Annotated in this window: 100 protein-coding genes and 2 pseudogenes; 66 read left to right on the plus strand and 36 right to left on the minus strand. The window is 54.0% G+C overall.

Going from position 1 to position 115,343, the window contains the following annotated elements; translation table 11 throughout:
* The 3 genes and pseudogenes from BM485_09120 to BM485_09130 all read left to right on the plus strand — a co-directional run bounded on the left by BM485_09120 (position 1) and on the right by BM485_09130 (position 1,680).
* Positions 1–491, plus strand: a pseudogene (locus BM485_09120) (hypothetical protein).
* Positions 404–598 carry a hypothetical protein gene (locus BM485_09125; GenBank protein ID OKY75131.1) on the plus strand — a complete coding sequence of 65 codons (195 nt, stop codon included), beginning with the start codon at positions 404–406 and terminating at the stop codon, positions 596–598. The pseudogene BM485_09120 and the gene BM485_09125 overlap by 88 nt, the downstream one beginning before the upstream one ends.
* A complete protein-coding gene (locus tag BM485_09130; protein ID OKY75132.1) occupies positions 598–1,680 on the plus strand; it encodes an IS91 family transposase in 1,083 nt (360 codons plus the stop codon). Before BM485_09125 ends, BM485_09130 begins: the two co-directional genes overlap by 1 nt.
* A gap of 142 nt (positions 1,681–1,822) precedes the next feature.
* Here BM485_09130 and BM485_09135 read toward each other — a convergent pair whose 3' ends face one another.
* Together BM485_09135 and BM485_09140 are read right to left on the minus strand one after the other, a co-directional pair.
* On the minus strand, positions 1,823–2,350 hold the full coding sequence (locus BM485_09135; protein OKY75133.1) for a hypothetical protein: 528 nt from the start codon (positions 2,348–2,350) through the stop codon (positions 1,823–1,825).
* Positions 2,351–2,359: 9 nt separating this feature from the next.
* A complete protein-coding gene (locus tag BM485_09140) occupies positions 2,360–3,706 on the minus strand; it encodes a TrpB-like pyridoxal-phosphate dependent enzyme (protein ID OKY75134.1) in 1,347 nt (448 codons plus the stop codon).
* A 268-nt stretch (positions 3,707–3,974) separates the two neighbouring features.
* Between BM485_09140 and BM485_09145 the strand changes: the two genes are divergently transcribed.
* Genes BM485_09145 through BM485_09165 form a run of 5 tightly spaced genes read left to right on the plus strand, consistent with a single transcriptional unit; the run spans position 3,975 to position 8,287 of the window.
* Positions 3,975–4,568 (plus strand): phosphoheptose isomerase, encoded by a 594-nt coding sequence (locus BM485_09145; GenBank protein ID OKY75135.1) that lies wholly within the window; start codon positions 3,975–3,977, stop codon positions 4,566–4,568.
* Positions 4,568–5,515, plus strand: a complete 948-nt coding sequence (locus BM485_09150) for a hypothetical protein (protein OKY75136.1) — start codon at positions 4,568–4,570, stop codon at positions 5,513–5,515. The genes BM485_09145 and BM485_09150 overlap by 1 nt, the downstream gene beginning before the upstream one ends.
* Positions 5,516–5,537: 22 nt before the next feature.
* Complete coding sequence (locus tag BM485_09155) at positions 5,538–5,750, plus strand: FmdB family transcriptional regulator (protein OKY75137.1); 213 nt, start codon at positions 5,538–5,540, stop codon at positions 5,748–5,750.
* Between the two features lie 52 nt (positions 5,751–5,802).
* Positions 5,803–6,738, plus strand: a complete 936-nt coding sequence (locus BM485_09160) for a hydroxymethylbilane synthase (GenBank protein OKY75138.1) — start codon at positions 5,803–5,805, stop codon at positions 6,736–6,738.
* Positions 6,719–8,287: a uroporphyrinogen-III C-methyltransferase gene (locus tag BM485_09165; GenBank protein OKY75139.1), complete on the plus strand. Its 1,569-nt coding sequence runs from the start codon at positions 6,719–6,721 to the stop codon at positions 8,285–8,287. The genes BM485_09160 and BM485_09165 overlap by 20 nt, the downstream gene beginning before the upstream one ends.
* 129 nt (positions 8,288–8,416) lie before the next feature.
* Here the strand turns inward: BM485_09165 and BM485_09170 are convergent, their stop codons facing one another.
* Positions 8,417–9,637 (minus strand): IS256 family transposase, encoded by a 1,221-nt coding sequence (locus tag BM485_09170; protein ID OKY75140.1) that lies wholly within the window; start codon positions 9,635–9,637, stop codon positions 8,417–8,419.
* A gap of 113 nt (positions 9,638–9,750) precedes the next feature.
* A complete protein-coding gene (locus BM485_09175) occupies positions 9,751–10,530 on the minus strand; it encodes a hypothetical protein (protein OKY75141.1) in 780 nt (259 codons plus the stop codon).
* A 273-nt stretch (positions 10,531–10,803) separates the two neighbouring features.
* Between BM485_09175 and BM485_09180 the strand changes: the two genes are divergently transcribed.
* The gene (locus BM485_09180) at positions 10,804–11,889 is read left to right on the plus strand and encodes a hypothetical protein (GenBank protein OKY75142.1); all 1,086 of its coding nucleotides are present in this window, start codon (positions 10,804–10,806) and stop codon (positions 11,887–11,889) included.
* A gap of 114 nt (positions 11,890–12,003) precedes the next feature.
* Complete coding sequence (locus BM485_09185; protein ID OKY75303.1) at positions 12,004–12,768, plus strand: hypothetical protein; 765 nt, start codon at positions 12,004–12,006, stop codon at positions 12,766–12,768.
* A gap of 18 nt (positions 12,769–12,786) precedes the next feature.
* Here BM485_09185 and BM485_09190 read toward each other — a convergent pair whose 3' ends face one another.
* Both BM485_09190 and BM485_09195 read right to left on the minus strand, forming a co-directional pair.
* A complete protein-coding gene (locus BM485_09190) occupies positions 12,787–13,623 on the minus strand; it encodes a nicotinate-nucleotide diphosphorylase (carboxylating) (protein ID OKY75143.1) in 837 nt (278 codons plus the stop codon).
* 31 nt (positions 13,624–13,654) lie between these two features.
* Positions 13,655–14,092 carry a hypothetical protein gene (locus BM485_09195; GenBank protein OKY75144.1) on the minus strand — a complete coding sequence of 146 codons (438 nt, stop codon included), beginning with the start codon at positions 14,090–14,092 and terminating at the stop codon, positions 13,655–13,657.
* A 347-nt stretch (positions 14,093–14,439) separates the two neighbouring features.
* Here BM485_09195 and BM485_09200 point away from each other — a divergent pair, with 347 nt between their 5' ends.
* From BM485_09200 to BM485_09210, 3 genes are all read left to right on the plus strand, one after another.
* Positions 14,440–14,745, plus strand: a complete 306-nt coding sequence (locus BM485_09200) for a hypothetical protein (GenBank protein ID OKY75145.1) — start codon at positions 14,440–14,442, stop codon at positions 14,743–14,745.
* Between the two features lie 7 nt (positions 14,746–14,752).
* Positions 14,753–16,453, plus strand: a complete 1,701-nt coding sequence (locus BM485_09205; protein OKY75146.1) for an ABC transporter — start codon at positions 14,753–14,755, stop codon at positions 16,451–16,453.
* A gap of 121 nt (positions 16,454–16,574) precedes the next feature.
* On the plus strand, positions 16,575–18,068 hold the full coding sequence (locus BM485_09210) for a peptidase M17 (protein OKY75147.1): 1,494 nt from the start codon (positions 16,575–16,577) through the stop codon (positions 18,066–18,068).
* 3 nt (positions 18,069–18,071) lie between these two features.
* Here the strand turns inward: BM485_09210 and BM485_09215 are convergent, their stop codons facing one another.
* The gene (locus BM485_09215; GenBank protein OKY75148.1) at positions 18,072–19,190 is read right to left on the minus strand and encodes a hypothetical protein; all 1,119 of its coding nucleotides are present in this window, start codon (positions 19,188–19,190) and stop codon (positions 18,072–18,074) included.
* Between the two features lie 443 nt (positions 19,191–19,633).
* Here BM485_09215 and BM485_09220 point away from each other — a divergent pair, with 443 nt between their 5' ends.
* Entirely contained in the window at positions 19,634–20,032 is a 399-nt protein-coding gene (locus tag BM485_09220; GenBank protein ID OKY75149.1) for a hypothetical protein, read from the plus strand.
* Positions 20,033–20,060: 28 nt separating this feature from the next.
* Here BM485_09220 and BM485_09225 read toward each other — a convergent pair whose 3' ends face one another.
* Together BM485_09225 and BM485_09230 are read right to left on the minus strand one after the other, a co-directional pair.
* Entirely contained in the window at positions 20,061–20,561 is a 501-nt protein-coding gene (locus BM485_09225) for a molybdenum cofactor biosynthesis protein (GenBank protein OKY75150.1), read from the minus strand.
* 9 nt (positions 20,562–20,570) lie between these two features.
* Positions 20,571–22,634 carry a translation elongation factor G gene (locus BM485_09230; GenBank protein ID OKY75151.1) on the minus strand — a complete coding sequence of 688 codons (2,064 nt, stop codon included), beginning with the start codon at positions 22,632–22,634 and terminating at the stop codon, positions 20,571–20,573.
* Between the two features lie 431 nt (positions 22,635–23,065).
* On the opposite strand from BM485_09230, the gene BM485_09235 reads away from it, so the two are divergent.
* The 11 genes and pseudogenes from BM485_09235 (at position 23,066) to BM485_09285 (ending at position 34,427) form a co-directional block, all read left to right on the plus strand.
* A complete protein-coding gene (locus BM485_09235; protein OKY75152.1) occupies positions 23,066–24,625 on the plus strand; it encodes a hypothetical protein in 1,560 nt (519 codons plus the stop codon).
* Between the two features lie 28 nt (positions 24,626–24,653).
* A complete protein-coding gene (locus BM485_09240; protein OKY75153.1) occupies positions 24,654–25,112 on the plus strand; it encodes a hypothetical protein in 459 nt (152 codons plus the stop codon).
* A 2-nt stretch (positions 25,113–25,114) separates the two neighbouring features.
* Positions 25,115–25,216, plus strand: a pseudogene (locus BM485_09245) (transcriptional regulator).
* A 264-nt stretch (positions 25,217–25,480) separates the two neighbouring features.
* Complete coding sequence (locus tag BM485_09250; protein OKY75154.1) at positions 25,481–26,794, plus strand: hypothetical protein; 1,314 nt, start codon at positions 25,481–25,483, stop codon at positions 26,792–26,794.
* A gap of 107 nt (positions 26,795–26,901) precedes the next feature.
* Positions 26,902–28,590, plus strand: a complete 1,689-nt coding sequence (locus BM485_09255; protein ID OKY75155.1) for an ABC transporter — start codon at positions 26,902–26,904, stop codon at positions 28,588–28,590.
* A 23-nt stretch (positions 28,591–28,613) separates the two neighbouring features.
* Positions 28,614–29,795 carry a glucan 1,3-beta-glucosidase gene (locus BM485_09260; protein ID OKY75156.1) on the plus strand — a complete coding sequence of 394 codons (1,182 nt, stop codon included), beginning with the start codon at positions 28,614–28,616 and terminating at the stop codon, positions 29,793–29,795.
* 17 nt (positions 29,796–29,812) lie between these two features.
* Positions 29,813–30,592, plus strand: coding sequence for a hypothetical protein (locus BM485_09265; GenBank protein ID OKY75157.1), 780 nt, complete (start codon positions 29,813–29,815; stop codon positions 30,590–30,592).
* Positions 30,593–30,723: 131 nt separating this feature from the next.
* Positions 30,724–32,214 (plus strand): ATP-binding protein, encoded by a 1,491-nt coding sequence (locus BM485_09270; GenBank protein OKY75158.1) that lies wholly within the window; start codon positions 30,724–30,726, stop codon positions 32,212–32,214.
* A 64-nt stretch (positions 32,215–32,278) separates the two neighbouring features.
* Positions 32,279–32,554: an AsnC family transcriptional regulator gene (locus tag BM485_09275; protein ID OKY75159.1), complete on the plus strand. Its 276-nt coding sequence runs from the start codon at positions 32,279–32,281 to the stop codon at positions 32,552–32,554.
* 173 nt (positions 32,555–32,727) lie between these two features.
* The gene (locus tag BM485_09280; protein OKY75160.1) at positions 32,728–33,420 is read left to right on the plus strand and encodes an ABC transporter permease; all 693 of its coding nucleotides are present in this window, start codon (positions 32,728–32,730) and stop codon (positions 33,418–33,420) included.
* Complete coding sequence (locus BM485_09285; protein OKY75161.1) at positions 33,420–34,427, plus strand: hypothetical protein; 1,008 nt, start codon at positions 33,420–33,422, stop codon at positions 34,425–34,427. The genes BM485_09280 and BM485_09285 overlap by 1 nt, the downstream gene beginning before the upstream one ends.
* Positions 34,428–34,430: 3 nt before the next feature.
* Here the strand turns inward: BM485_09285 and BM485_09290 are convergent, their stop codons facing one another.
* From BM485_09290 to BM485_09300, 3 genes are read right to left on the minus strand one after another with little or no spacing between them, the layout of a single operon-like run.
* Positions 34,431–36,515 (minus strand): glycogen debranching enzyme GlgX, encoded by a 2,085-nt coding sequence (locus BM485_09290; protein ID OKY75162.1) that lies wholly within the window; start codon positions 36,513–36,515, stop codon positions 34,431–34,433.
* Entirely contained in the window at positions 36,512–38,260 is a 1,749-nt protein-coding gene (locus tag BM485_09295) for an aldehyde ferredoxin oxidoreductase (protein OKY75163.1), read from the minus strand. The genes BM485_09290 and BM485_09295 overlap by 4 nt, the downstream gene beginning before the upstream one ends.
* The gene (locus BM485_09300; protein OKY75164.1) at positions 38,257–38,682 is read right to left on the minus strand and encodes a (Fe-S)-binding protein; all 426 of its coding nucleotides are present in this window, start codon (positions 38,680–38,682) and stop codon (positions 38,257–38,259) included. The genes BM485_09295 and BM485_09300 overlap by 4 nt, the downstream gene beginning before the upstream one ends.
* Positions 38,683–38,997: 315 nt before the next feature.
* On the opposite strand from BM485_09300, the gene BM485_09305 reads away from it, so the two are divergent.
* The gene (locus BM485_09305) at positions 38,998–40,650 is read left to right on the plus strand and encodes a phosphoglucomutase, alpha-D-glucose phosphate-specific (protein OKY75165.1); all 1,653 of its coding nucleotides are present in this window, start codon (positions 38,998–39,000) and stop codon (positions 40,648–40,650) included.
* A gap of 20 nt (positions 40,651–40,670) precedes the next feature.
* Here the strand turns inward: BM485_09305 and BM485_09310 are convergent, their stop codons facing one another.
* Positions 40,671–41,342, minus strand: a complete 672-nt coding sequence (locus BM485_09310; GenBank protein OKY75166.1) for a hypothetical protein — start codon at positions 41,340–41,342, stop codon at positions 40,671–40,673.
* 140 nt (positions 41,343–41,482) lie between these two features.
* Between BM485_09310 and BM485_09315 the strand changes: the two genes are divergently transcribed.
* The gene (locus BM485_09315; protein OKY75167.1) at positions 41,483–42,514 is read left to right on the plus strand and encodes a hypothetical protein; all 1,032 of its coding nucleotides are present in this window, start codon (positions 41,483–41,485) and stop codon (positions 42,512–42,514) included.
* Here the strand turns inward: BM485_09315 and BM485_09320 are convergent.
* Together BM485_09320 and BM485_09325 are read right to left on the minus strand one after the other, a co-directional pair.
* On the minus strand, positions 42,511–43,377 hold the full coding sequence (locus tag BM485_09320) for a hypothetical protein (protein OKY75168.1): 867 nt from the start codon (positions 43,375–43,377) through the stop codon (positions 42,511–42,513). The two genes, BM485_09315 and BM485_09320, sit on opposite strands and share 4 nt — an antisense overlap.
* A gap of 59 nt (positions 43,378–43,436) precedes the next feature.
* A complete protein-coding gene (locus tag BM485_09325) occupies positions 43,437–44,441 on the minus strand; it encodes an oxidoreductase (protein OKY75169.1) in 1,005 nt (334 codons plus the stop codon).
* Between the two features lie 299 nt (positions 44,442–44,740).
* Between BM485_09325 and BM485_09330 the strand changes: the two genes are divergently transcribed.
* From BM485_09330 to BM485_09360, 7 genes are all read left to right on the plus strand, one after another.
* Positions 44,741–46,300, plus strand: coding sequence for a sodium-dependent transporter (locus tag BM485_09330; GenBank protein ID OKY75170.1), 1,560 nt, complete (start codon positions 44,741–44,743; stop codon positions 46,298–46,300).
* Between the two features lie 2 nt (positions 46,301–46,302).
* Positions 46,303–46,839: a hypothetical protein gene (locus tag BM485_09335; GenBank protein ID OKY75171.1), complete on the plus strand. Its 537-nt coding sequence runs from the start codon at positions 46,303–46,305 to the stop codon at positions 46,837–46,839.
* Positions 46,840–46,915: 76 nt separating this feature from the next.
* Positions 46,916–47,887: a UDP-N-acetyl-D-glucosamine dehydrogenase gene (locus tag BM485_09340; GenBank protein OKY75172.1), complete on the plus strand. Its 972-nt coding sequence runs from the start codon at positions 46,916–46,918 to the stop codon at positions 47,885–47,887.
* Entirely contained in the window at positions 47,875–49,020 is a 1,146-nt protein-coding gene (locus BM485_09345) for a lipid-A-disaccharide synthase (GenBank protein ID OKY75173.1), read from the plus strand. Before BM485_09340 ends, BM485_09345 begins: the two co-directional genes overlap by 13 nt.
* Before the next feature lie 124 nt (positions 49,021–49,144).
* The gene (locus BM485_09350; GenBank protein ID OKY75174.1) at positions 49,145–49,651 is read left to right on the plus strand and encodes an IS630 family transposase; all 507 of its coding nucleotides are present in this window, start codon (positions 49,145–49,147) and stop codon (positions 49,649–49,651) included.
* Between the two features lie 5 nt (positions 49,652–49,656).
* Positions 49,657–50,277, plus strand: a complete 621-nt coding sequence (locus BM485_09355; protein OKY75175.1) for an IS630 family transposase — start codon at positions 49,657–49,659, stop codon at positions 50,275–50,277.
* Positions 50,278–50,433: 156 nt separating this feature from the next.
* Positions 50,434–50,844: a hypothetical protein gene (locus tag BM485_09360; GenBank protein OKY75176.1), complete on the plus strand. Its 411-nt coding sequence runs from the start codon at positions 50,434–50,436 to the stop codon at positions 50,842–50,844.
* 1 nt (position 50,845) lies between these two features.
* Here the strand turns inward: BM485_09360 and BM485_09365 are convergent, their stop codons facing one another.
* From BM485_09365 to BM485_09375, 3 genes are read right to left on the minus strand one after another with little or no spacing between them, the layout of a single operon-like run.
* Entirely contained in the window at positions 50,846–51,964 is a 1,119-nt protein-coding gene (locus tag BM485_09365) for an A/G-specific adenine glycosylase (protein OKY75177.1), read from the minus strand.
* Positions 51,965–51,970: 6 nt separating this feature from the next.
* On the minus strand, positions 51,971–52,699 hold the full coding sequence (locus tag BM485_09370; protein ID OKY75178.1) for an RNA methyltransferase: 729 nt from the start codon (positions 52,697–52,699) through the stop codon (positions 51,971–51,973).
* Positions 52,696–53,778 carry a 3-isopropylmalate dehydrogenase gene (locus tag BM485_09375; protein OKY75179.1) on the minus strand — a complete coding sequence of 361 codons (1,083 nt, stop codon included), beginning with the start codon at positions 53,776–53,778 and terminating at the stop codon, positions 52,696–52,698. The genes BM485_09370 and BM485_09375 overlap by 4 nt, the downstream gene beginning before the upstream one ends.
* Before the next feature lie 341 nt (positions 53,779–54,119).
* Here BM485_09375 and BM485_09380 point away from each other — a divergent pair, with 341 nt between their 5' ends.
* The 17 genes from BM485_09380 (at position 54,120) to BM485_09460 (ending at position 81,477) form a co-directional block, all read left to right on the plus strand.
* Positions 54,120–55,955: an excinuclease ABC subunit C gene (locus BM485_09380; protein ID OKY75180.1), complete on the plus strand. Its 1,836-nt coding sequence runs from the start codon at positions 54,120–54,122 to the stop codon at positions 55,953–55,955.
* A gap of 119 nt (positions 55,956–56,074) precedes the next feature.
* On the plus strand, positions 56,075–56,917 hold the full coding sequence (locus BM485_09385; GenBank protein OKY75181.1) for a Fe-S cluster assembly protein NifU: 843 nt from the start codon (positions 56,075–56,077) through the stop codon (positions 56,915–56,917).
* Positions 56,914–58,095 carry a cysteine desulfurase NifS gene (locus tag BM485_09390; GenBank protein OKY75182.1) on the plus strand — a complete coding sequence of 394 codons (1,182 nt, stop codon included), beginning with the start codon at positions 56,914–56,916 and terminating at the stop codon, positions 58,093–58,095. The genes BM485_09385 and BM485_09390 overlap by 4 nt, the downstream gene beginning before the upstream one ends.
* Before the next feature lie 103 nt (positions 58,096–58,198).
* On the plus strand, positions 58,199–59,152 hold the full coding sequence (locus BM485_09395; GenBank protein OKY75183.1) for an FAD-dependent thymidylate synthase: 954 nt from the start codon (positions 58,199–58,201) through the stop codon (positions 59,150–59,152).
* 268 nt (positions 59,153–59,420) lie between these two features.
* A complete protein-coding gene (locus BM485_09400) occupies positions 59,421–61,184 on the plus strand; it encodes a formate--tetrahydrofolate ligase (GenBank protein OKY75184.1) in 1,764 nt (587 codons plus the stop codon).
* Between the two features lie 167 nt (positions 61,185–61,351).
* Complete coding sequence (locus BM485_09405) at positions 61,352–63,565, plus strand: type IV-A pilus assembly ATPase PilB (GenBank protein ID OKY75185.1); 2,214 nt, start codon at positions 61,352–61,354, stop codon at positions 63,563–63,565.
* A 463-nt stretch (positions 63,566–64,028) separates the two neighbouring features.
* Entirely contained in the window at positions 64,029–64,916 is an 888-nt protein-coding gene (locus BM485_09410) for a bifunctional 5,10-methylene-tetrahydrofolate dehydrogenase/5,10-methylene-tetrahydrofolate cyclohydrolase (GenBank protein OKY75186.1), read from the plus strand.
* 19 nt (positions 64,917–64,935) lie between these two features.
* Positions 64,936–66,927 (plus strand): carbon-monoxide dehydrogenase catalytic subunit, encoded by a 1,992-nt coding sequence (locus BM485_09415; protein ID OKY75187.1) that lies wholly within the window; start codon positions 64,936–64,938, stop codon positions 66,925–66,927.
* Positions 66,928–67,095: 168 nt separating this feature from the next.
* A complete protein-coding gene (locus BM485_09420; protein ID OKY75188.1) occupies positions 67,096–69,711 on the plus strand; it encodes a methylenetetrahydrofolate reductase in 2,616 nt (871 codons plus the stop codon).
* A gap of 31 nt (positions 69,712–69,742) precedes the next feature.
* Entirely contained in the window at positions 69,743–71,947 is a 2,205-nt protein-coding gene (locus BM485_09425; protein OKY75189.1) for a CO dehydrogenase/CO-methylating acetyl-CoA synthase complex subunit beta, read from the plus strand.
* Between the two features lie 50 nt (positions 71,948–71,997).
* Positions 71,998–73,353, plus strand: coding sequence for an acetyl-CoA decarbonylase/synthase complex subunit gamma (locus tag BM485_09430; GenBank protein ID OKY75190.1), 1,356 nt, complete (start codon positions 71,998–72,000; stop codon positions 73,351–73,353).
* Positions 73,354–73,463: 110 nt separating this feature from the next.
* Positions 73,464–75,992: a (2Fe-2S)-binding protein gene (locus tag BM485_09435; protein OKY75191.1), complete on the plus strand. Its 2,529-nt coding sequence runs from the start codon at positions 73,464–73,466 to the stop codon at positions 75,990–75,992.
* Positions 75,993–76,040: 48 nt separating this feature from the next.
* Positions 76,041–77,687, plus strand: coding sequence for a formate dehydrogenase (locus BM485_09440; protein OKY75192.1), 1,647 nt, complete (start codon positions 76,041–76,043; stop codon positions 77,685–77,687).
* Between the two features lie 51 nt (positions 77,688–77,738).
* A complete protein-coding gene (locus BM485_09445; protein ID OKY75193.1) occupies positions 77,739–77,927 on the plus strand; it encodes a heterodisulfide reductase in 189 nt (62 codons plus the stop codon).
* A gap of 48 nt (positions 77,928–77,975) precedes the next feature.
* Positions 77,976–80,783, plus strand: coding sequence for a pyridine nucleotide-disulfide oxidoreductase (locus tag BM485_09450; GenBank protein ID OKY75194.1), 2,808 nt, complete (start codon positions 77,976–77,978; stop codon positions 80,781–80,783).
* 94 nt (positions 80,784–80,877) lie between these two features.
* On the plus strand, positions 80,878–81,084 hold the full coding sequence (locus BM485_09455; GenBank protein OKY75195.1) for a hypothetical protein: 207 nt from the start codon (positions 80,878–80,880) through the stop codon (positions 81,082–81,084).
* Positions 81,085–81,126: 42 nt separating this feature from the next.
* Entirely contained in the window at positions 81,127–81,477 is a 351-nt protein-coding gene (locus tag BM485_09460) for a hypothetical protein (GenBank protein ID OKY75196.1), read from the plus strand.
* Positions 81,478–81,828: 351 nt separating this feature from the next.
* On the opposite strand, the gene BM485_09465 is transcribed toward BM485_09460, so the two are convergent.
* Together BM485_09465 and BM485_09470 are read right to left on the minus strand one after the other, a co-directional pair.
* Positions 81,829–82,206 (minus strand): hypothetical protein, encoded by a 378-nt coding sequence (locus BM485_09465; GenBank protein OKY75197.1) that lies wholly within the window; start codon positions 82,204–82,206, stop codon positions 81,829–81,831.
* Between the two features lie 4 nt (positions 82,207–82,210).
* Positions 82,211–82,453: a hypothetical protein gene (locus tag BM485_09470; protein OKY75198.1), complete on the minus strand. Its 243-nt coding sequence runs from the start codon at positions 82,451–82,453 to the stop codon at positions 82,211–82,213.
* A gap of 274 nt (positions 82,454–82,727) precedes the next feature.
* On the opposite strand from BM485_09470, the gene BM485_09475 reads away from it, so the two are divergent.
* The 3 genes from BM485_09475 to BM485_09485 all read left to right on the plus strand — a co-directional run bounded on the left by BM485_09475 (position 82,728) and on the right by BM485_09485 (position 85,559).
* Positions 82,728–83,318 carry a hypothetical protein gene (locus BM485_09475; protein ID OKY75199.1) on the plus strand — a complete coding sequence of 197 codons (591 nt, stop codon included), beginning with the start codon at positions 82,728–82,730 and terminating at the stop codon, positions 83,316–83,318.
* A gap of 70 nt (positions 83,319–83,388) precedes the next feature.
* Positions 83,389–84,402 carry a TIGR00266 family protein gene (locus BM485_09480; protein OKY75200.1) on the plus strand — a complete coding sequence of 338 codons (1,014 nt, stop codon included), beginning with the start codon at positions 83,389–83,391 and terminating at the stop codon, positions 84,400–84,402.
* Between the two features lie 2 nt (positions 84,403–84,404).
* The gene (locus BM485_09485; GenBank protein OKY75201.1) at positions 84,405–85,559 is read left to right on the plus strand and encodes a hypothetical protein; all 1,155 of its coding nucleotides are present in this window, start codon (positions 84,405–84,407) and stop codon (positions 85,557–85,559) included.
* A gap of 91 nt (positions 85,560–85,650) precedes the next feature.
* On the opposite strand, the gene BM485_09490 is transcribed toward BM485_09485, so the two are convergent.
* Positions 85,651–85,851: a mercury transporter gene (locus BM485_09490; protein OKY75202.1), complete on the minus strand. Its 201-nt coding sequence runs from the start codon at positions 85,849–85,851 to the stop codon at positions 85,651–85,653.
* A gap of 167 nt (positions 85,852–86,018) precedes the next feature.
* Between BM485_09490 and BM485_09495 the strand changes: the two genes are divergently transcribed.
* Both BM485_09495 and BM485_09500 read left to right on the plus strand, forming a co-directional pair.
* The gene (locus tag BM485_09495) at positions 86,019–88,532 is read left to right on the plus strand and encodes an ATPase (protein OKY75304.1); all 2,514 of its coding nucleotides are present in this window, start codon (positions 86,019–86,021) and stop codon (positions 88,530–88,532) included.
* Between the two features lie 113 nt (positions 88,533–88,645).
* Entirely contained in the window at positions 88,646–89,689 is a 1,044-nt protein-coding gene (locus BM485_09500; GenBank protein OKY75203.1) for a hypothetical protein, read from the plus strand.
* 17 nt (positions 89,690–89,706) lie between these two features.
* On the opposite strand, the gene BM485_09505 is transcribed toward BM485_09500, so the two are convergent.
* From BM485_09505 to BM485_09525, 5 genes are all read right to left on the minus strand, one after another.
* Complete coding sequence (locus BM485_09505; GenBank protein ID OKY75204.1) at positions 89,707–90,105, minus strand: hypothetical protein; 399 nt, start codon at positions 90,103–90,105, stop codon at positions 89,707–89,709.
* Position 90,106: 1 nt separating this feature from the next.
* Positions 90,107–91,027 carry a ribose-phosphate pyrophosphokinase gene (locus BM485_09510; protein ID OKY75205.1) on the minus strand — a complete coding sequence of 307 codons (921 nt, stop codon included), beginning with the start codon at positions 91,025–91,027 and terminating at the stop codon, positions 90,107–90,109.
* Positions 91,028–91,034: 7 nt separating this feature from the next.
* A complete protein-coding gene (locus BM485_09515; protein OKY75206.1) occupies positions 91,035–91,964 on the minus strand; it encodes a chromosome partitioning protein ParA in 930 nt (309 codons plus the stop codon).
* A gap of 74 nt (positions 91,965–92,038) precedes the next feature.
* Complete coding sequence (locus BM485_09520; protein ID OKY75207.1) at positions 92,039–92,458, minus strand: hypothetical protein; 420 nt, start codon at positions 92,456–92,458, stop codon at positions 92,039–92,041.
* 40 nt (positions 92,459–92,498) lie between these two features.
* Complete coding sequence (locus tag BM485_09525) at positions 92,499–92,879, minus strand: hypothetical protein (protein OKY75208.1); 381 nt, start codon at positions 92,877–92,879, stop codon at positions 92,499–92,501.
* A gap of 373 nt (positions 92,880–93,252) precedes the next feature.
* On the opposite strand from BM485_09525, the gene BM485_09530 reads away from it, so the two are divergent.
* Entirely contained in the window at positions 93,253–93,417 is a 165-nt protein-coding gene (locus BM485_09530; GenBank protein OKY75305.1) for a hypothetical protein, read from the plus strand.
* Between the two features lie 86 nt (positions 93,418–93,503).
* On the opposite strand, the gene BM485_09535 is transcribed toward BM485_09530, so the two are convergent.
* Together BM485_09535 and BM485_09540 are read right to left on the minus strand one after the other, a co-directional pair.
* On the minus strand, positions 93,504–94,208 hold the full coding sequence (locus tag BM485_09535) for a YggS family pyridoxal phosphate enzyme (GenBank protein ID OKY75209.1): 705 nt from the start codon (positions 94,206–94,208) through the stop codon (positions 93,504–93,506).
* An 18-nt stretch (positions 94,209–94,226) separates the two neighbouring features.
* Positions 94,227–95,045, minus strand: a complete 819-nt coding sequence (locus BM485_09540; GenBank protein OKY75210.1) for a hydrolase TatD — start codon at positions 95,043–95,045, stop codon at positions 94,227–94,229.
* 153 nt (positions 95,046–95,198) lie between these two features.
* On the opposite strand from BM485_09540, the gene BM485_09545 reads away from it, so the two are divergent.
* The 3 genes from BM485_09545 to BM485_09555 all read left to right on the plus strand — a co-directional run bounded on the left by BM485_09545 (position 95,199) and on the right by BM485_09555 (position 97,620).
* Positions 95,199–95,708 carry a nitroreductase family protein gene (locus tag BM485_09545; GenBank protein OKY75211.1) on the plus strand — a complete coding sequence of 170 codons (510 nt, stop codon included), beginning with the start codon at positions 95,199–95,201 and terminating at the stop codon, positions 95,706–95,708.
* 11 nt (positions 95,709–95,719) lie between these two features.
* Entirely contained in the window at positions 95,720–96,271 is a 552-nt protein-coding gene (locus tag BM485_09550; GenBank protein ID OKY75212.1) for a hypothetical protein, read from the plus strand.
* Positions 96,272–96,405: 134 nt separating this feature from the next.
* The gene (locus tag BM485_09555; GenBank protein OKY75213.1) at positions 96,406–97,620 is read left to right on the plus strand and encodes a bifunctional 4'-phosphopantothenoylcysteine decarboxylase/phosphopantothenoylcysteine synthetase; all 1,215 of its coding nucleotides are present in this window, start codon (positions 96,406–96,408) and stop codon (positions 97,618–97,620) included.
* Positions 97,621–97,630: 10 nt separating this feature from the next.
* Here BM485_09555 and BM485_09560 read toward each other — a convergent pair whose 3' ends face one another.
* Genes BM485_09560 through BM485_09570 form a run of 3 tightly spaced genes read right to left on the minus strand, consistent with a single transcriptional unit; the run spans position 97,631 to position 103,299 of the window.
* A complete protein-coding gene (locus tag BM485_09560; protein OKY75214.1) occupies positions 97,631–97,834 on the minus strand; it encodes a hypothetical protein in 204 nt (67 codons plus the stop codon).
* On the minus strand, positions 97,831–101,517 hold the full coding sequence (locus BM485_09565) for a hypothetical protein (GenBank protein ID OKY75215.1): 3,687 nt from the start codon (positions 101,515–101,517) through the stop codon (positions 97,831–97,833). Before BM485_09565 ends, BM485_09560 begins: the two co-directional genes overlap by 4 nt.
* 9 nt (positions 101,518–101,526) lie before the next feature.
* The gene (locus BM485_09570) at positions 101,527–103,299 is read right to left on the minus strand and encodes an oligoendopeptidase F (GenBank protein OKY75216.1); all 1,773 of its coding nucleotides are present in this window, start codon (positions 103,297–103,299) and stop codon (positions 101,527–101,529) included.
* A gap of 425 nt (positions 103,300–103,724) precedes the next feature.
* Here BM485_09570 and BM485_09575 point away from each other — a divergent pair, with 425 nt between their 5' ends.
* Together BM485_09575 and BM485_09580 are read left to right on the plus strand one after the other, a co-directional pair.
* Positions 103,725–105,554: a DNA topoisomerase IV gene (locus BM485_09575; GenBank protein ID OKY75217.1), complete on the plus strand. Its 1,830-nt coding sequence runs from the start codon at positions 103,725–103,727 to the stop codon at positions 105,552–105,554.
* An 83-nt stretch (positions 105,555–105,637) separates the two neighbouring features.
* Positions 105,638–107,623 carry a DNA topoisomerase IV gene (locus BM485_09580; protein OKY75218.1) on the plus strand — a complete coding sequence of 662 codons (1,986 nt, stop codon included), beginning with the start codon at positions 105,638–105,640 and terminating at the stop codon, positions 107,621–107,623.
* A gap of 59 nt (positions 107,624–107,682) precedes the next feature.
* Here the strand turns inward: BM485_09580 and BM485_09585 are convergent, their stop codons facing one another.
* Together BM485_09585 and BM485_09590 are read right to left on the minus strand one after the other, a co-directional pair.
* The gene (locus BM485_09585; protein OKY75306.1) at positions 107,683–108,168 is read right to left on the minus strand and encodes a hypothetical protein; all 486 of its coding nucleotides are present in this window, start codon (positions 108,166–108,168) and stop codon (positions 107,683–107,685) included.
* Positions 108,169–108,418: 250 nt separating this feature from the next.
* Positions 108,419–108,703: a hypothetical protein gene (locus BM485_09590; protein OKY75219.1), complete on the minus strand. Its 285-nt coding sequence runs from the start codon at positions 108,701–108,703 to the stop codon at positions 108,419–108,421.
* On the opposite strand from BM485_09590, the gene BM485_09595 reads away from it, so the two are divergent.
* Together BM485_09595 and BM485_09600 are read left to right on the plus strand one after the other, a co-directional pair.
* Positions 108,702–109,550 (plus strand): hypothetical protein, encoded by an 849-nt coding sequence (locus BM485_09595; protein ID OKY75220.1) that lies wholly within the window; start codon positions 108,702–108,704, stop codon positions 109,548–109,550. The genes BM485_09590 and BM485_09595 overlap by 2 nt on opposite strands.
* A gap of 37 nt (positions 109,551–109,587) precedes the next feature.
* Complete coding sequence (locus BM485_09600; protein ID OKY75221.1) at positions 109,588–110,613, plus strand: polysaccharide deacetylase; 1,026 nt, start codon at positions 109,588–109,590, stop codon at positions 110,611–110,613.
* Between the two features lie 212 nt (positions 110,614–110,825).
* On the opposite strand, the gene BM485_09605 is transcribed toward BM485_09600, so the two are convergent.
* From BM485_09605 to BM485_09615, 3 genes are read right to left on the minus strand one after another with little or no spacing between them, the layout of a single operon-like run.
* On the minus strand, positions 110,826–111,869 hold the full coding sequence (locus tag BM485_09605) for a molybdopterin-binding protein (GenBank protein ID OKY75222.1): 1,044 nt from the start codon (positions 111,867–111,869) through the stop codon (positions 110,826–110,828).
* Between the two features lie 2 nt (positions 111,870–111,871).
* Positions 111,872–112,492: a formylmethanofuran dehydrogenase gene (locus BM485_09610; GenBank protein OKY75223.1), complete on the minus strand. Its 621-nt coding sequence runs from the start codon at positions 112,490–112,492 to the stop codon at positions 111,872–111,874.
* Between the two features lies 1 nt (position 112,493).
* Positions 112,494–113,030, minus strand: a complete 537-nt coding sequence (locus BM485_09615) for a peptidylprolyl isomerase (protein ID OKY75224.1) — start codon at positions 113,028–113,030, stop codon at positions 112,494–112,496.
* Between the two features lie 136 nt (positions 113,031–113,166).
* On the opposite strand from BM485_09615, the gene BM485_09620 reads away from it, so the two are divergent.
* Together BM485_09620 and BM485_09625 are read left to right on the plus strand one after the other, a co-directional pair.
* On the plus strand, positions 113,167–113,778 hold the full coding sequence (locus BM485_09620; protein ID OKY75225.1) for a hypothetical protein: 612 nt from the start codon (positions 113,167–113,169) through the stop codon (positions 113,776–113,778).
* A gap of 145 nt (positions 113,779–113,923) precedes the next feature.
* Entirely contained in the window at positions 113,924–115,267 is a 1,344-nt protein-coding gene (locus tag BM485_09625; protein ID OKY75226.1) for a hypothetical protein, read from the plus strand.
* Positions 115,268–115,343: the final 76 nt, after the last annotated feature.

Consider the following 115,343-nt stretch of genomic DNA (forward strand, 5'->3'; position numbering starts at 1 on the left):
AGAATCCCTGACATCCTGTCCGTCGAGCAGACGGGGCAACTATTTGCCGCAACCAAAACCTTGAGCTACAAGGTCTTCTTTTTTACCTGCTACAGCATGGGCCTGCGCCTTGGCGAAGGCATTCGACTCACAGTCGGCGACATCGACGCAGGCAACATGCGGGTCCATATTCGTGATGCCAAGGGTAACAAGGACCGGCTGGTGCCGCTGCCAGACAAGACCTTGCGGGTGCTGCGGGAGTTCTGGGCCATGCACAAGCATCCCCGGTTCCTCTTCCCCAGCAGGAAAAGAGGTCTGAAAAATGCCCACCTGGTTGATTTGCCCCTGGACAGGGGCGGCATTCAAACCACCATGCAGACCGTTGTCCGGCAACTCGGCATAAAAAAAAATCTCATGCCACTCCCTGCGTCACAGCTATGCCACCCACATGCTGGAGGCCGGGGTTGATCTGCTTGAGCTGCAGCAGATCCTTGGCCATGTCAGCATCCTGACCACCGCCAGATACACCCACCTGACCTCCACCACGGCCAACAATGCGAGACTGGCCGTCAATTCCCTGGTCAACTCCCTGGACATCAGATGGGGAGGGCGTAAATAATGCTGCTCTCCACGATCATCAACAAGTTCAGGGACAGCTTCTTCCGCACCTACAACAAAAATCTCCTGTCAGGCCACATCAAGGCTCTGGAGTCCATGGCCCGATGCAGATACGAGCATGGACCGCACATGCTGGCCCGTTGTTCGGACCACCGGTGCGGCGAACGGATCTATATTCCCCATTCCTGCGGCCACAGAAACTGCCCCCATTGCCAGAACCATGAGAGCCGGCAGTGGCTGGAAAGCCAGCTTGACAAACGACTGCCGTGTCAATACTACCTGATCACCTTCACGCTGCCCGGGCAGATGCGGGATCTGGCGTGGAAACACCAGAAAACCGTTTACGCCCTGATGTTCAGGGCAGTACAGGACCTCCTGAAATCCTTCACCAATAACGACAAAAAACTCGGCGGATCAGCGGGATTCACCGCCATCCTCCACACCCATTCCAGAACCCTGGACTATCATCCGCACATCCACGTTGTCATGCCCGGAGCAAGCATCAACCCGCAAACCGGGCTGTGGAAGGAAAAATCCGGGAAATATCTCTTCAGCCACAAGGCCATGGCCAAGGTCTTTCGGGCGAAGCTGCTCCAGACCCTGGTCGAAAACAAGCTGCCGGTTCCCCATGATTGCCCCGATCAGTGGGTGGTTGACTGCAAGGACGCGGGCAACGGCGAGAAGGCCCTTATCTATCTTGGCCGTTATCTGTACCGGGGTGTTATCCGGGAAAAAGACATCCTGCACTGCCGGGACGGCATGGTCACCTTCCGGTATCGCCATGCCAAAAGCGGAGAAGACCGGACCCGAACCGTCAAGGGCGAGTACTTCCTCTACCTGCTTATGCTCCATGTGCTGCCCCGAGGGTTTCGACGGGCAAGGTCGTATGGTTTTCTCCATGCATGCAGCAAAAAGCTGCTCCGCTTCCTGCAGCTGGTGCTGCGGGTCGCGCCATGGCGCGCCCTTGTCCGCAACCTGAAGCAACGGCCGGCTATCATCTGCCCGGCCTGCGGGGCCGCCATGGTGATCGCCGCGACAATGATCGCCCGGCCACCGGCCATGGCCGCTCCGTTACGGCAATAGACGAGCCGGAGGCATCGGGTATGTAAACGAAAGCCGTGAACTTGCCGAGGACACAAGCCGGATTGCACCGGGACGGGACTCCTGCGCCCGAAAAACGCCGGAAATCAGCGTAAAGCAGCATGATACAGCACCAAAATCCTTTTCAAAGAACATTGCGGGGGCCACTCCCGTCTTCCTGCCGCCCCATCGCCCGATCCGATCCCTCCGGAACCCAAAAGCTCTTTTCTATATACGTCCACCGGGCTTGTCCAACCACCGGTTCAGATTGTGGCGCGCTACGCTTGCACAATCTAACCTTGTTCGTTATTTCTTCCGAGGTGAGAAAGGGGTCGCCGAAGCCTTTGATGTAGAGATCATTGTCCGGGGAAAGATAAAATTCGGTGTGGAAGCGAAAATCGGGCCCAAGGATATGCAGCGCGCCAAGGGCGGTGACGATTTTTAAGATGCTTGCCGGAACGAAAAGCTTTTCTTCATCGGCGGCGGCAATCGGCGCCTGGCCGTCAGCCAGGATATAGCCGCCGTTGTCGATCAGCCTGTCGATCCTGAGGGTGGCGGCGGTGGTATTGCCATGTGCCCCATGACAGGGCGCGAAAACGAAAAAAAACAGCAAAAAGAAAAAACAGGGTATTGCCGGTTTGGCAAATACCCTGTTTTTTACAATGCGGATCATAAAGCGGAATCAGATCTTCGGAAGATTTTTTGTTGCCTCGGCAATTGCCTCTGCCGGATACTCATAGTTGTGCAGATCTCCGGCGTAGAATTTTTCATAGCTTGCCAGATCGAGCAGGCCGTGGCCGGAGAAGTTGAAAAGAATGGTTTTCGGATCATTGAGATCCCGGGTTGCCTCGATGATCGCCGCGCGAATGGCGTGGCATGTTTCCGGCGCCGGGATGATGCCCTCGGTCTGGGCAAAAAGTCTGCCCGCCTCGAAACACTCCATCTGATGCACGCTGATGGGTTCGATCAGTTTTTCCCTGACCAGGGCGGAGACAATCGGTGACATGCCGTGATAGCGCAGTCCGCCGGCATGGATGCCGGGAGGAATGAAGTCGTGTCCCAGGGTGTACATGTAGAGCAGGGGGGTCTGTCGCGCCACATCGCCGTAGTCGTAGGCATAGACGCCACGGGTCAGTGTCGGGCAGGATGCCGGTTCCACGCCGACGAAGCGGATATTTTTCCCTTCCAGTTTATCGGTGAGAAAAGGGGTCATGATGCCGGCGAAATTGGACCCGCCGCCGCAGCAGCCGACAACCACATCGGGGTACTCGCCGATCTTGGCCATCTGTTTCTTGGCTTCAAGGCCGATGATGGACTGGTGGAGGATGACATGGTTTAACACGGAACCCAAGGCGTATTTGGTGTCCTCGCGGGTGGCGGCGTCTTCAAGCGCCTCGCTGATGGCAATGCCCAGCGAACCCGCCGTGTCCGGCATGGTTTCCAGGATCTTGCGGCCGAAGTTGGTGTCCGGGCTCGGGCTTGCGACGATATCGGCGCCGTAGGTGTTCATCATGATCTTGCGATAGGGCTTCTGGTCAAAGGAAACCCGCACCATGTAAACCTTGCATTCCAAACCGAATTTGTGGGTGGCAAAGGAAAGGGCGCTGCCCCATTGTCCGGCGCCGGTTTCGGTGGAAAGGCGTTTGACGCCTTCCCGCTTGTTGTAATAGGCCTGGGCAACGGAACTGTTGGTTTTATGACTGCCGGAAGGAGAAACACCTTCATTTTTAAAGTAGATTTTTGCTTTGGTGCCGATGGCCGCCTCCAGGTTATAGGCCCGCACCAGGGGGCAAGGTCGCCAGATATGATAGATTTCCTGGACTTCCTCCGGGATGTCGATCCATCTTTTGTCGCTCATCTCCTGTTCGAGAAGACCCATGGGGAAAACCGCGGCCAGTTTTTCCGGGCCCATCGGCTGTTTTGTTTCAGGGTCAAGGGGCGGCTGGACACCGTTTGGGATATCCGGCATCACATTGTACCATTGGGTTGGCATTTCGTTTTCATCAAGAAGAATTTTTTTCTGTTTCATGGTCTCTCCCTGGAGAAGTAAGGTGTAAAGTGGTTGATGGAAATGTATCTGTTGGCGCCGTGCGAGAGCGCATTGCCTGTCAACATCGTCAATCTCCGGTGTCCGAATTGAAGTGACGAAATGAAACGGTGGGTATAATTACCTTGAATGTCTGATTCTGTCAAAGTGAAAAGGGAGGAAAACAGTTCATTGACAAAGAGTTTTGCCTGATTTATCTTTGTTGGCTCCAATGACAAATCTCTCCTTTAAGGGATCAGGCCACATTAATATGGAAAACATACTTCGTCGCAGTCTGGCTGACTCAATTACCGCAAAGCAGGATTTTTACAATCAACACCGGAAAAGTCTTTTTCAGCTGGTTGACTGGGTCGTCGCCTGTTTCCAGTCAGGCAACAAACTGATGATCTGCGGCAACGGAGGCAGCGCCGCCGACGCGCAGCATCTGGCGGCGGAATTCGTCAACCGTTTTCTCATCAACCGTGCTCCGCTGCCGGCCATTGCCCTGACCACCGACACCTCCATTCTCACCAGTGTGGGCAATGATTTTTCCTATGACGATATTTTTGCCAAACAGGTGGCGGCCCTGGGCAAAGCCGGTGACATTTTCCTCGGCATTTCCACCAGCGGCAACTCTCCCAATGTCATCAGGGCGGTGGAGACGGCAAAAAGCATGGGCGTACGGACGGTTGTTCTCACCGGCGGCACCGGCGGCAGGCTGGCCCGGGAGGCGGAGCTGGTCCTGACCGTGCCCGGCGAAAAAACCCCCCATATCCAGGAAGCCCATCTGTGGATCGAGCATATGCTCTGCTGGCTGGTTGATGAAAGGCTGTTCGGCAGCCTGCAGGCCGGGAGCGAGCAGTAATGGCGGTCACGCCTCTTGATTTCAGCGGTCTCAACACCTATTCGGTTCATGACCGTTTCAGCAAGGTGACGGTGGATGATTTTGCCAAGCCCTTGGCCCCCGGCGCAACCATCGGTGATTTCCTCGCTTCCCTGCCGAAACAATTCGCCGGACTTGACTTTCCCGAGCTGATTGATCGTCTGGCCGCTGCCCATGGCGCCGGCAGACCGATCATCATCGGCATGGGCGCCCATGTTATCAAGGTCGGCTTGAACCCGCTGCTGATCGATCTCATGGAGCGTTCCCTTATCAGCGGCATCGCCTTGAATGGAGCGGGGATCGTCCATGATACCGAAATCGCCATGGTCGGCCGTACCTCCGAAGACGTGGGGCAGGTGCTCGGCAGCGGCGCTTTCGGCGCCGCCAGGGAAACCGGCGAGGAGATCAATGCGGCCATCAGTCGCGGCGCCGGGGATGCTATCGGCCTGGGCCGGGCCGTCGGCCGTCATCTGACGGAAAACAAATTTCCGTATAATCATTTAAGTCTCATTGCCTCCGCCTATCGTCTCGGCGTTCCGGTGACGGTTCATGTCGCGGTGGGCACCGATATTGTTCATATCCATCCCAGCGCCGACGGCGCTGCCATCGGCCAGACCAGCCATTACGATTTCCGGCTGTTCTGCGCGCTTGTCAGCGGGCTTGAGGGCGGGGCCTATCTCAATCTCGGATCCGCCGTGCTTCTGCCCGAGGTGTTCCTGAAGGCGCTTACCGTGGTACGTAATCTCGGCCATCATGTGGAGAATTTCACCACGGCGAATTTTGATTTTATCCGTCATTACCGGCCGATGACCAACGTGGTGAACAGGCCGACGGCGGGTGGCGGCAAAGGGTTTCATTTTACCGGCCATCATGAGCTGATGATTCCATTATTGGTTGCGGGGCTTTTGCAGAAGCTCGCCGAGGGCTAAAAAACGCTGCGAAGAAAAATATATGCCGTTGTTTGATTTTAAATGCCGTCAATGCGGCAAGGAGTTTGAGGCTCTGGTGATGGGCAGTGCGAAACCCGCATGTCCCGATTGCCGGAGCGAGGATCTGGAAAAATTGATGTCGTCCTATGCCTGCCGACGGTCCGGCGGCGCGGGTTCGACTGACGGATCCGGTTGCGCGGGCTGTTCTGGAGGGAATTGTTCGAGTTGCCGTTAAACAGTGTCTGTAGGGATAGAGAATGAAAAAACCATCACATACAGGGAGAACAATGCAGAAGACAATTAAAATCGGAACACGAGCAAGTCTGCTGGCCATGGCGCAAAGCACCAATATCAAAAAGCGCATCGAAGAACACTATCCTGATGTGACGGTGGAACTGGTCAAGATTGTCACCAAGGGCGACAAGATTCTTGATGTGCCGCTGGCCAAGGTGGGCGGCAAAGGGCTTTTTGTAAAAGAAATTGAAGACGCCATGCTGAACCATGAAGTCGACATTGCCGTGCACAGCATGAAGGATGTTCCGGCTGAGTTGCCGGAGGAACTGCATCTGGGCATCATCACCAAGCGCGAAGACCCCAGGGACGCCTTTATTTCAAATCAGTACAAAACATTGGCCGATCTGCCCAAAGGCGCAAAGGTCGGCACCAGCAGCCTGCGAAGAAAATCACAGCTTGGCCTGATGCGCAGTGATCTCGTTATCCAGGATCTGCGCGGTAATCTCGACACCCGACTCAGAAAGCTTGATGAAAAGCAGTATGATGCCATTATTCTGGCAGCCGCGGGCTTGAACCGGCTGAATCTTTCCGCTCGGGTCGCTTCTTTTTTCAGCCCCGTGGAAATGCTGCCGGCCGTCGGCCAGGGTGCGGTGGGTATTGAGCTGCGCAAGGCCGATCAGGAGCTGCTTGAGGCGCTGTCATTTCTGTCCGACGAAACGACGGCCGTGGCGGTGAGGGCGGAACGTGCCTATCTGCACCGGCTGGAAGGCGGCTGTCAGGTACCCATCGGCGCCTTTGCCGAACTGAAAGGGGGAGAAGTGACCTTGACCGGCCTGGTCGCCTCGGTGGACGGGTCAAAAATGATTAAAGAACAGGCAAGCGCGCCGGCCGTGGACGCGGAAAAGCTTGGCAAGAGTCTGGCGGAAACCATTCTTGCCAAGGGCGGCGGAACAATTCTTGCCGAAGTGTATGGGGAAGAAATTGACTGATACAGCAACAAAAAACAGAGGAAAGGCCTATCTGGTCGGGGCGGGTCCCGGCGATCCGGGCCTGATTACCGTCCGGGGCCTGGAGATTCTCAAAAAAGCCGAAGTAGTCATTTACGACTACCTGGCCGGTGAGAAGTTGCTCAAGCATGTGCCGGCCGACGCGGAATTCATCTATGCCGGCAAGCAGGGGGGAATCAAGCATACCCATACCCAGGATGAGATCAATCAGCTGTTGGTTGACCGGGTGCGAAGCGGCAAAAAGGTGGTGCGTCTGAAGGGCGGCGATCCGTTTATTTTCGGTCGCGGCGGCGAGGAGCTTGAAGAGCTGGTCAAGGCGGGCTTGTCTTTTGAGGCGGTGCCCGGGGTGACGTCGGCATCCGCGGCGGCAACCTTTGCCGGAGTACCGATCACCCATCGCCGTTTCACTTCCTCGGTGGCCTTTATCACCGGCCATGAGGACCCGAACAAGGAAAACTCCAATATTGCCTGGGACAAGATTTCCACCGGCGTCGGCACCCTTGTTTTCTATATGGGCATTAAGAATCTGGAGTCAATCGCCGAAAACCTGATGAAAAACGGCCGGGACCCGAAGACGCCGGTGGCCGTGGTCCGCTGGGCCTCCAGGCCGAATCAGAAATCGGTTGTCGGCACCCTGGATAACATCGCGGAAATTGTTCGCGAAAAGGGCATCAAGCCGCCGGCACTGACCATTGTCGGTGATGTGGTCAATCTGCGCGATACGATCAACTGGTATGAGGTGCGCCCGCTTTTCGGCAAGCGAATTATTGTCACCCGCACCAGGGAGCAGGCCAGTGAGCTGGTTTCCCTGCTTGAGGAAAACGGCGCCAACTGTCTGGAGTTTCCCACCATTTCCATCTGTCCGCCCGATAGCTGGGACGCTCTTGATGAAGCATTGCAGCAGCTGGGGCGCTTCCAATGGCTGGTATTTACCAGTATCAACGCCATTCACGCCTTTTTCGGCCGTCTCTATGAAAAGGGAATGGACACCCGGGCGCTTGCCTCCTGCAAGATTGCCGCGGTCGGCAAGGTAACCGATGATTGTTTGCGCACCTATGGGCTGATCAGTGATCTCCTGCCGGAGGATTTTACCGGGGAAGGGCTTGCCGAGGCATTCGAGAGGCAAGGCGTAGCCGGCAATGAGATTCTTATCCCGAGGGCGCTGAAGGCGCGCGAGGTGTTGCCGGAAAGACTGGAGCGAGCCGGGGCCAGGGTAACCATTGTGCCGGTTTACCAAAATAAAAGGCCGGAAGGAATACATGAGAAGCTCAGGGCGAAACTGGAAAATAAGGACGCCGATATTGTTACCTTTACCAGTTCGTCCACTGTCACCAATTTTATCCACATGCTCGGCGTCAAGGATCAGGATGAACTGCAACGGATAATGGGGGGCATCAAAATTGCCGCAATCGGCCCTGTAACCGCCAAAACGGTTGAGGCCAACGGGCTTAAGGTGGATATTCAACCGGAAACCTATACCATTCCGGATCTGGTGGATGCCATTGTCAAGGACGCCGTTGTTCAGGCGTGATGGTGGGAAAACGGTCTGAAGACGGAAAAAAAATTCCCATCTTCAGACTGAGTTTGCGGAGCCCTCAGGAAAAAACGTGTCCCGCGGGCCTGTAAAGAATTTTGTGTAAATGGTTTTCATTTTTAATTTTCAATATGCAGGCATTCTGTCGCCGAACAAGATTGAAAAGCGGTTCAAGGCAGCCTTCCAGTCTCTGATTGGCATAGTCCATTTTTTGGCGATATTGTTCAGCGCCATGTAAAGCAGTTTAAGCATCGACTCGTCATTGGGAAATGAACCCCGGTTCTTGGTAACTTTGCGCAGTGACATGTTCAACGACTCAATAGCATTGGTGGTATATATCACCTTGCGTATCTCGGGCGAATACGCAAAAAATGGGGTGATTCTTTCCCAATTTCTTCGCCAGGATTGGCCGATGGACGGATGCGTTTTGTCCCATTTTTCTTCAAAGGTCATCAGTTCCATTTCGGCCTGCTCGGCTGTTGGCGATTGGTAAATGGCCTTGAGATCCGCAGCCACCTCTTTGCGCTGTTTCCATGAGACATATTTCAGGGAATTGCGCACCATGTGGACGAGACAGAGCTGGACCTGGGTGAAGGGGAAAACCGTCTCAATGGCTTCAGGAAAACCCTTGAGGCCATCGACGCAGGCAATGAAAATATCCTGCACGCCACGGTTTCTTAGCTCAGTCACTACCTGCAACCAGAACTTGGCGCCCTCGTTTTCGGCAACCCACATTCCCAGGACATCCTTGACGCCGTCCATGGTGATGCCAATAGCCAGATAGACCGCCTTGTTCTTAACATGCCCATTGTCGCGCACCTTAACCCGGATAGCGTCCATGTAAACAATGGGATAAATGGGGTCCAACGGGCGATTTTGCCAAACTTTAACCTCGTCAGCAACGGCATCGGTGACCGTTGAAATCAGGGTGGGAGAGACATCAACTCCGTAAATGTCTTCCAAGTGCCCCTGAATCTCCCTGGTAGTCATCCCTCGGGAGTAGAGAGAGATAATCTTGTCGTCAAAGCCGGGAAAGCGGGTTTGCCCTTTGGGAATGATGACCGGATCGAAACTGCTGTCGCGGTCGCGCGGGACCTCAATCGGCATTTTACCGAAGTCGCCCTTGATGGTCTTTGCAGAGTTACCATTTCGGGCATTACCGCCTTTGGTGACGATGGTTCCATGTTTTTCGTGGCCCAGGTGGACGGTCATTTCCGCCTGTAACGCCCGCTCCAGTAAGGCCTTGGTGAGCTGCTTGAGCAGCCCGTTTTCACCGATCAGTTCTTCGGGCTTCTGGTAATTGTAGTCGGCAAGTAAACGATCCAAAATTTCTTTATCAATGGCCATATGAGCTCCTTTTTAAAGGGTAGTTTTTTGACTTACTCAGTCATAGCCATTTACACAAACTATTTTACACCCTCTGTCCCGCGCCAACGGCTCCATGACGCGTGATCTGTCTGCTATTGCTTGACCGTCCCGTTCTTTTCAAGTTCCCGTACCTTTTTTTCCAGGGCGGTGATTTTTTCCTTCTGGGCGGCGATTTCCGCAAGCAGCACTTCCATATTGGTGCGGGTTCGTTCCTGTTCCGTTTTCGCTTCTTGAAGTGCCTCGGTCTTCTCGTCAAGACTTGCCTGGAGTTCCTCATTGTTTTTTTCCAGATTCCGCATGGCAAATCCGGCCATGCGGGCCTTGGCGGACTCGTCCTTGGCATGGTCGAGTTCCTTTCTGGTCACGTCAATGGTTTCCTTTAACGACCTGATCTGCTCATCCGTCTTGTTCAATGATTCCTGCAACTGTTTGTTTTGTTCCCTGCCGCCGTCAATGTCGTTCCGCTGTTTCTGTTCAAGTTCCGCGGCTGAAGCCAGTGCCTGGTCTTTCTGCTCGACCGTTGTTTTGAGTTCAGCCACCTGACTGGTCAGGGAGGCGATCTGCTGATCCTTGTCAGCGGCACTCTTGCTCAAAGCCTCAAACTCGGTCCGAAGGTTCGCCGCATCGTTTTCTTGTGTTTCAAGGGTATTCCGCAGCGCTGCTTTTTCTTCTTCAAGTCGGCCCAGTTGCTGCCCTGTCTGTCCGAGCATCTCCTGCTTTTCGCCGCTTGCCGCTTGCAGTTCATCAAGCAGGCTTGTTGCGGTTTTCAGTTCCCGTTCCAAGCGCGAACTCTTCCTGTCCATCAATGTTCCCCAGACGGAGCCGATTACCAGTAATACCGTCAGGGCGGCGATGATCTGATTTCTGTTCATTTTCTTTCTCTTTTTGGCGGATTAATGATAAAAAATTACGTAACTTCCTTTCTAATACATCATATCTTTTTAAAAATTACAGAAAGGGCAAAGGCGTGTCAAGCTTACAGATCGGTTGTCTGATTTTTGTTTTCCCTTGTTATTCAAAAGATGGATCTGTTTTCAGGAAAACGATGGTCGATATCGGTAAAAAAATAAATGGGTTAACAGGTTTTATTCGGCACCCTTATTGCTTAAAATAATTGTGGTGTCGGGGTGAATGATGGGGGAAATGTGAAAAAAATTTTGGTGGTAGACAACAATAAGGTGGTTGTGCGCCTGCTGGCCACGATCCTTCGCCAGAAGGGATTCCTGGTCGCAAGCGCTGAAGACGGTCTCGCCGCCCTTGACCTGCTCGATTCCTTCCGGCCCGACATTATGCTTATTGATTTGATAATGCCGCGGATTAATGGAGAAAAGCTCTGTCGTATCATTCGCAAGATGCCTGAATATGATTCTCTTTTTATCATTATTATCTCCGCAATAGCAGCTGAAGAGAAAATCGATTTTTTCGAGTTCGGAGCAGATGCATGCATTGCCAAGGGCCCGGCCAAAAGAATGGAGGAGAATCTGACGACCGTGCTCGATTTCTTCCAGAATGAAAGAAAAGATGAGTTGACAAAAAAGATTTTCGGGGAAGAAAACATTTTTGAACGTCAAATCACCAAAGAACTGCTGGCGACGAAAAGACACCTTGAAGCCACCCTGGACAATCTGGATGTCGGGTTGCTGGAACTTAACGCCGCCGGCCAGGTCATTTCCGTCAATGCCGCAGCCCTTCAGCTCTTTCAATGTCAGGAGGAAAAATTTCTGGCCAATCAATTTTCCCTGTTTTTTCAGGGCGAAGAGGAAAATCAAATCAAAAAAATTCTCGCGACATTGGACAGCGAAATTGTCGAACTCGGAGAATCAGCACCTGTTTTCCTGCATGGGAAATTTTTACTGCTGAAGTTCGTCCCTTTTTTTGATCGGGGAGAAAAGTACATCATCGTCATGGTGAGCGATATTACCCGCAGGAAAAAAGCGGAGTTGGACCTCTTGAGCCATAAGGAACATCTTGAAGATATGGTGCAGGAACGAACGGCGACACTCGAGGAAACCAATGTTGAGCTGGAGGAAGCACTCTGCAAGGTGAAAACATTAAGCGGGTTGTTGCCCATCTGCGCAAACTGCAAGAAAATCCGTGACGATAAAGGGTACTGGAATCAGATCGAAATGTTTATCCGGGATCATTCCTTTGCGGAATTCAGCCACGGCATCTGCCCTGATTGCGTCAAGACGCTGTATCCTGAACTTGATATTTATGAAGATGATGATTGAGGCCGGGCTGGAAAAACATGTCATATCCCCTTGGTGCCGTGCTAAGATGAAACAAGAAAGATGGGCGATTTCATGACCGGTCGGCCCCATGACAAATCTCAGACGAAAGGTGTGATGCAAATGAAGATCAGAAGAACGATGTCCCCCTTGGTTTATTTCCTTCTCGCGTTGTTTGTCCTCTTCGTGCCGTCCTGTACCTACAAGGAGCGCGTGCAGCCCATCAGCCTTCCCACCGGTGCCGCCAACGCGGTCATTGTCAAAAACGTCTGGGTTTCGGCGGACGCCTATGCTGATCCGAAGGCCGCCGAGGAGGCATTCGGTTTTGACATCAGAAAAGCCGGACTGCTTCCGGTCCAGGTGGTTTTTCAAAATGACGGTGATCTTCCGGTCAGCCTGGTGCCGGAGCAGACATTTCTGATTGATTCACAAAATCAGGCCTGGCCGGTAAACACCCTTGATCGGACCTATCAGCGGGTGGAAAAGCATGTCGGAGTGGGAGAAACAATTTCAAGGGCCGGGAAGCCCGCTTTACTGATGGGCGCGGCCGGTGCCATCGCCGGTCTTGCGGTCGGCATCGTCACCGGGGAAAATATCGGCACGGCAATGGGAAAAGGAGCGGCCATCGGCGCGGCGGCGGGCGCTATCGGCGGCGGGGCATCCGGTTATCAGGATGCCAAGGGTGAAATCAAACAGGATCTTGCACAAAAAGCTTTGGTGAACAAACCGGTGCTGCCCAACCAGATCGGCTACGGCATGCTCTTTTTTCCCGGTTTTGCGGAAGAGGCCCGGAATGCCACCCAGCTGCGGCTGACATTGTCGTTTGCCGGAACAATGGAATCGGTGACGCTGTTTCTTGCCCCTGCTCCGATGGAAAAATAAAAGTGGTTTTGCTCTGAATTAGGCGGTTTCAAGCTCCATGCTGATATCGCAGGCCGGGGCGGAATGGGTGAGGGCGCCGATTGAGATGAGGTTGACCCCGGTTTCCGCGGCTGTCCTGACATTTTCCAGATTGATACCGCCGGAGGCTTCAAGCAATGCCTTGCCGTTCACCAGGCGAACCGCCAGCCGCATCAGCTCGGGCGACATGTTGTCCAGCATAATGATATCAACGCCTGCTGCCAGGCATTCTTCCACCTGTTCCATGGTTTCCGCTTCCACCTCGATTTTCAGGGTGTGCGGCGCCTGTTTTCGTACCCGCCCCACCGCTTTTTCGATGGAGCCGCAGGCGGCGATATGGTTGTCTTTGATGAGAATGCCGTCGGAGAGGGTGAAGCGGTGGTTGAAGCCGCCGCCGACCCGGACGGCGTACTTTTCCAGCATCCGCAGGCCCGGAGTCGTTTTTCTGGTGTCCACGATTTTAACCGGCAGGGGAGTCACCCGGTCGACAAAGCGACGGGTCAGGGTGGCGATGCCCGACATGCGCTGCACCAGATTCAGAGCCACTCGTTCCGCCAGCAGCAGATCAAGGACCGGTCCGTCGGCGGTAAAGATCACATCGTTTGGTTTGATTTCCGTTCCGTCTTCCACCCCGGAGCACCGTACCGCAGGGTTGCAGAGGTGAAAAACTTCGCCCGCCACCATCTGCAGACCGGCGCCGATGAATGATTCCTTTGCAATGAAACGGGCCTTGCCCATCTGATGGGCATTGAAAATCGCTTCACTGGTCAGATCTCCACCCGGTCCGTCTTCGTCCAGAAAACGTTTTATGGAGTCGATCAGTTCAATTCGGTTCATTGGCTGCCGGGCTCGTTTGCTGGTTTGCGCTTTATTGCGCCGCCACCCAGTTTCCGTATTCGTCGCGGCAGGCGGTTTGTTTCATTTTTTCCGGCCTGCCGTCAATGGTTACCAGGATTTCCGCCTCGCGACAGTTCTGGTTGGCGCTGTTTTGATAGGTATACTGGGGGGTCACGGCATAACTGTTGCCGTTGTTCGGGTTGACCCACTGGGAGGTGCGCCCGTCAGGCATGCTTTCGTATGCGGAATTGATTTTCTCCTGGTCGGCCTTGTCCATTTCATTGCCCACGGTATAGCCGAGCAGAAGGCCGACCACCGCGCCGATCAGGGTGGCTTCGGTGCTTTTGCCGATTGCCTGGCCGGCAATGGCGCCCGCCGCCGCACCCGTACCGGCGCCGGTCTGCGCCTTGGTGGCACAGGAACAGATAAGCGAGGATGCGAAAAGAAGGAAAATGAAATTTTTCAACATAATAAACCTCTTTAATGAAGACATGTGGGAAGTGGCTCGATGAAGTCGCAGGGACACTATCTCATTAAACGGGGTGTGTTTTTTTGTCAAGACGAAAGAAAATAGCTCAATCATATCCGTTTTTTGTCTGGAAACCATTGCTGGAAAAATGATAAAGTGGAAACGCGTAATGTGGGACCGTGCATGAAATGGGAAATTGCAGGGGCAGGGAAAAGATCGATACTCGATGCGCCCGTTTCACGCAGGGAGGAGTCGCCGTTTACCGCGGCGACAGCAGGATAATTGAGTTCATTTGGAGTAACGGATGCCTGGATTTCGGCATCAAATGACATCAGGAGGAGTCTGTCATGATCGAATTGATAAAGAAGGCGTTTTACACCGGGCTTGGCGCAGCGGAGCTGACCAGGGAAAAGGTTGAAGACCTTGCTCGTGAACTTTCCGAAAGAGGGAAGGTGTCGGAAAGCGAGGTGAAAAAATTTGTTGATGAGATGGTCGGCAAATCACAGGAGCGGAAGGATCAGGTAAAAAAACAGCTGGAAAAGATGACCGAAGATGCCTTGAAAAAGATGAATCTGGCCAGCCGTGAGGATCTTGAAGCATTGGAAAAACGCCTGGGTGAAAAAATAGACAGCCTGACCGGGAACAAATCATAACACGTTCATGTTGAATATTCGCAAGATCGGGGCCATCGGCCATACCTACCGTAATCTCGGCCGGTACCGCCAGATTCTCGGCGTTTTTTTTAAATACGGATTCGATGAGTTCGCAGCCGGCCTGAAGATAGAGCAGTATCTTGAAGTCAGCTTGCAGACGCTGTTTAAACGGGAACCTAAAAAAAGTGTTGAGAAGCTGACCAGGCCTGAACGGGTTCGTCGCGTCCTCGAGGAACTTGGTCCGGCATTTATCAAACTGGGCCAGATTCTCTCGACTCGACCGGACCTCATTCCCTATGACTTCATCAATGAACTCGCCAAGCTGCAGGACAATGTCCCCTCATTTCCCTTTGAGGAAGTGTGTCAGGTTGTCGAGGCGGAACTGGGCGGCCCGCTCGAATCTTTTTTCCAGTCTTTTGAGCGGCAGCCTCTTGCCGCCGCATCAATAGGGCAGGTGCACCGGGCGCGGCTTTTCAACAATGACGAGGTTGTCGTCAAGGTTCAGCGGCCCGGCATCAAGGAACTCATCGAAACCGATCTGGAAATCATGCTGCACCTGGCTTCGCTGATGGAGCGGCACCTGGAGGAATTTGAGGTGCAGCGGCCCACCCGCATCGTGGTGGTTTTTGCCAGGACCATTGAAAAGGAGATCAATTATCAGCTGGAGGCAAACAATATCGAACGATTTGCCCGCCAGTTTCTTGAGGACCAGACGGTTTACATTCCCAAGGTCTACCGTGGGCTCAGCACGAAAAAAGTCATCACCCTGGAGTATGTGCAGGGGATCAAGTCCTCGCAGCTTGCAATGCTGAGGCAGGGTGATTATGACCTGAAGCTGATTGCCGCCCGAGGTGCCGTCTTTATCATGCAGCAGATTTTTGTTCATGGATTTTTTCATGCCGATCCTCATCCCGGCAATATCTTCATCCTGCCGGGGAATATTATCTGTTTTCTTGATTTCGGCATGATGGGCAGGATCTCGGTGAAAGAAAGGGAAGATTTCGCCGATCTGGTCATGCAGGTGGCACGGCGCAATGAAAAAAAAGTGGTGGACGCCATTCTCAAGATTACCTATCAACGTGATGATCTTGATCGGTCCACCTTGGAAAATGATATCGGCGAGCTGGTCGAACGTTATGTCGGGCTTCCCCTGAAGGATCTGGAGGTGGGGCCCATCATGCAGCAGCTTCTGGATCTGGTGTATCGCCACAAACTTAATTTAAAACCCAATTTTTATCTGCTGGTCAAGGCGACCGGTACCATTGAAAGCCTCGGCAGCGCCCTTGATCCTGATTTTGAAATTATCGCCCACACCGAACCGTTCATTGCAAAAATCCAGAAGGAGCGATTCCGTCCGGGGAGAATAATGAACGAAGTGCTGGAGTCCGGCACCGAATTGGTTCACCTGTTGCGGGAGATTCCTTCCGGGCTTCGTGATGTTTTATCCCTGACCCGTCAGGGCAAAATTAAGATCGAATTCGAGCATCGTGGTCTTGAGAAGTTGTATGCCCACATCGAACAGGCAACCAACCGTATCGCTTTCGCCATTGTGCTGGCCGCCCAGATTATCGGTTCGTCACTTATCGTGCTGGCCGATCTGCCTCCCAAGTGGAACGAGATTCCGGTCATCGGTCTGGCCGGATTTCTGCTGGCCGGGGTCATGGGGTTCTGGTTGCTTATTTCCATGCTGCGGCATGGCAAGATGTAAAATTCCGCAGAATGGCACAACTGCGGCGCAGTGGAAAAGAAGCTGATTTTTTCTTCGCCGTCCGGTATTTTTACGCCGTTTATTCATACGTTTTTCAATCCACACAAAGGTACAAGGAAACATGATAGGAGCAACCAATAAAAAGCCAAGCCAGTTCGCTGACGATCTTCTCGTTTATTTTGTCCGGCAGCCGGAAAAAAAACGTCCGCCTGTCTGCAGCGATGCCCTGGTGCAGGAGAGAATTAATCAGGCATTTGAAGCCGGCGATTGTCTGGGTAAAAAAGAGGAATGTTTGCTCATTTATCCGCAACGGGTGTTTGAAGGAATTCGAGCGAAACGTCTGCTCATCGTCGGCCTGGGGAAAGACGAATTGACCCGGGAGCTTTTTCGGCGGGCCGGAGGAGTGGTGGCGCAGAAAGCCGTGACCTTGAAGGCGGAAAAGCTGCTCCTGGTGGTTCCGGCGGAGTTACCCTTTGCCGTGGAGGAGATGGCGGAATGTTTCAGCGAGGGATTGATTCTTGGAAGCTATCAGTTCAAAAAATATAAAAAAGAAGACGAGGAAGAAAAATCCTCTGAGATAAAGAAAGTCGGACTTTATGTGGATTCCGCTTCTCTTGGCGCGGTTCGCAAGGCAATCAGGCAAGGAACGGTGGCCGGCCTGGCCGGATCGGCAACCCGCGACATGGCCAACGAACCGGGGAATGTCTGGACCCCCCAGGCCTTTGCCGATTACGGCCGTCAAATTGCCGAAGAGCATGGCCTGGTCTGCACGGTCATGGAAAAGGAGGAAATGAAAACCCTGAAAATGGGCGGTATTCTTGGTGTCAACCAGGGTTCGGACCAGCCCCCCAAACTTGTCATGCTTGAGTATCGAACCGGCAGGAAGGTGCCGACCCTGCTGCTCGTCGGCAAAGGCCTCACCTTTGATTCCGGCGGCATTTCGCTCAAGCCGGGTGAGGGCATGCAGGACATGAAATACGACATGTGCGGCGGTGCGGCGGTCATGGCTGCCATGCGGGCAATCGGCGAGGAGAAACCGGGCCGGCTGGATGTGGTTGCCCTGGTGCCGGCCACGGAAAATCTGCCCTCTTCCAAGGCGTTGAAACCAGGGGATATTATCAGCCAGTATGGCGGCAAGACCGTGGAGGTGGTCAATACCGATGCGGAAGGCCGGCTGATTCTGGCCGATGCCCTGGCCTATGGCAAAGAGAAGTTCAAACCGGATGCCATTATCGACCTGGCGACATTGACCGGGGCGGTTATCATCGGACTCGGACACCACCGTACCGGACTGCTTTCCAATGATGATGATTTATCCGCCAGGGTGATAGATGCCGGTGAACGCGCCGGTGAGCCTCTCTGGCGTCTGCCGTTGGGGGACGAGTACAAGGAGCAGTTGAAATCCAAGGTGGCTGATATCAAAAATATCGGCGGCCGGCCGGGCGGCACCATCACCGCGGCTGTTTTTCTGCAGCAGTTTGTCGCCAGCACGCCCTGGGTTCATCTCGATATTGCCGGAACGGCTTGGGATTACACGGAAAAACCTTATGTGCCGAAAGGGCCTTCCGGCATCGGCGCGCGGACGTTGATTGAGCTGGTGCGAAACTGGCGATAGGTGTTACGGCCCGGTCTCTTTTTTTGATGTCCGTTCCCGTGAAATGAGCGCCGGTATTTTTTTTCTGAACCACCTTTTGAGCAGAAGGCGGTTGAGATAGGTGAACGGCGCTTTTGCCACCCTGACCTTGCCGGTCATGGTTTTCTCCGGGGCAAAGAGCAGATCGAGAATGTGACTTGTCGGCGTCAATCGATTCAGGAAATTGGCGCATCCGGCGCAGTAGGTGAGAATACGTGTGCCGCCGGCTTCGTTTTTTCGTTTCGCGCTCCATTTTCCGGCAAGTTCCGGCAGCAGGCAACTGACCGATCCCCCCTCTCCGCAGCAGACTGTTCTGCTGCCCGTATGTTTCATCTCATGAATCCGCAGAGATTTTCCGCCGGCCAGTGTGCGTATCGACTGCTGCACCTGTTGATCAAAACGAGTGCCGCACGGATCATGAACGGTTATGACGCCGTCTACCAAGGGTGTGGCAGGCGCACCATTTTCCGCCATGAATTCATAGACTGTCTCCACCCGTAATTTTTCTCCATACTGTTGAAACACCCGGTAGCAGTTCGGGCAGGCGGTAAGGACTTTTTTTACTCCGTTGGCGAGCAGATAGTCTCTCATTTCCGTAAACATTGTCTGGAAAAAGTGATCACGTCCCAAATCGTGGGATGGCTTGGTGCAGCAGTCAAGAACAATGCCCAGGCTTTCTATTGATCCGCGCAGATGATGAAAAAGGGCCTTTACCTTTTCAGGCCGGGTGCCGGGCAGGGCGCAGCCGGGAAAGAGCACGGTGTCGCATCCCGCCGGCAGGCCGTAATAGGTGAAGCTCCTGGAGGTGCCGCGCCGTTCATAATTCGTGATGATGTTGTGTTGACGAAAATTCCCTTGGTCCCGCTTGACCGCTTCCCTTCTCATTTCAAGAAACATGGTTGCCGGCGCAAGTCCGACTTTCGGAGGGCAGACCGCCTGGCAAAGACCGCAGAGGCTGCATTCAAAAGAAAAATCAAGCGGCGGCTCCGTTGCGGAAAGAGCATGAATCGCTATTTCTTTCGGGGTGCCGTATTTGCGCAGAAATGCGCATTCTTTCAGGCATATTTTACACGCAATGCATTTTTCCGCATGATCGCGAAGCACCGCCGCAAGTGGATTTCGTGGGTTTTCAGGGGAAGAAACAATTGGAAAATCTTTATTATAATCGTGCATGAAAAATCAAAAATTAAAAATTATTGTAATGAAGTAACCTGGTAATCGGCATTGCGAAAATAACCGCCACATGAAAGGGGCCCTGCGCCATACAGCGGTAATTGTCAGGGAAGTGTTTCATTTTAAATATCATAATGCAATAAAAAAAATGGGTAAAAGATGTGGTTGCATAAATAGTATATTTTTCTTGCAAAATGCGATTGGGAAATGTTACCTAAAAAAGAATGCTTCTTGTTGATAGAGGGTTCGGTCTGATTGGGTATTCCGCCTTTTTTGAGGGGGTGAATACCTTTTAAAGGCAATTTGTAACAGGCTTTTTGTCAGGTTCTCCGCAGTCTTGTTTTTTTTAATGATGATTCAAAAAGGAGAAAAAAATGAAAAACGAAAAAAAAATGATCAAGTTGTTTGGCGGTTTTCTGCTAATGACCGGCGTGCTTGCCCTGGGTGCCGGTAACGTTTCCGCTGGAAACGACATGGCGGCCATGATGGATGAAGGGATCGCGTATGCTGATTCGGCCACGGCTCAGAAGGTCATCATTACCAGGGCGGATACCCGGGCCAGCATGGCAGGGGTTATGGCGGAAGGGATTGCCTATCCGGATTCGGTTATTGCCGATGATGCGGTGGTGGCCAAGATAGACCACCGGCTCGCGACTTTGGAAAGCATGGAAAACTGCCTTTGTGAAGATGGATCGGCTTCCGTGGACAGTATGATCGCATCTTCCCGGGAAAAGGCGCTTGATGTCATGCCGGCCGCCGGCACGACGAAATAATAACAGGAAACAGGGGTTCTCCCGGGACTCAGGCGGCACAATCCTTTGTGCCGCCTTTTATTTTGTATATGGCGTGATTTACGGCGGGAAGCACGACCTCGAGATTTTCCCGGGCACCTCGTTCACTGCCGGGAAGGTTGATGATCAGGCTTTCCTCCCTGATGCCGCATACTCCCCGGGAGATGAGGGCATGAGGTGTCTTGGCGAAACTTGCCATGCGCATGGCCTCGCTGAAGCCGGGCAGTTCACAGTCGAGCAGATCCTTGGTTACCTCGGGGGTCCGGTCCGAGGGGCTGACTCCGGTGCCCCCCGTGGTAACGACAAGGTCGATGCCGTCCTCGTCCACCCACTGCAGGATGGTTTCCCGGATCATGTCGGGCTGATCCGGGACAATGGTGTAATCGACAACGAGAAAACCCGCCCCGGTAAGCTGTTTCTGCAACTGGGGGCCGCTGGTGTCGACCCGCTCTCCTCGTGATCCCTTATCGCTGACGGTCAAGACCGCGCACGTGTAAGCGGTTGATTTCATATCCTTCCGTTAAACTTCCTTGTTGGCTGCGGCGATGATTTTATCGGCAATCTGCGCCGGAACCTCTTCATAATGGGAAAATTCATATTCGTAGGTGCCCCTGCCGCCGGTAATGGAGGTGAGGTCGGGTGCGTAGCCCAGCATTTCGGCCATGGGTACCTGGGCGGTGACGATTTCCGCGTTGTTGCCGGAGTCCATGCCCATGACCCGGCCTCGTCTGCCGTTGAGGTCGCCGATGACATCACCCACGCACTCCTTGGGCATGTAAATCGTCATGTTCATGATCGGTTCAAGCAGGATCGGATTTGACTCCTGGGCTGCTTTCTTGAAGGCCAGGGAGCCGGAAATCTTGAAGGCCATTTCCGAGGAGTCGACGGCGTGATAGGAACCGTCCACCAGGGCGACCTTGATGTCCACCACGGGATAACCGGCAATCACCCCTTTTTCCATGGCCTCGATAATACCTTTTTCCACGGCGGGAATATACTGACGGGGAATGACGCCGCCGACGATCTTATCCTCGAACTGAAAGCCGCCACCTCGATGCAGCGGTTCCATTTCGATCCAGGAATCGGCGAACTGACCGCGGCCGCCGGACTGCTTTTTGTGTTTTCCCTGCACCCTGGCTTTGCCCTTGATGGTTTCCTTGTAAGGAACCTTGGGCGCCTGAAGCTGCATTTCCACCCCGAATTTCCGTTTTATTTTGTCTCCCAGCACCTGCAGATGGACCTGGCCGACACCGCAAAGAAGGATTTCCCTGGTTTGCGGGTCGCGGGTGAGCATCAGGGTCGGGTCTTCTTCAAGCATCTTGGAAATGGAGGAAAAGAGCTTATCCTCATCATCCTTTTTACTCGGGCTGACGGCAAAAGACATGACCGGTTTGATCGAGTCGAGTCCTTCGTAGACAAGGGGGTTGTCTTTTGTGCAGAGGGTGTCGCCGGTTGAGGTTTCTTTCAGTTTTGCCAGGGCGACCACCATGCCGGGACATGCGGTGTCAATGGGTTTGACTTCCTTGCCTTCAAGGACCAAAAGCTGGTTGTATTTTTCAATGACATCCTTTTTGGCATTGTAAAAGGAATCCCCGGTCAACGTGCCGGAAAAGATCCTGAAGATGGTCAGTTGACCGGCATAGGGATCGGCGGTGGTCTTAAAGACAAGGGCGGAAAAAGGTGCATCGATGGACGGCTGCATTTCAATGATGTCCCCTGTCTGGGGATGGCTGCCGACCTGGCTCGGTCTTTCATCCGGTGAGGGAAGATACTCGGCGATGGCGTTCAGCAGCAGTTCCGTTCCCAGGTTTGCCGTGGCCGAACCGGGGATGACCGGCGCAAGCTGTCCGGCTCGAACGGCATTTTTCAGGCCGGCCACCAGTTCATTTTTATCAAGTTCACCTTCCTCCAGGAACTTTTCCACCAGCTCGTCATCGGTTTCAGCCACCTGCTCCATCAACTGCGCAAGGGCCAGTTCAACATCGTCCTTCATGTCGTCGGGAACAGCGCCTTCCTTTGCCTTGCCGTCCGGAGTAAAGAACCAGGCGCAACCCTTGATGACGTCAACCGCGCCCTTGAAATCGCTTTCCGCGCCGATGGGCAGGTAGATGAGGGCGGGATCCTGCGGCAGGCGTGCTTTGATTTCGCCGATGACCCTTTCGAAATCGGCCCGTTCCCGGTCCATCTTGTTGAGAAAAATCAAGGTGGGCAGCGATGTGCTTTTGATAAAGGCGGCAATTTTTTCTGTCTGGTACTTGACCCCCAAAACAGCACCGATGGTGAAAACGGCATTATCCGCCACACGGGCGGCGAATTTCGCTTCATTGATAAAGTTGTCGTCGCCGGGGGTATCGGTGAGAAAAATCTGGTGTTTTTTCCAGGTGAGATTATTGAAGGAATTGCTGATGGAGAGTTTCCGCTGGATTTCTTCCGGTTCATAGTCCATGATTGATGAACCGTCATCAACCTTGCCCAGACGATTTGTCTTGCCCGCTGTAAAAAGCAAAGCTTCGGCCAGGGAAGTCTTGCCGCTTTTTCCATGGCCAAACAGTGCAACATTGCGAATCATCTTAATATCCTGCATGAAATCCTCCGTTGTCAGAAAGTGACGGTTGCCGGCGGCAAAAAACAGGGAAAAACAATTTCGACGACCGGCAAGGTCATCAGGTTTTAGGTAGGCAAAAGCTGATATTTACATGGAATCGTGAAACTGCTCCTTTTCTGGTTTTTGCAAGTGTAACCTGTTCGATTTTCGTGTTTTTCGACTTTTATGAGCGGCTGTTCAAGCGCTGACAATGGCGCATAATATTCTGATGTTATTAATAAAGTCAAGAGGCTACATGTAAAATGGCGCAAAGTTCATATTTTTTCTTTGAGCACAACGGCGCATCCATTAAAATTAAGACACCGACAGATGAAAAGAACGGGTATGATGTTGCTGTTCCCGCAATGTGCAAACTCTGTCTTTTTACCATACATTTCAAAAAAAAATGAATACTTTCTCATGGTGATTTCATGAAGCTTGCCCGGGCCCGCCGGATGCAGGAAATCGATGGTGCCGCTGTTGTGAAAACAGGCATCCCGAGTCTGGTTCTGATGGAGAACGCGGGCCGGGAAACGGTATCCCTGCTGCTGCGATATTTCGGCCGGATGGAAAGAAAAAAAGTCGCGGTTTTTGCCGGACCCGGCAACAACGGCGGGGACGGCTTTGTCATTGCCCGTCATCTCCTGGAAGCGGGAGCGGAAATGACGGTCTATCTCCTTGTCGAGAGCGGGAAAATCAAAGGGGATGCGGCGGTCAATCTGGAAATCGTCAAAAGGCTCGGCGTTTCCGTGCATCTTCTGCTTGACGAGGCGGATGCGACCCATCTGCAACTCGATTGCTGCGACGTCATTGTCGACGCCCTTTTCGGCATTGGTCTGAAACGGGAAGTAACCGGTCATTTTGCCGCCGCGGTGCAGGCGATCAACCGGGCGGGGTGCCCGGTGGTTTCCGTTGACATGCCGAGCGGAATCGACAGCGACAGCGGCCGTATCCTGGGCGTTGCGATCCGGGCCGATCTCACTGTAACCTATGGGGTGGCCAAGCCGGGCCAGTTTGTTTACCCCGGCAAGGAGATGGTCGGTGCGCTTGAAATTGTCGATATCGGCATCCCGGCCCGCATCGTCGGACAGGCGGGTTTGCGATACGAACTGATCGACAGGGACATGGTCGGCTCGTTTCTGCCTGCCAGGGGGCTGAACAGCCACAAGGGCACCTTTGGTCATCTGCTGGTGGTGGCCGGCTCCCTGGGGAAAACCGGCGCCGCCCTTCTCGCCGCCCTGGGCGGACTGCGCATCGGCACCGGACTTGTCAGTCTTTGTGTCGGGCGGAAACTGAATGCAATTTATGAGTCAGCGCTGTTCGAGGCCATGACCGTTCCCGTCACCGGTGGTGTTGACGGCGCCCCGGCCATTGCCGATTATGATGAAATTACCCGTGCCATGCAGGGCAAGCAGGCCATGGTGATAGGTCCGGGACTCGGCATGGACGACGGAACAAAGGAACTGGTGCAGCGAATCTGGCAGCAGGCCGCCATTCCCCTGGTGGTTGATGCCGACGGATTGAATGGACTGGCCGCTGCGCCCGCCCTGCTGAGCCGGGGATGCGGCGGACCGCGCATTCTGACCCCGCATCCCGGGGAAATGGCCAGATTGACCGGTGTGACGAGCAAGGAGGTCCAGCAGAACCGTATCCGTGCCGCCCTGGAACTGGCCGAAAAAGCAAACTGCCATGTTGTATTAAAGGGGGCGGGAACGGTCATCGCGGCCCCTGACGGCAGGGTGGCGCTTAATTCCTCCGGCAATCCCGGCATGGCGGCAGGGGGCATGGGCGATGTGCTTTGCGGCATGATCGGCGGTTTGCTGGCCCAGGGACTTTCCCCCTGGCAGGCATGCTGCCTTTCGGTCTTTGTTCATGGCCTTGCCGCGGACAAATTGGCGGAGGAGATGGGGTGCGGATATCTGGCAAGCGAAGTTGCCGGAAAAGTACCCGGAGTGATGAAGCAATTGTCAACCCCGGGATCGGCAAGCTGAAATTTAAAACAATTCACGTGGAGGAACAATGCTGACAGCAAAAGATATCATGACAACCAAGGTGATCACCGTCAATCCCGACATGCCGGTGGAGGGGCTGGCGACCCTTTTGTGGAACAGCAAAATCAGCGGAGCACCGGTTGTCGACGCGGAAGGATCCGTGATCGGCATTGTCACGGAAAATGATCTGATTGATCAGACCAAAAGAATTCATATCCCCACCATGATCTCTTTCCTTGATTCGGTCATCATGCTGGAAAGCGGGGCCAAGGTGGAAAAGGAGCTCAGCAAGATGACCGGCACCACGGCGGGGGACATCTGCAGTAAAAAGGTGGTTTCCATCAATGAAGATGCGCCGATTGATGAAATCGCTTCCATCATGAGTGAAAAGGGGGTGCATACCATTCCTGTTTTCAGGGGAAAAGAGCTGGTGGGCATCGTGGGCAAGAACGATATCATCAAGACCCTGGCCAAAAAAGCGGATTAGCGTTGGGCGTTTCGCGCAAAACCTTATCAAAAATTATAAATGAGCATGGAGCTGTCACGCCTGACATGGATTTGTGGTTGCACAGAGCATTTGACACCACTCCGGTCAAAGGATGATTGCAGCCGGGAAGGGTTCATTGCAAGTGAAAAGAGGAATCTTCAGTTGAAAACCATCAAATTTTCAGGGAGTTATTTTTTCAATTATATTACTATTCTCCTCAAATCTTCTTTCCCAATCAATCAGCCATTGATGCGAGTAATTATATGCCGATGAAGAGCGGCTGGATGCCGGCCGGAAAAACGATTTCTTATCGTCGCATGGTCATTAACCACGGCTTCGGCTTGTCGAGATAATCCGAGGGTCTCATTATGTACGACATCTTCAGCTTGCCGGCCATTCATTTCCCTGAAGGTTTTTTGTGGGGCAGCGGCACCGCCGGGCATCAGATCGAAGGCGACAATATTCATTCCCAGGCGTGGCACAATGAGCAGCTGCCGGATTTCTACAAGGAGGATCCGGAGCGCACGATCCGCGCCCCCTCCGGCAAGGCCTGCGATCACTACCGCCTTTATCAAGAGGACGTGGAACTGATCGCGGACCTGGGCCACCAGGCCTATCGCATGTCCATCGAGTGGAGCCGGATCGAGCCCCTGGAAGGACAGTGGGATCACAATGGCGCGGCTCATTACCTTGATCTCCTGGAGCGCCTGGCGGGCAAGGGTATCCGGGTCTTCGTCACCCTTCATCATTTCACCCAGCCCCTTTGGTTCGACCGGCTGGGGGGCTTCGGCAAGGCCGACAACCGTCGCTTCTTCGAGCGCTATCTCAATTTTCTCGTGCCCAAGATCGCCCCCCTTGTCAGCGGCTGGAACGTGATCAATGAGTTCAATCTCTGGGGTGGGCTGACGGCCGGGCCGTCGATTGCTCCCCTCAAGTTCACCATGCTGCGGGTGCATGCCATGGGCTACCACCTGATCAAGCAGCACTCGACCGCCCCGGTGAGCAGCGCCCACGCCTTCATCCACTGGTTCCCGCGCCGCTTCCACGATACCCTGGACCGGCGCATGACCGATTTCGCCGATTTTGCCACCAATGAGTTTTTCTTCCACGCCCTGCGCACCGGCGAACTGGTTTATCCGGGCGTCGATGCCGAGTACGATGCCGAGGTAAAGGGCGCCCTCGATTTCTGGTCGGTCAATTACTACACCCGCAACATGGTCGATGCCCGTCGTGCCGGTTTGAACGGTCCCCGGCTCCATCACAAGCAGTTGAAGATGGTGCCGATGCCGTTCTATCTGGAGGAGATGTATCCCGAAGGGCTGATCGCCAACCTGGAGCGCCTGCGCGACTATCCGGTCTTTATCACCGAAAACGGCTGCGCAGCCGTTGATGACCGCTTTCGCATCGTCTACCTGGCGCTGCATCTCTCCGCCCTGCACGAGGCGATGGAGCGCGGCGTGGATGTGCGCGGCTACTTCCATTGGTCGCTCATGGATAATTACGAATGGACTTCCTTCATTCCCCGTTTCGGCCTGGTGGCGGTGGATTTTGCCACCTTCCGGCGCACACCGAAGCCCAGCGCCTTTTTTTACCGGGAGGTCATCCGGGGAAATGGATTCAGCGGGGCAACGGTAAAACGCTATTTGGATGCATTACCTACCCTGACACAACAAGAAATTTAACTCGCGGGAGCCTTCCATGTTCCAGCCATTACCTATTCCTGACCATGCCGACAAAGAAGCCATCGCCGCTGGTCGGCGGCACTTCACTTGCCGAGTCCTGAACCCATATGTCTGAATCCCGCTCTTTTTTTGTCGAATTTCTTCGGTTGACCAAGCAGTTCTGGTGCTCGAAGCAAAAGCTGAAGGTGCGGGTCACCGTTTTCCTGCTGGCGCTTCTCACCCTCATGCAAAACGCCATGGCGGTGCTGCTGACGCAGTGGAGCGCGGATTTGTTTGACGCCCTGGAGCAGCACTCGATGCGCGATCTCATGATCCAGATCGGCATGCTGGCGATCCTTTTTGTCGCCGGCATGGCGGTGACCGGATCGCACCTGGTTATCAAGCGAAATCTGCAGATCTCCTGGCGCGACTGGCTCACCGAGTATGTCTGCTCCCGCTGGATGAAGGACGGCCGCCACTACCTGATCTCCCATATGCCGGGCGAACACGACAACCCGGATGGCCGCATCGCCGAGGATTGCCGGGTGGCCTGTGAATCGGCGGTCGTTTTGTGTCATTCGCTGTTTTACAGCATTCTGCTGCTGATCAGCTTTACCGAGGTGCTATGGTCCCACTCCGGGGTGGTGACCCTCGACCTGGGATTTGCCCGGATTCCCATCTACGGCCATCTGGTCTGGATCGCCATCATTTACTCGGCGCTTGCCTCCTGGCTGGGCTGGCGGGTGAGTCGGCCCCTGACCGGCGCCACCAATGCAAGGCAGTCGGCGGAGGCGGACTTCCGCGCCAGTTTGCTGGAGGCGCGGGAAAACAGCCAGGCCATCGCCCTGATCCATGCCAATGCCTATGAGCGGCAGCAATTTCGTGAGCTGTTTAACAAAATTCGGGTGGTATGGGACGCGCAAAGCGCGGCATGGCGAAACATCCTGATGTTCGGCAGTGGTTACGGCAAGCTGAACATGGCCTTTCCGATCCTGATTTCCGCTCCCCGCTATATCCTGGGGAAAATCTCCCTGGGCGCACTGATGCAGTCGGCCCAGGCCTTCCAGCATATGGTCTCCTCCCTTTCCTGGCCGGTCAACAACGCGGGCGAGATCGCCGAATGGCGTGCCTCGGTGGAACGTATTTTAAGTTTGTTGAAGGCGATGGATGATGTGGACGCGGAACTTGCCAAACCGGACCACTGGATCCAGGTGAAATGCGTTGATCGGCCGATCCTGGCCTTCCGCAATCTCCGTATCGCCAAATACGACGGGCCGGTATTGACCAAGGAAATCAACATGGAGATCGGCAAGGGCGAACATGTCCTGATCACCGGCAATGCCTACACCGGGGCAAAGCTGTTCCGCGCCATTGCCAGGATACGGCCCTGGGGCAGCGGGGTCATCGAACTCCCCAGCCAGGGCCGCCTCTTTTTCATGCCGCCCCGGCCGCATCTGCCCACCGGCACCCTGCGCAACGCCATCTGCTACCCATCCTCCCGCCGGGTCTTTTCCCAGGAACAAATTGAGGAGGCGCTGCGTTTGGCGGGCCTTGAAAACCTCATCGATCAGCTCGATCAAAAAGAAAACTGGGTTCATACCCTGGCCCGGGGGGAGCAGCAACGATTGGGCATGGTGCGTCTGCTGCTCAACCGTCCCCAGTGGATATTCCTGCAGGAGGCCTTCGACTCCCTGGATCCCATGGACGAGGAACGGATGCTGCGCCTGATCTGTGAACAGCTCCCCGATGCCACCCTGCTCGCCATTACCCACATGCCCAACGGCGCCGCGTTCTTTTCGCGCCGTTTGGAACTGTAACTTTCTACTTCAGGAGACCTTCCATGACGACCCCAACGGTTCACGAAAGCGGCGGCAAACTTCGCGGTGTTAATCTCGGCGGCTGGCTGGTGCTGGAAAAGTGGATCACTCCCAGTTTGTTCGCCGGGCTGAAGGCCACTGACGAGACCTCCTACTGCGTCGAGCTGGGCGAGGCCGAGGCGACGCGGCGCCTGCACCGGCACTGGAACACATTTATCACCCGCGACGACTTCGCCTGGCTCAAGCGTGCCGGCATCAATGCCGTGCGCCTGCCGGTGGGCCACTGGCTGTTCGGCAAGGACTACCCCTATCATCGCCGCTACGGGGAGGTGCGTTATCCCTTTGTGGAGGGGGGGCCTGCCATTGTCGACAAGGTCTTCCAGTGGGCCGGGGAGCTCGGCCTGCGGGTGGTTCTTGACCTGCATGCCGCGCCGGGCTGCCAGAACGGTTTCGATAACGGCGGCATGATGGGTGTCTGCGAGTGGCATACCAGCGAGGAGTACATCGCCCACACCCTGGATGTGCTGGAGCGTCTGGCCGAGCGCTACGCCGATCATCCGGCGCTGCACGGCATCGAGGCGCTCAACGAGCCGCGCTGGGATATCCCTACCGATCTGCTGAAGCGTTTTACCGCCGACGCCTATCACCGCATCCGCCGCCACTGCCCGGCCGAGCGGGTGACGGTGGTTTTCCACGACGGTTTCCGCAGCTTCCGGGAGTATGCGGGGTTTCTCCAGGAGCCGGAGTTCCGCAACGTGGCCATTGATATCCATCGCTATCAATGCTTTGTACGAAACGACATCGACATGGACATCTATGGCCATATCAGGAAGAGCGCCGTGGAATGGCGCAAGGAGGCGGACGAGATTATCCGTGAGTCGGGCTATCAGGTTTATTGCGGCGAATGGAGCCTGGGGCTGAATCTGAAGGTGGTTTCCCTTTGGGCGGAGGGGCCCTTCAACCATGCCCTGGAGGCAATGGACGAGTTCCAGATGTCGGCGGCCTACCGCGGCTACGCCGCCGCCCAACTGCTGACCTTTGAAAAATACGCCGGCTGGTTCTTCTGGACTTACCGCACCGAAACCACCCCGGAGTGGAGCTATCGGGACTGCGTGGAACAGGGTTTTTTCCCCGATCCGGGCAGGCCGGAGCAGTTCACCGGCATACGCGCCGCCCTGCAACGGGCCGGGAATCAGGCGGTTTGAGCGACGGAAAACGCGCCATGATCAAGGTAATGAGTTTCAATATCCGCTATGGCCTGGCCAATGATGGGGAAAATCACTGGAACAACCGCAAGTCCCTGGCCCTTGCCAGAATCCATGCCTTTGGCCCTGATCTGCTCGGACTCCAGGAGTGCCGTGACGACAGCCAGGCCGATTTCGTCCGTGAGAATCTGCCGGACTATCATTTCCTCGGCATCCATCGGCAAGGTCCCGGAGATACGGCGCTGGAGATGGCGCCGCTTCTGTTTCGCCGGTCGGCCTTCCGGCTGCTCGACACGGGGTGCTTCTGGCTGAGCGAGACCCCGGAGGTTCCGGGCAGCAAGAGCTGGGGCAGCGTCTATCCCCGTACGGTGAGCTGGGCCAGACTCGCCTGCCGGTCCACCGGTGCGGTACTGACCTATGTCAACACCCATTTCGATTACGAACCGACGGCCATCGAGGGCGACGCCCGCTGCCTGCGGCAATGGCTCGACCGGATCCGGCGGGAGACGCCGCTCATCGTCACCGGTGACTTCAATGCCACCAAGGATTCCAACGCCTACAGCCTGCTGACCGGTGCCGGCGCGCTGATTGACGCCTTCCGGCAGGTCCATCCGGACGCGGAAAATGAAGCCACCTTTCACGCCTTTGGCCGGGCTGAGGCGATGGCGCCCATCGACTGGATCCTGGTCTCCGGCCATTTCCGGGTGCTGGACGCGTGGATCGACCATGCACGCGACGGGAACCTCTTCCCGTCGGACCATTACCCCGTCACGGCCGTGCTCGGCTGGAAGGCGTAAACGATGCGATTTACCGTCCCTGAAAAGGATCTTTCCTGAAATGAGGCGGCAAGATAAAAATGGACACTTTTTTACGAGTGGATTAAACCCGGACGAAACGGAATTTTTTATCGTCACACAGGAGGGCGTGCATGAACCAGATACTTATCGGCAAGGGCGAGCAGCCCGTTCATTTGCTTGCCGGATACGGCAACCGCCATGGGCTGATCGCCGGAGCCACCGGCACCGGCAAGACTATTTCTTTGCAGGTCTTGGCTGAGGGCTTTTCGCGTTTGGGTGTGCCGGTGTTCATGGCTGACGTCAAAGGTGATGTCTCCGGCTTGGCGCTGGCCGGTGTCACCAATGAGAGGATCCGGCAGCGTGTTGCCCAAATCGGTATTGAAGGGTACGTCAATGAGGCGAACCCTGTGATATCCTGGGACGTGTTCGGCAAGGCCGGCCATCCCGTCCGCACCACGATCAGCGAAATCGGCCCGAGCCTGCTCGGCCGGATCCTTGAGGTCAATGAGACCCAGGCCGGGATGCTGGAGATTGCCTTCAAGCTGGCGGACGATCAGGGGTTGCTGTTGCTTGACCTCGACGACCTGCGCGCCCTGCTCGCTTTCATCGCCGACAATCGTCAGGAGGTGTCGACGCAATATGGCCTGGTAAGCACGCAATCCGTGTCCGCCGTGCAGCGCGCCCTGCTGTCGCTGGAACGGGAAGGCGGCAAGGACTTCTTCGGCGAGCCCGCCCTGGATATCAACGACTTGCTGCGTACCGACCTCAGCGGTCGCGGCATCATCAACATCCTTGCCGCCGACCAGCTGATTCTGAAACCGCGATTGTACGCAAGCTTTCTTTTGTGGTTGCTGTCGGAGCTCTTCGAGAATCTGCCCGAGGTGGGCGACCTTGACAAGCCCAGACTGGTGTTCTTCTTTGATGAGGCCCACCTGCTCTTTGATGACGCCCCGCCGATGTTGCGCCGGCGGGTGGAACAGGTGGTTCGGCTTATCCGCTCAAAGGGCGTCGGGGTCTATTTCTGTTCGCAATTCCCTGATGACGTGCCGAACGAAATCCTGGGACAGCTCGGCAACCGCATCCAGCATGCGCTGCGGGCTTACACCCCCCGTGACCAAAAGGCGGTGAAAACAGCGGCGGAAACCTTTGTCGCCAACCCGAAACTCAAGGTCAGCGAGGTCATTTCCCAACTGGGTGTCGGCGAGGCGCTGGTTTCCACCCTTCAGGCAAAAGGCGTGCCGATGCCGGTGGAGCAGACGCTCATCTGTCCGCCGCGTTCCCGGATAGGGGCGATTACGCCGGAAGAACGAATGGCGGTGCGGGCGCGGAGTCCGCTGGGCGGCAAGTATGACGCGCCGGTGAACCGCGAATCTGCTTACGAGATCCTGAACCGCCGGGCCATGGAAAAGGAAACCGCCGAGGCGGGGGCGAAACAGGCCGAGGCGGAAAAGTCGTCCGGAGGCCGAGGGATGATCGGCGACTTGCTGTGGGGCACCAGTCGTCGCCAGGGCATGGTGGAAACCTTGGCCAAACAGACCGTGCGAACCATCGGCAGCCAGATCGGCCGTCAGATATTGCGCGGCGTGCTGGGCGGCATATTAGGCGGATCGCGTCGCCGTTAGTGTCCGGCCGCGGTTCTCTGGTTCCAAATTTCAAACAAAAATAAAATATCTATAAGGAGCACACATGGTAACTTCCATTATTCTCATAAAGGCGGAAAGAACAAAAATCAACGAAGTCGCGGAAAAATTGGCGGAAATCGACGGAATTTCAGAGGCGTATTCCGTCAGCGGCAAATATGACATTATCGCCATCGCCAGGGTCCCATCCAATGAAGACCTGGCGCATCTTGTTACCAACAAATTGCTGGGTATCAGTTTCATTTTGAAAACAGAAACATTGCTCGCCTTTAAAGCCTATTCTCGCCATGACCTGGAGGCAATGTTCACTGTTGGAATGTAACGCGCTTTAACGGCCTGCGGCAAAGAGGCCGCGACAACTCACTTCACCAAGGAGAGGGTGAACAGGCCGCAAAAAAAAGAATCTTGTCATGCCGAGGCGAATCTGCTATTTCGTGTTGATTCCGGTTACGTTGTCGATAAAGGCCGGTGCAAAAAAAACGAATCAGGAAATAAATGGATTTTATACTACAAGGGTTCATCAAGGCATTGCAGCTTCTTCTGCAGGGAGATGCCGAAACTTACTCCGCCGTAGCTGCAACCATCAGGGCGTCTTTCTGGTCCATGACGGCGAGCCTTGCGGCAGGCATCCCCCTGGGTTACCTGCTCGGTTTTTTTGCCTTTCCCGGCCGCAACGTCGTTCGTCTCCTGGTTGACACCCTCCTTGCCCTGCCCACTGTCTTTATCGGCCTGCTGGTGTATGCCTTTCTTTCCTCCCGCGGCCCATTCGGTGAAATGGGACTGCTTTTTAGCCTGGAGGGGATCGCCATCGGTCAGGCAATACTCGCCTTGCCGGTTGTCATTGCTCTTACCGCCAACGCGGTTGAAAGTCTCGACCGCTCATTGCGGGTGACCCTTATCTCTCTCGGCGCATCGGCCGGGCAGGTTTTTTTCTCCAGTTTGCGGGAAGCGCGATTCGGTATTCTTGTCGCCGCTGTTACCGCCCTTGGCCGGGTGCTGACCGAGGTCGGCATTTCCATGATGGTGGGCGGCAATATCAAATGGCACACCCGCACCATCACAACCGCCATTGCCCTGGAAACAAACAAGGGGCAGTTCGCCATGGGCATCGCCCTGGGTCTCGTGCTGCTGCTCATGGCTTTTGGGGTCAATTTCACCCTGTCGTTTCTGCGACGGCGAGGCGTGTGATGACACATATCATCGAGTTGTCCAATGTCGCTTATGCCTACAACGGCCGGCCGATTCTGCATATTCCGCATCTGGAGATTGAACAGGGCGCAATCGTCGGACTTGCCGGCCCAAACGGCAGCGGCAAGTCCACCTTGTTGAAAATCCTCGGCTTTGTTGAAAAAAGCGGCACCGGCACCGTGCTGTTTCACGGCAAGAACGCGGTGCCCTTCAGCGACCAGGTTCGTTTCCGTGTCTCGTTGCTGTGCCAGGAGCCCTATTTGCTGAAGCGGTCGGTTTTTGACAACATTGCTTACGGACTCAGATTGCGGGGTGAGAAAAATATACGGCACGAGGTTGAGTCCGCCCTTGAGCTGGTCGGGCTTCCCGCCTCCTTTGCAATGCGACACTGGTTTGAGCTTTCAGGCGGCGAGGCCCAACGGGTGGCCCTGGCGGCGCGGCTCGCCCTGAAACCGGATTGTCTGCTGCTTGATGAGCCGACGGCAAGCGTTGATGTGCAGAGCGCGGAAAGGATACGGCAGGCGATCGTCATGGCGCGTCGGGAAAGGGGGACGACCCTTGTTATTGCCAGTCACAATCGCTCCTGGCTGAGCGATATCTGTGACCGCATCCTCTTTCTTCATAACGGCAGGATGTTGGAATACGGGGACGAAAATATTTTGTACGGCCCCTGGGAGGGTTTTCCCGGCGGCAAATACGGCAAGCGGCTGGCTGACGGCCAACTGCTTCATCTCTCAGCTCCGGGGATTTCCGACAGTTGTCTGATCCCCCCCGACCGCATAACCCTTTTTGACGGTGCAGAGGGTGGGGTGACGGAAAACATGGTGTCCGGCAGAATCGCAGCGATTTTTCAGGAGTCGACAAACGGGGGGATTCGCCTGCAGATCAAATGCGGGGAACTCTCTCTTGCCGTCAGCGCGGAAAAAGAATTTCTTGTCGCAAAACAATGGCTGCCGGGGCAAAGGGTGCTGGTATCGTTTGACCCGGCCGATGTGATCTGGCTTTGATTCCTACCCCCGGCCTTCCAGCACCACCACGCTGCGCGCCTGCACCGTGCAGACTTGTTGCCCGACCGCTTTCTGCGCCGGGGCTTGCCTGATATCATCGGGGCTCGGCGCCGCCGTGTCAATTGCCCTGTACCACGTGCGCGCTTCGATTTCCGGCAGCTCCACCTTCACCGCTTTCCCTCCCATGTTGAAGATGATGTGCAGGTCTTCTTCCTGGTCGTCCGAACCGGCCAGGGTCAGGGCCAGCAGGGTGGCCTCCGGATCATGCCAGGGCGGTTCATTGACCTTTCTGCCGTGCCAAATAATATCCGGCACGCGGTCATCCGGGTTTTTCAATCCCGTGACAAAGCGGCGGCGCATGAGAGAGCGGTGTCGTTTGCGAAAGGCGATCATTTCCCGGACAAAGCGCAGCATGTCCTCATTCTTTTTTGTCAGGGTCCAGTCAAACCAGCCAAGTTCGTTGTCCTGGCAATAGCAGTTGTTGTTGCCCTGTTGACTGCGCAGCACCTCGTCTCCGGCAAGCAGCATCGGCAATCCATGGCTGAGCAGCAGAATCGCCATGAAGTTTTTGGCCTGCTGCCGGCGCAGGGCGAGGATGGCCTCGTCTTTTGTTTCTCCTTCATGGCCGCAGTTCCAGCTCAGGCTGTTGTTGCAGCCGTCGCGGTTTTTTTCGCCGTTGGCTTCGTTGTGCTTTTTGTTATAGCTGACCAGATCCCACAGGGTAAACCCGTCATGACAGGTGACGAAGTTGATGCTGTTGATGGGCAGCCGGCCCGAGGGTTCATACAGGTCGCTGCTGCCGCAGAAGCGGGTGGCCATTTCGCCGGTCAGCCCCTGGTCTCCTCTGACGAATTGACGGGTGACGTCACGATACCTGCCGTTCCATTCCGCCCAGCGGAACCCGGGAAAACCGCCGACCTGGTAAAGTCCGCCCGCGTCCCATGCCTCGGCGATCAGTCCGGTGCCGGCCAGCACACCGGAAAGCTCGATGCTCCAGATCACCGGGGCGAATTGGTCGGGTTGCCCATCCATGCCCCGGCCCAGAATGCTTGCCAGATCAAAACGGAAGCCGTCGATGTGCATTTCCCGCACCCAGTATTCGAGACATTCGACAATAAATCGCGAAACCAGGGGGTGGTTGCAGTTCACCGTATTGCCGCAGCCGGAATAATCGCGATAGATGCTGCGGTCATGGGGTTCAAGATGGTAAAAGGCGTTATTGGCCAGGCCCTTGAAGTTGATCAGGGGGCCGTTTGTCCCGCCCTCGGCGGTGTGATTGAACACCACATCGAGAACCACGGCGATATCCGCCTTGTGCAGCGCCTTGACCATGTCCTTGAATTCTTCGATGTGTCCCCCGGAATAAGGATTCACGCAAAAATGGGGATGGGGGCTGAAAAAGCTGTGGGTGCTGTAGCCCCAGTAATTCTTGAGTCCGAGCCTTCGCGCGCCTTCCGGTATATCCTGTTCGTCAAAGGCCATCACCGGCAGCAGCTCAACCGCGGTGATTCCCAACTCTTTGAGATACGGTATTTTTTCGATGAGACCGGCGTAAGTGCCGGGATGCGCGACACCCGCGGAATGGTGCTTTGTGAAACCGCCCACATGCAGTTCGTAGAGAATGGTGTCTTCCGGCCGATGCCGCAGCGGCCTGTCGCCTTCCCAGTCATACTCCCGCCGGTCAAGAACCATGGCCCTCATGCTGCGGCCGTTGCTTGGCCCCGGCTGGCACGCCTTGCTCCGTTTCCACAGATTATCCGTCACCACCCGGGCCCAAGGATCGATCAGCTCTTTCTCCGGATTGAAACAGTTGCCGGAAACAGCGGTGTCCCGCAGCCCGTCGGCCCTCCAGGTATACCAGGTGCCGGGAGGAAGATCCTCAACATAGACATGCCAGAAAAAAAATGTCTGGTTGTTCTGGCGGTCAAGGGACACCACCTGAAAGGGCTTGGTGCTGAATGGATCAGCGTAAAGAAGCAGCTCCATTGCCTCGGCATAGCGGGAAAAGAGGCAGAAATTGGTTCCTTTGCCGTCGTATGACGCGCCGGGAGGATAACGACGTCCCCGTTTGAGCGGATATGTTTTCATTGGTTTTCCATGGCGGCCAGGGCGACGATCCGTTCAGCATAACTTTTTTTCAGGGCGTCAAGATAGGCTCCGTCAATGGGGCCCTTCCAGGTCGTGATTTTGAAAAAACGTTTCGGGATAATGACGGAATCAATATCGTAGCCGGTGCTGAAACGGGTGCGCCAGCGCAGTTGCCGGACATGGCGGGTTGCCTGGTCGAGACCGGCGGCAAGACCGGCATAACCGACCGAGTCAAGGCATCGCGCCACAAGCTCGTTGGTATAGACTCCCCTGGCAAAGAGGCAGGCCACCATACAGTTCAGGCCGATGCGGCCCAACTCGTCTTCCATCAGGAAATTGACCGCATCCTCAACGTCCCGATCTTCATGCTGCTGGTCATAGGTGTATCCGGCGGTGTCAAGATGGGAGTGTCTGAAGCTCAGGGACTGGGCGGCAAAAAAAACCTCGCCGGTGGCATAGCCCGCCATCTCCTGCCCGAGAACGCAGGCGAAATCTCCGCCGCCGTAATGTTCCGCCGCCCTGCCGGTGCCCTGGGCCAGGAGACGGTAGAAATCATTGGCGCCGCGACCGAGGAATCCGGCCGCCTTTTTATACTGTTCCGCAGCGCCGAATCTGAGCGGCAGGATGGTTTCCTTTTCGCTGATCAAACCCTTTTCAGAGGCCTCGGTGGCCCAGGCAAGGGCGACGCCGCCGGACATGACATCAAGCCCGGTTTTTTCCATTTCATCCATGATGGAGAGAACGGAAAAGGTGTCGGTTACCCCCAGCATGGAACCGCAGGAGAAGATGGGCTCGTAATCATAGGCCACCTGGCGGTACAGGTAGCGGTTGTCCTCCATGAATTTTTCCCGGACAAAACCGATGTGGATGCAACCCACCGGGCAGCCGGCGCAGGCGCTGTTGCGCAGCAGGGCGTTATCGGCGAAGGCCTCGCCGGTAATGCCGTTTATGGCGGGGTCGGAGGTGGCCTGCAGATTGCGCCAGGGCAGCGACTCGATTTTGTTCAATGGTTTGAGATTGGCCGGGGTACCCAGGTTGTGATATTTTTTCATCATGTCGGTGGAGGTGAGCTGAGTATGAACCTCCTGGAAAAGAGCCGGATATTTCTTGCCTTCCGGCGCGGGGAAGATGGCATCACCCTGGATGACGATGGCCTTCAGGTTTTTTGCTCCCATGGCGGCGCCGCCGCCGTGTCGGCCGAAATGACGGTAGGTGTCGGCGTTGATGCAGGCCATGGCGGCGCCGTTTTCTCCGGCCGGACCGATGCGCATGATGCTGCGGTGTCCGGAACCGGTGAACATGCGGCGCAGCAGCTTGCCGCTTTCCGCCACATCCATGCCCCACATGAAATCGACTTTTTTGATTTCCAGATGCCGGGAACCGACGGAAATGCACGACGGGGCAGCGGCCCGGCCGATGATGACCAGGGCGTCCAAATCGGCAAAACGCATGGCATAGGCGGTGCGCCCGCCGGCATGACTCTCGGTGTACTGGTTGTGATAGGGGGATTTGAAGGCGCAGACCGTTTTGCTCATCAGGGGGAAATAGCCGGTTAAGGGACCGATGGCGAAAATAATCGGCTGCTCCACGTCGTTCCAGGGCCTGTCGGCTTTGCCGAATTTGCCGAAAAGAGAGGCGGCCAGACCGCTGCCGCCGATTTCGCTGTCGCGTCCTTCGACAATGACCACCTTGCCGCGGTTTTCCGAAAGGTCGACAACCATAACCCGGAAATGGTTTCTGATCATGACGCTTCCTCCTCTTCGGCTGGGGTGATTTCTTTCATTTCAAGGCAGTCATGGGGACAAAAGGCCGTGCAGCGACCGCAGTGAATACAGACATAGGGTTCGCCGTTGCTGTCGATGAAGACGGCGTCAACCGGACAGGCGGGAGCACATTGCCCGCAATGAATACAGAGCTTTTTTTTGACCACGATACCGCCTCCCTTGCGTTGGGAAAAAGCGCCGGTGGGGCAGGCGGCGGCACAGGGAGCGGGATTGCAGGCAAGACAGTGTTTGGCGATGAACCCGGTTGACAGGCCGCCGGAGGAGTGAATCCGGATTCCCGCCGTTTGCCAGGAAATTTTCTTGTGGACAAGTCTGGCGCAGGCCAGGGAACAGGAATGGCAGCCAATGCACCGTTCCATGCGCGGAGTCGTCAATATTTTCATCTTTCGGCTTCCCGTTATTTTTTTTAGGCGGCAGTCACATGCCGTGATGCATGGGCGGATGATTGCGGTTTGTTTATGCCGAACTTCTTTCAAAAAGATACCATAAATAATCAAAACATCATAGCGGCAGAGCGGCAATAATGGTTTTATTGCAAGAAAGTTATTATTCGCGAGTTTCCCGCCGTGCTGTTCATCCTGTCTTTCTTCTTGATATTGTTGTCAATTCTATTGACTTTTGCAAGCAGGTATTGCAGGCTGTAGGAAAGAGATCCAGACAAGTTTGCCTGCCGTAATTGATATCCACAGGAGGAATCCATGGCACTTCACCCAAGGGCGGGAAAACCCGCCTTGCAGGAAAATTTATGCAATATCCCTCGGCTAGTTGCCGCGTATTATCAATATTGCCCCGATGCCGGTCAAGACGGCCAGCAGGTGAGCTTCGGCACCTCGGGGCATCGCGGCAGCTCCTTGAAAAAAAGTTTCAATGAAAGTCATATTCTGGCCATTGCCCAGGCCATTGCCGGGTATCGCCGGGAGAAAAAGATAAACGGACCGCTTTTTGTCGGCATGGACACCCACGCCCTGTCCGAACCCGCCTTTGCCACGGCCGTTGAGGTCTTTGTCGCCAACGGCATCGAAATCCGCTACCAGCAGGGCAGGGGATACACCCCGACTCCGGTGATTTCCCATGCCATTCTCTGCTGGAACAGGCAGCACCCCGACGCCCCGGCCGACGGGGTGGTGATCACTCCTTCGCATAACCCGCCGGAAGACGGGGGATTCAAATATAATCCTCCCCACGGCGGCCCGGCCGACAGCGACGTGACCAAAATCATTGAAAAAAGGGCCAATGAGTTGCTGGCTGACGGACTGACGGGGGTAAAGCGTCTTGCCGTTGAACAGGCCCTGGCCTCGCCCCTGGCGCAGGCCATCGATTATGTCCAGCCCTACGTCGATGATCTGGCCAATGTCCTTGACATGGAGGCGATCCGGCGCGCCGGCATCAAAATCGGAGTTGATCCGCTGGGCGGTTCCGGCATTGCCTTCTGGCCCGTGATCGCCGCAACCTTCGGGCTCGATATTGAGGTCGTCAATAATCGGGTCGATCCGTCTTTTTCCTTCATGACCCTTGACAAGGACGGCAAGATCCGCATGGACTGTTCTTCTCCCTACGCCATGGCCTCCCTCATTGCCCTGAAGGACCGTTTTGATATCGCGGTGGCCAATGATCCGGATTATGACCGGCACGGCATTGTTACCCGTCATTTCGGCCTGCTCAATCCCAATCACTATCTGGCGGTGGCAATCAACTATCTTTATACCCATCGACCCGGCTGGAAAGCCGACCTGGCGGTGGGCAAGACCCTGGTGTCAAGCTCCATGATCGATCGGGTTGCCGCGGGCATCAAGCGGGTGGTGAAAGAGGTGCCGGTTGGCTTCAAATGGTTTGTGCAGGGACTTTTCGACGGAGAGTATGGTTTCGGCGGCGAGGAAAGCGCCGGTGCCACTTTTCTGCGCAAAGACGGGACGGTGTGGACCACGGACAAGGACGGCATTATCATGGCGTTGCTGGCCGCTGAAATCACCGCGGTGACGGGCAAGGACCCCGGATACCATTATCAGGAACTTGAGCAAAAGCATGGTTCCCCGGTTTATGAGCGACTGGAAGCCCAGGCGTCGGCAAAACAGAAGGAGGTTTTGTCCAATCTTTCTCCGGATGATGTGGAGGCTCTCAGTCTGGCCGGTGAACCGGTTCTCGCCAAACTGACCCGGGCACCGGGCAACGATGCCGCCATCGGCGGGCTCAAGGTGGTGACGGAAAACGGCTGGTTCGCCGCCAGGCCATCCGGCACCGAGGATATCTATAAAATCTACACCGAGAGTTTCAAGGGAAAGGATCATCTGAAGCAGATCCAGCGGGAAGCGCAGGCAATCGTCGCCGCCTCCTTTGCCGGGGCCGGCGCGTAACCCCGGCCTGCGGCGCGCCGTCAGCTCCGGGGCGGGATTATTTCCAGATGGAGTGTCCCGCCGTGAAAGTGCACATGCAGATGTGCATGATGCAGAACCTGAAAGAGCGGACGTCCGAAATAAAACAGTTCTTCCTGCAGACTGAGCCGGAACCGGACAACGGCGCTGTCCCGTATTTCCAGGTCCTGCCGCATCATGCCGCTCAGCTGTTCCTGGATTTCCTGCTGCGGCATGCCCGCCGGAAGTTCATTGAGCAGCGTGCACGCCCTCCATGCCGAACAGACCTCTTCGTGCAGAACAATGATGTCTTTGATGGGACTGTTGTCAGGCAGAATATCAAAACGTTCCAGGCAGTTCTTGCCCGTGATTTTTTCTATTGCCGCCGTATCCCAGCACTCCAGCAGCCGGCATTCCAGCGGCCTGTTTTGGTGAATGACGCAGGCCGAATGTGCTGCGTCATAAAAAATACATTCCCAGCTTCCCTTTTTACCGCCGACCTTGACAAACTCGTGCCCGACGGGTTCCGCCTCATGCCGGCGGGGGTGAAACGCGGGTTCTCCCCGCCTGACAGTCACCAGGTTGTGCAGGGAAATTGTTCCGTTGTCGATCAGGACTTTGTCTTCTTCATGGAGAGCAGGGCCGCCTTTTTTGCAGCAGGTTCCGCATCTCCGGCATTCTCTTTTTTGTTTCATGCAGATAAGAATAGAAATTTATTGCTGGAATTTTCCAACAGGTTGTTTTATTTTGCAATAATTCTGACAGTCATGGTTGCTGCCGTCAGTTGTTCTTTTAGGTTATTCTTAACAGCTTTCAGGGAAGGGGACAAGCTGTCATGCAATATTGTAATAAATCACGCGAAGAATTGGCCGAAGACGTCGTCAAGCTGCGCAGGAGGATAGAGGAGCTTGAATCCGGCGCAAACGGCGGGAATACGCCGAAAAGCCTGGGGCGCTATCTTGATCCGTTTCGTCTCTGGCAGGAAACGTTTAACGTCCTTGATGATCTTTTGTATATCATCGATCGGGAATTCAACATTGTCAGGGCCAACAAGGCAACCAGCAACATCCTGGGTTACGAGGACGAGTTGCTCGGAAAAAAATGTTTTCATCTTTTCCACGGCCAGGACAATCCTGTCTCGCACTGCCCGGCCTGTAAGGTGTTTCATTCGGGAAAACCTTTTCATCTGGAAAGGCAAGAACCACGACTGGGCGGACGATGGTATTCAATTTCCGCCTATCCCATCAAAGACGAGTTCGGTTTTGTCTGGCAATGTCTTGTGGTCTGCCGGGATATCACGGACTGCAAAAAAATGTTGAACAAACTCAGCGAACTTGAGATCAAGGATGACCTGACCGGACTCATCAACCGTCGTCATTTCATTGAGGTGCTCGGCCGGGAATTTCGTTTGGCGGAACGCCGCGGCAGCGGACTGGTGCTGATGATCATCGCCATCGACAAGTTCAAGGAAATCAACTTTTCCTGCGGTCGGAAATTCGGCGATTATCTGCTCAGGGAGGGTTCCGAGATTCTGGTGGAAAAGTTGCGCAATACCGATATCTGCGGCCGCATCGGCGGCGATGAATTCGGCGTGCTGCTGCCGGATGCCGACTGCCGGGAAGGGGAAATTATCGCCAGGGATATTCATTCCCAGATGAGTCAGTTTGTTTTTAAGGACGGCAACTTCAGCCGGCAGATTTCCATCAGCATCGGGCTTGCGGCAAACAGCCATGATGAAAGCAAAAATTATGAGGATTTTTTCTCCCTGGCCGACAAAGCCCTTCATCTGGCAAAGCGGGAAGGCGGCAACCGGGTGTCCCTGCTCCGGCGCACTGATTTGCAGGAGCCGACGGCTTTTCAATCTTAAGTCAGTTTTGTTGTTTCGTTGTATTGATAAAAGAATTTGTTGATGATTTTCTCCATGTTCTCCTGGAAATTCGGCACATCAGGCAATTCCTGATTCTGGTCGATGAACTCCTGGACATCGAAATTAAAGGCGTCGGGCATCAGTGAACGGATGCCGATACTTTCCACCAGGAAATTGGCCAGGCTGACGATCTTGACATGAAGCAACTGTTCTTCCTTGGCGTGTTTCTGGAAATGATGAAAGCCCACCGGCAGGTAAATGTCCTCGGGAAGGCCCCATTTCCGGAGAAGCGCCATGCCGACCTTGGCATGATCTGTGCCGAGCAGGTACATCTCAAGCTCGATTAAGGTGCGGAATTTCCTCCCCAGATTTTTATTGTTGCTGATGGCCAGCTGTAACGGTCTGTTTAAGATTACCTTGCCGATATCATGCAGCAGGGAGGCGGTATAGATACTGCTCGAATCTTCAATATCGGCATATTTGGCGATTACGGAGGAAAGCACCGCGGTGGCATGGCTGTGCTGCCAGAGGGATCCCGGTTCCAGGTTGTAGGCCTGCTGCGGCGATTTCATCAAACCGACCGATGCCCCGGTAATGGCGATCATTTTCACTGTTTCCAGGCCGAGGCGGATGATGATCTCCTTCACCGAGGTAATTTCCCGCATGTGGCCGAAATAGGCCGAGTTGGCAAGCCGCAGCATATTGGCGGTAAGGCTCGGGTCCATTTCGATTTTTTTTGCCATTTCCTGAATATTTCCCTGTTCGTCATGGGCCAGTTGCAGGACATCCAGGGCTATATCGGGCCGGGGTATCAGTTTGTCGATATCGTGAATGTATTTTTTTTCAGCTTCCATATTCTTCATGCCGAAACGCCGTGGTCGGGCGGTTTATTGTTTTCTTTCATGAGGTGTGGAAGGCGCAATCAGCCCTCCTGCAGCCGGACGACGATTCTTCCCGCTGTTTTTCCTCGAAGTATGCTTTCTATTTCTTTGTCTAAAAGCTCCAAGCCGACAACCTTGACGGCTTCGCGCGGCAGATTGAGTTTCCATTCTCCGGCCAGTTTCGACCAGACGTTGCAACGAATGGGAAAAGGGCATGTGGCTGAGTCTATTCCGCTCAAGGTCACCCCACGGAGGATAAAGGGATAAACGGATGTCGGCAGGGCAGGTGAGGCGACATTGCCGCAGCAGGTAACGATTCCTCCATATCGGGTGGACTTGATGGTCGTGGCAAGGATCTCGCCTCCCACGGTATCGATGGATGCCGCCCATTTTTCCCGCAACAGAAGACGATTGGTGGTGTCGGTCGCTTCCTGGCGGGAGAGGATGTGACGTGCGCCGAGTCGCCGCAGCAGATCATGTTCCTCGCTCTTGCCGGTTACCGCTGCAACCTCGTAGCCCAGTTTGGCCAGGATGGCCACCGAGATGCTTCCCACGCCTCCGGTTGCGCCGCTGACCAGGATTTTCCCGTCTTTCGTCTGCACGCCGTGCTCAACGATCTTCAATACCGACTGGGCCGCGGTGAAACCAGCCGTTCCGAAAACCATGGCCTCAAAAAGGCTTAACCCTTCCGGCAACGGGACGATCCATTCAGCCGGCACGCGGATGTACTGACCAAACCCGCCGGGGATCTTGGTGCCGAGGTCAAAACTTGTGACGATGACGTCATCACCCGGTTTTACCCGATCGGACCTGCTCGCAACAACCGTTCCGGCCGCGTCGATACCGGGGGTGTGCGGATAGCGCCTGGTAACACCTTTGTTGCCGGAAGCGGACAGGGCGTCTTTGTAATTAAGCGAAGAGAAATGAACCTTGATCAGCACGTCGTGGTCAGGAAGATCTGAGATTTTTCGCTCTTCGATTCTCCTGGTGAAAACATTATCAGGTTCTTCCCTGGCAACAAGGGCATGAAAAATTTCCCGGGACATGGCTATCGAATTTTTACCTCTTTTCTTAGTAAAACAATACGGTTAAGATGTACTTTCAAAACATCTTACCTGATTCCATACTTTATTGACAAAGATTTATTTTCATTTAGAGTGGCTTTTACTGATAAAATGAGCCTTTCTGCCGGGAAAAGAAGGCGCATGACATGAATCGGCACGCACACGCCCTTGCCAAAACAACGACAACATCACAATAGGGTGAACGGCGTAACGGTCTGTAACGGAATAGTTGGATGTGGAATGGTTCTTTCAAAGGCCCTATGCAGTGAGGTTGACAAAAAATGACTGATTCAGCGCAACGGGCCCTTTGGGGCAGCAAATTGGGTTTTTTGCTCGCCGCTATCGGCTCGGCCATCGGACTCGGCAACATATGGCGTTTCAGTTACATGACGTTTGAGCATGGCGGCGGCGCCTTTCTGATTCCGTACCTCTGCGCCCTGCTGCTGGCCGGTATTCCGCTGATGATCCTGGAATATGCATTAGGTCATCGGGAAAAAGGCTCTTCTCCGCTGGCTTTTACCCGGGTATCTTCCAAATGGGAATGGGCCGGCTGGTGGATGCCGACGGTCGCCCTGTTCGGCATCATGCTCTATTATGCCGTGATAATCGGCTGGTGCATCAATTACTTCTTCTTTTCCTTCAACCTTGCCTGGGGAGCCGATCCGCAGGCTTTTTTCTTCAACTCCTTCCTGCAGCTCTCGGATTCCCCGTTCCATCTCGGCGGCATCAGAATTCCCATCCTTTCCTCAACCTTTGTCGTCTGGTTTCTTTGCTGGATTATCTGTTACCGCGAGGTCAATCACGGTATTGAAAAGGCGTGCACCATTTTCATGCCGATTCTTTTTTTGCTGACATTTATTCTTGTCGGCTGGACCCTCACCCTTGACGGGGCAATCGACGGTATTCGCAATTTCTATCTTTCCGCTGACTGGGATAAAATTAATATTTTTAAAAATTTTGATGATCCGGATGTCTGGTCGGTCTGGACCGCGGCATTCGGCCAGATATTCTTCACCCTGTCGCTCGGCTTCGGCATTATGATCACCTATGCCAGCTATTTGCCGAAAAAAACGGATATTGTCGGCAATGCCGTCTGGACAGCAGTGATTAACTGCACCTATTCTTTTATCGCCGGATTTGCCGTGTTCGGCATTGTCGGGTTCATGGCCCATGTCAAGGGGGTTGGCTTCAGCGAGGTGATCAAGGGGGGGCCGCAGCTTGCCTTTGTTGTCTATCCTGAAGCGATACGCCAGCTTCCTTTCGGCCAGTCGATTTTCGGCGTTATTTTCTTTTTCGTGCTCATCGTTGCCGGCCTTTCATCCGGTATCTCTTTGGTCGAGGCCCTGACCTGCGCCATAACGGATAAATTTTCCTGGACGCGGAAGATCACGGTTAGCGTCATTTGTCTGCTTGGGTTTTTGGGCAGTATTATTTTTACCACCCGGGCCGGGATGCTTATTCTTGACATCACCGACCATTTCATCACCAATTACGGGTTGATCATGGGGGGGATTTTCGAGTGTTATCTGGTCGGCTGGCTGCTGAAAGCACGCACGGCGCGGGAGCATGTCAACCGGGCGGGGGGCGTGCGCCTGCCCCTGTTGTGGGATTTGTGCGTGCGCTATTTCACGCCCTTTGTTCTTATCGTCATTATCGCCCAGGCCTTTATGGGCGAAATGGGCAAGGCCTATGGCGGCTATTCGGCTGATGCGCTGATCCTCTTCGGGGTCGGCTGGCTGCTTCTGACCATTGTTGTTGCCGTCTGTTTCACCTTTTATCCCTGGAAGCCGGAGACATTAAAGAAAAAGCATCATGTCCAGGAAGATCAACTTTTAGTTTGATTATGGGAGCACGCGTGTCAACCGAACCTGTTGCTGTCTGCGAGAAGCTTTTTGCCCTTTACCGTGTCACCTCCGAACGGTTGACCGATTTTCTCAAGGGCGCAAGCCATACCGGGTGTGGCGTCAAGGCCAATGAATTTGATGTCTTCTGCGCCTTCTGGGTGACCACCTGTTATCTGCGCAGCACTTCGTCACCTTCCACCGCCGATATTGAAAATTTCAACCGATCCGTTATCGTCGCCATAATCGACAGGATTGTCGCCGGCCGGGAGGAGGATCTTGATGATGACTCCATCAATTCCCTGGGCGAAACCATAACCGATGTGTTTGTCGAGCGGTTTTCCGGTTACCGGGAATTTTTCCAGGCTGACGCCGGGCAGGGCGGAAGCGAGGTTCTTTCCTCCTTTCCCCGTCTGAGAGAAGGTTTTTTGACCAACATCCTTGACGGACCGGTTTCACAAGATGCGCCGATCCGCGACCTGCTCGGAAATCTTCTGCGGGATCTCTTGACCAAATCCATGCGCTATTTTGCCGCGTGACAGGTCGTGTCAGGTGTTTGAGCCGCATTCGCGACCAACTTACTGAGTTGGCTAACTTCATGAAAATACAAAAAATATGAAAAACATAAAAGTAGGTGTTATCGGCGTCGGTTATCTCGGCAAGTTTCATGCGCAGAAGTATGCGGCCATGGAGAATGTCGAGCTGGTGGGCGTTGCCGATGTTGTCCTGAGCGCCGCCAGGCAGGTGGCTGCTGCTTGCGGTACACGGGCCTTTGCCGATTACCGGCAACTGCTGCCCCTGGTTGACGCGGTCAGCGTTGTCGTTCCCACTCCGATGCATCACCCGGTGGCCACGGAGTGTTTTGCCGCGGGTGTTGATGTCATGCTGGAAAAGCCCATGACCGTCACCCTGGAAGAGGCGGATGACCTCATCAAAAAGGCGGAAAACGGCCGGCGGATCCTTCAGGTCGGCCATCTCGAAAGGTTCAATCCGGCAATTGTCGCCATGCAGGATTATCTGACCTGTCCGCTCTTTATCGAATCCCAGCGGGTCCATTCCTTTAAGCCCCGGGGGGCGGATGTGGATGTCGTTCTTGATCTGATGATTCATGACATCGACATCATTCTCCATGTGGTCCCTTCGCCGCTTCAGTCAATCGATACCATCGGCGCGTCGGTGGTGACCGGGGGAACGGATGTCGCCACCGCGCATCTCATCTTTGAAAACGGCTGCGCCGCCAATGTGACGGTGAGCCGCGTTGCCCATGACAATGTGCGCAGCCTGCGTATTTATCAGCCGGGAAGTTCGCTGACGGTAAACTATGCCACCAAGGAGATAACCGTCATCGAGCGGCAAACCGGTCTGACACCGGAGGGATACCCGCGGGAGGAGATTATCCATTTCTGTTTCACGGAAAAGGACGCGTTGCAGGTCGAACTGGCCGATTTCATTGCTAATGTGCGGGCAAGGCGGATGCCGATGGTTTCCGGCCGGGAAGGGCGGCAGGCTCTGGAGGTGGCACTGCGCATTATCCGCCAGATCCGGGAGCATCATGACCGGTATAAAGAGACTTTATGCGTCGGGTGATGATTGTCAGCGGTGAGGCCTCCGGCGATCTGCACGGCGCTCATCTGGTGGCGGCCTTGAAGGAAATGATCCCGGATCTTTCCGTCTGCGGCATGGGCGGCAGGGAACTGCGCGCACAGGGCGTCGACATCCTCTATGATGCCGCCAAAATGGCTGTCGTCGGGCTCGTTGAAGTCCTGGCCCATCTTGCCGACATCCGGAAGGCCCAGAAAATCCTCGAAGACGAACTGCGCCGTAATCCCCCTGATCTGCTCATCCTCATCGACTATCCCGACTTTAATTTGCTGCTGGCGGCCAAGGCAAAAAAGCTCGGCATCCCGATTTTTTATTATATCAGTCCCCAGGTATGGGCGTGGCGCAGCGGCCGGGTGAAAAAAATCGGTCGACTGGTTGACCGGATGGCGGTCATCCTGCCCTTTGAAAAAGATTTTTATCATAAAAGGGGGGTTGAGGTGGATTATGTCGGCCATCCACTGCTTGATTCGGTGAAAAAAACACTGGGCAGGGAACGCTTCTGCGAACTGCACGGCATTGACCCGCGTCATGTTCTGGTCGGCCTGCTGCCCGGCAGCAGAAAAAAGGAAATACGCGCCATGCTGCCCGTTTTTCTGCAAACGATGGCTGGTATGCAAGCGCTTCATGAAAAAATGACGGTGCTCATTCCCCTGGCTCCGACCCTGACCGCGGCGGATCTCGAGGAATGCGGGCTTGCCCGCAACGTTTCCGGGATCAGGGTTATCAGCGACAACCGCTACGATCTGATGGCCGCCTGTGATCTGGCCTTGGCCACTTCGGGAACGGTAACCCTGGAGCTTGCCGTTCTTGACGTGCCGATGGTTGTTTCCTATAAAATGGCACCCTTGACCTGGTTCATCGGCAACATGCTGGTGGATGTCGATTTCGGTTCTTTGGTGAACCTTATCGCCGGCAAGGAGGTGGTGCGGGAACTGATGCAGCAGGATGCGACGGTTGTGAAGCTTTGTGCGGCACTGGAGGAGATCTGGCCCGGCTCAGCGAAAAGAGAGCAGCTGCTGCGGGAACTTTCCGCGGTGCGGGAAAAACTGGGAAAGGGGGGGGCATCGCGTCGGGCGGCAGAGATTGCCATTGCCGCAGCCCACAAAGTAACACATTGAAAACAGGTTAAAAAAATAAGTGAAGAATGTACGAAAAACTGTTACTAGTACAATGTAAAATTTAAGTTTTCGTATTTTTGCGTGATATTTGTTATAGTCGTCTTCAAAATACAAGGAGGACGACATGGCACCAAGATACAGAGTGACATTAACAAAAGAGGAACGGGAAGATTTGGAGGCTATTTCAACTAAAGGGAAAAGGGCAGCCCGCACCGTACTGTATGCTCGAGCATTACTTCTGCTTGATGCGGGGGAACATGGACCGAAGTGGGTTGTCACTCAGGTCGCAGAAGCTTTAGGGACAACGACGCGGAGTTTAGAACACTTAAAGAAACGATTTGTTGAAGAAGGTCTTTCTGCCGCCCTTGAACGTAAGGAGCGCGAGACCCCTCCGCGAGAAATTCAATTCGGAGGAGAATTTGAAGCACATCTTTTGGCTTTGGCATGTTCGGATGCTCCAGAAGGTAAAAATCGATGGACAGTACGTCTGTTGGCTGAGAAAATGGTCGAGCTGAAGATGGTAACGAGTGTTTCTCCGATGACGGTATGTAACACTTTAAAAAAAATGAACTTAAGCCTCACCAAAGCAAATACTGGAAGATACCGCCGGATCAAAACGCCAGTTTTGTAGCGGCAATGGAAGATATACTCGAAGTTTATGCGCGTCCGTATAGTCAAGAATTCCCGGTTGTGTGCATGGATGAATCGAGTGTACAGTTAATCGGGGAGGTGCATGAGCCTATTCCGGCAGCCCCTGGCCATCCTGTTCTGATGGATGATGAATATGTTCGCAATGGGGTCGCAAGCATATTACTTGAGGTAGAACCGCTTGGGGGAAAGCGCAAGGTAAAAATTACTGAACAGCGGACACGGATTGATTGGGCCCATTTCATCAAAGAGATGCTTGAAGAGCGTTATGCCGATGCCAAGAAAGTAGTTTTGGTCATGGACAACCTCAATACACACGACACGGCCTCGCTCTATGCGGCTTTCCCACCTGAAGAAGCCAGGGGCTTGGCGGAACGTCTTGAAATACACTACACCCCGAAACACGGGAGTTGGCTGAACATAGCAGAGATTGAACTCAGTGTATTGAAGCGGCAATGCCTTGCAGGCCGGATTGATTGTATCGAGAAGATGCGAGCTGAAGTGGCGGCATGGAACATTGATCGAAATAACCGCCAGACTAAGGTTGATTGGCAGTTTAGAACAGATGATGCGCGAATAAAACTAAAACGGCTTTATCCGAAACTTTAACATATACAATGTACTAGAGCACATTGACTGCTTCGCAAAAAGCCGCTCGATAGTCGTGCAATGCACGATAACTTGTTGATTTGTCGTCGAAAATTAGTGTAAATGACTTTTTGCGAGTCCGGCGAAATTCAGGTGGATTTTACAGGGAGAGGTTTCATGAAAATTCTGATTGCCGAAGATGACGTCATGACCAGGGTCATCCTGCAGGAGATGCTGTCCGAGGTCGGGACCACCCATGGCGTTGAAAACGGGCGGGAGGCGATTGACGTTTTCACCCGGGCTCTCCATGACAAGGACCCGTTTGATCTGGTCTGCCTCGATATCATGATGCCTGAACTCAACGGGCAGGATGCCCTGGTTCGGATTCGTAAGATTGAAGAAGACATGGGTGTTATTCCTGAATACCAGGTCAAGGTGATCATGATAACCGCGCTGAGCGATCCGGAAAACATCATGAAGGCCCATGTGGAAGGACGCTGTGAGGCCTATATGACCAAGCCGGTCAAGATGAACAACTTGCTCGACCAGATCAAGAAGCTCGGCCTGGTGGTATCCTATTCCTTTTGATTCAACTCCGGTAATTGTTTTCAGATATTCGCCGTTTTCCCTCTGATTTCTTTCCTAAATAATCGATCAATTTCCGGTGCCCGGCCGGAAAGGCAAACTGGTCCAGTTCCTCAAATAAAACCCATCGGTTCTCTTGGGCGGCATGGATTGCCGGTTCTGTTTCGTCCTTTTCCGCTGTTTCGCAGAAAAAGGCATGCAAAATAACACGGTAATGCATGTAAACGTGCCTGACGCGGGTTATTTCTTCGGCGTGCCGTATGCGCAGCCCCGTTTCTTCCTGAAATTCGCGGATAACGGCCTGTTCGGCTGATTCGCCTGTCTTGAGTCTTCCTCCGGGAAACTCCCAGAGATTGGCCCACACATCGTTTTCCCGCCGTTTTTGAATCAACACTTTTCCGTTTCTGCGCAGGATGCCGGTGGCCATTTCAATAACAATGCTTTGTTTTCCGGCGGGAAGAACCGGGCGTTTGTCCACCAGATCAAGCTTTTTCGCCTGACAGCAGTCTGCAATCGGACAGGCGGCGCAAAGGGGTTGCGCGGGCAGGCATACCAGGGCGCCGAGTTCCATGAGGCCCTGGTTGAAATATCGGGCCTGGCCCGAGGGGAGCATTTTTTCCGCCTGGCGCCGGATAAAGGTTTGGTTGGCAGCTGTTTTGACCGGGGAGTCGAGATTGAAAATTCGCGCAAATATCCTTTCGACATTGGCGTCAACCACCGGGTAGTCCCGGTTAAAGGCGATACTCATAACAGCGCCGGCCGTGTAAGGACCGATACCCGGCAGGGCGATGAGTTTCTTGTAGCTGTCCGGAAGAAAGTTGCCTTCATGGGAAAGCAAAACCGCTGCCCGCAGGATATTTCTTGCCCGTGCATAGTAGCCCAAGCCTTCCCACAGTTTCAGAATCTCATCATCCTTGGCCTCGGCCAGGCTGCAGATATCGGGGAAACGGTCAATCCAGCGGTTGAAATAGGGGATGACGCGTTCCATCTGGGTCTGCTGCAGCATGATTTCGGAAATCCAGACATGATAGGGATTGTACGTTTGCCGCCAAGGCAGGGGGCGCTGGTTTTCGGCAAACCAGGCGAGAAGCGGCGGGGGAAGCTTTTGGTCAATGGCCGTCATGGCACGTCAGCGGATGCGCCGGCTGTTCAGCCAGTCGATGCGGCTCCAGAGTCCCTGCAGAATGCGGACCTCGCGCTGGTCAAGTCCGGCTCTGCCGAAAAGACGGCGGAAGGCGTGGAGGATATGGTCGGGGTTCTGCGGATCCAGGTATTCGGCCGCCAGCAGGCTTTCCCGCATATGGGAATACATCATTTCCAGGGATTTGTTGTCCGCCGGTTCGGATTTTTCCGATGCCGCAAGAGGTGCGTGTTTGCCTTTTTGTACTTCATACAGGCAGATAGCCGCGGCCTGAGCCAGATTCAGCGAAGGAAGAGCAGGGTCGGCGGGGATGGTGACAAAGTACTGGCACAGGTCAAGTTCCGCCGTGGTAAGCCCGCTGTCTTCCCGGCCGAAGACCAGGGCTGCCCTGGAATCGGGCCGCAGCAGGGAAATGCGGTCCGGAACCTCATGCGGCTCGAGAAATTCCGTCCGGTATCTGCCGAATCTGCGGGTCGTTCCAAAGCAGAGATTGCAGTCAGCCAGGGCGTGGGCAAGTGTCTTGAACACCCTGGCTTTTTTCAGCAGTTCCCCGGCCTTGACCGCCATGTCCCGGGCCTCTTTGCCGAGATGGTCAGCCCTCGGCTTTACCAGTCGGAGATCGGTAAAGCCGAAGTTCATCATCACCCGGCAGACGGAGCCGATATTGAGCGCCCCCTGGGGTTCCACCAAAACGACGCTGACTGCATCCGGGTTCACGATGCAGTCAGGTTTTTGACGATGGCATCCCCCATTTGCGCCGTGTTGACCGTTTTGTTCGGATCAACGGCGATGTCGCGGGTGTGGATGCCGGAATCAAGGGTCTGTTCCACCGCCCGGTCAATGGCATTTGCCGCCTCATCCAAGCCGAAACTGTAGCGCAGCATCATGGCGGCGGAAAGAATCTGGGCAATGGGATTGGCGATGCCTTGGCCTGCAATGTCCGGGGCGGAGCCGCCGGCCGGTTCGAAGAGGCCGAATTTGTCCTTGTTGAGACTGGCCGAGGCGAGCAGGCCCATGGAGCCGGTCAGCATGGCCGACTCGTCGGAAATGATGTCGCCGAACATGTTGTCGCAAAGCAGCACGTCAAACTGATGGGGGTCGCGCACCAGCTGCATGGTGGCGTTGTCGATATAGATGTGATTTAAAGCCACGTCCGGGTATTGCCTGGCGATTTCAATAACCACTTCGCGCCAGAGGACCATGGTGGTCAGCACGTTGGCCTTGTCCACCGAGGTGACTTTCTTTCTGCGGAGGCGTGCGGCATCAAAGGCCATGTGGGTTATGCGCTCGATTTCCGCCCTGGTGTAGACCAGCGTATCATATGCCCTTTCCGAAGGTCCGCTTCCCTCCCGTCCCTTGGGTTGGCCGAAGTAAATACCGCTGGTCAGTTCCCGCACGCACAGGATGTCAAATCCGTCCTTGATGATATCCGGCCGCAGAGGGCAGGCTCCGACCAGGGACTTGAAGACCCGGGCCGGTCTGAAGTTGCAGAAGAGATCGAAATGCTTGCGCAGGGGAAGCAGGGCTGCGCGTTCAGGCTGCTGCTGCGGGGGCAGGCTTTCCCATTTGGGGCCGCCCACCGAACCGAAAAGGATGGCATCGCTTTCCTCGCAGGTTTTCAGGGTGTGGGCCGGCAGGGCATGGCCGTGGTTGTCAATGGCACAGCCGCCTACATCCTCATGGGCATAGTGAAGTTGGAAGGAAAATTTCTGCTGGGCGGCATCAAGCACCTTGATTGCCTCTTTCATGACTTCCGGGCCGATGCCGTCACCGGCGAGAACTGCTATTTTTTTCATGGTGGAGATCCTCATGGCAAGGAATGTTATAGGGTGCGTCCAGGGGAATAGGAGCTCGCACTGCTGCGAATGCCGGACGTGTCTTTTTTATTTTTTCATATGAAGCGGCACGGCCGGCCGCAGCAAGATATGAAAACCCCGCGCTTCGGCATCACCGTCCTCCAGGGGCGGAAAGGAATTTGCCGAGAAGCAGGGAGAAACAACTATAACGAAATTTGAAAAAATGTGTAGATGTAATCCAAATATTATTTACTCATATCGTATCCTCTGTTTAACTCCCGGGAAAGAATAAACCGCCTTTTGCCGGATACGATACGTGATCGATCACATTGAAACCGAACATGTCTGAAAACAACGAACAGCACAAAATACTCAACTCCCGGTTTCTCCGCGCCATTCCCCACAGCCCCGGCGTTTATCTCATGAAAAACAAGGCCGGCAAGGTGATTTATGTCGGCAAGGCACGGGATCTGCGTAAACGTCTCGCCTCCTATGCTCGTTTTCAGGGCGTGGAACACGGCAAGACCGCGGTTCTGGTCAGTCGCATTGCCGGGCTGGAAACGATTCTCACCCTGTCGGAAAAAGAGGCACTCATCCTTGAGGCCTCGCTGATAAAAAAACATCGCCCTAAATATAACGTCATCCTGCGGGACGACAAGAATTATCCGTTTATCAAGGTCACGGTCAATGAAACCTGGCCGCGTCTTGTCATGACCCGGCGCAGATCACGGGACAAGGCGCGTTACTTCGGTCCATTCAGTTCGATCGGGGCGATGTGGGCGACCATCCGGCTGCTGCATTCCTTATTTCCGCTCAGACGCTGCAAGGGGAGCGAGGTCGGGATGCGATCGCGCCCCTGCCTGAATTATCAAATGAAAAACTGTCTCGGCCCTTGCATGGGCAAGGCGGACCCGGAACTTTACCGTGATATGGTGCGTGATGTGATCATGGTGCTTGAGGGGAAAAACAGGGAATTGACGCACAAGCTGAAAGAGAAAATGAACGACGCCGTTGTTTCACTCCGCTTCGAGGACGCGGCAATGTACCGCGATCAGCTTGCCGCCCTTGCCGAAACACTGGAAAAACAGATTGTCGACGCCGAAAGCGGTCTTGAACTTGATGTTTTCGGCTATGAACGCAAGGGCGCATCCGTGGCCGTGGCGATTCTCTCCGTGCGCCAGGGACGGGTGCTTGGCCGGCAGGTTTTTTATCTTGCGGAGCCTGTCGGCGAGGAGAGGGAGGTGCTGGCGGAAATCATCCGGCGTTATTACATGGAGGTGGATTTCATCGCCCGGGAACTCCTTTTCCCTTTTTTGCCGGAAGACAGGGATCTGCTTGGCGAATGGCTTTCGGAAAGGAGGAACGGACCTGTTCATCTCCGGGTTCCGCAACGGGGGGACAAGCTGCGTCTGGTGGAAATGGCCCGGGCCAATGCGGCCCAAATTTTTTCCGAGCGTGATAAAAAGGAAAAAACATGGACGGCCCTGGCTGATCAGCTGGTCAAATGGCTTCATCTCAACAGGTCGCCGGAACGCATCGAGTGTCTCGACATATCAAACATCAGCGGCAAACAGGCGGTCGGCTCACTTGTCTCTTTTCACCAGGGAGAAAAATATGGGGCCGGATACCGGCGCTACCGGATACAAAGCGGCGATGAACCGGATGATTACCGGATGATGGCGGAAGTCATCGGCCGCAGGCTGGAAAAGGGGTTGGCGGAAGATTCCCTGCCGGATCTCTTCATGGTGGACGGCGGCAAAGGGCAGCTCAATATTGCCGTCAACCTGGTGAAAAATTACGGACTTGATGACAGAATCGAACTGGTGGGCATTGCCAAGGACAAAGACGGCGAGGGCGAAAAACTGTATCGTCCGGGGCGAAAGAACGCCATCATGCTGCCCCGCCATGCACCGCTGCTTCTTTTTCTCATGCGGATTCGGGATGAAGCACACCGCTTCGGCATCACCTTTCACCGACAATTGCGGCACAAGGAATCCTTTACCTCGGCAATCGATGCCGTTCCCGGCATCGGGCCGGCGACAAAAAAGAAGCTGTTGACCACCTTCGGCAGCCTGGCCGGGGTCAAAAAAGCCTCGGTGGAGGAACTTGCCCAAGTACCGGGTGTCGGCCCGGCGCTTGCCCGCGCTATTTACGATTTTTGTGAAAAGGAGGGGTGAGTCGAAATGCCATATTGTTGTTGCTTTTTGGCCGGCAAATCACTATGTTTTGATTTTCTTTTTTCCGTATATGTCAGGTATGGGTCTTTTTAATATATTTTTATGGGGAAGCGTGCATTATGTGGGAATACACAGATAAAGTCAAAGAGCATTTCTTGAACCCGCGCAACGTCGGCGAGGTGGAAAATCCCGACGGCGTCGGCGAGGTCGGATCGTTGGCCTGCGGCGATGCGTTGAAACTCACCTTTAAGCTCGACGCGAAAAAAGAACGGATAGCCGAGGCCAAATTCAAAACCTTCGGCTGTGCCAGCGCCATTGCCTCCTCTTCCGCCTTGACGGAAATGATCAAGGGACTGACTTTGGAAGAGGCATCAAAAGTGACCAACGAGGATATCGCGGATTTCCTCGGCAGTCTGCCCAAGGAAAAAATGCACTGTTCGGTGATGGGCCGTGAAGCTCTTGAAGCGGCCATTGCCAACTATCGCGGCGTCGCACTTCCCATGGCGGAAGGCGAGGTTGTTTGTGAGTGCTTCGGGGTGACTGATCTTGAAATCAAACGGGCCATCGAGGAAAGCCATCTGCGCACGGTGGAGGAGGTAACCAATTTCACCAAGGCGGGGGGCGGTTGCGGTAAATGCGAGGGTCGTATTCAGGAGTTGCTCGACGAGGTACGGAAAACCGGCAAGCCGCGGATTATCCCCATGAGCGGCCCACCACGGATGACCAATATCCAGAAGATCAAAATGATTGAAGATGTGTTTGAAAGGGAGGTGCGGCCCACCTTGAAAAAGGATGGAGGCGACATTGAGCTCATCGATGTGGACGGCGATTTTGTCATTGTTTCTCTGCGTGGTTCCTGTGTGAGCTGCGCCAAATCTCAGACCACCTTGAAGGAATATGTTGAGAAGAAACTCAGGGAACAGGTGCTTGACACCCTTATCGTCGAGGAGAGCAAGGCATGAGCGCATCGGAAAAAGTAATTTACATGGACAACAACGCCACCACCATGGTCGCACCTGAAGTACTCGAAGCCATGATGCCCTATTTTTCCACCCTGTACGGCAACCCTTCGAGCATGCATACCTTTGGCGGCCAGGTGGGAAAATCGGTCAGAAAAGCCCGGGAGCAGGTTGCCGCAATCATAAACGCCGATTCCGATGAAATCATTTTCACCAGCTGCGGCACGGAAAGCGACTCCACGGCTATTCTTTCCGCTCTTCAGGCCCAGCCGGAAAAAAGACATATCGTCACAACCAGGGTGGAGCATCCGGCGGTGAAGAATCTATGCCGCAGCCTTGATTCGCTCACCGGTCATAAACACAAGGTCACGGAACTTCCGGTGGAAAGCGACGGCACCATTGATCTGAATCGGTATGAAAACAGCCTGACCGACGAGACGGCCATTGTCAGCGTCATGTGGGCGAACAATGAAACCGGTGTCATCTTCCCCATTGAGGAGATGGCGAAAATCGCCAAGGGACGGGGCATTCTTTTCCATACCGATGCCGTCCAGGCGGTGGGCAAAATCCCCATTGATGTCAAACAGGTGCCGGTTGATTTTCTTTCCATTTCCGGTCACAAGCTGCATGCTCCCAAGGGCGTGGGCGTCCTTTACGTGAGGAAAAGAACCCCCTTTGTGCCCTATCTCATCGGCGGCCACCAGGAGCACGGGCGCAGGGGCGGCACCGAAAATGTCGCTTCCATCATCGGGCTGGGCAAGGCCTGCGAGCTGGCACGCCGCCATATCAACAAAGAAAATACCACGGTAAAGGCCTTGCGGGACAAACTGGAAAACGGTTTGCTGGCCAAAATACCCAATTCGATTTTGAACGGTCATAAAACAGAGCGATTGCCCAATACCAGCAACGTCAGCTTCGAATATGTGGAGGGCGAGGCGATCCTGCTGCACATGGACAGATTCGGCATCTGCGCGTCCTCGGGTTCGGCCTGCACCTCCGGTTCGCTGGAGCCTTCGCACGTGCTGCGGGCCATGGGTGTTCCTTTTACCGCGGCCCATGGATCGATTCGCTTCAGCCTCAGCGTTTATAATACGGAGGATGAGGTGGATTTCATCCTGGAAAAGATGCCGGGAATCATAGCGAATCTGCGGGCGATGTCGCCGTTCTGGCAAAACAGATAGCACGAGTTTGAAAGAAAAGAAGATGCAGTCATTCTGATTCCGACTCCCGGCTGATACCGCTGGACAGTTACGAAAAATCATGAAATAGAGGTGTTTGTCATCCATGCAGGTCATTTCTCCTTCCTATGAAATTTTAAGCGATCTCGACCAACAGGGCCTGGCCGTCCGTATTGAGATGTGCGGCCGTCTCTGTTATAAAAGCGAGGATAAAATTACCGCGGATTCAGCGCCTCCTTTTATTCGTAAAATATTAAAGCACGGGCATAACTCTGTTGCGGAAATGGCTGTTTTGACGGTAAAAGTCGAAGTCGATCAGGACTCGCTTATTGCACAGCTTTTTGCGGTGCTGCCCAAGTATCTGCAGATCGACAGGCCGGAGAAAAAAACGCTTGTCGTCACCGGGTCGGTCCGGGCATACCGCGAGCTTTTTCAGAACAGCGGCAACCTGAAAATAGTCAAGGGGATTACCCAGCATCTGGCCGGGCGACATCCCCTCTTTTTCGAGGATATCCTGCCGAAACGCGGCCTGCTCCCCCAGGAAGGCGTGCTTGTGGAGAAGATCCCGCTCCACGATGTTGATGACCTGCCCGCCGATCTTTTTGTCAAACACAGGTACATTGCCGTTAAATTTATTGTCAACCGCGCGGTAACCCATGAAATGGTGCGGCACCGTCCCTGCGGATTTCTCCAGGAGAGCCAGCGATACTGTCGTTACAGTGACAGCAAATTCGGCAACCAGGTGACGTTTATCAAACCTCTTTTTTATGAAGAAGGCAGCGAGGAGTACAGGATTTGGCAATCCGCCATGAAAGAAACCGAACGCCTCTATATTCAGCTTCTTGAAACATCCACCCCGCAGGCGGCGCGCACGGTGCTGCCCAACTCCTGCAAGACGGAACTGATTGTCTACGCCAACCTTTTGCAGTGGTTGCATATGTTCAAGTTGCGGACATCAAAAGGGGCCGATCCCTCCATGCGCGAGGTGATGGTGCCGCTGCTTGAAGATTTCAAAAAACTTTTTCCCTCTGTTTTTGGACATCTGTCTCCGGAAAAATAAGTAATTTTGCCGATTGTTTTGTTGGTGGGAATGGGGTAAGAAAAATAGATTTTTTTTCATCCATTGCCGGATACCTGCGCCCGGATTTCATATCCTGGTCCATCGGTCGTCACGAAACATTCTTCCGTCATGACCACCTGTATTGAAAGAATACGGTGTCTCGATATTTTTCGTCAAAGTACGCAAGGACAGTTTTTAGGAAGCAATTGATGCTGAAAACAACAATTCGACATACTTCATTTAATAACGATTTAAGAAGGAGGAAGTAATGGTTCTTGATCCGACCAAACATGCAGATTGGGAAATTGCCGAAGATGCTGAGAAAAACATGAAAACAGTTTATGAGCTCGCTGAGAAGCTCGGACTGGAAAAGGAAGAGCTGTTACCGCACGGTCATTATGTGGCCAAGCTTGATTACCGTAAAATTCTTGATCGTCTGAAAGATCGTCCGGACGGCAAATATGTGGACGTGACCGCCATTTCACCAACTCCTCTCGGGGAAGGGAAGAGCACCTGTGCCATGGGTCTGGTGCAGGGACTCGGCAAAAGAAACAAAAGCGTTGTCGGCGCCATCCGCCAGCCATCCGGCGGACCTACCATGAACATCAAGGGCAGCGCCGCCGGCGGCGGTCTGGCCCAGTGTATTCCCCTGACGCCTTTTTCCCTGGGGCTTACCGGCGATATCAACGCCATCATGAATGCCCATAATCTCGGCATGGTTGCCCTGACTTCCCGTATGCAGCATGAGGCAAATTATACGGATGAGCAACTGGCCAAGAGAAATCTTCGCCGTCTCGATATTCATCCGAAAAAGGTTGAATTCGGCTGGATTATCGACTTCTGCGCCCAGGCGCTGCGCAATATCACCATCGGTCTCGGCGGTAAAATGGACGGCTATACCATGCAGTCCAAATTCGCCATTGCCGTCAGTTCCGAGATCATGGCCATTTTGTCTGTGGCCAGGGACCTGAAGGACATGCGCGAGCGGATCGGCAGGATCGTCGTCGCCTATGATCGCCAGGATCGGCCCGTCACCACCACTGATCTCGATGTGGCCGGCGCCATGACCGCCTGGATGGTCGAGGCCTTGAATCCCAATATGTTGCAGACGATTGAAGGCCAGCCGGTCATCGTTCATGCCGGACCTTTCGCCAATATCGCCATCGGCCAGTCTTCGGTCATCGCCGATCGGGTTGCCCTGAAGCTTGCCGATTATAATGTGACTGAAAGTGGTTTCGGCGCGGATATCGGTTTTGAGAAGTTCTGGAATCTCAAGTGCCGCTACAGCGGGCTCAAGCCGAACTGCGCCGTTGTCGTCGCCACTATCCGGGCCCTCAAGTGCCATGGCGGCGCGCCGATTCCGGTGCCGGGCAAGCCCATGCCGGAAGAGTACAAGAAAGAGAATGTCGGCTGGGTCGAAGAAGGGTGCAAGAATCTTCTGCACCATATCGAAACGGTCAAGAAGGCCGGCATCAATCCCGTGGTCTGTATTAACGCCTTCTATACCGACTCCGACAACGAGATCAAAGCGGTTCGTCGGCTCTGTGAAGCGGCAGGTGCCCGTGTTGCCCTTTCCCGTCATTGGGAGCATGGCGGCGACGGAGCTCTGGAATTCGCCGATGCGGTTGTCGACGCGTGCGAGGAGCCCAATGACTTCAAGTTCCTCTACGAGTTGGACACCCCGTTGGAGAAGCGTATCGAGCTTATTGCCAAAGAGGTGTACGGTGCGGACGGGGTCAGCTACAGCGCCGATGCCCAGGCCAAACTGAAGCGGATGGCTGCTGATCCGGAGATGAAGGAAATGGGCACCTGTATGGTCAAGACCCATCTTTCCCTGTCCCACGATCCCAAACTCAAAGGGGTGCCCAAGGGTTGGACCCTGCCGATTCAGGATATCCTCACCTATAAAGGCGCGGGCTTTGTCGTTCCGGTTGCCGGGGCAATCAGCCTGATGCCGGGCACCGCATCGGATCCGGCTTATCGTCGCATCGACGTTGATGTCAACACCGGAAAAGTGAAAGGCGTCTTCTAAAAAATCACCTTTTTCATCTTTTCTTCAAAGGCGATACCGAAAAGAGCGTGGCTCTTTGGTGTCGCCTTTTTTATTTTCCGGACGGAAAGCTGAAAAAGTTGAGTTCCCATCTATAATGGACTAATATAAAAAAATTCTCAAACCATTGAATACACTTTTTTTATCCTATGGCGCTACCAATAAAAAATATTCCTGATAAAAAGTCCGCATTAAGGGCCACGATCAAAGATCAGTCCGGTGCCGGCAAAACCAAGATTGGCGAATTGCTCCGCAAGGAGGGGCATATTCTCAGCAGTCAACTTGAAGAGGCGCTTGCGGTTCAGAAAAAAACAGGCCAGCGCCTGGGCAGCATCCTGATCAGGCTCGGCCATATTGAAGACACAACTATTCTCAATGTTTTGAGTCGGTTGCATAATTTTCCCTCCGTTGATATCAAGAAAGAGCCGCCCAATCCCGAAGTTTTCAAAACCATTCCCTTTCATATCGTCAAAAAATATTGTGCCCTGCCGTTGCGCATGACCGGCAAGACGCTGCAGGTCACCATGGCGGAGCCGACCGATACCAGTGCGGTGGAGGAACTGCAGACAGAGGTGAAAATGGTTCTCTCCGTCTGTGTCTCCACGGAAAAGGACATCTTTGAGGCGTACAAAAAATACTATAAGATTTCCGATGACGAATACCGTGAACTTCTCGGCGCTGCCGAAGAAGTTGAGGAAGAGGAGGATGTAGCCAGCATCGATGACTTCGGTTCGCTTGCCTCCGAGGCGGCTGATGAGATGGCCATTGAAGATGATTCGGCCACTGCCGAGGAATTTTCCGCCTCGGACGCTCCCATCATCAAGCTGGTCAATGGTATTCTGATCAAGGCCGTCAAGGACGGAGTCAGCGATATTCATATTGAGCCGTATGAAAAGTCGCTTCAGGTGCGTTACCGTCTTGACGGCTCTCTTTACAAATCGATGAATCTTCCCTTGAGCATCAAAAATGCCTTGAATTCCAGGGTGAAGATTCTTTCCAGTCTTGATATCACCGAGCGTCGTGTCCCCCAGGACGGCAGGATCAAGATGCGCATCGGCCGCAACAAGGTGGTTGATTTTCGTGTTTCCACCCTGCCCACCCTTTTCGGCGAGAGTATCGTTCTCCGTATCCTGGACAAAAGCTCGCTCAATGTCGATCTGACCAAACTCGGGTTCGAGCCCGAAGTTTTTGAAACCCTGAAGCGATGTCTCAATCGCCCCCAGGGTCTGCTCCTGGTAACGGGCCCCACCGGTAGCGGCAAAACGGTTACTCTCTATTCCGCCTTGAACTCGTTGAACAATGAAGACACAAAAATCCTGACGGCGGAAGATCCGGTGGAATTCAACTTCAAGGGCATTAATCAGGTCAACGTTCATCAGGAAGTGGGAATGACCTTTGCCGCGGCGCTCAAGGCCTTCCTGCGTCAGGATCCGGACATCATCATGGTGGGCGAGATCCGTGACATGGAAACCGCCGAAATCGCCATCAAGGCGGCCATGACCGGCCATCTGGTTTTTTCCACCCTGCACACCAACGATTGCGCCGCCACCATCGGCCGTCTGGTTGATATCGGTATCCCGCCCTATATGCTGGCCTCCGCCATTACCATGGTTCAGTCCCAGAGGCTGGGGCGCCGTTTGTGTCCGGAGTGTAAAGTCGAAATTCCCCTGCCCGAGGAAAAAGAGCTGCTCGGTATCGGCTTCAGCGAAAGCCAGTTGGAGAATCTCACTCATCTCTGGGGGCCGAAAGGCTGTCCTGTTTGCCGCGGCGGCGGTTATAAAGGCCGGGTCGGTTTTTTTGAACTGATGGAAATCACGGATGAGGTGGCCAAGGCAATCAGCGCCGAGGTGCCGGAAGACCAGCTGCGCAAGATCGCCATTCAGGAAGGCATGATTCCGTTGCGGAATGCGGCTATCCGCAAGGCAATTCAAGGCGTAACCAGCCTTGATGAGGTGATGAAAAAAACGGTGGTCACCGAGGAAAGCCTGCCCGCCTACCTGGTGAATCCTGATATCGAACGATATGAGGATGGGGATGTCATCATCCGGCAGGGGAACAGTGATATTGATTTTTTCCAGCTCATCCAGGGGGCATTGATGGTGGTGAAAGACGGCAAGAAAATCGCCGAAATCACCGAACCGAATGAATATTTCGGCGAGATGTCCGCCATCTCCGGCGTCGCTCGTTCCGCGTCGATTCTTTCCAAGGGGAGATCGGCCATCAAGCGTTATCCCGGCGACAAAATCATGGAGATCGTCGAAAAACATCCGAACGTCGCGAAGCATTTTTTCAAGACGCTCGTCACCCGACTCGGCCAGGCCAACGATATTATCGTCAAGCTGGCTGAAAGCAGAAACAGGTAATTATCACTAGGTACTACTACCTAAGTATCCGTAATCTGAGCTTTTCCCTCACATTACCTGCTTAAAAAAAGCCATAAATACCTTGCAAAACGGAAATGAGTCCACTATGATACTTCGTTAAGTTTTGCTATATTTTCCGCTTTTTTTCAAGCAACGCCGCAGTGCGCCATTGTTCTAAAATAACTGTAACTTTGAAATACTGTGAACGGCATAAGGGGCCGTAAGGAATCAGTTAAAAAACTGTAACTATCCAGGTAGATAGGCTAAAGACTGTAGGCTGTAAGGAAAGGCATCACAAAATATGAACTCATGCAGGACAAACAGCCCTATAGTCTTCAGTCTATAGCCTAAACACCTGAGTAGTTACAAAAAACTCATGGTTATTTTTTTTAACGGCCCCTAAACACAACGCAGTTTCCATATTCATTATTTTATATACGTTTCAATTACTTAAGGAGTGATAATGACGGCAAAAATTATCAGCGGAACCGAAACCGCCAAAACCATTCGCGAAGAACTCAAAGTCGAAGTTACCGAGTTGAAGGAAAAACACAATGTGGTTCCCGGCCTGGTGACCATACTTGTCGGCGAGGATCCTGCTTCCCAGTCCTATGTGAGCGCCAAAAACAAAACCGCCCATGCCCTTGGCATCCATTCCGAACAGGTGACGCTTGCCGCTGACACCAGTGAGCAGGAGTTGTTGAATCTGATCAATAAATATAATAATGACGACAAGATAAACGGTATTCTCGTTCAGCTTCCCCTGCCCAAGCATATTGACGAGGGAAAAGTGTTGTATGCCATTGACCCCAAGAAGGATGTGGATGGTTTTCATCCGGTCAACGTGGGCAAGATGGTGCTGGGTGAACAGTGTTTTCTGCCCTGTACCCCCCACGGCATTCTTGAACTTTTGACCCGTTCCGGCATCGAGACCAGCGGCGCCGAGGTTGTTGTCATCGGCCGCAGCAACATTGTCGGTAAACCCATGACCAACCTGATGCTGCAGAAAAGGGCAGGGGGCAACTCCACCGTCACGATCTGTCATACCCGCACCAAGGATATGGCTTCACACTGCCGGCGGGCCGACATCATCATCGCCGCCGTGGGCGTCCCGAAGATGGTTACCGCCGACATGGTCAAGGATGGGGTTGTCATTATTGATGTCGGAGTCAACCGTATCGGCATGACCGCCGAAGGCAAGGCGATTCTTGCCGGCGATGTTGACTTTGACGGCGTGAAGGAAAAGGCCGCCGCCATTACCCCGGTACCCGGAGGCGTCGGACCCATGACCATTACCATGTTGATGAAAAATACAGTCCAGGCGGCCAAACAGGCTGCTGGTCTGATATAACCTCTCCAGGAGAAAAAATATGGCAATCGCACGTAACGGATGTGAAGGGTGCACGGAAATTACCTGCACCTCCACAAAGGAAGTCCTCTCCAAAGACCTGGCAAAAAATGTCATAACCGCCTATGACCGGGTGAAGGCGCGCGGCATGTCGGCATGTCTTTTCGGTTCCACCGGCACCTGCTGCCGGAACTGCAATATGGGCCCCTGTCAGATTATCGACGGTGTCGACGAGATGATCGGTATCTGCGGCGCCACCGCCGATACCGTTGCAGCCCGTAACTTTGCCCGGACCGTCGCAGCCGGCTCCGCCGCCCATACCGATCATGCCCGTGAAATGGTCCGCGGTTTCATTGAAGCGGCAAAAGGAAATGGCCCGCACCAGATCAAGGATGTCGATAAACTGAAGAAAATTGCCGCTGTTTTTAATATTGCCACAGAAGGCCGCGAGGTTAATGAAATCGCCCTGGAACTCGGGGAAAAAGCCTTGGCTGAGTTCGGCAATCAGGAAAACACCCCCATCTCCATGCTGAAGAGGGCTCCGCAGAAAAGGCAGGCCATCTGGAAAAATCTGGGTATCGAGCCCCGCGGCATTGATCGGGAAGTCGTTGAGACCATGCACCGAACCCACATGGGTGTTGATCAGGAATATCACAACATCATGCTGCAGGCATCCCGATGCGCACTGAGTGACGGTTGGGGGGCATCAATGCTTTCCACCGAGTTGACCGACATCATGTTCGGCACCCCGGTACCGCGTCGCTCCATCGTTGACCTCGGCGTTTTGAAGTCGGACCAGGTCAATGTGACGGTGCACGGCCATGAACCGCTTCTGGCCGAAGCCTTGTGTATTGCCGCCCAGGAACCGGACATGCTTGAACTGGCCGCCAAACAGGGCGCCAAGGGGATCAATCTGGCCGGTGTCTGCTGCACGGGCAACGAGATTCTCATGCGTCGCGGCATTCCCGTGGCCGCGGGTTTTGTTCAGCAGGAAATCGCGCTTTCCACCGGCGCCGTCGAGGCAATGGTTGTCGACGTGCAGTGCGTCATGCAGTCCGTCGCCGATGTGGCAAAGAGTTTTCACACCGACATCATCACCACCAACTACCGCGCCAAAATGCCCGGCGGCGTGCATATACAATTTGATGAACACAAGGCCATCGAATCCGCCAAGCAAATTCTTACCCGCGCAATCATGAACTTCAAAAAACGTGGTGATTTTTTCATTCCCAAGGACTCCAGGCTTGATGTCGTCGTCGGTTTTTCCCATGAAACCATCAACTATATGCTCGGCGGCCGCTTTCGCGCCAGCTACCGGCCGCTCAACGACAACATCATCAACGGCCGTATCCGTGGCGTTGCCGCCATTGTCGGTTGCGACAATTTCAAACTGGCCGACGACAGCCACGAAATCATTGCACGGGAACTGATCAAGAACAATATCCTTGTCCTGGCCACCGGTTGCGCCGCAACCTCCCTCGGCAAGGCAGGTCTCGTCAATCCCGAAGCGGCACGATTCTGCGGTGATTCCCTGCGTGAGGTCTGCGAAACCGTGGGCATGCCGCCGGTTCTCCACATGGGTTCCTGTGTCGATAACAGCCGCATCCTCATTGCCGCCACCGAGATGGTGCGCGAGGGCGGGCTCGGCGATGATATCAGCGACCTGCCCGCCATCGGCACGGCGCCGTTATGGATGAGTGAAAAAGCTGTTGCCATCGGTCAGTATTTTGTGGCCAGCGGCGCCCAGGTTGTCTTTCAGAACCTCGCCACCTCCGGCGCAAAAAGTTTCAACAAGTTTTTGCTTGAAGACATGATGGGCACCTATGGCGCGCATTGGAACGTGGCTGAGGATCCCAAGGAGATCGCCCGCATCATGATTGAAGCAATCGAGGCAAAGCGTGATGCCCTTGGTATCAATAAAAAGAAAGAGCGTGTTCTCTTTGACATGGATATGCGTCGTGACCTCGGCACCGGCACCGGCCTGAAAGACGTCGGCTGTCATGGCCCGGCTTGACATGACGGGCATGGTTGCTTGCTTGACGAAGCCGTTGCAAAAAAATAACCTGTCCATCCCAATGCCGGCAACAGCAGAAGGATTTGTCCGAAACAGGTAGAAAGAGACAGGTTGTTCGGCAATGGCTTCTCATTTCTTTAACTTCAATTTACATAAGGATATATCCGAATGAAATCGGGAAGTCGTTTAGAGAAAATTCTGACCTCCGGAACCTTTGCCGTGACCGGGGAACTGGGGCCGCCGAAAAACAGCGACCCGGAAGTTGTCAGGAAAAAGGCACGGATACTGAAAGGTCATGTTGACGCCGTCAATATTACCGATTGTCAAACGGCCATTGTCCGCATGTCCAGTATCGCAGCCGGTCTCATCACGCTCCAGGAAGGGGTTGAGCCGGTCATCCAGATGACATGCCGGGACCGTAACAGAATCGGCATGCAGAGTGACATTCTCGGAGCCGCGGCCCTTGGTTTGAAAAATCTGCTTTGTTTGACCGGCGATCACCAGAAATTCGGTAATCATCCCGGTTCAAAAGGCGTTTTTGATATGGATTCGATCCAGCTGCTCGGCATGGTTCGGGCAATGCGGGATGAAAAGAAATTTCAGTGCGGCGAGGAGATGAAATCCGCCGAACCCCGCCTTTTTCTCGGCTGCGCCGCGAATCCTTTTGCCAACCCTTTTGAATTCAGAGCCCCGCGTCTCGGTAAAAAAGTCGCCAACGGCGCTGATTTCGTTCAGACCCAGATCATTTACAATGTGGAAAAATTCACTCGTTTCATGGAAATGGTATGTGATCTGGGCATCCATGAAAAGGCGTATATTCTTGCCGGTGTTACCCCGCCGAAATCACTCGGCATGGCCAGGTACATGAAAAATTTCGTGCCGGGCATGGATGTCCCCGACGACATCATCAGTCGGATGAAGGATGCCAAGGACAAGCAGGAAGAAGGTATCAATATCTGTGTTGATATAATTAATCGGGTCAAGGAAATTAAAGGGGTAGCCGGAGTTCACATCATGGCTATCGAGTGGGAGGAGGCGGTCCCGGAGATAGTCAAACGCGCCAAGCTCGCAACGCGACCCGCGTTTGAGGAAGACGCCGCCGTCACGCAAAAACCGGTCGAAGCACCCATAGAAATAACAACCGCTCCGGCGGAAGCAGTAACATCTGTTGATCACGAAAAGCTTCTTGCTGAAGCACGGTCTGAGGCTGAAAAAATCATCGCCCAGGCCCGTCAAGAGGTCGAAAAAATGCGCGCTGCCGCAGCCGTATCGGTTCCAGGCGGCGTAGCCACAGAATATGAAGATGCAGGAGAGCATGAGATGAACGAAAGAGAACGTCAAATGGCGTTGCAATCTGTGCAGATGGGCTTAAATGCCCTGAGAAAAGCCTTTAATTTGACCGACGATCAGTTTGAGGCGCTGTCAAGTTTCGCCAGCGCTGAAGCAGTACTGAAACGTCAGCCGCAGGAAGGTGGAGCTGCCCCCGCTCCCGCGGCTGCGCCGGAGGTTAAAAAAGCAACTGAACCAAAAGTTGATGCTGCGGCAGAGAAAGCGGCAGCCGAGGCAAAGGCGGCGGAAGAGGCCAGGAAGGCAGCCGAGGCAAAGGCGGCGGAAGAGGCCAGGAAGGCGGCCGAGGTAAAGGCCGCGGAAGAGGCCAGGAAGGCAGCCGAGGCAAAGGCCGCGGAAGAGGCCAGGAAGGCGGCCGAGGCAAAGGCCGCGGAAGAGGCCAAGAAGGCGGCACCTGCAAAACCTGCCCCGACAGCAGTCGCTGCTTCGGCTGAGCTTGCGGTTGCAGAACTTGCGGTTGAAAAAACTTCTCTGGCGGAACGATCCGCCAAGGTTCCCGCTGCATCCTATAAGATAAATTATACCGGCACGATTAAAGAAACCGTGCTGGGCAGCGGCGACAAGGCGCTGAAGGTCGGCGGCGAGGCTTCCCTGCCGTTTTATCTGTTTGAGGGCGGCATGCCCAACAAGCCGGTCATCGCCATGGACGTTCTTGATGTCAAACCGGATGAATGGCCGGATTCCCTTGCCCGTCATTATCAGGGTGTTCTCGGCAACCCCCTTGATTGGGCACGGAAGTGCATCAATGAATATCATGCCGAGGCCATCTGTCTTTCCCTGGTGAGTACCGACCCCAATGGAATGAACAGAAGTGCCGCCGAGGCTGCCAAGGCTGCGTCCGAGGTAATCAACAACATCGACGTGCCGGTTATTGTTTGGGGTTGCGGCAATGCGGACAAGGACACGGAAACCTTGCGCGAGATAACATCGCTTACCGGCGACAAAAAAGTCTGTCTTGCGCCGTTGTCCGATGCCAACTATCGTTCCCTGGGCGCGACGGCAATGGCTTTCCAGAATCCCCTGGTGGCCGCTTCGCCGATTGATGTCAACCTGGCGAAGCAGCTCAATATTCTTCTCCAGAATCTCGGTGTCCCGCTCAGTTCCGTCATGATGGATCCTTCCGTCGGTGCTCTCGGCTACGGTATAGAGTACACCTACTCCGTCATGGAGCGTATCCGCCTGGCAGCCCTCACCCAACAGGATGAGAAACTGCAGGTGCCGATTATCTGCAATCTCGGACGCGAGGTCTGGAAGGCGAAAGAATGTCGGCTCCCCTCCGACGATATGATCGGAGATATGGAAAGGCGAGGCATCATGATGGAGGCTATAACCGCCACCTGTATGCTGCTTTCCGGTGGCGAGGTACTGATTATGAGACATCCGAAAGCCGTGAATCTTACCAAGTCTCTGATCAACAGCCTGACCAGCGGAAAATAATTCATAGAGATATTCTGAGAGGAGCAATTCAATGTCAAAAATAATCTGTTCAGCTGCTATCCGAGGTGCCCATAAAATTGTCGACATGGCCGAGGAAAAATTTGAAGCGGCTATCAAAAAATATGGGCCTGAACAGGCGGTTTCCTTCCCCAACACAGCATATTTTTTGCCGGTCATATACAGTATGCTGGGCGCAAAGGTGGAAAAACTCGGAGATATGAAGGACATTTTCCAGGAATGCCGGAAACTCCTGCCTGAACTGGTGAGCGACAACGTCTGGCTGCCCTATCTCGCCCCTGCCTTGGATGCGGGTATGGCAACTTTTTTTGCCGAGGAGATGTTCGAGGCGATCCGCTATCTTGAGCAGCCTGACTTTTACACAAAAACCGAGGACCCGGTCGGTTCGAATCTGTGGCTTGGCGCGGCGGATGACGTTATTTTCAGAAAACGCGGCGTTGAGTTTGTTGACGGCACCGCCCCTGGTTTTGCCGCCATCATGGGCTCGCCCGAGAATATGGAAGTAGCCAGCAAGATCGCCCTTGAGTTGCAGGAAAAAAATCTTTACATCTTTATGCATGATCACTCCAACGGTGTGCGCATGGCCGAACAACTGGTCAAAAACAATGTCCAGGTCGGTTGGGGCACGCGTTTGGTTCCCTTTGGCGAGAGTTATACCACGGCTGTCTTTGCCATCGGTTTCGCCTGCCGTGTCGCCATGGCCTTTGGCGGCATCAAGCCGGGTGATTACCGGGGCAACCTCATTTACAACAAGGACCGGACCTTTGCCTTTGTCATGGCCTTCGGTCCGGTCAGCGATGAATGGTACGCCAACGCAGCCGGCGCCCTCAACTGGGGCTTCCCCACCATATCCGATTACGATATCCCCGAGGTCCTGCCCACCGGTATCTGCACCTATGAGCACGTGGTGAGCAGGGTGCCCCACGAGGAGATCGTCCAGCGAGCCATTGAGGTACGCGGCCTGAAGGTCAATGTTACCAAAATCGATATCCCCATGGCCTTCGGTCCTGCCTTTGAGGGTGAAAGAATCAGGAAAGACGATCTCTTCATGGAGTGCGGCGGCGGACGGACCAGCGGCGTCGAGGTTCTTGTTTCCAAGGATATGTCCGAGGTCGTTGACGGTGAAGTCATTCTGGTCGGCAAGGACATTTCAGATATCGGTCAGGGACAGAATCTGCCCATCGCCATTCTCGTCGAGGTTGCGGGACGCGAGATGCAATCCGATTTTGAACCGATCCTTGAACGCCAGTTCCATCATCTGATTAACTATATCCAGGGCATCATGCACATCGGCCAGCGGAACATCATGTGGATCCGTATCGGCAAGGCCGCGGTGGAAAAGGGATTCTCCTTCAAGCATATCGGCAAGGTGCTCCACGGCAAGCTGCATCAGGAGTTCGGCGCCATTCTTGACAAGGTCCAGGTCAAGATTTACACCGAGCAGGATAAGGTTGAAGAGGTGCAGGAGCTGGCCAAAAAGGTTTATGCCGAGCGTGACCTGCGTCTGGGCAACATGACCGACGAAACAGAGGAAGTCTTCTATTCGTGCACCCTGTGCCAGTCCTTTGCTCCCAGCCATGTCTGCGTCATTACGCCGGAAAGGGTCGGCATGTGCGGCGCCTATAACTGGCTTGACGGAAAAGCTTCCTACCAGATCAACCCCACCGGGCCGAATCAGCCCATTCAGAAAGGTGAGTGTACGGATGCGGTGCTTGGCGATTTCATCGGTATCAATGATTTTGTTAATCAGGCGTCACGCGGCGCGGTGCCGGCGGTAAGCTGTTACTCGCTGATGAATAACCCCATGACCGCCTGCGGCTGTTTCGAGGCCATTGCCGCCATGCTGCCGCAGTGTAACGGCATCATGGTTGTCAACCGTGATTACATGGGCATGACGCCGAGCGGCATGAAGTTTACCTCGCTGGCCGGTATGGCCGGCGGCGGTGCGCAGACCCCGGGTTTCATGGGTGTCAGCAAGCATTTTCTCACCAGCCCGAAGCTGTTTTTGGCTGAAGGTGGTTTGAAACGGGTCGTCTGGCTGCCCAAAATGCTGAAGGAAGAGCTCAAGGACAAACTGATCGCCCGTTGTCAGGCCATCGGCATGCCGGGGCTGTATGATATGATCGCGGATGAGGAAGTGGGCACCACGGAAGAAGAGGTGCTGGCGTTTCTCAAAAAGGTAGGTCATCCTGCCCTTGAAATGGAAACCGTTATGTAGGCCGAAGCAAGGCTGCTACTATTTTTTATATGTATAAGAGGAGATAAAAAATGGCTCTTACTGGTATACAAATCCTTAAAATGCTCCCGAAAAAGAACTGTGGGGAGTGCGGGATTCCAACATGCCTTGCCTTTGCCATGAAAGTTGCCGCCGGGCAGGCTGAAATTGAAAAATGTCCCTATGTTTCCGACGAAGCCAAGGCGACAATCGGCGAGGCTTCCGCTCCGCCGGTCAGGACGATCAAAATAGGTTCCGGTGAGTCCGCCTTTACCACGGGTGGCGAAACCTGTCTGTTCCGTCATGAGAAACGCTTTGAAAACCCGACAGGAATCGCCGTGCTGATCAGCACGGCGATGAGCGCCGCTGATCAGGACGGTCGCCTGCAGCGCTTCAATAAGCTGCGCTACGAAAGGGTCGGCGTCATGATGAAGGCCGACCTGATCGCGATTAAGGACGCTGACGGTGATCAGGGAAAATTCACCGGTTTGGTCAAGAAGGTCCTTGCCGAAGCGGCCACTGCCTCCCTCATTCTTATGAGTGACAAGGCCGAGAATCTGGCGGAAGGCGCCAAAATCTGCGGGGAGCGCAAACCTCTCCTGTACGGCGCAACGAGCGATAATGCCGCGGCCATGGCTGCCATGGCGAAAGAATGCGGTTGTCCTCTCGGACTGCGGGGAGCCAATCTTGACGGCGCGGTGGAGCTGTCCGAAAAACTGCAGGCGGAAGGCCTCAAGGACCTGGTAATCGATACCGGCGCCCGCACCATGAGGGCCGCCCTTGAGGACAATGTGGTTTCCCGCCGGGCGGCAATCAAAACCAAATTCAAACCCCTGGGCTTTCCGCTCATCGCCTTTCCCTGCGAGATGACCGACGATGTCATGATGGAGGCGATGATCGCTTCCGTCCTCATTGCCAAATATTCCGGCATTGTCGTGCTGTCCGATCTGCAGGGCGATATCCTTTTCCCCCTGCTGCTTGAGCAACTCAACATCTTCACCGATCCGCAGCGGCCCATGGTCGTGCAGGAAGACGTTTACAGTATTAACGGACCGACGGAAAATTCTCCTGTCCTCATCACCTGCAATTTCTCTCTTACCTGTTTCATTGTTTCAGGAGAAATCGAGGGCAGCAAGATCCCTTCCTGGTTGCTGATCAAGGATACCGAAGGACTTTCGGTTCTGACCGCTTGGGCCGCCGGTAAATTCGGCGCTGATATGATCGCGCAGTTCATCAAGAAATCAGGCATTCTGGACAAGGTAAAGCATCGGGAGCTCATCATTCCCGGATATCTTGCCAGCATCAAAGGTGAGCTTGAAGAAGAGCTGTCCGACTGGACGATAACCATCGGTCCGCGTGAGGCCGGTCATCTTCCCGCCTTCCTGAAGGAATGGAAACCAGCGGCTTGAAAATCAATACCCGTCGCGGTCTACATGACGTGAGAAAGAGCATATTTTTCTTTCTCGCGTCATGTAGCAAAATGTTATCCACACAGCCTTGATTCATCAACCTGGAAATTATGTCGACGATAACCCTTAAAATGAACGGCATGGAAATTGTCGCCGAGTCCGGTCTGACAATACTGGAAATTGCCAAACGTTCGAATATCGCTATTCCGACCCTGTGCTACGTAAAGAATTCCCCGTCTCAGAATCCATGCGGTTTGTGTGTCGTTGAAATAAAGGATTTCAGCCGCTATCAACTGAAATCGACACTTTCAACGGAAGGACTTTTCCGTGCCTGCGTTACCCTAGCCAAGGATGGGATGGAAATCGAGACCGATTCGAAAACGGTTATCGTTCATCGTAAACAACGCCTGGCTGAAATTTCCAAGACCCATTTCGGTGATTGCAAGGCTCCCTGCAACCTTACCTGTCCCGGTCAGATAAACGTCCAGGGGTACATTGCCCATGTTGCCAAGGGAGAGTATGAAGAGGCCCTCCGCCTGATCATGGAGCGTAATCCTCTGCCGTTTTCCGTGGGCCGGGTTTGTCCCCGGTTCTGTGAAACACGCTGTCGCCGTTTATTGGTCGATGAACCTGTTTCCATTAATCATCTCAAACGATTTGTCGCTGATTGGTGCATGAATCATGAAATTGAACTCAATATTCCCAAGGACAGACCCACTGGAAAACGGGTGGCGGTTATCGGCGGCGGTCCTTCCGGTTTGACGGCCGCTTATTTCCTGACCCGCAAGGGGCATGATGTCACGATTTTCGAGGCGGCGCCTCAACTCGGCGGTGCCTTGCGCTATGGTTTTCTCAATTACAAGATCCCCAAGGATGTTCTTGATTATGAAGTGAATTCCATCCTGAAGATGGGCATATCCATCCGCCTCAGCCAGCAATGGGGCAAGGATTTCTCTCTGCAGGATCTTCAAGATCAGGGGTTTGATGCGACCTTTATCGGTATCGGCGCTCCCATTGATCAACCTCTTGATATTCCCTGCGCCAACTATGAACATGTCTATACGGCGACTCGTTTTCTGCGCATGGTCAATGACGGGAGAAAATTGGATCTGGGCCGCCGAGCCGCGGTCATCGGCGGCAATAACGTTGCAATGGAAGTCGCCCGTTCTCTTCTTCGCCTCGGCGTGCATGAGGTGACGGTTGTTTACCCCCGAGCGCAGATAGAAATGCCCGCCAACCAGCGTAATATTCGCGAGGCGGAACACGAGGGCGTTCAGTTTTTACTGATGGCCTCACCGGTGGATCTCTGCTCCCGTTCCAATGAAAACACCAGGTTGATGCTCAACCTGATCAGGATGAAACTTGGCGAACCGGACAGTCGCGGCCGGCGTGAACCGGTGCCGATTCCTGAATCGAAAAATGCACTTCCCGTGGATACGGTCATCAGTGCCATCGGCCAGTTCGCCATTGACGGGATCATGCCGGGCGGAGAGCTGGAAGCCTCCCTCGAGCTGTCGCCCAAGGGGATGATAGTCGCCAATCCTCGTTCCTCGCAGACTAATATTGAAGGTGTTTTTGCCGGCGGTGACGCGGTAAGCGGGGTCAAATCCGTGATTCAGGCCGTGGTGACCGGCCGTCGTGCCGCTGAAAATATCCATTCCTATGTCATGGGGATGGACAAGGAGAGCGGCGAAAGTCGGTTCAACTTCACCCGGGGTAAGGGATTTGACGAGGTCAGCCTGAAAAATTTCGAAGGTGTCAATGTCAAGCTGCGGGAAAAGATGCCGCAACGGCCACCCGAGGTCTGTAAACAGGATTTTGATGAAATTAAACTCGGTTTTACCGAAAAAATGGTGCGACGCGAGGCGGAACGCTGCCTTGCCTGCGGCTGCACCGCCTTTGATCGATGTAATCTCAAGGAACTTGATATCGCCTATGATGTGAATATCATTAAAACCGGCATGGGCACCGTGCCGGTTTATCCCATCGACGCAACGCACAAGGCCATTGTCATTGACCCCAACAAGTGCATCTTCTGCCAGCGTTGCATCCGGGTCTGCGAGTATGATGCCCTTGAGTTGAAGGCCGAATCCGTTGATGAGCAGGGCAGGCCGCATGGACTGGTGATTCGTTTCAAGGATAATTGTGTTTCCTGCGGCAAATGCGTGGATAATTGTTCCACCGGCGCGCTGAACAAAAAACACAGGATCGTTCCCATCCAGTCCGAAGATGTGCATGACGTCAGGACAACCTGCCCATACTGTGGAACAGGTTGTCAGATAATTCTCAAGGTCAAGGGCCAGACCATCATGGAGGTTACCGCGGATCCCGAGGTCGGGCCCAATTTTGGTGATCTCTGTGTCAAGGGCCGTTTCGGCCATAATTTTATCCATCATCCGGACAGATTGAAAAGGCCCTTGATCCGAAGAAGGCCGGGCGGTCCCTTGGAACCGGCACGCTGGGATGATGCCCTTGATTTCATCGCCGGATCTTTCGCCCGCATCATGGCGGAAAAAGGTGCTGATTCCCTGGCCGGCCTTTCCTCGGCCCGTTGCACGGTTGAGGAAAATTATGCGTTCCAGAAATTTTTTCGCTCGGTGATCGGCACCAACAATGTCGATCATTGTGCCCGCTACTGACACAGCCCCACGGTTGCAGGTCTTGCAACAACACTTGGTTCCGGGGCGATGAGCAACACCATCGCCGGCATTGAAGACAACGAGGTACTGCTGGTTATCGGCTCCAACACCACCGAAGCGCATCCGGTGATCGCGGTGCGCATGATGCATGCGGTCAAAAAAGGCGCAAAACTCCTGGTGGCCGATCCTCGCGCCATCGAGCTGACCAAAAGCGCGCGTCTGTGGCTGCGCCATCGTCCGGGCAGTGATGCGGCCTTGATTAACGCCATGTGTCATGTCATTATCCGCGATGATCTGCATGATAAAAACTATATCGAGGAGCGAACGGAAAATTTTGCCGGGTTGCAAGAGGCCGTCAGCCTCTGCACGCCCGAATGGGCGGAGAAAATAACCGGCGTGCCGGCTCACGATATTGAGGAGGCAGCCCGCATTTACGCCGCTGCGGAACGGGCCGGTATTTACTATACCATGGGCATAACCCAGCACACCTCCGGAACGGACAACGTTCGCGCCCTCGCCAACCTGGCCCTGCTGACCGGCAACCTCGGCAAGCACGGCGCCGGATTAAATCCTTTGCGCGGCCAGAACAACGTCCAGGGCTCAAGCGACATGGGCTGCATACCGATGAACCTGCCCGGTTACCGGCCGGTGGCTGATGAAAATGCTCGAAAACACTTTGAAGAGATATGGAAAACTCCGGTTCCCGGCACACCGGGCCTGACCGCCACGGAAATGATGCCTGCCATCCTGCAGGGGAAAATTTCCGGCATGTGGATTATGGGGGAGAATCCCGTCCTCAGTGATCCGAACAGTGAGCATGCAACCAGGGCATTGCAAAAACTGGATTTCCTCGTGGTGCAGGATATCTTCATGACCTGCACGGCCGAGCTTGCCGATGTGGTACTGCCCGCGGCCTGTTTTGCCGAAAAAGACGGCACCTTCACCAACACCGAAAGACGGGTGCAGCGGGTGCGCCGTGCTGTTTGTCCGCCCGGTCATGCCATGGACGATCTCTCCATCATCAACATGGTCACCGCCAGGATGGTGGGAACGGTTCAGAGTATGATGACCAGACCGGGCAGGCAATTCAACCTGCCCGGCGGCGGCAAGTATCGCGTCTTCGCACCGTTTCCCGAGGAGGTTTTCAGTGAGATCGGCCGTTGCTGGCCGCATATGGCGGGCATGTCTCACCGACGACTGGATGAACAAGGCGGATTGCAGTGGCCGTGTCCCAGCGAGAATCATCCCGGCACCCCCGTCCTTTTTGAAAACACCTTTCCCATCGGCAAGGCAAAATTTACTGAGATAGCCTGGAACGGCCCCAAGGAGGTTACCGATGCCGAGTATCCGCTGGTTCTCACCACCGGACGCGTCCTTTATCAGTATCACACCGGTACCATGACCAGGCGTTCGCAGGTTCTTGAACTTTCGGCCCCCTCGCCCTACGTAGAGATGCACCCGGAGAACGCCGGGGAATTAGGACTCAGTGACGGGGAAGAAGTCAGGGCGACATCCCGTCGCGGGTCGATCACCCTGCCGGTCAGGATAACCGACCGGGTTGAAGCGGGTATTGTGTTTATGCCCTTTCATTACAAGGAAGCAGCGGCCAACTTGTTGACCAATGACGCCCTGGATCCGGTGTGCAAAATACCCGAGGCCAAGGTATGCGCGGTGCGCATTGAAAAAGTCGGATAGACGCATAAAAAAAAGATTTCTGTTAAATTTATTATAAAACTGGAGAACAAAATGGGTAAAGCAATGGAACACAGATCCGGATCTGTGATGGTTGTCGGCGGCGGAGTTGCAGGGGTGCAGGCCGCGCTCGATCTAACCGAACTGGGATATTATGTCTATCTCGTGGAGAAATCAGCGTCTGTGGGCGGCGCCATGGCCCAGCTGGACAAAACATTTCCCACCAACGACTGTTCTCTTTGAATCCTTGCTCCGAAGCTGGTTGAGGCCGGTCGGTCTCCCAATATTGAAATTCTGAGCAACGCCGATTTCCTTTCCCTTGATGGAAAACCAGGTGAATTCAAGGCAACGGTTCGTTTGAACCCCCGCTATATCGATGCCGACAAATGCACGGCCTGCGGTCTGTGTACCCAGTATTGTCCGCGTCACATGGTGGACGCCTATAACGAAGGACTGGCCATCACCCGCCCGATTCATATCGATTATCCCCAGGCGGTGCCGGCCACCTATTTTATCGATCCAAGCGCCTGTCTTCACCTGAAACACAATACCTGCCAAATCTGCGTACCGGTCTGTCGCAGTCATGCCATTGATTTTTCACAGAAAGCGGTGGAACGAGAACTCCATGTCGGGGCGGTCATCATGGCGCCCGGCTTCGGCAAGGTACCGGACGAGGCCCTGACCAAATACAGTTACGGCAAACATCCTGATGTCGTTACCAGTCTGGAGTTCGAAAGGTTGCTGAATCCCTCCGGTCCGTTCCAGGGTGAGGTGCGCTGTCTTTCCGACAAACGCCATCCCGGGAAAATTGCCTTTATCCAGTGTGTCGGTTCCCGTGATATCGGCTGCGACAACGGATACTGCTCCTCGGTCTGCTGCATGTATGCCATCAAGGAGGCCATGGTGGCCAAGGAGCATGATCCTGATTGCGAAATCACCATTTTTTACATGGATATGCGCACCCAGGGCAAGGATTTCGATGCCGCCCGCATCCGGGCGGAAGAACAGTTCGGCATCAAATTCGTCCGGGCAAGAGTTGCCGATGTCATGCCATGGGGCAAACAGCTGAAACTGACCTACGCAACCCTCGCCGAAAGTCATCATTTCGATGCCTTTGACATGGTTGTTCTGTCCGTTGGTCTTGACGCGCCGAAGAGTGCCCGGGATCTTGCCGGAATCGGTAAATTCGAATTGAATAAGTATGATTTCTGCAAGACCGACACCTTTGCGCCGCTCAATACCAGCAGAGAAGGTATCCTTGTCGCCGGAGCCTTTCAGGGTCCGAAAGATATTCCGGAAAGCGTTACCCAGTCAAGCGCCGCAGCCGGACTCGCCGCGGCACTCATCAAACAGCAGCGCGGCACCGGCATTGTTCATAAAGATTACCCGGCGGAGCAGCAGGTGAACGAGGATGACGAGGTTCGCATCGGCGTTTTTGTCTGCCGCTGCGGAATCAACATCGCCGGAACGGTTGATGTGCCGAATGTCGTTGATTATGCGGGCGGCATGGAGAATGTCACTTATTTCAGCGACAGCCTGTACAGCTGTTCCCAGGATGCCCAGGAGATCATCAAGGGCAAGATCAAAGAGCACAAGCTAAACCGCATCGTCATGGCCGCATGTTCACCCCGCACCCATGAACCGCTTTTTCAGGAAACCCTGAAGGACGCGGGCCTCAATCGCTCCCTTTTTGAAATGGTCAATATCCGGGATCAGTGTTCCTGGGTCCATGCCAATGAACCGGATGCGGCAACCGTGAAATCAAAAGATCTGGTGCGGATGGGCATCGCCAAGGCACGGCATTTGCGGCCGCTGCCCGAACAGACAGTGCCGGTCACCCCGCAGGCCCTGATAATCGGCGGGGGCATTGCCGGACTTACCGCCGCGGAAAGCCTGGCTGACCAGGGTTTTCAGTGCTATCTGGTCGAAAAGAGTGACAAGCTCGGCGGTCATGCGGCAAAAATGCAGGATACCATCAAGGGGGAAAATACCCCGCGCATGATTCAGGATCTGGCCAAACGCGTCGAAAAAAACAAGAAAATTGAAGTCTTTACCGGCAGTGAACTGGCGGCGGTCAATGGGTTTGTCGGCAATTTCTCTTCCGTGGTGAAAACCGTCAAGGGAAAGAAGGAATCCGAGGTGACCATCGATCATGGCGTCATCATTATTGCCACCGGCGGACGGGAGCATCGCCCGGATAAATATCTGCTGGGCCAGTCAAAAAAGGTCGTTACCCAGCATGAACTGGAAAGCGCCCTGTCCGGCAAGGGGAAGGACCGTGCGCCGGATTCGGTGGTCATGATCCAGTGTGCGGGATCCCGTGGTGATGATCTGAAATACTGCAGCAAGGTCTGCTGCAACAGCGCGGTGAAAAACGCGCTGAAGATAAAGGAGATCAACCCGAAATCCCAGGTTATCGTTCTCTACCGCGATATGCGGACCTATGGCTATGCCGAGGACGCCTATCTGGAAGCCCGGCAAAAAGGCGTGGTGTTCATCCCCTACGAGGTTGACCGCAAGCCGGAAGTAACGAAGAAAGGCACGGCTGTCAATGTGACTTTCTTTGACACCCTGCTGCAGGAAGAGGTCACCATCAGCCCTGATCTCGTCGCCTTGAGCGTCGGTATTGTGCCGGAAGATACCGAAACCCTGAGCAAACTGCTGAAAATTCCCGTCAATGAGAACAAATTCTACCTGGAAGCCCATGTGAAATTGCGGCCGGTGGAACTGGCCGTGGATGGTGTCTATGTTTGCGGACTGGCGCATTCCCCGAAACCTCTTGACGAGATCATCGTTCAGGCCCAGGCGGCCGCTGCCAAGGCTGCGATTCCGCTTGTCAAAGGGCATGTGTCCGTTGAGCCGATTGTTTCACATGTCGATGCGGAGCTGTGCATCGGCTGCGGTATCTGCGCAAGCCTCTGTCCGTATCAGGCCATCGAGATGGTGAAGGATGACAAAAAACGAAAAGCCCGTACCATCTCCGCTTCCTGCAAGGGCTGCGGTATCTGTTCGTCTCGCTGTCCCACTTTCGCCATTTCCATGGGCGGCTTTACCATGGAGCAGATCACGGCGCAGATCAAGGCCTTTGGCGAGCTGTAAGAATTCAAATAAGGTAGTTTGGTTTGATATATTCAATAAAGGTCGATGGACTGCCTGACGAGGAGTCAGGTGGTCACATCGAAGAGGTGTCAGAATGACAAAGGAAGATTTTAATCCGAAAATACTCGGATTTCTCTGTAACTGGTGTTGTTATGCCGCGGCAGACGCTGCCGGGGTTTCACGGTATCAGTATCCACCCAATCTGCGAACAATCCGGGTCATGTGCACCGGGCGCATCGATCCTTCATTTATCCTGCAGGGATTTATCGAGGGCGCGGCCGGGATATTCACCGGCGGCTGACAACTCGGCGAATGTCATTACCAGGTAGGTAATTACGATGCAATGGGTGTCGATGTTCTTGTCCACAAAATTTTAGCTGGGATCGGGGTAAATCCCGCCCGCTACAATCTGCAATGGGCCTCCGCCGCCGAGGCTCCCCGTTTTGTCAAGCTCATCACCGAGTTCACCGCCAAGGTGCGGGAGCTCGGCCCCCTGGGCCATGCCGAGGGTATTGATCCTGACGAGATGAAAAAACGGCTCGCCAAGGCGCTTGAGCTGGTCAACAGTCAGAAACTGCGCATGGCATTCGGCACCACGACCAAGACCCTCCGGAAAGACAATGATTACAGTGACGCTCATCTGGCTGAAGTTATTGATGCCAAGTTGAGCAAAACCATTGAGTCCGCCCTGTAATTTTTTTTCGCCGGTTCATTGGATTGAATGCCAATGAACCGGCTCATTTTTATTTGACCAGAGTTTGTTTGCCGGTCATATCCCTCTCGTCGCTTCCGGCTATTGTCAGGTCTTGGCTCGCAATTTTGCCGAACCGGCATTTTTTTATTCTTCAAATCGAAAGAGGAAGCAATCCATTTGGCATAACAGCCTGATCTTCGGCGACAACCTGCAGGGAAGGTAGCTGGTGCCGAATTCATAGATTTTCTTCGTAAACGACTCGTCCTTTTACGCGAGCTGCTGGCTGAAGGTGGCAGTCTTTTTGTTTACCTCGATATTAAGAAGTGCTATTATACAAAAATGCCTAACTTTTTATCGTAGAATCTTTACAAATTTTGATTGCAGAATTAACGGGTCATTGGTGATGAGAGGCAGGTCAAGATATCGAGCAGTTGCGGCAATCAATCGGTCGTGGAGTTCGGGAATATCAGTTATTTCGGAATCGGTTTTTAGAATTTCCCAACTCAAGGGCTCAAATTGATAATTGTCGCTGCGCATCAGCTTTTCTGTCTGCAGCAATCCGACGGGAACTCTGTTTTTCTCGAATAAGTAGAGCACCTCCATCAGAACAATGGCTGGAATGATAATGATCTGTTCGCCTTGATCGGCGGACACAAAGGTTCGGTGACATATATCACTGATGACTTTTTGCCCAACCATGAATTTGATCAGGGCTTGTGTGTCGGTCACATATCTATTCACCGCTGAACTCGTCTTCCAAGTGTTGCCAGTTTTTGTCTCTCAATTTCGCCAAACCGGCAGCATCAATTTCGTATCCTTTCAGGACACCTTCCAGCTTTATCAATCGTGGTTTGTCGGATTTCCGTTTTTTATGCCGGACGAAATCAATAAAATCGCCGATCGTCCTTAGTTCCAGTCCGGAGAGGTCTCTCAACTTTCCATATATTTCATGTTTTTTAATGGCGGCTTCGTTCATTTTTCACTCCATTCCGATTCTTGTTGCTCATCAAGCCGTTCATTGTGCTGTCGACAATTCACTTGCCGTAACCTCGTTTATCATTATAGTGACCATGTTTTTTTTCTTCGTCAAGATTTTTATAGAGGAAAGAGGGCGCGTCTAAGTATGATCGGACATTGCGGCTACAGCAGCAATTCCCATTTGAATAAATGGCATTTCGCTTTCTTCTTTTCATATAATTTGTGATAGAATACGGGAATCATAGAAAAATTTTTCTCCTTAGGAGATGTAAGTGTCTGAAAAAATGAAATTTCTGGAAGAAATCCGGAAACACAAAAATGAATCGCGGTTGGCTGTTGACGTGGCGGAGGAGCTTGCCGGACTCGCGGAAGAACTCGCCAAGGGGCAAATCACGATCAGTGGTGAAACGCTGTCCGTCAGTGATACTTTTTCCTTTTCCATAAAAAAACAGTTTAAAAAAGGCGTTGTCTCCTGTGAGATTTTTTTGCAGGACAGACCGCCAACTGATAAAAAAAATCCGGCAGATGCCGTTGTCGTTTCGCTCAAGGCATCAGCGAGGGAAAAAACCGGAGCTCCAGGCGGGAAAAAACTCAAAAAAGAAATCGCGCTGCTTTGGAAAGAGGCAATGAAACAGGTGGCTGAAGGAATCGCGCCGGCCCCGGCAACGGTTCGCCAACTGCTGAGGAGATGCGAAGATTACAACCTCTGCGCCGATAAGCAGTGGTTTGACTCGTGGAGGCAATGCAGTGACGAGATAAAGGCATGTCTTGCGGCGGCGGGGAAGGGCGATTTCCCGACAGCACGGGAGAAAGTCGCCCTGGTAAACCGTTTGACGAAAGAGTGTCATAAGCTTTATAAGTAAAGGGAGGGTCAGTTGGAAATGGTCCCACTTTCCCGTGTTGTGATATTTTTTACTGAGACAGGAGAAGAAAATGAGTGCCTGGTTTGTCGCAGTTGACGGAAAGTCCCGGGGCCCATTCGCCCCGGAGCAGATCATTGAAGGGCTGCAGGCAGGATTATATACCCCGCAGACATTGATCTGGAAAGAGGGATATGAAAAATGGCAACCCCTGAGCGACGTGCCGGAATTCCGGCCGGGAAGCAGGAACCGGCAGCAGATTCCCACCCCGCCGATGGAAAACTTGCAGCAAATGCAGCAGGCCCATGAAATTGATTTTGAAATTTTCGGCCATGAAATGCAGTTTGTTGAAATCGAACTCGATCAGTATGAAAGTGCCGTGGCCGAAGCCGGCTCGATGATGTTCATGGAAGACGGAATCGAGATGCAGACGGTATTCGGCGACGGCAGCGAGAGCGGATCAGCCGGTCTGATGGAAAAATTTCTCGGCGCCGGCAAAAGATTAATTACCGGCGAAAGCCTCTTCTGCACTGTCTTTACCAATCATAATCCGGCCAAAAGAAAAGTGGCATTTGCCTCTCCCTATCCGGGCAAAATCATCCCCCTTGATCTGCGCCGATACAACGGCAGGATTATCTGCCAGAAGTCTTCCTTTCTTTGCGCGGCCAAAGGGGTTAGTATCGGCCTGTATTTCCAGAAAAAAATCGGGGTCGCCCTGTTCGGCGGAGAAGGATTTGTCATGCAGAAACTTGAAGGAAACGGTCTTTGTTTCGTTCATGCCGGCGGCACCATCATTGAAAAGGAACTGCAGCATGGCGAGTCTCTGCGGGTCGATACCGGCTGCCTTGTCGCCATGACCTCCTCGATTGACTTTGACCTGCAAACCGTAGGCGGCATCAAGTCGAGCATCTTCGGCGGGGAAGGTTTTTTCTTTGCCCGACTGCAGGGACCCGGCCATGTCTGGCTGCAGTCACTTCCTTTCTCCCGTCTGGCCGGCAAGATTCACGAGTCAGCTCCCCAGACCGGCTCTCGTTCCCAGGGAGAAGGATCGGCGCTGGGTGGGTTGGGAAAACTTTTCCAGGATTAATGATGAGCCATGACGCATCATCATATCCCCTGGAAAACAGCGGAGAAGATTTGATTCTTCTCGGTTGCGGCGGTTCTCCGCTTTGTGCCGATATTCGCGGGTTTCTGGAGAAGAACTTCCGGGTTGTCCATTGCGAGGAGTGTTCTCATGTGGAGGAGCTCGCCGCCCAGTACTGCCCCGATCTCATTCTGATGTCCGCCCATCCGAACTGCTCTGGACTGGAAGTCTGCGAGAAACTACAGAAAAGCCTTTTTAAACAGCGCCCGGCGGCAGTCATGCTTTTTGGTTCCGGAGATGATACGCTGATCGACCGCGCCTTTGCCGCCGGGGTCGATGAATACATCAGGGAGCCGATTCACTGGAAACTGCTTTATTACCGAGTCAACTTCCTTATTCAGAAAAGAAAATCAGAGCTTGAGTTGAACGATTTTGCCCGTCGACTTGAACAAACCAATAGCGAGTTGAAGGATTTCACCTATGTTGTTTCCCATGATCTGCAGGAGCCGCTTCATCTGATCCGTGCCTTTGCCGAAAGAATTACGACACGATCCCGTTCGGTTCTTGATGAACAGGGGGCCGCTTATCTTGAACGGATCATCAAGGCAGCAGGCCGCATGCAGAGTCTGATCGACGGACTTCTCCAGTATTCCAGATTGACCACGCAGGCAAAGGAATTCACCGTAGTCAATCTGTCCGATGTGGTGCGCGAAGTTATCGCCGATCTGGAAGTTCGCATCGATCAAATGCGGGCGGAAATAAAAATCGGCGACCTGGGGATTGTTGAGGCGGATCCTTTACAGATGCGTCAACTTTTCCAGAACCTTGTTTCCAATGCCCTGAAGTATTCATCCGGTTTGGAGCCGCCTTTTATCGAGGTCTTCCCTGCTTCACCTCTTGAACAAATCGGACGAAGCGGCATGCGTCAGATTGTGGTGAAAGACAACGGCATAGGTTTTGATTCCTGTTTCCAGGAGCAGATTTTCGGGTTGTTTCAGCGCTTGCACGGCAGGGATGAATACAACGGAACGGGAATCGGGCTTGCCATCTGCAAGAAAATAGTTGAACGTCATGGCGGGGTTATTTCCGCGCGCTCCGCCTCCGGCAAAGGCGCCGAATTTGTCGTCATGCTGCCGGTCAAGCAAAAAAAAAGAAGCTGAAAGCCGTTGGCAAGTAAAAGGCATGAGCCGGAGACAATTTGTCTTCTTCCCGGCTTGGGATTCCAGCCTCCGGTTTATGCCTTTTTTCTTTTTAATCTACCGCTTCAAAGCCGATTTTCTTGATGGCGTCTTTGACCAGCTCAAGCGGCACGGCCTTTGACTCCGTAAAACTAGCTTCACCTTTTTCCAGGTCCACGTGGACATTGCCGACTCCGTCAATTCCCTGCAGGGCTTTGGTTACCGAAGCCGAACAATGACCGCATCGCATGCCGTTCACTTTTATGGTTGTCATTGGTGTTCCCCCTTTTTTAAGATGTTGCCGGTATCATTGCCATGCAATGATGCCCTGTTAAGTAAAATATTAATTGCTTACATGCTCTTCTTGAGATAGATAATTCCTTTTTAATGAAATGTTAAGACATTTTGTGGTACCTGGTGTTCATTATGGAAAAATATGCCATGGATTCAGCGAAAAAAAACTCTTTTGCCACACTGCAAGGCACGGTTAAGGGAATGCATTGCGCGTCCTGTTCCAGCAGGATTGAAAAAGTGGTCGGCGAAATGGACGGGGTGGTTCACGTCGCGGTCAATCTTGCCACGGAAAAAATTGATTTGCGCTGGAACAAGGACAAAATATCCCTCAAGCAGATCGCTGAACGGATGGGCCAGTTGGGTTTTGAACTGGTGCAGCCGGCTTCGGACACGGAAATTGTCCTTTCCATTCAAGGTATGCACTGCGCGTCCTGTTCGAGCCGCATCGAAAAGGTTGTCGGTGAAATGAATGGGGTGCGCAGCTGCGAGGTGAATCTTGCCACCGGACTGGCGAAAATTGTCTTTGCCCCTGAGCTGCTTAATCCGCGCCAAGTGAAAGAGGCGATCGATGCCTTGGGCTTCAAAGCGGAATCGATATCATCCTCGGCAAACCTGATGGCTGATCGGCAGAAGGAAATAGAGGAAACCCTGACCGGGATGAAAAAAAGACTTCTGCCCTCCTTTGTCCTGGCTTTTCTTGTCATGATCGTCTCCATGGGGCATATGGTCGGAGTGCCGATGCCGAAAATCCTCAACCCGCAACTCCATCCGTTTATCTTTGCCCTTGTTCAGTTCTGCCTGGTTGTGCCGGTGCTGTGGTTGGGCAGGAATTTCTACATCATCGGTTTTCCAAGCCTGCTGCGCGGCGCACCCAATATGGATTCTCTCATCGCGGTGGGTACCGGCGCCGCCTTTGTCTATTCCACCTGGAACCTGGTGGAAATTTATCTGGGCATTGACGCGATGGCCCGGGCCCATGATCTCTACTTTGAAAGCGCGGCCATGCTGATTGCCCTGGTTTCCCTGGGAAAATTCCTCGAAACACGAGCAAAGGCCCGAACCTCCGATGCCATCAGCCGACTTATGCAGCTGGCACCGGATAAGGCGACTCTCATTCGCAACGATCAGCAGGAGGAGATACCGGTCGATGAAATCCTGGTTGATGACCTGCTGCTCATCCGGCCGGGGGAAAGACTGCCCATTGACGGTGTCATAGAAAAAGGCGCCTCCAGCATCGATGAGTCCATGCTCACCGGCGAGAGTATGCCGGTGGAAAAGGGTGTCGGCGACATGGTGGTCGGCGGCACCCTGAACCGGAACGGCACGCTTCATGTGCGGGCCGGAAAGGTGGGGCAGGATACGATGCTGTCCCGTATTGTCAAGATGGTGCAGGATGCCCAGGGATCAAAGGCGCCCATTGCAAATCTTGCCGACCGGATCAGTCTTTATTTCGTTCCCGCCGTCATGGTTGTGGCGGCGCTGTCCGGTCTTGCCTGGTATTTTATCGGACAGGCGGAATTTACCTTTGCTCTTCGTATTTTTATCGCGGTCATGGTCATTGCCTGCCCCTGCGCCATGGGACTTGCCACTCCGACATCCATCATGGTCGGCACCGGGCGCGGGGCTCAGCTCGGGGTTCTGGTGAAAAACGGCGAGGCCTTGGAAATCGCCCGCAAGGTAAACACCATTGTTTTTGATAAAACCGGCACGCTGACCTACGGCAAGCCCGCACTCACCGATGTGTCCAATTTTTCCGGACTTGCCGACGATGCTTTTCTTGCCTTGACGGCTTCGGCTGAAAGCGGTTCCGAACACCCTTTGTCCCAGGCGGTTGTCAACGGCGCCCGGGAAAAAAAGATTGCCGTCCGCAATCCCCATGCATTCACCGCCCTGCCGGGCCGGGGGATTTCCGCCGTCGTCGCCGTAACGGCCGAAGGTCGGGAAAGGACGGTTGAACTCTTTATCGGCAACATGGAGTTGATGGAGGAAAAAGGCATTGTTGTCGCCGATGACAGAAAAGAGATTGCCGACAAATTTTCCGCTGACGGAAAAACAGCCCTGTATGTGGCATTTGACGGTCAACTTGCCGGGCTGCTTGCCGTTGCCGATAAAATAAAAACGGAAACTCCGGAAACTATTGCCCGGCTTACCGCCATGGGGATAGAAGTCATCATGCTGACCGGCGACCATGCGGCGACGGCCCGGGCCATCGCCGATCAGGCCGGAATCAAGAATATCATTTCCCAGGTATTGCCGGAGCACAAGGCGGAAGAGATCGAGAAAATTCAGCAAAAAGGCAGGGTGGTGGCGATGGTTGGTGACGGGATCAACGACGCACCGGCCCTGGCGGTTGCCGATCTCGGCATTGCCATGGGAACAGGCATTGACGTGGCAATAGAAAGCGGCGATATCGTTCTCATGCAGGGAAATCTCGATAGCGTGCTGACCGCTCTCAAATTGAGCCGGGCCACCATGCGCAATATCAAACAGAACCTGTTCTGGGCTTTTGCCTATAATGTCATCGGCATCCCGGTTGCCGCCGGTTTGTTGTACATCTTCGGCGGGCCGACGTTAAATCCGATGATTGCCGGGGGCGCCATGGCCTTGAGTTCCGTTTCCGTCGTCACCAATGCCCTGCGTTTACGATTGTTCACCCCATGAAAAAAAGAGGATAATCCGTAAAAATTTTATTGCGTGCCGTTTTCTTGCCGATAGGTATGGCATACGCAATGAAAGAAGGAGCACGGATGAAAATTTCCTCATCGCAGATCAACATGACGACGAGCCGCATCTCCATTGTCGAGAATTCGGAGCGGGAGTCAGTGAACTTCTGGTCAGACCGGAACCTTGGTGATGGTGCGGGCGGTGCCGCACACCTCACCGGCGGAGACCGCCTTTCCCTTTCCTCCATGGCCGTGAAACGAAATGCCGCCTGCTGCGTCGGATCAGCCGCGCCGGATATTTCAGGCGCGGAGGAAGAGGGCGTGGCGCTGGACCCGAAACTGCTGGCCATGCGCCGTACCCTTGAGCTGCTCACCGGACGCAAGATACATGTGGCTGTTTTTGCTGGGCAAACGGTGGACGCCCCGGTCCTTGCGCAACCCGGCTCAGCCGGCGGCGGATCACCCTTGCCGGACAGTGAAAGAGTTGGTTGGGGATTTGAGTACCATGCCGAAAAATCCCATGTGGAGACGGAAACCGTCGCCTTTGCCGCCAGTGGCGACGTTGTCACGACTGACGGGAAGCAAATCAGTTTTTCTTTTAATATGAACATGATGCGTCATTTTGAGCAACATGAAAGCATCACCATCAGGGCTGGAGATGCCCGCTTTGTCGATCCGCTGGTGGTCAATCTCGATGGGGCCGGCGCGCAACTTGGCAGTTTCAATCTGAGCTTTGATCTGGACAACGACGGCAACCTGGAGGAGATTGCCTTTCTCGCGCCGGAGAGCGGTTTTCTGGTCTGGGACCGCAATGAGGATGGCGTGGTCAACAGCGGCAAGGAGTTGTTCGGCCCGGACAGCGGTCATGGATTTCAGGAGCTTGCGCTCCATGATCTCGACGATAACGGCTGGTTGGATGAAAATGATCCTCTTTTTGACAAGCTGCAAATCTGGATGATGGATCAGACCGGCAATCTCAACCTGAGGTCACTGGCGGAAATGGGAATCGGCGCTTTCCTGCTGACTCCGATTGACAGCAGTTTTCTTCTCACCGACGCCGCCAACTCGCCCCTGGGCCGAATCAGGCAGACCTCCCTGGCTCTGCTGGAAAATCACCAGGTGGCAACTCTTCAGGAACTTGATCTTGTCGTTTGATTGAAATATCTGCTGCGTCAACGGCTGAGACGGCGAATGCGCTGAAACTGTTCCTCGCCCATTTTTTCAAAAAATTCTATTCCCATTTTGAAGGGTTTTTGCTCTTCATCAACCAAACGGTCAAACCAAACGGGGCGGACCGGTATGGTATATGTTTCCGCCTCCGTATTTTCCTCGCCGGGACAGGCAAATTCAAGATGAAGAAAGAATTTGTCGGATTCAAGGGCGGTAAAAAAAAGATGATGGTGATCAACAAGAATCCGGTTGGTGACCAGGCAGGCGCCTTTTTTGGAAAAATCCTGAAGGCGGCAGATGATCGGAGTGCAGATTTTTTCTCCTTTTTTGCCTCGGCACAGGAAGAGGGCGCCTTCAAGATCCAATCGAAAACGCTCGAAAATGCGCCGCTCTCTGCTCATTTCACGAAAGCCTCAAGTGGCCTTTCAGCACATCGGCCACCAGGGGGGCCACCGAAAAGAGGTCAAGGAGATCATCACTTTCCACGCCGGGATAGGTATCAGCCCCGATTATCCTGGTGATGCCGTGCTCCTTGAATTTTTCCCGGGACTGGCCGGCCAGCACCAGATGGGTGGCAAAAATGATGGTTTCCCGTGCCCCTGCTTCCCGACACCGCTGGGCGGTCTGGATGATTGATCCGCCGGTGCGGATCATGTCGTCGCAGATGACGGCGGTCTTGCCTTTGACGACGCTTGCCACCTGGCTCACCATGGTTTTATCCATGGCATAACGATCCTTGTCAGCCGCCGTATGGGGCACATTGAGCTGGCCTGCCAGTCTGGCAACCCACTTGCTGCGGCCATAGTCCGGGGACACCAGCACCAGGTTTTCCAGCTGCAGTTCTTTTATCTTCTGCACAATCAGCTTGCTGGTGGTGATATGCTGGGTCTGAACATCGCCGCGATGGGCATGGAGAACCGCCTCGGAGTGCAGATCGATAAAGGCGACGAAATCAGGGCGGGCCCGGAAAATCTGGCGTGTTCTGGTAATGCCTTTGGGGATCTCGTTGGAATCCGGCTTTGCCTGTTCCATGGTTGAATAGCCGAGGTAAGGGACAATGACATTGACCCTTTTGGCCCGATAATAGCGGCATCCGTCTATTAAATCGATCAGCTCCTGCAGGGACACGTCGTCATGGGTGGCGCCGATAATAACAATGTACTTGCCGGCGATGTCCTGGGGAAAGGCGTGATAAACCTCTCCGTCGGTGAAAAACTTCTTCAAAACCCTGGTAAAGGGAATGTCGAGTTGTAATGCTATTCGCCTGGCCAGTGATTCGGAAGCTTCGTTGGAGAGAATGATGATGTCTTCTGGAAGTGTCATGGATAGATCAGGTGAAGAGTTTCGGGTTGTCGGTTACTTTGCGAATTAATTCGCGGTAGTCCTGCGCGCCGGGGGAACCGGGGGCGAATTCGTAAATTGTCTGACCGTAGGCCGGCGCCTCTGAAACGCGGACGTTGTAGCGAATCGGGGTGCAGACATGATTGCCGTACAACTCTTCAAGTTTTGCCAGAATGCCGTTGGATTTCTTCACCCGCTGGTCATGGAAGGTGGGGAGAATGTATTTGAGGGCGACATCCTTGTTGTATTTCTGGATGGAGGACATGCTTTTCAGAAACTCCACCAGGCCCTGCAGGGTCATGACCTCAAGCGAAACAGGGGTCAGGACTTCCTTGGCATAAAAAAGGACGTTGACAATGAGCGGGTCCCAGCCGGGCGAGGTGTCGATGATGACATAATCGAATTTTTTATCGATGGTGGAGAGCTTTTCCCGCAAGGTCATTTCTCCGCCGAAATCCTTCCGGTCAATCACTCGCTTCAGACCGGCAAGGGATCTGCCGCCGGCAAGCAGCCACAGTCTTTCACGCACCTGGATCATGGTTTCATCCAGGGAAAGTTCATCATTGACGAACTCGGTGAGCCCCGCCTTGGGTTTGACGCCCAGCATAAAACTGGACTGCCCCTGGGTGTCGGTGTCGACCAGCAGCACTTTGAATCCGGCAAGAGCAAGACCGGCGGCCAGATTGACCGCGGTCGTGGTTTTCCCCACGCCGCCCTTGCTTAAGGTAACGGCAATTTTTCGCGGCTCCGCGTTTTTTTCATTCCTGGTTTCCGCGGGAATTACGCCGGCCGAGGTTTCGGGTTTACTGATGGAGAATAATTCCTTGCAGTATTTGCATCGCACCTTTGTGACATTCGGCGGCAGGAGTTTTTCGTCAATAGAGTGTTCTTTTTGACAGTGTGGGCAAGTGATAACCATAGGGGTCTCCAAATTGTAAAAGCATGTTCAACTGGTTTCCATGCCAGAGAAAGCTTAATTTGCTGAAATCGAAATCATTTGGAATCATCTTTCATAATATTTTTCACCAAATCACTGTCTTCTCCTTTTGATTCAAAATCATCGAGAAGCATCTTGACGGCGTAATTAACAATTTTCGATTTTGTTGCCATGAGTTTGGAACCGGCGGGAAGCAGGCCTTTTAAAAAATTGTTGGCCTGATTTAATTCGACAAAAACCTCTCTTGTCAGATAATGGGTGGCTTTTCGCTTGCCGCCCTTTCTATTTTTGACAGTCGTTTTCACCGGAGAGGGCAGAAGGGGGGACGGAGGAACATCTCCCTTGGCAATAAGCGGCCTCGAATAGCGTTCAATCAAGGTGGACAATTCATCCAGACCAGGAATAGCGTCTTCATGGTGGGTGCTCTGGAGGATGTTGCCCAGCACGTCTTTTTTCTTTTTCTTGTTGTCTATCATCCGTGGTTCCTGAATGCCGCCGTGCACAGGCGCGAGACCGCTAAATTTCCCCAAAGAGACTTTCCCTGTGTCTGCGGAGAAATTGCATGATTTTCTCCGCATCCTTTTTACTTGGCGTGATAAATTCAATGCCGCAGATAAGCTGGAATTCGCGGGGAGAAACGTGCACAACCCGGCCTTTGAGCTTGAGTAAATCTTTATCAAGATGCAATTCAATGGACGGAAGCGGTTGGTCGACTGAAAATGGGACATCGCTGTCAATCAGCAGGCCGACCCCGTTTGTTCCGATATTGATAACATCATACGAGGCACCGTTGATTTTGATCGAAACGTTGTCTCTTTCGTCGATCGGTAAGCGGAAAACCTGGCGTATGATTTTGTTTTTATCGTAACCCGCAGTTGCTTTTCCTTTCTCCTTCATTGATGCTCACCCGATTATTTGGTAGAATTTTATATAACCACGCTTGAGGACGGCGCGGTAATTGATCGAAGTCATGAAAAGAACAGCCATCCGGAAAGGATCGGCAAAGGTTTTGTTTGTTGCGTGTAACATATTGATACTACATGACTATTTTGTTTAAGGCCTGACCGCTTCGAAATGTTTTTCCGCCGGAAAGAGCAGTGATTTCAAGCAGAAAGGGCTCATCAGTAAAAATGATAGCATAGTTTGCCGGCAGCGGCAAACAAGAATCAGCGGTTTCTGTTTCATTCTTCAAAAAAATGGAGGAGAAAGGAATATGAAGGTTTCGATTACGTATTGTTCAAAATGAAACTACAAGCCTCGTGCTTCCAGGCTGGAAGAGGAACTGAAGACGAAATTCGGCGCGGATGTCGAGCTTGTCGCCGGCTCGGGCGGTGTTTTTGAGATCTATGTTGATGCCAGAAAGATCTTTTCCAAGGCGGCATCAGGACGTTTTCCCGAAGACGGCGAGATTGTCAGGCTTATCGCAGGGGGCTGAGTCTGAAAAAAGGGGAACTCATCGAAAAAATACGAATCGCTCACGAAGAAACACGGGAACTGCTTGAATCCCGTCCCGAGCCTCTCTCAGCGCAGCACCGCTGAGCGGGGGCCGAATATGGCGGTGCCGATTCGCACCAGGGTTGCCCCCTCCTCAATGGCCACCTCGAAATCGCCCGACATGCCCATGGACAATTCAAAGTCCTTTTTGCCGGCAAAGTAGCCCTTGGCGGCAAAATCCTCCCCCAGTTGCCGGAGTTTGCGGAAGTAAGGCCGAACCGCTTCCGGATCATCGTAAAAGGGCGGCATGGTCATCAGGCCCGCTATGGTCAGGTGCGATAAAACCTGCATCGACCGCAGCAGCGCCTCGGCATCTTGCGTGGCGATCCCTTCCTTCTGCGGCTCTTCGCCCACATTGACCTGGACGAGAACGGACAGGTTTTTCCCTGCCTGTCCGGCATACTTGTCCAATGCCTTGGCCAGCTTGAGCCGGTCCACCGTGTGCACGGCGTCAAAGAAAGATGCGGCGTCCTTTGCCTTGTTGGACTGGAGATGGCCGATAAAGTGCCATTGCACTTTACCCTTGACGGCGCTGATCTTTTCCCTGGCCTCCTGCATGTAGTTTTCGCCAAAGAGTCTCTGGCCCGCGGCAATTGCCTCTTGAATCAGCGCAGGATCGATTTTTTTGCTGACCGCAACGAGTTGTATTGTTTCCGGATCTCTTCCGCAACGCCAAGCCGCCCTAGCGATTTTTCCCCTGATCTCTTCCAGATTTTTCTCAACTGCCGTCATGATAATTGTCCGCCCTGTTCAGGAGATATTAAAAAGCCGGCGGGCGTTGGCGGTTGTCACCCGTGCCACCTCGGCGAGATCCAGCCCCTTTAATTCGGCAATTTTTTGGGCCGTGTAGAGGGTAAAAAGCGGTTCATTGATTTTCCCCCGGTACGGCACCGGAGCAAGAAAGGGGGCATCGGTCTCCACCAGCATGAAATCTAAAGGGATGGAACGCACCGCATCGTGCAGCATATCGGCCCTGTTGAAGGTGACCACCCCAGGAATGGAGATGTAAAAACCGAGATCAATGAATTTGCGGGCAATTTCGCCGTCTCCGGAAAAACAGTGAATAACGCCGCCCCGGGGGAAGGGGCCGCTTTTTTTCAGCCGCTGATAAATTTCCTCATGCGCTTCCCGGTTATGAACGATAACGGGCAAATCGAGCTCTCTGGCCATTTCAAGCTGCCGGGTGAAGGCCCGCTGCTGCACGTCGAGCGGGGCGTAATCCTTTACCGTGTCAATACCGATCTCGCCAAAGGCGATGACCCGACTTCCGCCGGCCAGCCGCTGTAATTCTTTTTCCGCCTGCAGGCTCAACTGCTCGGCATGATGCGGGTGGATGCCGACCGCGGCATAGACATGCTCGAGTCTGTCGGCCAGTTCCACGGCCTTTCGTGAGCTGGCCGGATCGATGCCGATGGTAACGGCGCGGGTTACCCCGGCGGCAAAAGCTCGTTCAATGATATCAGCGGGGTCTTCACCGTTTTCCATCATATCAAGATGGCAGTGGGTATCCACCAGGGAAACGCCCGGCGGCAAGCAGGGCAGCGGGATATGTTTTTTCTTTTTTGACAAGGCGGACCTGGTAATTTTCTTGGTTTCATGGCATTATGGCCGGAAATTGATCCTCGTACACCCCTCATCTAACAAATTATTGAAATTCCCGCAACAAAGGGGTAATGATCAAATTCATATTCCAAACCCAGTGTAACCGGAGAAAACAGGGAGATGACGCGAGCAGTTCTTGATGCCATCCATGCCAGGCGCAGCATTCGGGAGTTTACCGAGGAAGGGGTTTCGCCGTCTGATCTGCGGGAGATAATCCGGGCCGGGATATGGGCTCCTTCCGGTCTGAACAATCAACCCTGGCGGTTTGTCGTCATTACCGATGATACGGTCCGAAAACAACTTGCCGGGACAACGCATTACAGCCATATCGTCCTTGCCGCCCAAGCGCTTATCGGAGTCTATCTTGATACGGAAGCGATGTATGACGAGGTAAAGGATCACCAGTCCGCCGGGGCATGTATCCAGAACATGCTGCTGGCCGCCGAAGCCCTCGGATTGGGTGCGGTCTGGCTTGGTCAGATTTTGAAAAACAAAAGTCAGGTTAATGAAATCCTGCGGCTTGAATCCAAATTCGACCTCATGGCAATGATCGCCCTTGGTCATCCCCGGCACCGTAATCAGCAATCGCAACGCAAAGAAATTGATGAATTTATTTTAAAGACATTTTGATGGAGGTGACTATGTTCCGCACTGTGAAAAAATCATTAAAAAAATCAAGTCTTTCCCTGGTCAGCGTGGCGTGCTGCCTTGTTTCCTTTTCCTTGCTGCCCGGATGCACCTCGTTTCCCGGCCAGCAGAGCAATGACCCGGGCATGGCCACTGTTTCCGCCAGTCCCTTTTACCCCAAGGATTTCCGTGAAGTCCTGATCCCCGACGGGCTTGAAATGAACCGGGACAACACCATGTTCGTGAAAACCGAATCATTCAACGGCGGCATCCTGAGCTATGAAGGCCGGATCGAGGTGAATTCCCTGACCGAGTTTTTTGAAAAATCCATGCCGCAAAACGGCTGGAGACTTGGCGGTTCGGTGAAGTCGAAAAACGTCCTGCTCATCTTTACCAAGCCCTCGAAAACCTGCATGATCACCATCGGAGAAAACGGCCTGAGCTACAAAACCCAGGTGTCCATCTATATCGCTCAGGAACTGCAGGCCGGTTCGTCATATGCTCCTGCGGCCCCCGGCTCCGGTTATACCCCACCGCCAGCGTATGAAGAACCGCTTCTCAATTAGCATTTTTTTATCCAGCTGATCTTGTCTTTCGTTTTTGTGAGTACCGGCGAAGCCGTCTTTTTCCCCACGTGAAAGAGACGGTTTCGCCATTTCATTCCTTTCAGGCAATAAATTCAAAATGATACAGAGGTGCCATGTCTGTCATTCTGGAGCAAAAAAACATAGTTTGCGGCGTAAGCGGCTCCATTGCCGCCTATAAGGTTTGTGACTGGGTCCGAGATTTACAGAAAAACGGAGCGGATGTTCATGTCGTCATGACCAAGGCGGCAACCAAATTCATCTCACCCCTGACTTTTGCCGCCCTGACCGGCAACAGGGTCTATGGTTCCATGTTTTCTTTGCCGGATGAAGAAAAAATCCCCCATATCAGCCTGGCCCGTTCCGCTGATCTTGTTCTTGTCGCCCCGGCCACGGCCCAGACCATTGCCCGCCTGGCATTTGGCCTGGCCGATGATCTGCTTTCCGCCATTGTCTTGGCCGGCACGGCAAAAGTGCTGGTCTGCCCCGCCATGAACAGCAGGATGTATCTCCATGCCGCCACCCAGGACAACATCAGAAGAATACAGGGTTTCGGCTATCAGGTGCTGGAGCCGGACACCGGTCTCATGGCCTGCGGCGAGGAAGGACCCGGTCGCCTGCCCGAATGGAGTCAGGTGAAAAATGCCGTCATAAGTGCTCTCACACCCCGGGATCTTGCCGGAAAAACAGTGCTGGTCACCGCCGGACCGACGGAAGAACCCCTGGATCCGGTGCGTTTTATCGGCAACCGGTCCTCCGGTAAAATGGGCTACGCCATGGCTGCGGCGGCGCGGCAGCGTGGGGCGAATGTTATTTTGATCTCCGGCCCCACCCTGATCGTCCCACCGGCCGGGGTTGAATGCATCCGGGTGCGGACCGCCGAGGAAATGTATTGCGAGGTGCTCGGCCGCTTTGACGCTGCCGATATCATCGTCAAGGCGGCGGCGGTCTCCGACTTCAGGCCGTCGGCCGTATCATCCGAAAAAATCAAGAAATCCACCGCCGATCAGGTGGTGACCCTGGTGCGGAACCGCGATATATTAAAAAAACTCGGTGAGATAAAAGATCAGCGGGCCAATCCGCCGCTGCTCATCGGCTTTGCCGCAGAAAGCGAAAATCTTCTCGAATATGGCCGGGAAAAGCTGCACCGGAAGAACCTGGATTATATCGTCATCAATGACATCTCCGCCGCGGACAGCGGCTTTGCCGTTGACACCAACCGGGTGACCCTGCTCGACCGCCGGGGCGGCCGGCATGATTTCCCTCTGCTCAGCAAGGAGGAAACGGCCTGGGCACTCTGGGATAAGGTTTTGTCAAAACAGGAAGGGTGATGCTTGCGGGCTAGCGAACCAGAAAGGTCAGGATTGAGGCGCCGATAATCAAAAGCAGCGGTCCGTTGGTGAAGTAGATAAAATAGATGAGGGAATACCGGCTGCCCATGATCCCCTTCAACTGTTTTTTATTGATAATGCCCGGTATCCAGAATGCCAGGGAAACAATGGTTCCCAGCACGACAAAGAATATTCCCACGAGTTTTACGATCATTTCTTTTCTTCTTCCTGATTCCCCGTTTGCGGGGTCATGTTGCTCCCTTCCCGGCCGGGTTCCGGTTCCTGCTCCGGGGGGGAGACGGTGGGCAGCAGATCGAGCGGCAGGGTCAAGGTGTCAAAGAGAAAGTCCACTGCCGCCTTGCCGATGGCGGTGGGCGACAGGATGCTGATCTCCGGATTCATCAGATTGCCGTTCACCTTCACCGGGTAGGTGATGATATGCCTTTTTTTACCACCGATTATCCGGCCGATCAACGGCACAATGTTGATTATTTTGTCGATTGATTTGAACGGCACAATAAAAATGGTCAGGTCGGTTTGCAGGTCCTGCAGGTTGATGTTGCCCTGGGCAATGATATCCATCCCTTCCCCTTCCATGATCGCCTTGTCGAGAATGAACAGATTATCGGCAACATGGCCGTCGATCTCCAGTAATTTGTAATTGAATCCGCTGTTGAAAAGCCCCTGATAAAGGTCGGTGAAATTGATGAGGGTGAATATCTTGGCAAGCAGGGTCATTCTTTTTAAAACACCGCCTTCGGAGGCAAGGTGAAAGGCCCCTGCCGACAGCCTGCCGTTGTCGTCGGTCAATGCAGCGTTCACCTGAAAGGGGCCGGAAATGATTTCATGTTTCACGCCGCTGCAGGCGAGGAAATCTTCCAGCCGAGTCAGATTGGGCTCGGGGTTTTTCATGAAAAATTGTTTACTGTTTCGATCTTTGTGCCATTTCAGGGTGCCGTCGATCTCAAGGCCGCAGAAGTTCGCATCATCAAGAAGAAGGGTGGTGGATTGCGGGCCGGAAAAGTCAAAGCTGCCGGACAGGGGGGTCAGCCTGTAGCTCATGCTTTTTCCCTCCCTGATGGTTTCGGCAAATACAAATTCCTCCGTTTGCAGCGCTATTTTCCCGGCAAGCTTGCGGGGCATGCCGCTTGATTCCGTATTATTTCCTTTTTTCAGGAACACGGAAAGATCATCGATAAAACGGGTGATGGTATTCAGGGACAAACTTTCGGAATGAAGGGTGAGATCGGTGGTGATGAGGGTGGGAGAAACGGTGACGGAGCCCTGCACATTCGCTTTCTCCTTTTCAAAAATCAAATCCAGGTCATGGACGAGCAGATTTTCCTTTTCGCCGGTGATGGAGAGTTTGCCGACGGTGATGCGGCGCAACAGATCACCCCACAGCCACTCCAGATCACGGCCTTCAAGGCGGCCCTCAAAGACGGGGGGATGGGATTTTTCCATGGGCAGGGTAATCCGGCAAAATCCTTCCAGTTCGCCGGCCAGCAGAAAAGGGCTGTTGAATATTGCCGAAACGGTCTGTTTATCAAGGCTTCCCTGAAAATTGACGACCGGCGATTCGTGGCGTCGATCTCCGGTAATCGTGATCAGCGCGTCTTTTGGATAGTTGAAAAAGTGGAGTCTGGTATTCCGGTGACGGTCGCCCTTCATCTCGACTTCGAAAAGCGCTTCCACCGGAACGCCGGTAATTGATTTGTTCGCCACGGTTCCGGCAATTGCCAGATCCGGTTCGGAGAAGCTGATTTTGAGTTTTTTCAGCTCGCAGGGAATTTTCGGGAAAAAAGGCTCGGGAATCCATTTTTTTTCCCGCAGCCAGTTTCCCATGCCGGGGGACACCGTGCCTCCCAGCTCAATTTCGCCCTGCCACTGACGAAAAAATGTGTGGGTGAGACCAGCGGCAAACGAAAAGGGGTTGTCGAGAAGCGATATTTCACCCGCGGTTGCCGTCAGGGACTTTTCGTCAATCGACAGCACCGCCTCTTTGATGATGATTGTTTCCGGCAGTTTTTCCGTGACAACGTTCACGTCGCCGACCATGCCGGACAGGCTGTACTTCCAGTCCGCCGGCGCAAGAATCCGCCCGGTTGCCGAACCTTTTTCCACCACGGCCCTTCCCGCTACGGAGGTCAAACCCGCCAGGAGGGAGTTGTTGATCCGTGGATAGGCGGCAAGCTGCTCGTAAAGGGACCCGGCATCAAACTCCGCCTGCAGATTGTCGAGAGCAAAGGGAAGCATGGCATCATCCCAGGCAAGCCTGCCGGTCGTTTCCCGGATTTCATGGGGGCCTGCCGTTGCGGCAACCTTTTCCCACTCGATTCTTTCGTCCTCAATGTGGAGCATGCCGCCATGAAAACGAAACGGCCACGGCAGTCGGCTGTAGCTTATCTCCGCATCGGTCAGGTCGGAGATGCGCACATCAACGGTAAAATCACGAAGATCGTCACCGATGGTCAGATGCCCCATTTTTCGTCCGGTGGAGGAAAACTTGAGCACCTCATTTCTGAAATACTGATTGGCGATAAGATGGTGGAGCGTTTTGGGCAGCTCGGCAAGGTCGGCGTCAATATCAAGATCAAGCTTGAAGAGATGGTTGTCCCCGGAAAGCCCCAGGGCAAAGGAACCGTTTGAACCGTAATGATTGCCCAGCCGACTGGTCAGGTCGCGGCCTGATATTTCGCCGTTTTCGATGACGATGGGCCCGGATGACTCGGTCAGATCAAGATCGACCACCGGCACATGGATCATGGCCCGATCGACATCAACATTAATATGCATCAACTCGATGGATTCGAATCCGGCAAGCGGGGCGTCAAAACGGTAGGTGGCGGATTTCGCCCCGCCGTCCCGGACAATGTCGCAGACTGTCTGCGTGATGGAATTATCCCCCAGCAAGGTGAGAAGTTTGCGGCGAATATCGGCCAGGTCGATTTTTCCCGCGCCAAGATCAAGCCGGTACAGGGGAAGTTCGGCATTCTCGCTGAAATAGCGGCTCACCCCGCCGGAAAAGGAGACATCAGGCTCACGCATCTTTAATTGATAGATCCTGGCGGAAAGCTCTCGCCCCTTTTTTTCCAGCAGCAGATCAGCCTGGTCAAAAACAAAGGCAACAGGTTCCGCAAGCCGCTGCAGGGAAAAAGAGGGGATGTTGCCGGAAAAAAGAATGCGAACCGTGTGCAGCCCCCGGCCGATGACATCGCATTTTAAATCGACTTGCGAGGGCAGCGGTCGAATGACCGGATTGTCTGTTTCAACAAGCCGGGCGAGTTCAAATTGCCTGCTTTCCATGGTGCCGGCATAGGAAGAAACAGCCAGGTCGATATCCCCTTTGACGGAAAAGGCCGGGGCAAAAGTTGTCCGGCTCTGCAGGGAAATTGCCAGATGGTTTGATTTTTTGCGTACTTTGAAGGCGATATCGGAAAAGGTCGTTTCTTTTGTCCGCAGGTGGTCATTCCGGTAAGGGGCCAGGGAAAGGGTGCCGTTGCTGATGGTGATGTTGAGAAGGGGCAGTTGGATGGTTCCGTCCGTCACCGCGTTGTACAGCGAGGAATTGATTTTTGCCCGCGGTGAAAGCAATTCAAGGCTGCCCACCGCAATGCGGCCGGTCAGCAGGGCGCGCCAGGCTGGATAAATGCGGCTCTTGGGCAGGCGCAGTTCATAATCGGGGTGCACGATGTCGGCATGGAGCAGGGTAAGGTGGGGCAGGGGCGCCCAGCGCCAGCGTATCTCCTGCACCGAGACGTCCGCCTGCAGGGCTTTTTCCGCCTCCTGCAGGAGCCGCGACCGGATGTCGCCCACGGCCGGAATCCGGGGCGACAGGAAGACGAAAAGTCCCAGCAGCAGGGCGAGGGAAAGGAAAATGAAATATTTCAGCCGCATCAAGAAGGGTTACTCGATGCCTTGCAGCATTTCATCAATCAACGACAGCCCTCCCAGCCAGAAGTTGGGATCATCCAGATCAACCCCGAAGGGTTTGAGCAGTTCATAAGGGGAGAGGCTGCCCCCTTGGGCGAGCAGATGCAGATATTTGGGGATGAAATCTCCGCCTTCGTTCTTGTACAGTTTGTAGAGGGCGAGCACCAGCAATTCACCGAAAGCATAGGAGTAAACATAGCCGGGTGAATGGAGAAAATGGGGAATGTAGGACCACCAGAGACGATAGTTGTCGCTCAGGGTGACCGAGTCACCGAACATCTCATGCTGGGTGGCAAACCACAGTTCGCTGAGCTTTTCGGTCGACAGCTCCCCTTCTTCCCGGCGGCTGGTGTGGCACAGGTGTTCGAATCGGTTCATGGAAACCTGGCGGAAAACAGTGGCGAATATCGATTCAAGCTTCTGGCAGATGAAGGCCTTGCGCTGCTCCGGGTCGGTCAAGGTTGCCAACTGGTCATGGAAGATGAGCAGTTCGGCGAAAACAGAGGCGGTTTCCGCGAGCACGAGCGGCGTGTTGCTGTTGTAGTATCCCTGTTTGGCGGCCAGGTACTGGTGAACGCCGTGACCGAGTTCGTGGGCCACGGTGGAGACGTCGCGGACGTTGCCGGTGTAATTGACCATGACATAGGGATGCACTTCCGGCACGCAGGGATGGGCAAAGGCGCCGCCCCGTTTCCCATCGCCGATGGGGGCGTGAATCCAGTTGCGGTCGAAAAAGAATGAGGCGATCTCCGCCATTTTCGGAGAAAAATTACGGAAGCCGCTGAGCACCATGCCCCGGCACTCCCGCCAGCCGATGGTGACCGAGGGCAGATGGGGCAGGGGGGCGTAGCGGTCGAAATCCTTCAGTTCGTCCAGCCCCAGCAGCTCCCTTTTCACCCTGTAATAACGCTGGACGATGTCGTAACGGGATGTCACCGCGTCGATCAGCACCTGCACCGTGTTGTCCTCGAGTTCGTTGGACAGGTTCATGGAGTTGATCCAGGAGGGATAATCCCGCAAGCGGTCGCCGATCATCTTGTCGGCCAGCAGGGTATTGAAGATGTGGGTAAGAATGTGCATCTGGCTTTGCAGCCCCTCGGTCAGTTCGTCGGCCGCCTTAGCGCGTACCTGCCGTTCCGGATTGTAGAGATCGGACAGCACCTCCTCTTCCGTCCGTTTTTTCTCGCCGAATTGCAGATGACCCAGCACCTTTTCAAAGAGATTGGTCCAGCTTCCCCTGCCCACCGGCGCAATTTCGATGAGCAGCGTTTCTTCCGCCCGGCTCAGCATGTGTTTTGCGTAACGCCTGATATTCCGCAGATAATGAAGATGATGCCGTATTTCCTCGGAATCAAGAAAAACCTGGGCGCTTTCCTGGTCCATTTTGCTCCATTCAAGCTCAAAGAAAACCGTTTCCCGGGAAATACTGCTGTTGACCTCCCTGATTTCCTGAAGAAAGGCGCCGGCTTCCGGTTTTTTGATCTGGGTGGTGAAATTGAGAAAGGCAAAGGTGGAAATCCTGGCCATGAAGGTGTCGATTCGTTCAAGACGCCGCACCAGGCGGGCAAAAACAGCGGGCGAGAGCTCCGCCAGTTTGCCGGCAAAGGATTCCCTGACAAGGGTCGCTTCCTCCCGGCAAAAGGCGATATCGTCTTGAATCGCCGGATCATCAGTGGATTGGTAAAGGTCCTTGAGATTCCAGAGAACCTCGGTGGTGCCAAGCTGGTTATTTAAATTTTCCGACATGCTGGGGGTTCCTTCAGATTATTATGTAAAGAAAATGAAATGTGACGACGAGATTTGTTTCCGGCAGACTGCATGAAACTCGGAGTTCGCACAGGCAATAAATTCAGACAACCTGATCCAGGCAGATTTGACTTTGATACCGGAATCGCGGTTCGAGAAAAGTGCCTAAAGTGCCTAAAGTACTTGAAGTGGCGGTACCTTCTGCTCATATAACACCTTTGGAGCCGATTCCGTTGCCGGGCTGAATTTCAAACAACATTACCGTAACCAGCGGGATAGGCAATGTTTTTTTATACGAAAAAAAATGATTTTTAAATAAGGTTGCAGCCATCCCCAAAGCGAGATATAGAATGTAATTCGTTATCGCCGGATTGCGGAAGAATCGTTTTTAACCAACAAAATTTGATTGAACCATCCCGAATGTAATGTCATCAGCAACATCCGTTTCCTACGATGAATCAAAAATAAAGACCCTGAGTTCCCTGGAGCATATCCGGCTCCGTCCCGGCATGTATATCGGTCGACTCGGCAACGGCTCCCACCCGGACGACGGCATTTATATCCTGTTGAAAGAGGTGATCGACAACGCGGTGGACGAGTTCATCATGGGGGCGGGGAAAAAGGTTACCGTTGCCATTGATGAGCAGGGCCGGGTGAAAGTGCGCGACTTCGGCCGCGGCATTCCCCTGGGCAAACTGGTGGAGTGTGTTTCGGTGATCAATACCGGCGCCAAATACAACACCGATGTTTTTCAGTTTTCCGTCGGCCTGAACGGGGTCGGCACCAAGGCGGTCAACGCCCTTTCCCGGGATTTCACCGTCACCTCCTTCCGCGAGGGCAAATTTGCCCGGGCCGTGTTCAGCGAAGGCATCCTGCAGAGCCAGGAGGAAGGGGAATCAAACGAGAAAAACGGCACCCTGGTCGAATTTTTGCCCAACAGCAGCCATTTCGAGGAATTTTCCTTTCATCTCGATTTCGTCCGTAAGCGATTGTGGCGTTACGCCTACTTAAATGCCGGGCTGAAGCTTTACCTCGACAAGGAATGTTTTTTCTCCGCCAACGGACTGCTTGATCTGCTCGCCAACGAGATTGACGAAAGCCGTCTCTACGAACCGATCTACTATAAGGATGAAACCCTGGAATTTGCCTTCTGCCACTCCGACGGCTACGGCGAAAGCTATTTTTCCTTTGTCAACGGCACCTATACCAACGAAGGCGGCACCCATCTTTCCGCTTTTCGCGAGGGAATCCTGAAAGGGGTCAATGACTTCACCGGCAAGAAATATTCCGGCGAGGATGTGCGGGAAGGGGTGATCGGCACGGTGTCGGTCAAGATCAAGGACCCGATATTTGAATCGCAGACCAAGAACAAACTGGGCAACACGGAAATTCGCGGCTTCATCGTCAACCGGGTCAAGGAGGTTGTCTGCGACTATCTTTACAAGGAAAAGGATGTTGCCGAAGTCCTGATCCACAAGATCCAGCAGAACGAAAAGGTGCGCAAGGAGCTGCAGGATGTGCGCAAGGAGGCCAAGGCCAAGGCCAAGAAAGTCGCCATCCGGGTTCCGCAGTTGAAAGACTGCAAGTACCATCCGAGCAAAGACAATCCATCGCAGACGGGCCGGGAGAACATGGTTTTCATCACCGAGGGGCAGTCCGCCTCGGGTTCCATCGTCAGTGCCCGTGATCCCATGACCCAGGCGGTTTTCTCCCTCAAGGGCAAGCCGATGAACGTCTGCGGCCAGGCCATGACCCTGCTTTACAAGAATGAGGAATTGTACAATATGATGCGGGCCCTGAATATCGAGGAATCGGTGGGCGGGCTCCGTTACGACAAGGTGATTCTCGCCACCGACGCCGATGTGGACGGCCTGCATATCCGCAACCTGCTGCTGACCTTTTTCCTCACCTTTTTTGAAAACCTGGTAAAGCGGGGGCATGTCTATATCCTGGAAACCCCGCTGTTCCGGGTGCGAAACACGAAAGTGACCCGATACTGCTATTCCGAAAAGGAAAAAGCCGAAGCGGAAAAAGAACTGAAGGGCAGGGGAAAGAACGACGCGCGGGTGGAGATTACCCGTTTCAAGGGACTCGGCGAGATTTCCCCCAGGGAGTTCAAGCAGTTCATCGGCGACAACATGCGCTTGCAGCAGGTAAATATTGACCGGCTTTCCGATGTGCCCCTGCTTCTTTCCTTTTATATGGGAAAGAACACTCCGGAGCGCAAGGAGTACATCATGAACTATCTCGTTTGATTGCGGATTTGGGATTGCGGACTCCGCGCACGACTTCATCATGATTTCCTCAAAAAATCATTATCCGACCCCCACGACAACTAATGGAAAATCTTACTGATTACGGTTCCCTGCATAAGCTGTTCGACGATAATTTCCTTGATTACACCTCCTATGTCATCAAGGAACGCGCTATTCCGGACGTGACCGACGGGCTCAAACCCGTGCAGCGGCGCATCATGCAGACCCTGTTCAACATGGACGACGGTCGCTTCAGCAAGGTGGCCAATGTGGTGGGCGAAACCATGAAGCTCCATCCCCATGGCGACCAGTCCATTTTCGGCGCCCTGGTCAATCTGGCCAACAAGGGATACCTCATCGACCGGCAGGGCAACTTCGGCAATATCTACACCGGCGACGGCCCGTCGGCTGCGCGTTACATCGAATGCCGTCTCACCCCCCTTGCCCGGGAGACCCTGTTCAACAAGGATCTGACCGAATTTGTCGATTCCTATGACGGCCGCAACAAGGAACCGGTGGTGCTGCCCAGCAAGTTGCCCCTGCTTCTGCTGCAGGGGGCGGACGGAATCGCGGTCGGCATGGCCACCAAGATCCTGCCCCACAATTTCTGCGAACTGCTCGAGGCCCAGAAGAAGATCCTCAAGGGTGAACCGTTCCAGCTTTTTCCGGATTTTCCCCAGGGCGGCCGCATCGATGTCTCGGGCTACGATGACGGCAACGGCCGGATCAGATGCCGGGCCAGGATCGAGGAAAAAAACGATAAAACCATCATTATCAAGGAAATCCCCTACACCACCACCACCCAGTCCCTGATGGACAGCATTGAAAAGGCGTCCAAGACGGGAAAGATCAAGATCATCTCCATCAATGATTACTCGGCCGAGGAAGTGGAGGTGGAGATCAAGCTGGCCCGCGGACTCTATGCCCAGGACACCATCAGGGCGCTGTACGCCTTTTCCGATTGCGAGGTCTCCATCAGCCCCAATCTGACGGCTATTGCCGATAACCGGCCGGTCAACATCTCCGTTTCCGAGCTTCTCCGGATAAACACGGAAAATCTTAAAAATGATCTGGAGCGGGAGTTACGCATCGACCTCGACCGGCTGCGGGAAAAACTGCATGCCCATCTGCTGGAACAGATTTTCATCGAAGAGCGGCTCTACAAGCAGATTGAGGAGTGCGAGAGCTACAAGCTGGTGGTGGAAACCGTTGATCACTCCCTTGCCCCGTTCCGGGAAAGGCTGGTGCGGGACGTCACCCGCGAGGACATTGAACGGCTGCTGGAAATCCGTATCCGCCGCATCTCCCGCTATGACATCGACAAAAAACGCCGCGACATCAAGGAAACGGAAAGCGCCATCCGTCAGGTGGAGAAAAACCTGAAGGACGTGGTCGCTTACACCCTGCGCTACCTGGATAAATTGCTCGACACCTACGGCCATCTCTATCCCCGCCGCACCGAGATCTCCACCTTTACCGAAGTGGAGGCGCGCAAGGTCGCTCTCTGCAATCTCACCGTCGGCTACCATCGGGAAAGCGGCTTTCTCGGCCATGGGGTCAAAACCGACTGTGACCGCTCTTTCGCCTGTTCCGAATATGACAAGATACTGCTCATCTTCCAGGACGGCACCTACAAGGTCATCAATGTGGCGGACAAGGTTTTTGTCGGCTCCGAACTTTCCTGGTGCGGGGTTGTCGACGAAAAGCTCGTTTTCAACGTCATCTACCGGGATGCCGACGAAGATATGAGCTATATCAAACGGTTCAAATGTCCCAAGTTCATTCTGGAAAAGGAATACCACCTTTTCGGCGGCAACAAGAAGTCGACCATGCAGTTTCTTTCCCTGGGCGATGGCGGCAAGGTGCGCATTCATTACAAACCGTCAAAAAGGGCGAAAAAGAATTACGAGGATTTCGACTTCGAGCAATTCCTGACGAAAAATGCCGCGGCCAAGGGCAAACGGGTCTCAACCCGGCCGGTGCGCAAGATAAATGAACTGGTTGACAGGAAAAACGAGGAAGAGGAAAAGGTAGAGGAGCAGGAGCCGAAGGTGAGGCCGCTGTTCTGAGTTGCGGGAACGGAGTTTTCCGGACCCCGTTTCCCACGGGGTCCGGCCGGGACGGGACGCTATTTTTCCTCATAAACCTTCAGCATCACCATATCGGTTTTCGGCACATCCTGATACATGCCCACTGTTCCGGTGGGTGTGGCAACGATTTTATCAACCACATCCATACCCTCCACCACCCGGCCAAAAACCGCATAGCCGAAGCCGGCCTGGGTTTTGCCCCGGTGATCAAGGCTTTTGTTGTCCGCCACGTTGATGAAGAACTGGCTGGTGGCGCTGTAAATGTCCTGGGTGCGCGCCATGGAAAGGGTGCCGCGGCTGTTTTTCAGGCCGTTGTCCGCCTCGTTGACAATGGGCGCGCGGGTGATTCTTTTCTTCAATCCCGGCTCAAATCCCCCTCCCTGAATGACAAAGCCCGGAATAACCCGGTGGAAAACAAGGCCGTTGAAGAAACCTTCCGCCACGTATTGGCGGAAATTGGCGCAGGTGACCGGGGCCTTGTCGTCAAAAAGTTCAATTTTGATGGTGCCCATCGTCGTTTCCATCAGTATATTATTTTTTTGGGACGAGGCATCGGAAGCGGCAGCGGACAGCGGCAGGCACAACAACAGAAAAAAAACAAGCAGTCGGTACATCATTTATCCCTCCAGGTTAAAAATAAGTAAACCACCAGAATTACACTTCCTTTCTTTACTCTGTTTCACTTTTTTTTACAACGTGAGAGATCCCGGGACACAATTCATCGGGAAAAACGATTTGATTTTTCAAAACTCACCATTTATAGTGCGCCAAAATTTAAGCCAGGTTTATCATGATGCTTAACAAAAAGTCATTTATTTCCGGTGAGTTATACAGCAGCTCCTTCGCCGGCCATTCATCATCGGGCAGCGTGTCTCCCGTTTCCCCGGTAAACTTCCCGGGGTCGGCAGGAAAAATACGTCTGGCGAACAGGATCGTGACGGCCAGCTCCGTTGTCGGGGCCTGCGCCCTCTCGCTGTTGCTTGTTCTGTTGTTCACCCGTTCCCCCTCCTTGTATATTGTGGAAAAACGGGTTCCGTCAATTACCGCGACACAGAACATGCCGATTCTCAAGGTTGAATCGACCAATGAACTGCTGGAAAAATTGCAGAACAGCAAACTGTGGGATATTGACGAGACCGCCCCCGTTCCTCCGGTCCTTTTCGGCAACCTGCCCGAGGATATGAAAAAACTCGATGTTGCAACGAAGAAAAAGGCCTTTATCAACACCATGCTGCCCATCAGCCTTATCGCCTTGAATGAGGTTGAACAGGAAAAATTGGCGCTGCAGTCCATTGTCGCCAAACTTAACAACAGTGACGACAACCTGATTTTTGACGATGAGACGGTTTGGCCCCGGGAAATAAGTGATGACGAGATCGAGATCCTGGAGCATCTCAGCCGCAAATACCGCACGACATCCAAGGAAGTGCTGCTCAGCCGCATCGATGTGCTGCCGGTCAGCTTGATTCTGGCGCAAGGGGCCATCGAATCATCCTGGGGAAGCTCCCGTTTCTGCCGGGAGGGGAACAATCTCTTCGGCATCTGGACCTGGGGGGAGAGGGGCATAACCCCGAATGAACGGGAAGAGGGCGCATCCCACAAGGTCGCGGTCTATGAATCCCTGCTCGAATCGGTGCGGGCCTACCTGCTCATGCTGAACCGGCTGCCCGCCTACGCCGATCTCCGGGATATGCGCAGCCGCACCGGCAGCTCCATTGATCTTGCCGATGGCCTTCTTTACTACTCGCAGCGTCGTAATTCCTATATCAATGACCTGAAGCAGGTCATCGTTTCCAATAAGCTGCAGAAATTTGACACAATGGCGCTTTCCGCCGAATTCGATACCGATACCACCGAGGCCATGAGACTTGTCCAGCTTCATGTGGCGAAAAATGCAAAGATGTAAAAAGAACAGCAATTCAGCATGTTGTCTTTTATACATAATGCTGTTTCTCTTTTTTGTCGCGGCTCCTTCCGCGCTTTTCGCCGCTCAAAAAGGCCCGGGTGTCACGGTGCTGATCTACCATCGCTTCGGCGAGGCAAGATATCCCACCACCAACGTCAGCGAGGAACGGTTCCGCGAACAGCTCGCCTATCTGATGATGAATAATTACCAGGTCATTCCCCTGGCCGATCTGGTCAGTGCCCTTGAACACCACACTCCGCTGCCGGAAAAGGCGGTGGTCATCACCATCGACGACGCCTATCGCAGTGTTTACGAGGTGGCCTGGCCGATTTTGCAGTCATTCGGTTATCCTTTCACAGTTTTTGTCTATGCGCAGGGCGTGGAGGAAAAATACAAGGGTTTTATGACCTGGGAGCAAATTCGCGAGCTGCGCAAGGCCGGGGTCGATTTTCAGGACCATTCCTATTCCCATTCCCGGCTGGTCGACCGGCCCAAGGGGCTTGATGATGCCGGGTACCGGTCCTGGATCAGAAACGATCTGCAAAAAGGGTTTGATATCATGACCGAGCGACTGGGGGAGAAGCCGAAATTTTTCTCCATCCCCTACGGCTTGTATGATACGACGGTGCTTGAGGAGGCGAAAGCCATGGGGTATGCGGCCATCCTGAGTCAGGACCCCGGTTCCGTCAGCCCGGAAACGGATGTCATGCTCATACCCCGTGAGCCCATTCTCGGCAACGACTGGTCCACCATGGCCCATTTTGAAGAGGTGCTGGAGCGGGTCGACATGCCGGTTACGGCCATGGAGCCCCGCCCCGCCCCCCGGCAAGAGAAGGTGATCAGGAGATTCGGCGCCGCCTTGCTTTATCCGGAACGCTACAAGCAGGAAACACTGGGGATTTACGTCACCGGGCTCGGCTGGCACAAGGCAAGGATCGACGGCAATTTCGTTTTCATTGACAATGACAGGCCGCTGCCGCAGCGCATCACCAGGATTACCGTCAGCGGCAAGGAAAAGGACTCGGGCCGTCTCGCCTTCCGTACCTGGATGGTGGTGGATTAGTCTTACTGGTCCGACTTGTCTTACTGGTCGGACTTGTCTTGCCGGTCTCACTTGTCTTGCCGGTCGGACTGACGGGACTGGTGGTAGGTCGGCATTCCCATGCCGACAAAAAAAAGAAACCGGCACAACCAGCCGGCAAAGGATTGCCGGCCTACGGCTCTGGTAAGACCAGTCCGACCAATCAGACCAGCCGGACCACTAAGACCAGCCGTTTATTTCCCGAACCCGCACACCGGATACGTGCAGTTCTTGCATGTCCGGCACAGCCCGCCATGGCCCAACCGGGCCAGATCGGCCCTGGTGATTTTCTCGCCGCACAGCACCCTGGGCAGAATCAGATCAAACACCGTAATGCGATGAAACATGCCGCAAGCCGGCAGCCCCAGCACCGGCACCTCGCCGATTCTGCCGGACAGAAACATGGCGCCCGGCAATACCGGCGTGCCGTAGCAGATATCCACCGCCCCGGCCTCGGCAATGGCGGCCCGGGTGACATCGTCGGGGTCAACCGACATGCCGCCGCTGGTGACGATGAGATCAGCCCCGTCATCCAGACAGGCCTTGATCTCGCCTGCAATCAACCCGACATCGTCAGGCGCGAAGCAGACCTTCTTCACCTCGGAGCCGAGTTTGGCAAGTTTCTCGCGCAGCACCGGCTCAAAGGCGTCCTTGATGCGACCGTAAAAAACCTCGCTGCCGGTAATGACCAGTCCGGCCCTGGCCCGGCGGGGTTGCCTGACCGACAGCACGCCGCCGGACTCCCCGGCAATCCTCGCCGCTTCCTCCACCGTCCGGCGGTTGCCGATCAGGGGAATGAGCCGGGTGGCCCCGACCTGTTCCCCCTTTTTCACCGGGGTATTGTCATGCAGGGTGGCGCACATCACTTCACCCAGCAGATTGAAGCGATACAGGGCATCGATGTTCACCTTGAGCAGCCCGTCATGGGCGGCAAGCAGACCCAGTTTTCCTTCCACCGGCCGCCCGGAAAAAACAACGCCCTCGCCGGCCAGGCCATCGGCGATGAGCCGGGCCGCCTCGTTTTCGTGGATCTCGTCTTCGTCCAGGGTGAGGATATAGATATGCTCCTTACCCAGGCGCCGCAGGTGTTCGATGTCTTCGGCCCGGATGATATGCCCTTTTCTGAAGGCCGGTCCCTTGAACGACCGGTCGTTTTCCGAGGCCTGTCGTATTTCCGTGATATCGTGGGGCAGGACCATGCCCACCGCCTGCTCCACCGGGATTGTTTTTGCCGGCATGGTTACACCTGCGCGAGCGGCTGATAATAACGCCCGAAGGCGCAGCTTTTACAAAGAATGCGGTTGTCCCGTTCCACCTCGCGGCAGTCCTGCACCCAGTCGCCGCATTCCTGGCATTGCACCCGTTTCATCGGCCTGCCCGGCAGGTCGCATTCCGGCAGACTGATTGCAACCTGCTGCACAATAAAAAGTTCCTCCTCCGGCATCACCCGGTAGGCCTCCAGCTGCTGCTTGTACTTGTCGCCAAGGAGCGGCCCGTATTTTTTGGCCAGCTCGCGGGATTCCTCCCGCGCCGTGACCCGTACCGCCCGGCCGGAGGTCAGATTGACAAAGGTGGCGGCCATGATGCCGTAATCAAGCCATTTCAGCGATCGTTTCCCCAGGCAGCAGCCGGTGACCGACTGGATGGCATCGGTGGCGCAGCGGTCGATTTCAACCAGCACATAGAGGCTCTTGCGCTGGCTGCCCCTGGGGTCGGTGATGCCGATTTCCCGCAGGCCGATCATGGCCATCCGCACCCCGATCACCTGACCGGCGCAGATATGACCGTGGATGCGGGTGGACTCCGCCAGCAGCTCCTCAAAGGTGGTTTCGGTCAGCGGTTTTGCGGCAGGGGAGGTCATTTCATGCCTTTTTCAGATGGGGATGGTTCAGATCCAGCGCCTTGTTCCACTGGTCGATGCGATCCTGCATCTTCTCATACAATGCACTGGTGTCGCCCTCAATGGTCACCGAGTTGATCCTGTCGCCCTGGGCAATGGCGTTGACCACCTTCATGTCCTGCTCACCGGCAACCGAACCGAACACCGCGTGTTTGCCGTTCAGCCAGGGGCAGGGGACATGGGTGATGAAGAACTGGCTGCCGTTGGTGCGCGGTCCGGCGTTGGCCATGGAGAGTTTGCCGGGGCGGTCGTGAATCAGCTCGGGATCGAATTCGTCCTCGAAACGGTAGCCCGGTTCGCCGGTGCCGGTGCCCAGGGGGCAGCCGCCCTGGATCATGAAATCATTGATCACCCGATGAAAATTGAGCCCGTCGTAAAAGCCTCTTTTTGCCAGGTTGACGAAGCTTGCCACGGTGAGCGGCACCTTGTCGGCGTACAGGATGATGCTGATGGTTCCCTTGGTTGTGTCCATTTTGGCGATAATTTGATTTTCAGACATGATTTAATCCTTTTGTTCTATTGAAAAGTTGAGTAGTTTCTTCGGTTGGCTTCCAAAAAAAAACATATAGCCCATATACGGTATTATTTCAACCAAGGACCGCGTGCAAGCGGGGTATAAATAGCAGGAGCATCCCATGGACCTTCCGCAACTGAGCGAGGAAGAGGAGATCCGCGATATTTATTTCGGCATCATCAACCGTTTCATCGGTTTTTACACCACGGATTCCCAAAAATATTCGCAAAACGACACCAAGGGGGAGTATCCCTTTGTGCCCATGGACACCCGCCAGCTTTTCGACCAGCTTTTTTTCGTCGCGCGTTTCCTGAAAAAAAACAGGCCGGGCCAGGGCCCATTCACCCTGCTTGACATCGGCTGCGGTATCGGCAATGTCATGCTTTTTGCCGAGCAGATGGAATTTGACGTCTATGGCTTTGAAAAGGATGAATACCCGTACCGCATCGCCAGAAAACTGCTGGGAGACGATCGGGTAAGCCGGGATGACCTGTGGCGGTTTGACGGCTATCGGCGTTTTGATGTCATCTATTATTTCCGCCCCCTGTCGGACGGCGACAGCCAAAGGAAATTCGAGAAAATGATCGAGGAGACAATGAAACCGGGGGCCGTGCTCATCGCCAACCGCAAGATGAGCACGGAGATTGATGGTGATCCCCGTTTCCGCAGGCTGCACCCCGATCTGCCGATCTGGTTGAAACAACCGGCAACAGCTGATAGACAGGCGAAATAATTTATTTTTTGAGATATTGAATTGCTTTTTTCTTTTCGATATTCTTAAATATGTCTTTTCTCCCAAAGAAGCGGGGAGGGCTTCATGTTCCGCTTCCCATTTCCCATTCCGCAATCCGTAATCCCCCAAGAAAAAGGGAACCTTGATGACTCAGGAATCAATAGAAGATATTGCCGGAAAGCAGAATTATTATGCCTCTCACCTGGCAGATGTCAACAAGCAGATGGATGTCGTTTCCACCGAAGACATCTACAATAAAAACGGTGTGCTCATTGTTCCCAAGGGAATGCGCATCAATAACGATGTGGCGCGAAAAATTCTCGGCCATAACCTGGAAAATCCCCTGGAGGAGCAGGTTCGTCTGGGGGAGTCCATAACCCAGGCCAAGCTGCAAGCCGATATCGAGGCCCTGCTGGCACGATACCAGGACCTGCACCAGATCCATGTCCGCAACTATTTTGACAAGCCTTTTGATAATCTGCTGGCCAAGATCAAGCTGAGCCCGATTCTCTTCCAGAAGCTGACCGTTCTCCAGAAGCAGATGCCGAAGGAATACGACAAGTCGCTTTTCTGCGGCTGGCTGGCGGCCCTGATCGCCTATGAGATGCACCTTGAAACCCAATATGTGGCGCACGCCTTCATCGCCGGGTTGGTCCATGATATCGGCCTGCTCAATGTCTCGCCGGACATCCTCAACAAGCGGGAGGCCCTGACCCCGGAAGAATGGCGGGCCATCCAGAGCCATGTGGTGGTCGGCAGGATGGTGCTGGCCTCCATGCGCACGCTTCATCCCAGCGTGGCCACCGCTGTTCTTGAACACCATGAACGCTGCGACGGCAGCGGCTACCCGGTGGGCAAAACGGAAGAAAACCTCACCGTGCTGGGGCAGATCGTCGCCATGGCCGACAGCATGCAGTCAATCCGCATCAACCAGTTTGAAAAGACAGGGCGTATCCTGCGTGACGCCTTGCCCTATCTGCACATGAACGCCACCATCCATTTTCAGTCGGTGTATCAAGCCATGTGCGCCGTTCTGAAAAAATCCGGCTTGAGTCCGACGGCGGTCAACCCCTTCGACACCACGTCCCGGTATGTCGCCCATCTGCTGAAACGGGGCCTGCAGCTCAATAAAATGCTGGCCATTCTCGAACCCATGGTGCAGATGACGGCACGTTACAAGGACCAAAGAAAATGCGCCATGAAACTGTGGAAGGTGACCCAGCCGTTGGCCCAGATGATTTATTCCTCCGGCCTGCTGGCCGACAGCTTCATGGACTGGCTGCACAAACTGGGCAAGGACCATTCCGAGGTGCCGCTGCACGAGCTGTGCGAGGTGGAGCTCATGCAGAACGAGCTTTACTGGCAGATCAAGAAACTGGACAAGTCGATCGATGAATGCCTGGAAGAGAATGGCCTGGAATCGGAACCGGCAAGCAGGCAGGCCCTGGAATTGTTCTCCGGCCGGTTGAAGGAGATTTTAGAAGCCTGATTGGTTTTCTCACTATTACCCGCAAATCGCAGCATCTCTCCTTCAGCCGATGAGTTTTCCCGTTAAGGCCCCGATG

The organism is Desulfobulbaceae bacterium DB1 (genome assembly GCA_001914235.1).
Classification (GTDB): Bacteria; Desulfobacterota; Desulfobulbia; order Desulfobulbales; family SURF-16; genus DB1.

Excerpts from the sequence above, each read along its gene's own strand:
- BM485_09130 (OKY75132.1), top strand. The coding sequence starts at position 598 with ATGCTGCTCTCCACGATCATCAACAAGTTCAGGGACAGCTTCTTCCGC.
- BM485_09135 (OKY75133.1), bottom strand. The coding sequence starts at position 2,350 with ATGATCCGCATTGTAAAAAACAGGGTATTTGCCAAACCGGCAATACCC.
- BM485_09140 (OKY75134.1), bottom strand. The coding sequence starts at position 3,706 with ATGAAACAGAAAAAAATTCTTCTTGATGAAAACGAAATGCCAACCCAA.
- BM485_09145 (OKY75135.1), top strand. The coding sequence starts at position 3,975 with ATGGAAAACATACTTCGTCGCAGTCTGGCTGACTCAATTACCGCAAAG.
- BM485_09150 (OKY75136.1), top strand. The coding sequence starts at position 4,568 with ATGGCGGTCACGCCTCTTGATTTCAGCGGTCTCAACACCTATTCGGTT.
- BM485_09155 (OKY75137.1), top strand. The coding sequence starts at position 5,538 with ATGCCGTTGTTTGATTTTAAATGCCGTCAATGCGGCAAGGAGTTTGAG.
- BM485_09160 (OKY75138.1), top strand. The coding sequence starts at position 5,803 with ATGCAGAAGACAATTAAAATCGGAACACGAGCAAGTCTGCTGGCCATG.
- BM485_09165 (OKY75139.1), top strand. The coding sequence starts at position 6,719 with ATGGGGAAGAAATTGACTGATACAGCAACAAAAAACAGAGGAAAGGCC.
- BM485_09170 (OKY75140.1), bottom strand. The coding sequence starts at position 9,637 with ATGGCCATTGATAAAGAAATTTTGGATCGTTTACTTGCCGACTACAAT.
- BM485_09175 (OKY75141.1), bottom strand. The coding sequence starts at position 10,530 with ATGAACAGAAATCAGATCATCGCCGCCCTGACGGTATTACTGGTAATC.
- BM485_09185 (OKY75303.1), top strand. The coding sequence starts at position 12,004 with ATGCAAATGAAGATCAGAAGAACGATGTCCCCCTTGGTTTATTTCCTT.
- BM485_09190 (OKY75143.1), bottom strand. The coding sequence starts at position 13,623 with ATGAACCGAATTGAACTGATCGACTCCATAAAACGTTTTCTGGACGAA.
- BM485_09195 (OKY75144.1), bottom strand. The coding sequence starts at position 14,092 with ATGTTGAAAAATTTCATTTTCCTTCTTTTCGCATCCTCGCTTATCTGT.
- BM485_09200 (OKY75145.1), top strand. The coding sequence starts at position 14,440 with ATGATCGAATTGATAAAGAAGGCGTTTTACACCGGGCTTGGCGCAGCG.
- BM485_09205 (OKY75146.1), top strand. The coding sequence starts at position 14,753 with ATGTTGAATATTCGCAAGATCGGGGCCATCGGCCATACCTACCGTAAT.
- BM485_09210 (OKY75147.1), top strand. The coding sequence starts at position 16,575 with ATGATAGGAGCAACCAATAAAAAGCCAAGCCAGTTCGCTGACGATCTT.
- BM485_09220 (OKY75149.1), top strand. The coding sequence starts at position 19,634 with ATGAAAAACGAAAAAAAAATGATCAAGTTGTTTGGCGGTTTTCTGCTA.
- BM485_09225 (OKY75150.1), bottom strand. The coding sequence starts at position 20,561 with ATGAAATCAACCGCTTACACGTGCGCGGTCTTGACCGTCAGCGATAAG.
- BM485_09230 (OKY75151.1), bottom strand. The coding sequence starts at position 22,634 with ATGCAGGATATTAAGATGATTCGCAATGTTGCACTGTTTGGCCATGGA.
- BM485_09235 (OKY75152.1), top strand. The coding sequence starts at position 23,066 with ATGAAGCTTGCCCGGGCCCGCCGGATGCAGGAAATCGATGGTGCCGCT.
- BM485_09240 (OKY75153.1), top strand. The coding sequence starts at position 24,654 with ATGCTGACAGCAAAAGATATCATGACAACCAAGGTGATCACCGTCAAT.
- BM485_09250 (OKY75154.1), top strand. The coding sequence starts at position 25,481 with ATGTACGACATCTTCAGCTTGCCGGCCATTCATTTCCCTGAAGGTTTT.
- BM485_09255 (OKY75155.1), top strand. The coding sequence starts at position 26,902 with ATGTCTGAATCCCGCTCTTTTTTTGTCGAATTTCTTCGGTTGACCAAG.
- BM485_09260 (OKY75156.1), top strand. The coding sequence starts at position 28,614 with ATGACGACCCCAACGGTTCACGAAAGCGGCGGCAAACTTCGCGGTGTT.
- BM485_09265 (OKY75157.1), top strand. The coding sequence starts at position 29,813 with ATGATCAAGGTAATGAGTTTCAATATCCGCTATGGCCTGGCCAATGAT.
- BM485_09270 (OKY75158.1), top strand. The coding sequence starts at position 30,724 with ATGAACCAGATACTTATCGGCAAGGGCGAGCAGCCCGTTCATTTGCTT.
- BM485_09275 (OKY75159.1), top strand. The coding sequence starts at position 32,279 with ATGGTAACTTCCATTATTCTCATAAAGGCGGAAAGAACAAAAATCAAC.
- BM485_09280 (OKY75160.1), top strand. The coding sequence starts at position 32,728 with ATGGATTTTATACTACAAGGGTTCATCAAGGCATTGCAGCTTCTTCTG.
- BM485_09285 (OKY75161.1), top strand. The coding sequence starts at position 33,420 with ATGACACATATCATCGAGTTGTCCAATGTCGCTTATGCCTACAACGGC.
- BM485_09290 (OKY75162.1), bottom strand. The coding sequence starts at position 36,515 with ATGAAAACATATCCGCTCAAACGGGGACGTCGTTATCCTCCCGGCGCG.
- BM485_09295 (OKY75163.1), bottom strand. The coding sequence starts at position 38,260 with ATGATCAGAAACCATTTCCGGGTTATGGTTGTCGACCTTTCGGAAAAC.
- BM485_09300 (OKY75164.1), bottom strand. The coding sequence starts at position 38,682 with ATGAAAATATTGACGACTCCGCGCATGGAACGGTGCATTGGCTGCCAT.
- BM485_09305 (OKY75165.1), top strand. The coding sequence starts at position 38,998 with ATGGCACTTCACCCAAGGGCGGGAAAACCCGCCTTGCAGGAAAATTTA.
- BM485_09310 (OKY75166.1), bottom strand. The coding sequence starts at position 41,342 with ATGAAACAAAAAAGAGAATGCCGGAGATGCGGAACCTGCTGCAAAAAA.
- BM485_09315 (OKY75167.1), top strand. The coding sequence starts at position 41,483 with ATGCAATATTGTAATAAATCACGCGAAGAATTGGCCGAAGACGTCGTC.
- BM485_09320 (OKY75168.1), bottom strand. The coding sequence starts at position 43,377 with ATGAAGAATATGGAAGCTGAAAAAAAATACATTCACGATATCGACAAA.
- BM485_09325 (OKY75169.1), bottom strand. The coding sequence starts at position 44,441 with ATGTCCCGGGAAATTTTTCATGCCCTTGTTGCCAGGGAAGAACCTGAT.
- BM485_09330 (OKY75170.1), top strand. The coding sequence starts at position 44,741 with ATGACTGATTCAGCGCAACGGGCCCTTTGGGGCAGCAAATTGGGTTTT.
- BM485_09335 (OKY75171.1), top strand. The coding sequence starts at position 46,303 with ATGGGAGCACGCGTGTCAACCGAACCTGTTGCTGTCTGCGAGAAGCTT.
- BM485_09340 (OKY75172.1), top strand. The coding sequence starts at position 46,916 with ATGAAAAACATAAAAGTAGGTGTTATCGGCGTCGGTTATCTCGGCAAG.
- BM485_09345 (OKY75173.1), top strand. The coding sequence starts at position 47,875 with ATGCGTCGGGTGATGATTGTCAGCGGTGAGGCCTCCGGCGATCTGCAC.
- BM485_09350 (OKY75174.1), top strand. The coding sequence starts at position 49,145 with ATGGCACCAAGATACAGAGTGACATTAACAAAAGAGGAACGGGAAGAT.
- BM485_09355 (OKY75175.1), top strand. The coding sequence starts at position 49,657 with ATGGAAGATATACTCGAAGTTTATGCGCGTCCGTATAGTCAAGAATTC.
- BM485_09360 (OKY75176.1), top strand. The coding sequence starts at position 50,434 with ATGAAAATTCTGATTGCCGAAGATGACGTCATGACCAGGGTCATCCTG.
- BM485_09365 (OKY75177.1), bottom strand. The coding sequence starts at position 51,964 with ATGACGGCCATTGACCAAAAGCTTCCCCCGCCGCTTCTCGCCTGGTTT.
- BM485_09375 (OKY75179.1), bottom strand. The coding sequence starts at position 53,778 with ATGAAAAAAATAGCAGTTCTCGCCGGTGACGGCATCGGCCCGGAAGTC.
- BM485_09380 (OKY75180.1), top strand. The coding sequence starts at position 54,120 with ATGTCTGAAAACAACGAACAGCACAAAATACTCAACTCCCGGTTTCTC.
- BM485_09385 (OKY75181.1), top strand. The coding sequence starts at position 56,075 with ATGTGGGAATACACAGATAAAGTCAAAGAGCATTTCTTGAACCCGCGC.
- BM485_09390 (OKY75182.1), top strand. The coding sequence starts at position 56,914 with ATGAGCGCATCGGAAAAAGTAATTTACATGGACAACAACGCCACCACC.
- BM485_09395 (OKY75183.1), top strand. The coding sequence starts at position 58,199 with ATGCAGGTCATTTCTCCTTCCTATGAAATTTTAAGCGATCTCGACCAA.
- BM485_09400 (OKY75184.1), top strand. The coding sequence starts at position 59,421 with ATGGTTCTTGATCCGACCAAACATGCAGATTGGGAAATTGCCGAAGAT.
- BM485_09405 (OKY75185.1), top strand. The coding sequence starts at position 61,352 with ATGGCGCTACCAATAAAAAATATTCCTGATAAAAAGTCCGCATTAAGG.
- BM485_09410 (OKY75186.1), top strand. The coding sequence starts at position 64,029 with ATGACGGCAAAAATTATCAGCGGAACCGAAACCGCCAAAACCATTCGC.
- BM485_09415 (OKY75187.1), top strand. The coding sequence starts at position 64,936 with ATGGCAATCGCACGTAACGGATGTGAAGGGTGCACGGAAATTACCTGC.
- BM485_09420 (OKY75188.1), top strand. The coding sequence starts at position 67,096 with ATGAAATCGGGAAGTCGTTTAGAGAAAATTCTGACCTCCGGAACCTTT.
- BM485_09425 (OKY75189.1), top strand. The coding sequence starts at position 69,743 with ATGTCAAAAATAATCTGTTCAGCTGCTATCCGAGGTGCCCATAAAATT.
- BM485_09430 (OKY75190.1), top strand. The coding sequence starts at position 71,998 with ATGGCTCTTACTGGTATACAAATCCTTAAAATGCTCCCGAAAAAGAAC.
- BM485_09435 (OKY75191.1), top strand. The coding sequence starts at position 73,464 with ATGTCGACGATAACCCTTAAAATGAACGGCATGGAAATTGTCGCCGAG.
- BM485_09440 (OKY75192.1), top strand. The coding sequence starts at position 76,041 with ATGAGCAACACCATCGCCGGCATTGAAGACAACGAGGTACTGCTGGTT.
- BM485_09445 (OKY75193.1), top strand. The coding sequence starts at position 77,739 with ATGGGTAAAGCAATGGAACACAGATCCGGATCTGTGATGGTTGTCGGC.
- BM485_09455 (OKY75195.1), top strand. The coding sequence starts at position 80,878 with ATGACAAAGGAAGATTTTAATCCGAAAATACTCGGATTTCTCTGTAAC.
- BM485_09460 (OKY75196.1), top strand. The coding sequence starts at position 81,127 with ATGGGTGTCGATGTTCTTGTCCACAAAATTTTAGCTGGGATCGGGGTA.
- BM485_09470 (OKY75198.1), bottom strand. The coding sequence starts at position 82,453 with ATGAACGAAGCCGCCATTAAAAAACATGAAATATATGGAAAGTTGAGA.
- BM485_09480 (OKY75200.1), top strand. The coding sequence starts at position 83,389 with ATGAGTGCCTGGTTTGTCGCAGTTGACGGAAAGTCCCGGGGCCCATTC.
- BM485_09485 (OKY75201.1), top strand. The coding sequence starts at position 84,405 with ATGAGCCATGACGCATCATCATATCCCCTGGAAAACAGCGGAGAAGAT.
- BM485_09490 (OKY75202.1), bottom strand. The coding sequence starts at position 85,851 with ATGACAACCATAAAAGTGAACGGCATGCGATGCGGTCATTGTTCGGCT.
- BM485_09495 (OKY75304.1), top strand. The coding sequence starts at position 86,019 with ATGGATTCAGCGAAAAAAAACTCTTTTGCCACACTGCAAGGCACGGTT.
- BM485_09500 (OKY75203.1), top strand. The coding sequence starts at position 88,646 with ATGACGACGAGCCGCATCTCCATTGTCGAGAATTCGGAGCGGGAGTCA.
- BM485_09505 (OKY75204.1), bottom strand. The coding sequence starts at position 90,105 with ATGAGCAGAGAGCGGCGCATTTTCGAGCGTTTTCGATTGGATCTTGAA.
- BM485_09510 (OKY75205.1), bottom strand. The coding sequence starts at position 91,027 with ATGACACTTCCAGAAGACATCATCATTCTCTCCAACGAAGCTTCCGAA.
- BM485_09515 (OKY75206.1), bottom strand. The coding sequence starts at position 91,964 with ATGGTTATCACTTGCCCACACTGTCAAAAAGAACACTCTATTGACGAA.
- BM485_09520 (OKY75207.1), bottom strand. The coding sequence starts at position 92,458 with ATGATAGACAACAAGAAAAAGAAAAAAGACGTGCTGGGCAACATCCTC.
- BM485_09525 (OKY75208.1), bottom strand. The coding sequence starts at position 92,879 with ATGAAGGAGAAAGGAAAAGCAACTGCGGGTTACGATAAAAACAAAATC.
- BM485_09535 (OKY75209.1), bottom strand. The coding sequence starts at position 94,208 with ATGACGGCAGTTGAGAAAAATCTGGAAGAGATCAGGGGAAAAATCGCT.
- BM485_09545 (OKY75211.1), top strand. The coding sequence starts at position 95,199 with ATGACGCGAGCAGTTCTTGATGCCATCCATGCCAGGCGCAGCATTCGG.
- BM485_09550 (OKY75212.1), top strand. The coding sequence starts at position 95,720 with ATGTTCCGCACTGTGAAAAAATCATTAAAAAAATCAAGTCTTTCCCTG.
- BM485_09555 (OKY75213.1), top strand. The coding sequence starts at position 96,406 with ATGTCTGTCATTCTGGAGCAAAAAAACATAGTTTGCGGCGTAAGCGGC.
- BM485_09560 (OKY75214.1), bottom strand. The coding sequence starts at position 97,834 with ATGATCGTAAAACTCGTGGGAATATTCTTTGTCGTGCTGGGAACCATT.
- BM485_09565 (OKY75215.1), bottom strand. The coding sequence starts at position 101,517 with ATGCGGCTGAAATATTTCATTTTCCTTTCCCTCGCCCTGCTGCTGGGA.
- BM485_09570 (OKY75216.1), bottom strand. The coding sequence starts at position 103,299 with ATGTCGGAAAATTTAAATAACCAGCTTGGCACCACCGAGGTTCTCTGG.
- BM485_09575 (OKY75217.1), top strand. The coding sequence starts at position 103,725 with ATGTCATCAGCAACATCCGTTTCCTACGATGAATCAAAAATAAAGACC.
- BM485_09580 (OKY75218.1), top strand. The coding sequence starts at position 105,638 with ATGGAAAATCTTACTGATTACGGTTCCCTGCATAAGCTGTTCGACGAT.
- BM485_09585 (OKY75306.1), bottom strand. The coding sequence starts at position 108,168 with ATGGAAACGACGATGGGCACCATCAAAATTGAACTTTTTGACGACAAG.
- BM485_09595 (OKY75220.1), top strand. The coding sequence starts at position 108,702 with ATGCCGATTCTCAAGGTTGAATCGACCAATGAACTGCTGGAAAAATTG.
- BM485_09590 (OKY75219.1), bottom strand. The coding sequence starts at position 108,703 with ATGTTCTGTGTCGCGGTAATTGACGGAACCCGTTTTTCCACAATATAC.
- BM485_09600 (OKY75221.1), top strand. The coding sequence starts at position 109,588 with ATGCTGTTTCTCTTTTTTGTCGCGGCTCCTTCCGCGCTTTTCGCCGCT.
- BM485_09605 (OKY75222.1), bottom strand. The coding sequence starts at position 111,869 with ATGCCGGCAAAAACAATCCCGGTGGAGCAGGCGGTGGGCATGGTCCTG.
- BM485_09610 (OKY75223.1), bottom strand. The coding sequence starts at position 112,492 with ATGACCTCCCCTGCCGCAAAACCGCTGACCGAAACCACCTTTGAGGAG.
- BM485_09615 (OKY75224.1), bottom strand. The coding sequence starts at position 113,030 with ATGTCTGAAAATCAAATTATCGCCAAAATGGACACAACCAAGGGAACC.
- BM485_09620 (OKY75225.1), top strand. The coding sequence starts at position 113,167 with ATGGACCTTCCGCAACTGAGCGAGGAAGAGGAGATCCGCGATATTTAT.
- BM485_09625 (OKY75226.1), top strand. The coding sequence starts at position 113,924 with ATGACTCAGGAATCAATAGAAGATATTGCCGGAAAGCAGAATTATTAT.